The sequence below is a fragment of the Paenibacillus sp. J22R232 genome (genome assembly GCF_056269165.1).
Map to the genome: position 1 here is coordinate 230,687 of NZ_JBWDNK010000006.1, position 115,343 is coordinate 346,029.

Genomic DNA, 115,343 nt, shown 5'->3' on the forward strand with positions numbered 1-115,343 from the left:
GCTACCATAATCGTGGCGTATTTCAGTGTCTCGCCCAATATGATGATCTCATCCTGGGATGCCCCCTCCGCCATGGAGTTCGCCTCGCCGATTATCAAAATTTCACGCAGGATCAACTGCAACGGATAAAGCGAACGGTCCTGAAGGAAGATCATGGCGTTAAACCATGAGTTCCAGTGGCTCACTCCGTAATACAGGCCTACTACGGCAAGCACGGGCTTGCATAGCGGCAGGAAGATGCGGAACAGGATGACAAAGTCGTTGGCGCCGTCGATCTTGGCCGACTCTTCCAGCGCATCCGGCACTGCTTCGAACGATGTCCGCATTATAATGAGGTTAAACGCGCTTATAGCGGTAGGCAGGATCAGCGCCCACAGCGTGTCCGTAATGCCCAGCCCTCTGACCAGCAAGTAGAACGGAATTAATCCGCCGCTGAAAAACATCGTAAATACGATAAACAACGTAAGCGGCTTGCGGTATTGCAACGTTTTTCTGGACAAGGCGTAAGCGGCAAATGAAGTAAGCAGCAAATTGAGTGCCACGCCTACAATGACAATAAATAACGTGTTGCGGTAGCCGAGCAGGATCATCGGGTTACTGAATACCGCCCCGTACGTTTCAAGCGAGAAGCCCAGCGGCTTCCATAGAATGCCCTTATGCGCCATCATCAGCGCCGGTTCGCTGAATGAAGCAAATGCAACGTATACAATGGGGTACATTGTTGCAATCATGAGCGCGGACAAAAACAGCGTATTGCAAACCCGGAATATATGCTCACCCAAGCTTATCCGCATGCGATCCCTCCTCTACCATAGACCCGTATTGTTTAACTTCCGGCTTATCCAGTTCGAGCCGATAACAAGGGCGAAGTTAATTACGGAGTTGAACAATCCGACAGCGGAGCTGAAACTGAATTGAAAATCTTGAAGCCCGATCCGGTACACATATGAGGAAATGACGTCCGCTGTCACGTAAGTGGTCGGGTTGTACAGCAGAATAACCTTCTCGAAGCCTACGCTCATAATTCGGCCAATGTCGAGGATGAGCAAAATAACGAAGACGGGCAGCAGCCCGGGAAAAGTAACATGCAGCATCTGCTTCCAGCGTCCACCCCCGTCGATCTTACAAGCTTCATATTGCTCGGGATCGATTGCAGACAGCGCGGCCAAATAAATAATGGTCCCCCAGCCTACATGCTGCCATATATTCGAGGAAACGAAGATCGTGCGGAAATAAGATGGCTCAAGCAGCATCGTAATCCGCTCGCCGCCGAAAAACGCGATAATATCGTTGATGACGCCGTCACTGCTCGTAAAATCCTTGATCATGCCACAAATAATGACAAGCGAAATAAAATGCGGCAAATAAGTGATCGTCTGAACCGAACGCTTGAACAGCGCGTTTTTCACTTCATTAAGCAGTAATGCTAGAATAAGCGGAGCGGGAAAACCGAAAATGAGATCGTACATGCTGATCAACAGCGTGTTTTTAAATACCCGCCAAAAATACATGCCGCCAAAAAATTCTTTGAAATGCTCCAGACCTGCCCACGCACTGCCTCCAATGCCAAGCCGGGGGTTAAAATCCTTAAACGCAATAATGGCACCGTACATGGGGAAATATTGAAAAATAATAAAATATGCCAAAACAGGAGTAAGCATCATGTACAAATACTTGTTTTTGACCATGTCTTTCGCGATATGAAGCGGCAGACGCCCGGCATGCGCGGCTTTGCTGCGTTCTAGCTTCAACTGAGCCATCTTCTACTCCTCCTGTCTACATGCAGCATCATCGGAAGGGGATGGTTGCGCCATTCCCCTGTCCCCCACGGCGGCCTGCTGCCTCCCGCGATACGGTACATGGAATTATCTGTTGTTGTAGCGATCCAAGGCGCCTTGATAGATGTCGATTACATCGCGAATGCCCATATCCTCCAGCTGCTTCACGAAGCTGTCGAACTTGTCGAGCGGCTCGTTGCCCATTAAAAATTTGATGAACATTTCTTCCAGATACGTGTTGATCGCCGTCATCGTCTGCGCTACCTTCTTGCTCTCATCCACAGTAGGCGTAATAAACGCCGGCAAAATATGTTTCGCCGCATCGGTCTCCGACCAAATCCGGACCGCCTCGTCCTGTTGCGGGAACGTGTTGGTCGTTTTTTGCTCATGCATCGGAAACGGGCCGTTCGGAACCGTATATTGCGCCAGCATCTGCTGCGAAGTGTACTTATCGTTTTTCACGATCATGTCGGTAAATTTCGGAACGCCGTTTTCCATCGTGTAGCTTTCGCCTTCAACGCCGAAGTTGTAAATCATGGATCCTTGCTCGCTGAATGCGAAGTCTAGCCATTTTACGACCGTTTCCAGGTTTTTGGCCGATGTCGTCACAGCCGCGCTTGCTTTCGGGTTATATTTGAAATCGCGCTGCCCGGTGAACGGTTTTTCACCTGCTTTCAAAACCGGATAAGGTGCAGCAACAAGATCAAATGCCGGATTTTGGGCTTTGCCGGACTCCAGCCATTTGCCCATTCCGCCGCCCAGCAGGAAAACAGTCGCGCCGGACTCGCCGTTCAGAAGCCGCTTATCCAGCGTGTTGCGCTCGACGATCGGGAAGTCTTTATCTATCAGTCCCTCGGAATACCACTGGCGGAACAACGTCATAACATCTTTGTATTGCGGATCAAGCGGGCCGTATTTCACTTTGCCTTCGTCGTCAATATAGAAACCGTGTGACGTTTGATAAGCGCCGAAGAAAGCGTCCTGCAAATTCATTTTGTTCGCGTACTGCGCCGTCAGCGGCGCTACGGCGCCTTTCTTTTCTTTGAATGCCGTCAAGACCTTATGCCAATCGTCTACCGTAACAGGCGATTGCAGCCCGAGCTCATCCAGCCAGTCTTTGCGCAGCATTGGTCCTCGGAAGACTACGCCTTCCGAGTTGCGCACCATTGGAAAGGCGTAATATTGGCCGCTGTCGGTTTTCACCATTTTGTCCAGCTCCGGATCAGCTTCCAGCATCTTCTTCAGGTTAGGCGCGTATTGATCGATCAAATCGTTTAGCGGCACGATAACCCCGTCTGCAATCGCCTTCTCCGGTCCACCCGGATAGATGCTCCAGTCATACTCCAGCACATCCGGCAGCTTGCTGGAAGCCAGCAACAAATTAAACTGCTCTTCCGCTTGACCGTCGGTCGGGTGGATGTAGGTCACTTTCACGCCGGTAGCTTCTGCAATGGCCTTCCCAATTGGCGCTTCCGCCAGATTCGTTGTAAATGTAATCAGGTTTCCGTTGATTGGAGCCCAGTACGAGAAACCATCTTTGGTATCCAGCGGATAAACCGAATTATCCGCTCCCTCATTGCCTTTGCTTTCGCCATTGCCGTCTGTATCGCTGACTGCGCTTTGAGTCGGCTCTGCCTTGTCCTTGTTGCCGATGCCCCCATTACTAGAGCAGGCGGTTAACAACAATGAGAGTACCACAGCGATCCCTAATGTGAGCTGCATCCATTTGCGCGCCTTGCCGTTAAATTTTTTTGCCATTGTGCCCCTCCGTTCTTTCCGTTTCGAATTTGTTGGTGTGAATACGCTCTCATCGTAATGCCAATTCGGTGCTGCAAGCCATTGTCAAAACCTAAAATATACTGCAATTTCTCGAAAACGAGGGTAGTAAAACCGCATGTTTGCCGCTTTTTCTTAAAAAAAACCCGGGAGCTACTTGGCTTCCCTGTAGCGCCCGGGCGTTATCCCTTCGAATTTTTTAAATATGCGGTGGAAGGTATTCACATCGTTGTAACCGACCATCAGCGATATTTCGCTGACCGTATATTTCTCGCCCGTAAGAAGCAATTTGGCCTGCGCCAGCCGCGTCTTGTTAATATAGTCGAGCAAGGATTCGCCGGCGAGTTCCTTGAACAGTTTGGAAATGTACGACGGCGTCATGGAGAAGGCTTCCCCGATCATTGAAATGTTCAGATTCTCGTTCTGGTAGTACTCGTTGACATATTTCATGACCTTATCGATCAGAGGATTGCTGCAGTATTCGCGGTTATTGTTAACGTATCCGCACAGAAGCTCCAGCATCTCGTAAAGCTGGTTGCGCATCTCCCCTACCGTCTGGCATTGCATCAGTCGTTCGATTGCGCGCACCCCGTCAGGCATATCGGGTTTGCCCGTGATGCGGATTTCTCCGATTACTTTTTGCAGCGTAGCCATTAGATCGAACATGAGGCATTTGGCTGTATGAAAAGAAAACGGCTCTGCCGTCACATTTTTCTGGATGATCTCCCCGACGAGCGCTTTCGCTTTGTCGAGCTGGCCTTCGCGAACCATAACAATCAATTGCTGCTCGGCCATGAGCGGATAAAAATAACCACCCGGAACGGCTCCTTGTTTGTCGTTGCCGTTCACCTCCCCGTAATGAATAATGCGATTGCTGCCCGCAACGATACGGTATTCCATCGCCTCGACCGCTTCCTGGTAAGCCTGGAAGATGCCATATTCGCCTTCCTGCTGCGTGCTGATGGCAGCGGTCAACTGGACGTGGGCATGATCGGAGAGGAATGACATCGTTTCTTCCGCGATACGGCCCAGTTCCATCCTCTGCTCCGCCGGCGATGCAAGCTGATGGTTGACGATGCAGGCGAGCAACTCATGATCCAGCTCTACCGCGTAGGCGTGCGCGGACTTTCGCGCGACCTCCTCGACCACGTTGGCGATCAGGAAGTGCAGCAGTCGCTTGTTATGCACCTGATTCTCATCTTTCCGGTGGAATTTGCCGAATTGCTCGATGCGCAGCAAGATAACGGAAAATCCGCCAATCGGAAAGCGCAGGTCATAGGCTGTGAACGATTCGTGCAGCGGGATATGGCTGTCGAGCTGCCCCTTTAGCAGCCGCTGCAGGAAGTGCGACCTGAGCGTATTGTTATGCTGATTTAGCTTGAAATGAAGTTCCTCCTTCTCATGGAAGGTGCTGCTCAGCGCCTGCTCCAGAAAGGAATATTCATTGGAGCCGCGATCAAAGGTAACACCAGCCTTGAACGACAAGCTCTGGATCAGCGCATGGATAGGCAGGTAGTTCCTCTTGAGCAGCCAATACGTCACGCCACCGCCAACAATAAGGCAAAGCAAGATGCTAACGATCGTCAATTGCTCGACCACGTTCATCTTCTGGTGGTATACGTCCGCAGGCAGCGTCATCACATATTTCCATCCCGTAATGGATGAGGTTGTGTAGGATGCAACAAGCCGGCTACCGGCAGTCTCGATCTCCAATTGCCCCGATTCTTCCGGCATATCGCCGTATTGCAAAGCAGGTTCCGCCAGAGACTCGCCCGTAGAGGCAATGAACCGGTTGTTTTCATCCAGAATAAGGATTGTGCCTTGCTCAGGCGCCGACGCTTGCTCCAGCAGCTTGCTACGGTCAATCATGAACAGCAAAACAGCTCCCGGCTGATTCATGATCGTTGAGTTCACATTTTGGGCGTACATGACCGTAGGTCTCCACTCATTCTCTTCAGGCACCACAACCGAGTGGTAGCCCTTAATGTACCACTGGTCAAAAAACTCGCGAAACGACTGGAACGGCATATGCTCTTCAAGGCGGATATGGTCATATAACGCCTCGGTTTTCATGCGGTTGTTGCGGGCGATGACCGTATCGCTATTTTTGTAGTAAATATAAATGCCTTCAATAAAATCGTTAGCGATTTCATATACGCGCAAATCATTGGCGATTTGGTAGATTTCGTAGTGGTCCGAATCGGACAGAATGGCATCGGCCTTAATAAATGCTGCGATTCGCCTATTGAGGCTCACCTCGAGGCTCAAGTCCTCGATTCCTTTGAATTGGCTATCTATGGCTTGCTCCATCTGAAGAAGAATGGATTGGTTGGCACGGTTAATTTCGGCTTTTACAACGTTCAGTGTCGTGCCGTATATAACGCCGCTGATCAGAATGGGCACAAGCAGCACCGAGACGTAGGAAAGCAGCCAAGTCAAGAATACGCTGCGATTTTTGTGCCGGAGCTGCTTCAGATAGTTTGTCCACCGGTTTCGAGTTTGGGCCATAGGCTCTCCTCCATATTAGCTTTAGTCGGAGTCGGGACCGACGTCAGTCCTTGCCAGAATGGCCGGACGGCGAATATCCGCGACATCCGCTTTTTGATTGTTGATACAAACCGCGGAAGACGGCCAGTATTCATGGATGACCGGCTGCTCCTTGCCGCATATGCGATTGTAAGCGATTACAATTTGTTCCGGCGCATACGGAATTCGCTTTCCGAGCGTAATGCCGTGGCGACAATTGACAATCGTATTATTCACTGCATAGGCGCGATAGACACGCCAATGTTTCCTCAGTTCCTCCTGCGTCGGCGCCTCGGGATAGCCGTCCGGCCCGCCATCATAGTTACCGCCGTCAATGAGCAGCGCATCCAGCGTCAAATTTTCCATATAATTTCCAAAAAGGTGATGGTCGTTGCCGTAAATGCGAAACCCGCCCATCTCTTCCTTCTCGCCATCGCCGATAAACACATTATGATGAAAGACGTTTCCATGTCCGTGCCGCGCCGTCACTTGGCCTGCAGAGTTAAGGAAGGTGTTATGCCGAATGGTATTATAGCAGCTTTTTACAGAAATGATCTCGGGCTCCCCGTCGCACTCTTCAAACAGGTTATGTTGAATCGTAATATAGCCGTTCGAAAGAGAGATGCCGGACAATCCGAGACGGATTGCTTCAAGTCCATTGATGATGCGGGGGCCTATATGATGAAAATAATTATATTCGATGATGTCATGCTGCGAAATTTGTTCCCCGTCGCCGTCAAAAATGACAAGAGGTCCGGGGTCGGCCTTTGGCCCGAACTCGTTGCGTTCTATCCTGTTCCAGCCGCTGCCGCTTCCCACCACAGACAGCAGGCTATATTCCGCCCCAACTTGTCGCGGCTCAAATCTATTTCGCGCGATCCTCACATGCCGTGAACCGTCCAGAATGATAGATTCGCGCTGCTCGACCCGGAAATGCAGTCCCCATACCTCTACGTAATCAGAGTTCAAGATGCGTATACTTGATTCGCCAGCTATCGTTGCTTTTCCTTTATTTACGGCGCGAATGATTAATTTGGCGTTGTCCGACCCCAGTTTGCCTTCAATAATATAGTCTTCATTCCGGTCGTAAACGCCGTCTGCCAACAAAATCGTGGAATCAGGTTCTGCGCGGCCCACGGCTGCCGCCAATTCGTCACTATTCGATACCCGGTAAATAGAAGTCATCTTCCCACCAGCTTCCTATAGAATAGGCGGATATGACTCCGCAGACTCTGCAGGATCATATCCGCAACTTTACAACCTCTATTATGAAAGATATGTTTCCCATGCCATAGTGTGAAAAAATGAAGCAATCATAAAAATGTAAACTGAGGCGCAAAAAGAGCGGCGATTATCGCTTTACAGCCTGCAAACCACAATCTGACAGTTGTCAAAACATGAGAAAGGACGCATCCCGTCGTTCGATCGTGGATACGTCCCCATTGCAGTTGCCTGCTCTCTTGACCGCTTACCCGAAAAAGAAATAAGCAACCTTCAGCTCTTCTTCCTTCAACAGTAGCTTTTGTGCCGCTTGGAGCAGTGGCGTGCGGTCATAGACAAGGCTTTTCATCGCTATTTTGCCATCGGTAATCGTAAAGTAGTGCGCTTCTTTCGATGGATCGTCGCGACGGCGGTACGACACGCTTCCCGGATTCAGCCACAAACTGGCATCACTCAAATAATGAATGCACCTGCGGTGCGTATGTCCGAAAATAATACGCCGATTTGTAGCGGTCCCGGTCATCCCGCCGTTGCGTTCCGCCCAGAATGCGTCGTACTTGGGCAAGCTGTCGATCGTTATATAATTGTCGTACAGATGCTGCATCGTATAGCTATAGCCATCCATCTCGAAATTGCGGTAGATCGGCATGCTTTCGAGAAAGGAGATTTCCGCTTCGCCAAGCAGCCTAGCATTGTTATGTGCCCACTTCATCCCATCCTCCGCCACATTATGACCGCCATTGCCGTTTCGGTACAGGTCGATAATGGCGTCATCGTGGTTGCCGCGAACGCAAATCGCATCGTTATGATGCACCCATTCGATGACCTCCCGCGGGAATGGCCCGTAGTCTACGAGATCTCCCGCGCAATAAATGAGGTCGCAGTCAGGTTCTGCCTTGCGGATCGATTCCAGCGAAATGACGTTGCTGTGAATATCCGAAATAACTAATGCTTTCATGATCGGTTCAACTCCCAAAATTCCAACATTCTTAGCAGTACCGTCACCGCTTCCGCCCGCGTAGCTGTATCGGCCGGCATGAATCGGTCGCTCTCCCGTCCCTCTATGATTCCCGCGGCAGACGCCAAGGATACGGCTTGCAATGCCCAGTCGGGGATATCTGCGCTGTCCGCAAATCTCCGCGGCGCGGCGACGCCTTCCTCCAGCGGATAAGCCCTTAGCAGCATCGCAACCATTTCGGCGCGTGTAATGGTACGATTAGGCAGCAATGTCCCATCATTATATCCTAGCAGAATGCCTGCCTTCAGCGCCGCGCCAAGCTCTCCTGCAGCCCATTTCGGAACATCCGCCTCCTCTGCAAACGGCAAGACTGTCCCGGCTGCATCCAGCATCAGCGCCCGCGCCAGCATAATGGCAAACTGCATGCGGGTTAACGGCATGTCGGGACGGAAGCTACCGTCCGGATAGCCGCTTATGATGCCCCGCTCGACCGCTTGGTCAATGGCTTCCCGGCCCCAGTGGTTCCCGGTGTCCGGGAAATTTGATGTGTGTGGCGGCCTCGGCGTCTGGCTTGGCTTTGGCGGCTCGCTCGGAGCCGGTGTCGCTGCCGGGCTTGGCGTCGGAAGCGGATACCAGCCTCCTCCCCCGCTTGCAACGGGACGTTTCACGGCGATGGTATACGATTTGCTTCTGCCGGATGGCATCGTCACTTCGACGACAATGTGGCTCCCGTCCGAATCAATCGCCAGCGCCTCGCTCGGCTGCCCGCTTGTTAATGTGCGGCGCTGCCCGCCGTCCACGCTGACCACAATCAGCGAACCGGCGCTGAGCGCTGTTGGCACAAGCGTCAGACGGCTAATCGAAGATGACGCCGTTACCGATTAAAACCTCACATCCTGCGCGAAACCGCTCAGCAATTCTTCGCTTCCAGCCTTCAGTTCCAACCCGCTCAGTCCCGGATCGCCTTCGGCATCGGGTGGATTCGATCCGTTCCCGGCGTTCGGGCCGACATCGGCTGTCGTCAGCGGCCGCCTGCTTACGGGGGCTCCCGGATTGTATTCATCCGCTCCGACATCGGCGCCGCTAACACGCGGTTGGCCATCCATATCCTCGGACGCAACATGCGGCAGCTTGGCGGCATCGATAGCCGGACTGAGTGGAGACAGACGGATCAGACGGTCCGCGCTGCGCACCAGCTTCATTTCCTTCTTCTCAAAACCGTCCGCTATCGCATGGTTATTCGTCGCATTTGCTGTCCCTTCAATTAAATTGCCGGAATAGGCCGGCCGCTCGCCTGCCGGAGCGCTCAGGACGGGACCTGTCTCGTTGAAAATCGTGCCTGCATTGCTGAATATGAGATTGTTGAACACCTTCGTACCCACTGGCTGATACGTTCTGCCGCCCAGACTAATCGCTGTCGTATTGTTGCCGACATTCACGATCGTATTGTTGAATATTTGTACGTTATACTGCCGCCAGTGGCCCCGCAGCAGCTCCGTCCTTGTCTCCGTCGGCAGGCTGTTCAGCTCGGCCGTCTGCTCCGGCGATCCCCAGCGAACCGTCGGGTTCGTGCTGCCGTCCGGGCCCGCATCATGCGTGCCGCCATCAAGGCGAATAACGCGGTCAGTCAACCCTTCCATGTAGTTGTTATATATTTTGTGATCATTGCCGTAAATGCGGAACCCGCTTAATCCAGAAGTCTCGCCATCGCCAATAATATAATTCCCATAGAAGCTGTTGCGATTTCCATGCCTGGCAACGATGCCGCCGTAAGAATTGCGGAGCGTGTTGTACCGGATCGTGTTGTCGCTGCTTTTGACCGAAATAATTTCGTCTTCGCCGTTCAGTCCGTCGAACAAATTGTATTGGATCGTCACGTAGCCAGGCGACAGCGACAGGCTGGACAAGCCCAGTCGAATCGCCTCCAGACCATTGGCTACGCGTGGCCCGATGCCATAGAAGCGATTATATTCGATGACGTCGTATTGCGAAATATTTTGTCCCGAATGGCCTGCACCATCGTAGATCACTACCGCGCCGAAGCCCTTTTTCGGTCCAAGCTCATTGTAGGCAAGCCGGTTATGGCTGCTCTCGCCCTCGACTCGGATGTAATGGCGATGCGTGCCGTTGCTGGTCATCAACGACGAATCGTCATATGGCGTCGGTCCTTCGTAGGCTTCTCCGCCGTCGCTGTCCAGTTCTCCAATTTTGCAGCTTCCCGGCACATCGACCAGACAAGTCACGGTTCCGATCGATGGGGCGGTGAAGCTGTAAGGCTGTCCGGTCTCATTCAGGGCAAAGCTGTTGCGCATAATCGAAATATGGCTTGCGCTTTGCAATTGCACGCCAGGATTTACGCCTGTCAGGATACGGTGCCCCAAGCCCCGCTGCACAAGCGTCGTATGGCTCCCCTCTTCCCCGATTCCGTTATTGAAAACAAAGCCGGATACTTCGACATAAGCGGAATTTTCAATATGAAAATAGCTGTTGCCGGCTATGACGGCCTGTCCTTGCTCCGCCGCCGTAATTCGGATGGGATAAGCTGCCGAAGCCGTTTTGTTCAGCACAACAAACGGTCCGTCCTGCTCATAAATGCCATTCTGCACCTCGATAATCGTGCCCGGCGCAACAGTATCAAGCGCCTGCTGCAATTGCTCGGCTGAGCTTACCTGTACTGTTGTCAGCGCCGGAGGCGGCAAATCATCTTCGTCCACATCTCCTGCTGACGGCGCCTCGCCCGGTCCTTGCGGCTCCTCGACAACTGGCGCCTCGCCAATAAATAGTTGCGTCTCCATCAAGCTGTTCCAGTTGCCGGAACTTCCGCTAGCGCTATTGCCGTAACCGACGAGCCGCCAATAACGCGCTTCAATCGGACTCGCGATAACATAAGGCTGCAGTACGGAGTCTTCCGCCTGCAGAGCCCTGCTGCTTCGTTTCGGCAGCACCGTCATATTGCTCTCGAATGAAACGTCATTCGATGCCAATATCTCAAAGCTGGACAGCCGTTCTCGTGCGTTAAGAAACGCCAGATTCATATAAGTAATGCGCTGCGGCTCACCCAGATCAAATTGCAGCCACTGACCCAGCCCCGAAGCCGACCAACGGCTCTCCAGGCCTGCCGCATCCTCGCCCCAGACGTTGTCCACAACTTTGGTCGGGACATAATTGGTGCCTGGCTGCGACGAACTGGCCGTAACGGAACCTGCGTGCAACCCGATTTGACCATTCCCGCCAATCGGCAGCCTTCGGACAATATTCAGGCTGTAGACATTGCGCACCGGGCCGTTCTCTTCGTCTTTTAATTCCATGGTCAATCGGTTCACCCCGGGCAACAGCGGAATGCTGTCTCCCGCAGGCAGCAGCGTACGCCCCGATCCATAATTGCTCAAATAGATATCGATAAGAGCGTCATGCGAGGCGTCAGGCAAATGCGCTTCCAAAGCAACGTTTTCCGTCGTCGCAGGTACAAGAGCCTCATAGCCATCCGTCTTGTTCGGATCGAATGCCGTATTCAGCGGAATAGCCTGCATCCCGTCCTTCACGGTCAAGCCAGTTAATTGAAGCTGCGGCTTCTGCTCGGCAAACGTAAAATAACTGCCATCCGCCAGCATCGCTTCCCCCGCATAATAGCTCTCGCCGCGAAGCGTTACTTCCGTCAGCGGGATTTCCTTCGCATCGGTCCAATCGCTTGAAGCACTCGTCAGCAGCAAGCCGCCAAGCGGGACGGCACTGCGGGGAATCGCGATCAGCACCTTGCCGACCTCCCCTGTATTCTGAGCTTTCCATGTGCGGCTTAGGCGCATGTGGCCGGGACCGTAAGGCGTCTGCTCAGCCGCATTGCCATCGTCGCCCCATAGCAGATACTGCGTGTTCGCCAAATTCTCTCCCTCCGGCGTACCGATCAACACCTGCAAAGCGGAAGCTCCGTCCGCGCTGCTGCGGCTCTGCCGTTGATCCAGAGCGCCAATCTCATCACGGCCGATACCGGCTATGTTGTGACTATAACCCGAGTGGGAAGCTGCGTCCCATATAACCAGCGGCGCCGGCCCGGCACTCAAATAATCTCCCGCAGGCAGCGTCAAGCCGTATTTGATCGCCAGATAGGATTCCACTTGGCGCTTTTGCACATCCGTTAACGTGTCCATGAAGACGATAAACTCGCCCATGTAGCCATTAAAGCCCGAGCCGCCCGTTTCGGCCGCGCCGAGCGACATGGAGCCACCCGCTTTGCCGACGAACGGACGCACTGTCGTATTCGATTGGCCGATCGTCACGCCGTCACGGGCAACAGACTGATAGACTGAGCCGCCGACTGTCGGATTGGCATTGTGATGCAATCCCCATATATTGTATTGGGACAATTGCACTTGATCGCCCGCCGTTAGCCGCTGATGCGTGCTATCTGTCATTTTGCTTCCCGAATCCCACAGAACAGACCCCAAGGTTGCGCTTGTCGAACCGCTCTTATGCGGAATATGTGCTCCAAAACCCCCTTGCGACAGCGAATGGTTAAAAATGAGGGAATTATCGATGGATGCCAAACCACCGGTTACAGTAAAGACGCTAGCACCATCAACCTCTTCCGCGTTCGCAAACAAGCCGTCCGCATCCTGTAGGATGCTGCCAGTGCCCGAACGGACAAACTTCAACACTGGCTGATTGTTAAGATCGCGATGAGCCGACACGTAGCTTGGCTTGTTGCGGCTGCTGATCGCCGCGATACTGCCGTCATTCACAAAATCGTGAGCGTTGCCGCTGCTGTCCTGCCATACCGTTACATCATTGCCGGCCCGTGTTACATGGTCCGGTCCGGCCACCAGCCACAAACGGAGCGCGGCTGCGTCTACGCCGCCAGGCGTTCCTTCCATCATTGCAGCCTTCGCCGTATCTGCCGGCAATGCAGTAATTGATCCAAAGGCTAGCATCGCGGCCAGCATGATACGTCCAGCTTTTCTGGTTGTGGCTGCACGGCCTCGGCCCGCTTCTTTCTTTCCGAACAACTTGGTCAAAGTCAACTTTACTCCCCCTCGTCTCCCGGCTCGAACCCACTCCGGCATTTCGGATTTAAGTGTTCTCCCTTTTGTCGGGCGCACTCTCCCTTCTTTATATACAAAGCTGGAACTTTAATAAATCGTCAAAAGCTAAAACCGCCCTCAAATATTCCGCCTACCTATCTGCAATTTTTGAAATGGACATCAAATCTTATAAAAATCACTCATGTGCTCCGTACATCCCAAGGCTTAGCGACTGGGCTCAATCGTTTTTTTCTTGATTGATACACGATGATCTTTAGCCTTCGAAAGCTTCGTTTTTTTAGTGAAGCTGCAGACAACAAACAAGACCTTCGCGGACGAAGGTCTTCAGCTTGCAGAGAAACCCGCGTTTTTTTCAAAATGACGGGTTATCTTCTATTTTATTAAGTTTTCTTTTCGAGAATAGCTGAGGTCTAGATCTCTTACGCCAACCGTTCCAAATGGAGAGCGATCTTCTTCATGATATGCTTGTCGGCGGTCATCAACGCTTGCTTCATTACGTTGTGTAGCTCGCTTACACTGACGATCTAATCGAGAGAGGTACGGTACGAAACCGTGAACACTTCCTGCGGTTACGAAAACATCGGTAATGAGGTTGTGATTCTGGTATGGCCTGGAACGCGATCGTAGATAACCTATCGGTCCCCTTCTACTTCCGGATTTCGGAGTCCATCGCTTCCTTTCCGGCCTCCAACAGCTTGACGATCCGGTCCACGTCATAGACGCTGCCCCGCCATATTCCGCCGCTAGCGGCTTGAAGCGCTGCCCAAAGTCGCGTATCGTCCGGCAGGTCCGGATCCGGCGCAAGCAAGGGATGGGGCAGACGGCCTTGCAATCGCCGCGCTCCTTCCTCGTAGTCGAAACGTTCGGCTCCTTCTCCTACGAAATTAATCTTTCCTGATAGATTAATTAAATCGACTACGATTTCGACCCAATCCCCGTCTCGCAGCTTGGAGATCGGACCTCCTGCCAATGCTTCCGGACCGATATGGCCGATGCATGCGCCTGTCGATACGCCGGAAAAGCGCGCATCGGTAAGCAAAGACACCTCTTTGCCGTACGGCAGATGTTTAAGGGCGGACGTAAGCTGATACGTTTCTTCCATGCCGGTACCGCTCGGCCCCCTGCCGATTAGGGCCATAATGTCACCTGCCGATATATGTCCGGTTTTAATCGCCTTAATAGCGTCTCGCTCCGTCGTAAACACCTTGGCTTGCCCCAAATGTTTGTATACGCCGCTCTCGTTTACGACAGATGGGTCAATGGCAGCCGATTTGATGACCGAACCTTCCGGCGCGAGATTACCGATCGGGAAGGTTACGGTAGAAGCCATTCCGGCGGCCCTTGCATGGTTCGCGGAGTAGATGACCGTATCAGGATCGATGCCGTCGATGCTGCGCAGCAAGTCCCGAACGCGCTGCCTCCGTTCGGATGATTCCCACCAATCAAGTACTTCTCCCCACGTCTTGCCGGATACGGTTAATGCCGATTCGTCAAGCAGACCTAGCCCTCTCAGACGGAGCATGACTTCCGGAACGCCGCCTGCAAGGAAAGCGCGAACCGTCGTATGCGGCACAGGTCCGTTCGGCAATACGCTTACTATGCGGGGGACGCTGCGGTTAATAGTCGTCCAATCGTTAACATCTGGAACTCGCAGCCCCGCCGCTTGTGCAATCGCGGGGATATGCAGAAGCAGATTCGTAGATCCGCCGAACGCGGCATGAACGACCATGGCGTTGCGAATCGCGGAATCGGTTAGAACCCGACCGACGGTAACTCCTTGCTCCGCTGCGGATATGGCCGCCCTCGCCGATTGGCGGGCAAGCTCGGTCCATATCGGCTGCCCGGATGGGGCAAGCGCCGCATGTGGCACCGTCAGACCGAGCGCCTCCGCTACGACCTGCGACGTTCCCGCCGTGCCAAGGAACTGGCAGCCGCCGCCAGGCGTGGCGCATGCCCGGCATCCCATGTCCGCGGCTTCCTCAAGCGTGATGTCTCCGTTCGCGTACCGTGCGCCAATGGACTGCACCTTGCCCGCGTCTTCGCCAAACGTCGGAGGCAGCGTCACGCCGCCGGGCACGATAATGCCAGGCAGCGAAGGCGTTCCCGCCAAGGCAAGCATCATGGCAGGCAATCCCTTGTCACAAGTCGCGACGCCAATTACGGCCTTGCGTGTCGGTAATGAACGAATCAGCCGCCGAAGCACGATCGCAGCATCATTCCGGTATGGCAACGAATCGAACATCCCCGTTGTTCCTTGCGACCTGCCATCGCATGGATCACTGACATAACCTGCGAATGGAATCCCGCCTGCCGCGCTGATCTCCTCAGCAGCGGCTTCCATTAACAGACCGACTTCCCAGTGACCCGTGTGGTAACCTAAGGCAACAGGCTTGCCGTCATCCCGCCGTATGCCTCCCAGCGTACTTAAAAGCAAAATCTCCTTCCCGCCCAAGCGAGATGCTGGCAAGCCCATCCCCACATTTTGAGACCAACCGAACAAGTCGCCGCTAGGCCGTTCTCTTAACAACTCCGGTGTGAGCGGCAATGATCCCGGCGGCCCCGACGCATGGGTGGTAATTCGATAGAGCTCGTCGCTGCGGGGCTCCACGATGCGTTCCCAATCCTTGTTCATTCCTCGCTCCTCCTTCTGGATGGATGCCGATCAAGGCTTCATAAATACCGTCTTGACCGAAGTGAAAAATTCGATCGCCGCCTGTCCTTGTTCCCTTGAATGGGAGCTGGAGCCTTTCATTCCTCCAAACGGCGCCTGAAGCTCTACGCCTGCTGTCTCGGCATTTATGCGCACAAGTCCCGCTTCCATCTCCTGTACGAAAGCAAGCGCGGTCGCGATATCCTTTGTGTAGAGGGAAGCGCTGAGGCCGAACGGCACATCGTTAGCCAGTTCGATAGCCGCTGCCAAATCCGCTGCCTTCATCAGCGAAAGCACCGGGCCGAAGATCTCTTCCTGCGCAATAGTCATATGCGAATGGACGTCCTCGAAAATCGCGGGAGTGACGTAAAAACCGTTCCGCAGGTCCTCTTCTTCAGGCCGCGACCCACCAATCAATAACTTCGCCCCTTCTTCCCTTCCAGTCCTAATATAGGCTAACACCGTCTCATATTGCTTCTCGTTGGCGCAAGGTCCAAGCCAAGTTGATTCTGACAAGCCGTTTCCAACCCGGATCGAAGCCGTTTTTTCAATTAATTTATTACGAAAAGCATCGTAAACGTCCCGTACGACGATTACGCGGCTCGTCGCCGTGCATTTCTGGCCCGTTGACTTGAACCCGCCGTTGATCGTCGCCTCCACCGCCAAATCAAGATCCGCATCGGCTGCCACGATAATTGGGTTTTTCCCGCCCATCTCTAACTGATATTTTGCGCCGCGTGCGAAAGCCGCCTGTCCGACGGACTTCCCTACCGCATTCGAGCCCGTAAACGTGATGCCATGTACATCCGGATGCTCGGCAATTCCTTGTCCGATTTCCTTCCCTTCGCCGATGACCATATTCAGAACGCCTTTCGGCAGACCGGCCTCATGGAAGCACTCCATCACGAGTACCGAGGTGACCGCCGTTTCCAAGGCTGGTTTCCATACAACCGCGTTGCCAAAAATCAGAGCCGGCGCGATCTTCCAGATGGGAATCGCAACCGGAAAGTTCCACGGCGTAATGGCCCCAACCACCCCTAATGGGGCGCGTGTCGTGAACATGAACGCATCGGCGTCCGAAGCAGGAATGACGTCTCCGACCTTACGCATGCCTTCTCCGGCATAATAGCGCAGAATGGCCGCTCCACGGGCTGCTTCCCCTTTCGCTTCCGCCAGCGTCTTGCCCATCTCGCGCGTCATCATACGGCCAATCTCTTCAAGCCGCCTTTCCAACGCGTCAGCCGCTTTATATAGAAAAGCGCCTCGCTGCGCGCCCGAGAGCTTGCGCCAGGACCCGCGCGCCGCGTTTGCCGCGGCAACGGCCATTTCGAGATCTTCCCGAGTCGACAGTGGAACGCAACCGACGACTTCGTTCCGGTCCGCCGGGTTAACGCTTGTCGTCGATTCCCCTCGTTGCGGCGGCAACCACGCGCCACCGATATAATTTGAATAGTTCTGTAAAGCCTCCATATTCGGCTCTCCTCCTTTTTTTATGCCATTCATTGGGCTACGACATGATTGATTAGCGTTCCGATATGCTTAATCTCGATTTCAATGCGATCATGCGGCTGAAGCGTGAAATTGTCAGGAGGAACCAAGCAAGTCCCCGTTAGAAGCACCGTCCCGTTGAACAAAAGATTGTCTCGCTTTAAAAAGGATACCAGCTCATCCAGTCGCCGCTTCAGCAGTCCTGTATTCGCCGCTATGTCGACGACGACTTCTTCGTTCCGGTAGATGCGCAGCCCCATGTCCAGATCATAGGGATCCTTTGTCGTTTCGGCGAGCCGAATGGCTGGCCCGATTGAGCAGGACTGCTTCCAGATCTTCGCTTGCGGGAGATACAGCGGATTTTCCCCTTCAAGATCCCGGCAGCTCATGTCGTTGCCAATCGTGTACGCCACGATATCCCCAGCGGCATTTAATACGAGTCCAAGCTCGGGCTCAGGCACCTGCCAATTGGAATCGCTGCGAAGCATGACATTCCCTCCGGGACCAACCGTACGCGCAGATGTTGACTTAAAGAACAGTTCAGGGCGTTCCGCATCATAGACAAGATCATAAAACGTTGCGCCTGCATCCGCCTTGCCGCCGGTCGCTTCGTAGTTGCGCGCTTCTCGGCTGCGCTGGTAAGTGACGCCAGCCGCCCATACCTCCGGGGCATCCACCGGAGATAGCAGCTCAAGCATATTCCACTCTTCTTCCAAAGGCGTACCGTCAGATATATCGGCATTGATAAGCTCGAGCGGCGTCTTGCCCTGCTGCTCTGCTCTGTGGAACAATTCCCATACATCCATGTCCTTCAGCGTGTAAGCCGCCTCTTCGTCTGTTACCGCCGCAAGTGCTTTCCGCACTCCATCCTGATATCGAATTAATCTCATAACATCTCTCCTCGTTTTATAATGTAGTACACCGTTCTATATTATAGCTATTATAAAACCTCTATTGGATCCACTCGAAGATGAGCGACCGCGTTTAGAGGTGTGTTTTTGCACATTATTGTAGGTAGAAGCGGCCCCCTATGCGCGGTGCCCCAGTCTTTGGGAAATCTCGGCTGCGGTTTGATTCAATTCAACGATTAATCTCTCGAGTTGCTGATCGTCTACTCGCGACCGTAACGTCGATACGCTGACTGCTGCCGATGCTAGCCCATGATGATCGAACACCGGTACGGCTGCGCACCTGACGCCGATCTCGTTTTCCTCGTCGTCGATAGCATAACCGCGCAATCTGACCAGCTCCAGCTCGCGTCGGAATGCGGTCGCGTCGATGATCGTCTTCTCTGTCAGGCGAACGAAATCGTAACGCCCGAGCAAACCTTCGATCCAATCCTCCGGCTGATAGGCACATAATAGCTTGCCGACGGAGCTGGTATGCAGCATGACGCGCCTGCCTACCCGGGAATAACGGATCGGGGCGAGATCGCCTTCAACCTTATCAATATATACGCCTTCATCGCCGTCCAATATGACCAAATGCGTTGTCTGGCCTGTACTCTGCGTGTATTGCTCCAGGCTAGTCTTGGCAACCTGCCTAATGTCCATTGACTGCAGCAATTGCTGCCCCTTCTCGATTAGCCGCAAACCAAGGCGATATTTCCCCGTATCTACGTCTTGCTCCATATAGCCGCGACCCTGCAGCGTCTTCACCAACGAATGAACCGTGCTCTTGTGCAATCCCATTCTGGCGCTGATTTCCGTTATCTTCAGCTCAGGGGTCCTCTCGTCGAATAAATCAAGAATGAGCAGCGCCCGTTCAACGGCTTGTATGATCGGCATAATCTCTTACAACCACCTTCAAGTTCAATCTTTGCTTATATACGGTTCGACGTCTGTTTCCTCATTCCTGCTTGCTCCCGGAATTCCTGAGGTGACATACCCGACCACTTTTTAAATACGCGGGTGAATGAATGCGCGGCTTCGTATCCCACACTTATTCCGATTTCCCCAATTTTGCTGTCGGTGTTCCTAAGCCTGTCTTTGGCTTTCGCGAACCTTGCGTCCTCAATATATTCCGACAGCTTGACGCCGCGCTCCTGTTTGAACAACCGGGACAAATAGGAGGGATTGAGATGTATCTCGTCCGCAAGGCGCACGAGAGATAAATCCTCGGCAATATGTTCGTCAATGAATGTGCAAATTTTGTCGACCGCAGTTATGGCACGGCTTTGTTCCCCTCGCTCCCGCACATCGAACATTTCCTTTGCAGCCGCCTTCAAGCTGCCAAATCGTTCCTGCCAGGAGGGGAAAGCATCCAGCTGCATGAAGTTTCCAGCAGGAAGCTGTCCCTGCTCATTCCATCGGTTGGAATAGGATAACAATGCAAGAGCGATCGAGTAATACAGCTCCGAAGCATACGGAGAAGGCCAGCTCCCATCTATGGCAGGTTTCGTCAATTCATCGAACAAACGATAAAACTCCGCTCTCCTGCCGCCTTCCAAATGAGCTGTCAACATCCCAGCCTTCTCATCGGGGAAGCGCCAGCGCGTCCGAGAGGTTGCTTCAGCTTCGCGAAGTCGCACGGATTGAACCATTTGCGTTCCGTCCCCAGCCCGCAAATGCTCGTGCTCCCTTAGCTTGTCGTATGCTTTGGGCAATGTTTCCCAAGCCGTCTCTTCCGCCCCCATCGTGACGGACAGCTTAACGGCCAGCGATTCCTTGCAGGCGTCCTGAATGAGCTCGAACATGCCTTCCAGAAACGATACCGTATTTTCGAAACCGCTTTCCTTAACCTCTGGAGACGGAAGCGGCTGGACAAGCCAGACGAGATCGCCGTAACGATCGATTATGCCTAGGCTCCTCGTTCGTTTTCCCAGATACGAGTCCGCCAGCAGCTTCACCTTCAGGGCGGTTTCCTGGCGATCGGCGTAAGAGCGGCGCGACTCCGCCAAGGACAAGCTGCCAAGAGCGATCAGAACGGGCAGATCAGGATCGAACGGGATGCTCAGTCTACTGAAGTTCTCTGCGATCGCACCGCCTGCTCCTCCCTCGAACAGAAGATGTCGCACATAATTGCCAATGGCAAGCGTCTCTAATGAGATTTGGCTTTCCTTAGACCGCTGCAAGAGATCAGCCGTCCTCAATTCCTCTTCGATCTCAAGTACCGCTTGGCCTACTGCATCGATCAGCTTATTGTATCCTTCGCTCTTTAGCAGATATCGGACGCCAGGCCATTGAATGGCTTGGTACATCGATTCGAAATCATGATATCCGGTTAGAAAGATCAGCTTGCAATGGGGCCAATTGGATCGGATCTCGTCCATCAAGGCCAGACCGTCCATCTCCGGCATTGCAATATCGGAGAGAACGATGTCAAACCGCGTTCTCCGCAGCCAATGCAGCGCTTCTTCGCCCGAATACGCTTTGTACATATCCAAATCAATCGGCAGCTTGCTAAGAATCTCGTATAGCCCGTCGGTAATAATTTCTTCATCGTCCACGATTAAAAGCCTAATCGCCGCTCCCCCCTTTCTCTACCCGCAAACTCAGCGTTGCCTGCAAGCCTCCCAGATCGCTGCGGGCGATAGTCAGCCCGCCTCCTTCCAGTGTCATTCGGATGCGGCGATGGATGTTAACCATGCCGGTAATCTCTCCTTGTTCATCCGTCTGCCGCAGCGACCTCGCCATTCTCGCCAAATCTTCGTCAGTGAGGCGGTCCCCGTTATCCTCTACGATGATTCGCACTTCCTCCGCATCCCTCTCGAAGCGCACCGCGATTAAGCCATCGCGTGCCTTCTTCTCCAGGCTGTGTTCGAAAGCGTTCTCGATGATGGGCTGCACGATCAGCCTTGGCACGAGCATAGTGTTCCATTCAGGTGGCAGCGGCTGAAAGTCAACCCGGATTCTCCTTGAGAAGCGCATCTCCTGAATTTCGGTATACATGCGCGCATGCCTGATTTCATGCTTAAGCTGCACGTTGTCCGACGCGTTGCGCGTCACGAATTGAAAATATTCTCCAAGCAGCGTCGTAAATTGCTCGATGCGTTCAGTGTCTCCCGTCTTTGCCATCGTGTTGAGAATAAAGAAGCTGTTGTACAGAAAATGGGGATTAATCTGGGATTGAAGCTGCTTGAGCTCGGCCCTCTGGGCCAATATCTTCTGCTTATACGCCTGATCGATCAGAGCACGAAGGTTTGCCACCATTTGATTGAACCGGCCGTACAAATAACGGAATTCATCCTTCGAGGCATGATCGATGAAGATATCCAGATCCCCGCTCTCCATTCTTCGAAAGCTCTTCACAAAGGTCAATAACGGTTTATGAATGAATTTATAGGTAGATAGAGCGTAAATGGCAATGATGGCTAACGACAGGGTAAGAAACAACCAGGCCCAAGTATAGAAGCGGTCAAGCGGCTCCTGGAATACCCGTCCCGGTATGAATCGAAAGAGTGATAATTCAAGCTTCTCGGAAGAAGCGTGCACGTAGTAATACCGCATGTTCGATAAGTCTACGGTATCTGTATCCCGATTAGTGACTTCATTCGACTTCTTTAGGAAGGCAGCCATATCTTGTTCAGGGAAAGCGTCAACTCCGTTGGTAATTACGGCGCCGTTCTTTCCATGCACGAGCATTGCTCCACTGTCCGCGTACAAGTTGAATTGGCTCAGCTCATCCTGGAGAATCTTACTGTCCAACGCGATTTCAACGGTAAAAAGCGGCACCGCCTCTTTGCTCCCGCCAGGCTTGAAGGCGCTCAGGAAGAGGTCGCCTTTCCACTCTATGATTTGCGAGTCGCTTCCGAAAACGGAGCGGATACCCAAATAACGTTCCTCGTCGAATTCCCGCGCCCCGTCTCCAGACAATGTCTTGCCAATGGGAGCGATATGCACGCTGACATCCTGTATGTAGATGCTGCTATTCTGTATGGTATAAATCCGCTTTAATAGAGAATTGATATGCTCCATACGGGCGATCGTATCCATAGTCTCCCAAGTGAGTGCCAGTTCATTTAAATCCTCATCATCCAAGAGGCTGTATTGCAGCAGCTTCATCCGCTCGATCTCTTTCTCCATGTCTGAGAGATAATAGTCGATTTGCGATACGGCTGTCTTGGAAATATCTTCGCGTGCCGTTTGAACGATCCAGTTATAGATATACACGCCGAGCGACCACATGGGCAGCATGATGAGCAAAAAAGTAAGCAGCAGACGCAGAAAGATCGAGTTTCTGAGCGAAATACCATGGCCATTGAACAACGACGTCTCCCCCACCGTTTTCTTTCATTGTATCCGATTTCTTTCCTCCTGTCCTTTTCCGCTTACCAGTTAACCTTTAACGCTGCCCAGTACGATACCCTTCACAAAATATTTTTGCAGGAATGGATATGCCATAATGATCGGTAATGATCCTAAAAAGATTTGTGAAGCCTTCAGCGTCCTATCGGAGATGAGGGCCAAATTCAGAAGTTCGTCCCTTGACACGTTGGACAGGTTCTGCTGAATGACGATCGTCTGAATGTAGCTCTGCAAGGGATAATTGTCCGGATTCCCCATAAGAATTAACCCGTCGAACCAGCTGTTCCAATGCTCCACCATGGCGAATAGAGCTAGTGTCGCAAGGGCTGGCTTCGAAATCGGCACATATATTTTCCATAATGTCGTCCAGTGGCCCGCTCCGTCAATGAGCGCTGCTTCTTCCAGCTCCTTAGGAACCTCCCTGAAGAAATTAAGCAGCAAAATAATGCTGAATACCGGCACCGCCCCCGGCAGCACAAGCGCCCAGACCGTATTGAGCAGTCCATATTCCTTAAGCGTTACGTACCAAGGGATTAAACCACCGTTGAATAGCATCGTCAGGAAGAATGCCCAAGCATATACTAGCCGAAATCGAAGCGCATTCGACTCCTTCGACAACGGGTAAGCAACCATGATCGTCAGCAGCAAATTTAACGGCGTGCCAAGCGCCAGCCGCTTAATGGAAACCCACATGGATTGCCAGAACTCTCCTCGGCTCGCGGTGTATTCGTAGGAAGCCAACGTGAAATCTACGGGCCAGAGCCTAACCTGCCCCGCAGCCGCAGCCGAGCTGGAGCTGAATGAGATCGCGATAATATGGATAAGCGGAAATATGCAGAGTATGGCTACAAGCACCAAAACGATCGTGTTGACGATCGGAAACCACTCGAGCTTCCCTGCTTGTCTTGTCTTCGTTCTTTTAAATGATTGGCCCATGGCTTCTCGCCTCCTAGAAGATCCGATATTTAGCAAAATGATAGGCAAAGAAATAAGAAGCCGAGATCAGGATCAACGAAACTATGGATTTAAAAAATCCGACCGCCGTTGCGACGCCGTATTGCGCATCAAGCAAACCGATCCGGTAGACGAAGGTGTCTAGAATATCGCCGCTTTCATATACCTGGGGGCTATATAGGTTGAACACTTGATCAAAACCGGCATTCAATAACTGTCCTAAGCTAAGCACGGACAATAATACGATGACCATTCGCATTCCCGGCAGCGTTATATGCCATACTTTGCGCCAGCGGTTGGCGCCGTCGATGGTCGCAGCCTCGTACAAACCGGGATCGATACCCGTGATTGCTGCCAAATACACTATTGTTCCATACCCGAAATTTTTCCACACGTCCGATCCAACCAGCGTAAAGGGAAACCAATTGTTATCCCCTAGAAAAAAGATTTTGGGCAAGCCTAGCGATACTAGGAGCCCATTTACGATACCGCCTGACGGCGAAAGAATATCGATCAGAATGCCGCCAAGCACAACCCATGATAGGAAATAAGGCAAATAGATTGTCGTTTGGACCGTACGTTTCAACACAGCGTTTTTGACTTCGTTTAGAAGAATAGCGAACACGAGCGGCACCAACAGTCCCAAAATAAGCTTGAAGCTTGAAATCAGCAACGTATTTAACAACACTTGCGTGAAGCTCGGCAATTGCAAAACATAGGAAAAGTTCTCCCACCCAATCCATTGCTGATCCCCAAAAAGGCCTTTGGCGGGTATAAACTTTTGAAAAGCGATCGCAATTCCGGCCATAGGTACATATGAAAATAAAATGATAAAGATTAACCCCGGCACGATCATCAAGTGCAGCGGCAGCTCTCTCCTTGTCTTGGTTCCCATTCGTCGTTGTCCCTCCTGTCCAGCCATGAAGCAGGGAGAGTAGAGCGGAACCCATCTCCTATCTCTACTCTTCTCCGTTCATTCACCGACTGCCAATCTCTTATTTCGTGCTTGCATACCATTCGTTAACTTCTTTCGTTATCTGTTCACCGCCAAGCTTCTTCCAATCCTCCACGAACTTGTCGAAGGTTTCGATTGGATCACCCAGAATGATTTTGACGAACACTTCGTTCTGCAGCTTCTCGAGCGTCGCTTTGCGCTCCACCATCGTCGGCGTTGGAGCTCCTACAAACTTTTCGAGCAGGAACTGCTTGTTTTTATCGTACTGGTCCGTAATGCCCATCGAACCTTCCTCGCTGTAGATTCGCTCCCAGCCCCATACGGCAAACCCTTCCTTCGAGCCTGAATAATACGAATCCATCTTCTCCTGAATCGTCTTAGCTTCGCCCGTCAGCGTAGACATGTCGCCTGCCTTCCGAGCCGCGTCAATCGCGCGGAACGCTTCGACGTTTTTCTTCAACGGGTAAGGGGTTACCGGTGAAAGCTGCCATACGCTCTCGGCTTCAGGCGGTGCGAAATAATAACCGAAGTCGCCTGTTTCGCCCCAAATTTTCTCCAAATGCATGTTGAACAGCTTGATCAGCGCTTCCGGATGTTCGACACCCTTTTTCACCGCATAGAAACGGGCCGTGCTGAATTTAAGCGGAATCTTAGCCATGTCGCCGGATTCCGTGACGATCGGAAACGCTTGCCACTGCGCATTCGTATCCACATTTTTGTTTAATTGGAGCGGATAAATCGAATTCCATTGCTCGCCGTATTGCATGCCGATCTTGCCTCCGGCAATCAGCTCGGATACTTTGCTTCCATCCTTAATTCCAAATTCCGGATCTACTTGCCCGCCTTTGGACATTGCCTGCAGCGCTTGAAGCGCCGTCCTTACTTCGGGCTGAATGCTTCCATAGACAAGGCCGCCTGAAGCATCCTCCACCCAAATATTCGGGAAAGCGTTGTAGCCTGCCATGAAGCCTTCCAGCCCCATCGCACCGCCCCATAGACTTTTGGTAAAACCAAGCCCGAACGTGTCCGGTTGGCCGTTGCCGTCAGGATCCTTCTCCGTGAAAGCCTTGGATATCGCAAGCACGTCGGCCATCGTCTTCGGAGGCTGCAATCCGAGCTTTTTCATCCAATCCGTACGGATCCAGATGAACATGGAACGTTCGATGGAAGCCTCCACCATCGGAATGGCCATCAGCTTTCCGTCCAGTGTTACCGCGTCGAAGGGACTGGATCCCTCCTGCAGCAATGCTTCCTTAAGCGCTGGAGAAGCATATTTATTGTACAGCTCAGTCACGTCTTCGATTTGGCCGGAATCCGCAAGCTGCTTAAGCTGCGTCGCATTGACCGGAATGAAGTCCGGCAGGTCTCCAGATGCCAAAGTCACATTGATTTTTTGCAAATATTGATCCGACGTAATATCTCCTTTGACTACCCAATCGTTGACAATTTTAATGCCAAGCTCTTCTTCATACACACGGGTCCAGCGGTTATTCTCCAGCGTTTCGTCCTTTAATACGCCAAGCACGTTATTTTCTACGACGTCGCTCAAATGTCTGACGAACGACACTTCAATTGGCGGATCGTATTTCACGAATGGGCCGTCTTCGGCTCCCTCGCTCGTTCCCGAAGTGCCTCCGCTGTTATTGCTGCCCGTTGTGGCCGAAGGCTTCGCCTCATTCTCCGGCTTGCTGTTTTCACCCGACGTACAAGCCGTAAGAGCGAGTGCTGTAATCAAAAAGATCATGATTCCTTTTAGGCCTTTGCCTCTTATCTTTTGCATTTCCATATCCTTACCTCCGGTTTCATCATCAGTTTAGGAGCCCCTATTTGTATACGCTTTCAGTATATTCGATCTATATTTGAGCAACAATGTGCAACTCTTTACATACTTACCCGTTGTTTACTTCCTATTTTCATTAAAAAATAGACAAGTAAGAGGAACGGTCTGTTACAGGCAATCTGGCCGTTGGACAGAGGCGTTCTCTTCGATCACCCACTAGTCTGCGTCCACCGACTTCATCGTCTAATGTCCCCGCTTAGGCTCTCTTGCCAGCAAACCACAAGCCTCACATTATGTATCCCCACAACGAAATTGATATTATACTTTAACTTTCGTCTCAATTCTGCTTATAATGGACTCCATGTTGATAGGAGAGGCTACTCGAATATATGAATATGCTTCGCGTCAACAGCGCCGCGCCGATGATCCAGTCCTGCTCACGCAGCATGCTGGAAGCAGCTCTCGAGAACGGCTTTCAGCAGCTTAGCTACTTCTCAAAGCAATGCAAGAAATATAAGGGGGACTTCTCCTGCGGCTTTCAAACGCCTGATAAGGAAAAGTTCGTTCCGAAGCGGATCGCTGTCACGTAACGGCCGCAGTTGATATCTTGAAGGAGGAAACACCATGTATAAAGTGCTTATCGTGGATGACGAAATTTTTGTCCGCAAGGGATTGATCAGTCTAATGGATTGGTCGTCACAGCAATTTGAAATCTGTGGAGAAGCGGAAAACGGGAAGCAAGCACTGGAGCTTATTATACAACTGACCCCCGACCTCGTCATTGTAGATATTCGCATGCCCGTGCTAGACGGACTGGAGCTAATCCAAAAGGTGAAAGCGGAAGTTGACCATCAACCGCTGTTTATCATCTTAAGCGGGTACCCCGATTTCTCTTATGCCCAGCAAGCCTTTCGTTTCAATGTGTCGGATTATATCCTCAAACCGGTTGATGAACAGGAGCTTACGTCAACCTTGAAAAAAATAGCCAATACGCTAAATCAAAAACAACTCTTATCGATAACGAGAGAAAAGCCGCTTATTGAAATCGTTATTGAAAGCTTGCTGCAGACCGAACCAAGCGAACAAGTGATGGCGCGGATTGCCCATGCGTTGGAGCTTCCGCTATCCTCTTCGTATACCTATTTCATTGCAGAAATACAGGACGAACTGCCTCATGGGACAATCGACTATTTCCCCCTACTGCAAACATCGCTCCAGCAATACTTTCATCATGAGGGACAACCTCTGCTCATTCATGTACGCGCGTACAATCAATATGGCATTATTGTGCCTCAGTTATGGATGGACAAGCAAAGCGAGCCCGCATGGACGAGCTACGCCAAGCTGCTTGAGATGCTGGAGACGGAGCTTGCAACGACGATCGCTTTGTATATCGGTCATACGGCAAGCCATTTAAAACAGATCGCCCATTCCGGGATCAGTGCCGAGGAGTGCCTGAATTATCGTTTTGCCGCCGGCAATAACGGCATCTTTATCGCATCGGACCTGCTGGAGCTGCCCTTATATTATTTTGACGTGGATGAAGAGCTGCACAGCAAGCTCATTTACGAGATTGAAGCGGATCGAAAGGAAGGCTATACCTCCGCTATTGATGCCATTTTTATTGCCTTTCAGGAGCGGCATTTCGCTTCCGGCGCAGTCACGAATACGGTAAGGCGAATTATGATCGCCATCATCAATATCATCCGGCAGCTGGAAGGAAACGAAAAAGATTTGCAATGGCTGGATGAGCTGCTCAATTGGCAGACAAAATACCGTAATTTAAAGCAGCTAAGGCATGTTTTTTTTCAATTTATAGAAGAAGCGGCGAAATATATCGCGGAAAAGCGCGGCGAAAAGAATGAGGGCAGTATTGAAAAAGTAAAAAAATATATCGACAGCCACTACAAAGAAAATATTTATCTAAAAGGAATTGCTGCCGAATTCCACATGAATCCGGTCTATCTTGGACAGCTGTTCCGCAAAAATTACGGCGTTTATTTCAATGAGTATGTGCTTTCGCTTCGCATCGAAGAAGCAAAGCGGCTGCTGCGGCAAACGAAAAAACGCATGTATGAAGTCGCGGAACTCGTAGGCTTCCACAATGCCGATTATTTTGCTGCCCAGTTTGAAAAGCTGGAGAATATGACGCCAACGGATTATCGCAATCGGATGATCGGCAAATAATAAGGAGGCTCCCCTCGTGCCAAACTTTCGTTTTCATCATTTGAAGCTCCGAAACAAGCTGGTCTTTATCTATATTGTGTGCGTCTTCGTTCCCATCGTTCTGACAAACGTCATGTTCTACCATGTGACAACCATTAACATAAAAAATCAGAAAACGGCAGATGCCGAGCAAGCGATTAATCAATTGAAAGCCGAATTAGGGGCAGTCATTGAGGATGCGGCAGGCATTTCCTATCTATATTCTATTAACAAGCAGCTCAACAATCATTTGAACATCGTTCATGCGTCTCATGATCGCTATGTAGAGTCGCTAAATGAAATTTCGAATCTATTCAATCGAGCCGATAAGGAGTACAAAACGATCAGCTCCGTAGTCATTATGAGTGACAATCCGACGATACTGGCCTCGAGCCATATCATCCGGCTCGAGGACGAAATGCGGAACGCGGATTGGTACCATCACATTAAAAATCTTAATAATACGTATCCCTATTTGTACGTGACGCCCGATAGTATCAGCGTCATTCAAAAGCTATCCGATCGCCGGACCGAGACGTACGAGCATGTCATGAAAATAGACTTGAATATGGATTATATGAATCAAATTCTTGATTTATCCAGCTTTAAGGGGGATTTTTACTTTCTGGATCCGTCTTCCATAGCCCGTTACGGCAGACTGTCCAGCGGCCAACCAAGCGTTCAGGCCGCATCAGGGCTGACACTTAGCCTTAATGAGATACAGAAGCCCGATAAAGCAATTGTAATCAGCAAGCAATATCGCAATAATCGCTATTTGGGAGACTGGACGGTATACGGCGTGTTGGATGAAGAGAAAATTTTATATGATGTCAGGCAATCGGGGCAATTTATCCTATGGTTTGCAGGCATTAATTTTCTTGTGCCTACGATCGTCATCGTGCTAGTTTCCCGCTCGATCCACACGCGCATTCAAAAAATTCTGAAGCACATGAAGTCCGTAAAAGGCAAAAACTTTGAACGTATTCCTTATCATCGGGAACGGGATGAGGTAGGCGAGCTTGCGGTGGAGTTCAACCGAATGAGCGAACGGATCGAAAACCTAATTAATGATGTGTATGAAACGGAGCTACAGAAGAAAGAGCTGGAGCTTAGCCAAAGACAAGCCCAACTACATGCGCTGCACAGTCAGATCAATCCTCACTTTTTATTTAATGCGCTGGAGACGATCCGAATGCGCAGCCAGATGAAAGGCGAAATACAAACGGCCAAGACGATTCAGAACATGGCTAGAATCTTTCGCAAGTCGATTCTTTGGAAACGGAGCTTCGTTACGATTCGCGAGGAGCTTGAGTTGATGGAAAGCTTCCTTCAAATACAGAAGTACCGTTTTGACAGTAAACTGGAGTATCACATCGAAGTGGATCAATCCCTTCTGGATATTGAAATTCCGAAGATGACCTTTTTGCCGTTTGTGGAAAATGCAAGCATCCATGGCATCGAGAATGTGCCGGGCATTGGCTATATTACGATTCAGATTGCGCAAGAACAGGGTCAGATTGTCTTTCTCATTGCGGACAATGGGGTTGGCATGGACCAGGAAAAAATACGGGAGCTTCATCATTACCTCCACGAGGAGGCTGCCATGGGCGATTCCATCGGAATGAAAAATGTCATTACCCGGTTGAAAATATGCTATGGTGAATCGTTTAGCTTCACGATCGACAGTGCTCCGGTAGGCGGATCACGGATCATGCTTCGCCTACCGATGGACAAAAAAGATTGATCCAGCATAAGAAAACCTTAATTATTCAAAGACCGACCTAAGGTTTGCTATATAACAATAGCATGCCTTTTCTTCTATACTGAAAGTGCTTACAAAATACTTTGATAGAGAAAGGGGATTCAACAATGCGCAAGAAAAATTGGCTGCAGTACAGCCTGGCCGTTCTAACGGCTACGACAATTCTCCTTGCTGGCTGCTCAAATAATAATTCAGCAGGTAGCAGCACGAATGCAGGCGGAACGAACGGAGAGGTCAGCACGGACCCGGTCAGATACGATTATTTCGCCTTCGGAACAAATAAAGACGTCATTGCCAGCAACACGACCATCGGCAAGATTCTCCAAGATCAGACAGGTGTCGATTGGAAGATGGAGTACGTCGTAGGGGATGCAAGCACGAAGTCTGGTGTCATGATTGCCGGGGGCGATTATCCCGATGTCATCTCTCCGGTAGGCGAGCTTTCTAAGCTCTTGGATGCAGGCGCGTTTATCCCGCTTAATGATCTAATTGAGAAGTACGGTCCTAACATCAAGCGTGTCTACGGCGATTATATGGACAAGATTACGCATGAGGACGGCAACATCTACATCCTTCCTTTCACTGCCAATGTAAACGGCTATTTGATGGAGCCGGACGCGTCCAGTACGTTTTGGATGCAGCGCCGCGTGCTGAAGGAATTCGGGTATCCGAAAGTGAAAACGCTTGATCAATATTTTGATCTTATTGAGCAGTATCAAGCCAAATACCCTTCTGTAGACGGAAAAGGCACGATTGGCTTCCTTACGTTCGCCGGCACCCCTGGCGAGTTCTTCACCATCACCAACCAGCCGATGCATCTAGCCGGGTATCCGAACGACGGCAACGTCATGGTTGACATGGAGACCCATGAAGCCAAGCTGTATATGGGAACCGAATACGAGAAACGCTGGCTTGCCTCATTAAACGAGATGAACCGGAAAAGCTTGCTTGATCCGGAAACCTTTACCGCTAACAAAGATCAGTACCTGGCTAAGCTTACGTCCGGACGCGTGCTAGGATATGCCAACTATTCCTGGCAGATCGGCGATGCTACGAACAATCTGAAATCGGCGGGCAATGACGACCTTCGTTACGTGGCGCTTCCGATTGTCTTTGATGAAAGCATTACGGATGCTTATATTGATCCTCCTTCCTTCGTCAACAACCGCGGTCTCGGAATTACCGTGAGCGCTGAGGATCCGGTGCGCATCATTAAGTATTGGGACAACATGTTGACAGATGAAAATCAGAAGCTTCTTCAATGGGGCGAGAAAGATGTGACGTATTCGGTAAATGAAGAAGGCCGTTTCGTCATGAGCAAGGAGCAATTAGCCAACCGCAACGACAATGAATTTAAACGTACGTACGGCTGGGCGTATTTCGATTATGAGTGGCCGCGTTACGGCAACAACTCGGTGTACGAGGACGGCAACGCCCATGTGCCTACTAGCCAGCCGGAAGTAGCGGCGGTCAATTACACAGAAGGCGATTTAGCCTTGCTAAAAGCTTACGGCCTGAAGACCTTCTCCGGCTTCTATTCCGAACCGGTTGAGCGCCCATGGTACCCAGCTTGGAGCATCGAGAAGGAACAAGGCTCCCCTGAGCAGATCTTCAATCAGAAAGCAGGAGATCTCCAGCAGAAATACTATCCAAAAATGGTGTTTGCTTCTGAAGCAGCATTCGAATCTACTTGGAACGAGTATATGGCGGAATTCAACAAGCTGGGTGCTGCCGGATTCGAGAAATTCATGACCGATAAGGTAAAGGAGCGCGTCGCGGGAAATTGGTAGGCGGCAGCTTCTGAATGATTATATGGAACCGGGAAAGGTGAAGTCCCTTCACTTTTCCCTTCTACACTTGTTAGAGAGATACGGTTTTAGCCGGAAAGGAGACGAATCGGTGGAGAAACATGCAGTGCAGATGGCAAAATCGACTTCTGAAGATTCGCGCCTGAGAACCTTATTCAAAACATTGTCCAAACAGAAAATGCTGATGCTGATGTCGTTGCCCTTTCTCATCTGGGTCGTCATATTTAAATATCTTCCGCTCTGGGGATGGACGATTGCTTTCCAAAAATTCAGATTGGCTAAAGATCTATTCGACCAAACCTGGATCGGATTGGATAACTTCAGGTCTTTGTTCCAGGAACAACAGTTTTATCTCGTCCTGCGCAATACGCTCGTTATGAGCTCGATCAATCTGGTACTGGGGTTTGTAACGGCCATCGTGCTGGCGCTTCTGCTGAATGAACTGCGCAAAGTGTACTTTAAGCGGGCGGTGCAGACGATCAGCTACTTGCCGCATTTTATTTCGTGGGTAGTCGCAGCAAATATCGTGCAAACCGCGCTGGCGCCCGAAGGTATAGTCAACGTGTTGCTGCTCCGATTGCAGCTCATCGATCATCCTATTCTCTGGTTAGGGGTAGGCGAATATTTCTGGGGGATTCTCGGCGTAACGGAAGTATGGAAAAATGTCGGCTGGAACACGATCATTTATTTGGCCGCCATTACGACGATTGACCCTACTCAGTATGAAGCGGCCGAGATGGATGGCGCTTCGCGCCTTCAACGGATGTGGCATGTTACGCTACCAGGCATGAAGCCGGTTATCATCATCTTGCTGATTATGAATCTGGGTCATATTCTGGAGTCCGGGTTTGAAGCGCAATACCTGCTTGGTAACGGCATCAATGTTGAATTTTCGGAAAATCTAGACATATTCGTCTTGAAATACGGCATGCAAATGAACAACTTTGGCTTGGCGACCGCAGCCGGAATGTTTAAAACCGTGGTCAGCTTCATCTTCCTCATCGCCGCCAACAACCTTGCCAAACGGATGGGCGAAAGCAGATTGTACTAATTGAAAGGAGGCTAAGGCTGTGGAACAAGCCAAATCAGCTCGAAATTTTTCGATGGGCGATAAAATTTTTGACGTGTGCAACATCATATTTATGATTTTCCTAATCATTGTGACCCTCTACCCTTTCTTGAATATGTTTGCTTTGTCGTTTAACGATGCGAATGATTCGATTCGAGGTAGCATTTATGTTTGGCCTCGCGAGTGGACGCTAAGAAATTTTGAATATGTGTTTAGTGAATCCAATGTGTTTTATGCAACCTTTATCTCCGCGGCGCGGACGATTATCGGGACGGTCATCTCCGTGTTTTGTACGGCGATGCTGGCTTATACGATCAGCCGTCCTGAATATGCATTGAAGAAGTTTGTAGCGATAACTTTCATTTTTACGATGTATTTCAGCGGTGGCTTGATTCCGAGCTACCTGCTGACCAAAGAGCTTGGATTGCTGAACAGCTTCTGGGTATACATTATCCCGGGCATTATCGGCGTGTTTAATATGATTGTTATACGTTCCTTCATTGAAGGTTTGCCGGAGGGTATCATGGAATCGGCTAAAATCGATGGCGCTGGAGACTTTACCACATTTATGCGTATCGTGCTTCCGCTTACCGTTCCCGCGCTTGCTACGGTGTCTTTGTTCGTAGCGGTCTCCCAGTGGAACTCCTGGTTTGACGTATTCTTATACAACTCTTCACGGCCTAATCTAAGTACCTTGCAGTACGAATTGATGAAGGTGTTGTCCACATCAAGCGCTACGACCAGTTCAGGCGGCTCGGCGGGAGATGCCTTTGCTAATGCGCAAGGAAATGTAACGGCGGTTACGCCAACATCGGTTCGCGCAACGATGACGATCGTAGCCAGCGTACCCATTATTATGGTCTATCCGTTTCTGCAAAAGTATTTTGTCAAAGGAATGGTCGTTGGCGGGGTAAAAGGCTAAAGCAACACGGCAATTCAAAGAGGCTCAAGCTTTCGAAATTAAATGACGAACAAGAAGAAAATCCAAATCAAAAGCGGTGCAGGGGGCTATCCTGAACTGTGACCCCGACTGTGGACAATTATTAAAAAGTGTTAAGCCGAAAGTAGATGGCTCCTGTATTCGTCAGGAGTCATCTTTTTTAATCCCCATTGATAGCGAGATGTGTTGTACTTTAGGATGTATTCGTTAACTCTTTGACGAAGCTCTTCTATGGTTTGGCAGTCCTCATAATCCATCTCAACTTTCATATGACCAAAGAATGACTCCATGGGCGCATTGTCCCAGCAGTTTCCTTTCGGGACATGGATTGTTTAAAACCTGCATGCTTTACTTTCTGTTGAAATAGAGAATGAGTATCATGCATGCTTTGATCTGAGTGAAAGACCCGTTCCAGATGCATTTTAATCGTGAGGGCACCCGCCTTAGCGTTAAGAGCCACGACTCAAGTAATCTCATCTGTGAAGGTGTGAAACAGCTACGTTTAGTCATGATGTTCGTATACCTCGTTTGATTTAGAAAACTTAATCTAAACACAAAAACCCGAAAGATGGGCACTTTTCTTAAAGTGTCTATCTTTCGGGTCACAGTTCAAACGCAGGGAGAACGCTTTTTCTTTATAATAAAACCGATTTTGCAAATTCTATATGGTTCCTGGTATTTGCGGGCTTGTTGACGAAGGAGATCTTTTTGAGTTCGTTTCTGAATCTGGTTGTGGCGATGGTGCAGGATGAGCCTTGATGTATTCGAGTACATTATAGATTTGTTCCGCTGCCTCGGCACGAGTAATCTCCGCTTTAGGATGGAAGTTCCCCTGCTCATCTAATTTCACTACGTTATAAGAAAGCGCGCGCTGAATGGCTCCATCATAATCAACGGTTAGTTCCGTGCTATCATTAATCTGAACGGGAGCAAGCTTAATCATCGGCAAATTGCTATGTGCTTCAAACGTGCTAATAAGCTGGTAAGTGAACTCTTCTCGCGTCCATTTCTGGTTAAGATCCAGATCGGCTGGTAATACGACCCCATTAACGCTTGCCGTAATTAAAGCATTCGCATACCAAGCATTATTGTCAGCGTTTTTGAAATAATCCGTAGCTTTGGGTGCAACAAGGAATCTGACTAGATCTAGATTCAGATTCGCAGCATTCACAATAAGCTGAACACCTTGCGCAGCCGTGATCGTGTTATTCGGGGCAAACAAGTCGTCCGAAACACCTTTGACTAAGCCTTGTTCTTGTAAGGCAATAATTTTATCCTTTGCAGGGATATTCGAAATATCCGAAAAGTTTTTGGTAGCCGCGAAGCTTTGACCTGCAAAGGTTAAGGATATTGCGGTAACAGCGGTAAGAGTAATCATTTTGAATGTAGTTTTCATCATTTTCACCTCGTAGAGTTTTTGGTTAAAATTCAAGCATTTATTCCTTGTTCGGATTAACCAGGCTATCTCATGGTTTCCTAATGTCGTCCTTACATTAGTAATACAATCGAAGAGCCCATTATTTTTCACGCTGAAAAAATATTTTTTTGACATAGCTTTAAAAGAGACCAATTGGCAAATGAATAGCGCCTATTTATACAAAAATGATCACAATTGCCGTGGCAAAAAAAAAGGTCATGGAGTTTCTATAATGAAATTCTCAATTAAGTAAACAACGGGTAAGTATGTAAAAAAATGCACATTGTTGCTCATGTAAAGAGTTAATATACTGTAAGCGTATACAAAAGGAGCTCCTGAAACTTCCACATGTATGACAAATGAAGAGGGGGAATGAAATTATTCACTATAAAAAGCATCAATTGGAAACTTTCTAAAACATTCGTTTTGAAGGGAGCAATGGACAATGTTTAAGAAAAGATTCATTACGCTTTATTTGTTTCTCTTAGCAATGGTTTTCAGCATACCTTCGGCTTTCGCATCAGAAGCAACACCGGAAAACACTTTGCCGTTCATTCTCAAAAATGTGAACTTTGCTTTTGAGGAGCGTACGGATGCTGTCATTATTGACGCAGGCAAAATCGTAAGCAATTCCAAGCTGTCTGTATCGGACTTTAACGTACATGTGAAAGCTACTAGGAAGGTCAACGCTAATTTTGTTGTTTATGACGGTCCACGCGTGGTCACGGCTGTTTATACTAGCCAAGTGAATGATTCCGGTACTCCTTCCGATACCGGACGGTATATTATCGTTGATTTTGCTGACGTTGGTTGGGGCGACGGCGGTACAACGATTGATGGGGGCTACACCCTCGATCTGCAATATACGATCACACTTAACGGGAACAAACTTGATTATGTGGACGGTTCCTCTATCGTACCCGCATTCAACCAGACCGGTGCTGTAAGCCCTGTCCTAGACAAATACAAATATGCAAACTATGACGGGCTGGATTACAGTTACTTCTATAACGAGAATGCTGAGGAGCCGCTGCCTTTGGTCGTATTCTTCCATGGCGGCGGACAGGGCAACGATATCTATACGCCTATCAGATTCAGTAACGGCGGTACCGTATGGGCCAACCCCGACAATCAAGCCAAGTATCCTACTCATGTTTTAGCACCGCGTAATGCAACAACTGTCCAAAGCATGCATAAAGTTAAAGCTATCATCGATGGCATGATCGATGCGGGCAAGGTTGATCCGAACCGAATCTATATTACCGGGTTCTCGATGGGCGGAGGCTCCACCTGGACCTTCCTGCAGACTTTCCCCGACTTTGCTGCTGCGGCTGCGCCTTTATGTCCTGCGGGTGGACCTGGCAATGTGGAAAATGCTTTAAAAGTAGCCCATTTGCCGCTGTGGACTTTTGTTGATGCAGAAGATTTCTTGTACAACTCTGTAGTGAATACGAACAAAACCTACTCGCCTTATTGGAACGACTCCCTGTTGACCATCATTCCTTTTAACCAGTTGCTTGATCCCCCTTATAACGGCCACAGATTCGATGGGCACTCCGTTTGGCTTCCGGTCTACAACGAATACGTACATCCGGAGCGCGGCATGCTTATCGATTGGTTATTCTCCCAAAGCAAAATTAGAGGGGTAGCCAATGTGGAAGTTGCAACAGAACCCGGAGTTGCTCCAGTTCTCCCTGAAACGGTGGCTGTAGATGTCAATCACAGCGCTACGGGGATTGCTACTGAAGACCGTCCCGTTGTATGGGATGCAATTAATCCACAGCTCTATAACGCGCCAGGAGTTTTTGAGGCGACGGGTACGATTGAAGGAATTGTTGAGAAAGTAGCTGCTAAGGTGACAGTTGTCACCGCTTCCGCAACTCTGTCAGGCCCAGCATTGGTGCAGCCAGGACAACAATTCGACGTCACCTACGGTCTGCAGTACGTGAAGAAGGACGTGTATGCGCAAGACATTACGATCAAATACGATGCGGTTAAGCTGGACCTTGTCGGTCAGCCCGTATCGTTGGATTCAGAAAAATTCAAAATTGTAGATACGGATGAGCAAGAAGGAATCATACGGATTCTCGGCATCCATTTGAATGATAGCGCAAACGATCCGAACAAGGATCTCATTAAGCTAAGCTTCAAAGCCAAGGAAACAGCCGGAATTTCGAATATCGAAGTCACGCTGCTCGTGCTTGCCGACGGCGAAGGAGTAGAAGTGGAAGCTGGTGGAGATACGCATACGGTTGAGATTCGCAAACCGACTGTACCAGGCGACATCAACGGCGACGACAGAGTAAGCGTTGGCGACCTGGCTCTAGTCGCTAAAGCCTATGGCAAATCCTCAACTAGTCCGGATTGGAATCAAGTGAAAAAGTACGACATCAATGCTGATGGTACAATCGACATTGAGGATCTTTCCGCTCTGGCACGTCTCATTCTGAAAAAATAAAGGTTATCATTGCCCAAGGGTATCGCCAAGGCTTGATACGGCCGATACCCTTGGACCTGTCCCTTGCCTATCCATTCCTATTTCCGATTTCTATGAACAAGGGAGACGATTCGCTTGAAGATTCGAATATTGCTGCTGATCCTATCCACGTTTCTGCTATTCACGATTTTGCCGGCCATGACATACGCCGAGGACAAAACCACTTTCTCACTAAGCAGTTCCATCAGCAAAGCAAAAGTTGGCGATGAAGTAGTGGTCACTGTTGAAGGCCATAGCGCGAAGGACGTATATGGATACGAGCTTCGTCTATCCTTCGATCCTAAGGTGTTAAAATTCCGTCAAGCATCCACTACTTGGGGAGGTTTCACGGTCCCTCCGATCGTCGAAAACGGAAAAATTACATTCGCCCACACTACGGTTGGCAATACGAAGGGAAAGAGCGGACAAGTACGCTTCGCTTCGTTGCGATTCGAAGCCATCAGTCAAAGCGATGCCACCATTCAATTAACACGTGTCAAGCTGGTTGACAGCGTGGGTGGCAGCACAACCGCAGAGCCCGGCATGTTGTTAAAGGTCAACATTTCTAAAAACAGTCCGATTAACTATCTTGACATTAAAGACCACTGGGCCGAGGAAAACATTGTTAGGGCGACGGAGATGGGCTGGATCAACGGATATCCGGATGGCAGATTCGCTCCGCAGGATGAGATAACCCGCGCTCAATTCACTACGATGCTTTCAAGAGCGCTCGCTCTGTCTTCCCAAACAGACCTGGCACAATCTTTTAAGGACCATGGGCAAATCCCTGAGTATGCTAAACCCCATGTTTCGCATGCAGCAGCTGCCGGATTGGTTAAAGGATACGAAGATGCGACGTTCAGACCTTCACAATGGTTAACTCGTTCCGAGATCACAGTCATGCTGATGCGTGTACTAGGGTACGAAGACAAGATGGATTTGAAACCTCCACTCTCCTATGATGATGCGGACCAAGTTCCTGATTGGGCTTACCCAGCCATTGCGACAGCTACGGACATAGGCATAGTAAAGGGAAGGGGCAATAACAAGTTTGTGCCAGCCGGTTATACGACTCGGGCCGAATCTGTTACCTTGATTCTAAGAATAGTAGACCGCGTTTCTTCAACGTCCACCGTCAACTGACCTTCATTTGGCTTCAAGCGTTATAGCCTGTCTATACACTAAGAATCGACTCCTAGCAGGGTCGTTCTTATGTAAAAACAGGCTTTATGAGCACAGAGCAAACTAAACAAGCTGATACCGATTGAGTACCGGCGCCAGCTTGTTGCTTAGGGCTTTTTCCAATGTCCACTAAATGGGGTCTTGACCACCTATTTTAGCGGCAAGTTCGAAAAACACGTAGGCGTTACCCCAACTGTTTATAGACTAGGATCGCAGCCACAAAAAAGTCCACACCCCTGAACAAAAGATGTGGACTGTACAGCATGCAAACCGCCACATGTTGGACGGTTTTTTTCCTGTTCAGCTAATAGCTGGTCACTAAAGCTGTTAAAAAATCAGTTTAGCAATAATAGGGCTAAGCGTTTCCGCTATGTGGAAATAGCCTAAATCAGAAGGGTGAACGCCATCAGTGGTGCATTCCTGATAATCCGCGCCTAACAGCTCTGAACCATCGAAGAAGTGGAGATTAGCATCCCCTTCCTGCTGCAATCGCTTAACATTTTCCAGTTGAAGCTGTTTGCGTTCCTCGCGAAGGCGAAGCATGTTTACGTCAAACGCTTCTATCGGCAATCGGATCTGCGTGATGACGAGAATGGGCACTTCGGGATGGCGGGAACGATAAATCCGGATAAATTCAGGCAATGATTCCTTAAGCCGTTCTGTACTAGGCGTATTCACCTCATAATCCAGAACAAGCAACGCCGGCTCTTCGATTTGGCTGATTAAATGGGCTAGCTCCGGCTCGCCTTGCGCATTGCCAGAGAAGCCAAGATTCACCATTTCAATCGGTAATTTCCGACTTAGAATGTTGGGATACGCCATACCAGGCCTAGAGGCACAAGCCCCGTGAGTGATGGAGGTTCCGTAAATAAGAACCTTCTTGCTGCTTGCAAACCCAGGAAATCCAGCTACAGTAGAAGAAGGATTAAGCCCTATCCAAAGTTCCTTCACCCCTTGATAGAGCGGTAGATTAAGTGTGATATCCCGCATTTCCCTTGGCAGGGATTCATACAGGACGGATTCGTATTCCTCTTTCGAATGATCAAAACGAGTGGTATTGACATACTGTTGATTTCCGGCTGTACCGAAGTAGCAATCAACGCCACATTGACCAGTGGCAGGCATTTGGTACATGGTTGCCCTGTCAGCCAAAACGACTCTTACGGAAAGCTTCGGTGAATCTGTCTGGAAGCGAATTTGCACGCCAGCCGTATAATTCGCAAGCCGGTCAACCTCTGAGCGAATCGGATGGCTTGGCTCGAGTGGCAATCTTCGATATACCCCGTCTTGTTCAAGCCAAGGCAGTCCCGTTATCCGAAAGGGTTCATGACGGGGCGAGTGCCATTTCCAGTCGCTGCCCATATCCATATCTATTTTCATATTTTGATCCAGTATCTCTTTCTCATTCTCCCTTGATGCATTCATCCATTCTCACCAGCCTTTCACATGACGGATTATATTTAGTAACTACACGATTTACCATGAAATATCAACGTTCCCGCTCATTTGAGTTAATCGAATACGATTTCCGGTTACTTTACCGGTTAAATCCACAGCTTGTTCGCCGATCGTCACTTCCACGCTGCCTGCTTGCAGCTGGGCAAGAGGGGGATAAATGGTCAATTCAGCCTCTATTAGATTGTAAACGCTTATCGTACGGTGCGTGCGCCCTCGCTTCTTCGGTGTTGGAACAGGCTGATTCTCCCTGCATGTAACGCGAGAGGTTTGCTTTTGGTTAACAAACAAGCGGCATTCATCGTGAAACGTTCGGTCAAGCGCATAAGCAGCCGTTCCTTCCCCAATCATTGCAGTCTGTCCAACGATCAGAGGGGCACCATCAGGGAATTGAAGCTGAAGCCCCACGGACGTATCCTGCTTGCAGCCGGTAAGGATAAAGGCGTTATCATTCCTTGTGATGAACAGCAATGCCGATTCAGAGGCTGCATCTTCCTTTGACTGGTACAAAGAATAACCAAATGGTTGCAGGAGATAGCGTACAAATAGGGAGGAATCCACAAATTCCTTCTCCTGCCGAACCGGCAAATGCGTGACGCCTGCAGGCTGGAAAGGCAGCGAGCCGCGTACCCACCCTGCTTTTCCTCCATTCCATTCAGGTAAATCTCTAGTTAGCGCAAATACGCGTTCCAGCCCTAACTGATTCACGCTTGCATGCACGAGTGTATTGCGATCAGCCTGGTCGTCCACAACATCGCTTAACCCACCGCCTGAAATGACCGAGTGATGGTACAATTTTTGGTTTCCGTCTCCGCTTGCATGCTCACCGTTCTTGATCGAATCTCTTGGCAAGGTAAGGTTAACGGAAAAGTCACCTTCAAGCCCATGCTCGTTTCCGAGATTCAACAGTTTGCGCAGCTCCGGATCTTCGACACGTCCATAAAAAATGATCTTTCCTCCGTTACGGACATACTCGATGACTCGCAGCGCTTTCTCCCCTTTGATCCAAAAAGCCGATGTAAATAAAATCATATCCTGAAGCTTATGGATCGCATCGTCATTCATCGCGAAAAAGTCATCCGTGCTAACAACCGTGTTCAGCGGCAAGCCTTGGTTAATCGCATTGCGCACGAACCAATCATGGAAGAAAGCGTCGCTCGAATGCTCTTCTGATTCAGCCATTGCTTCATGCAGCTCTCGAAACGGATACAACCACGTTAAAATTCCCGGCTGGTCGGGTGCATCCTTGAAGGCCTTCTTAATATGAGGAATAACCTCCATCGGGATATCTTCATCCAGCTCGCCTTTTTCCGTGTCGATGGTCAAAATTTGTACGACACCCGGGCTCTCTACCTCTCCCTTCGCGTTCATTCGAGCGACGGTGAGCGGGCAATAAATATCATGCGGTTCCCGATCGTACAAATCCCACCACGGATTTTGCCAGAACCATGGATCATTGGCATAAAAGCGGAATAAGTAGGTCTGGCTCGGAAGCATCGCTATACGTGACATATAGCCCGTAAGCTCCAAACCGAAATCATAGTTTAGCGCTCCCCAAGGCGAGTTTGGCGGCGGGAATTCAACATAGCCTCTCTCATACAGATCCAGTAAGGGAATACAGTCTTTGGCTAGATCCATACCTGTACCGTAGTTGGTCCCTCTGACTTCTGTTCGATAATCCGGGCATTCTTGCTTGAATATTTCCCAGAACGACAGCGTTTTGGTCGATAGCTCTTCGTACTGGACCATGCCAAGCTGCTTGCCATCGTAATTAGCACCTAGATACGTCCATGGAAAGTACGACACCGCGAATCCGTTGGAAAACCAAATATAATCAAAGCCTAATGCCGGCAAAAAGCTTGCACACTGCCGCCCCAGAAACTCGCCGAATGGCGTGCCTTCGGGAATGCCGCCAGGATAAGCTGCATAATCCACATGATCTTCTTTCAGCTTCGACCAACCGCAGACGACCGTGTAATCCGCTTTCAACGAGATGAATTGCCCATTCACTTCAGCAAGATTGATTTCCGGGTGATGCTTATATTTGAAATCGGAGTAGGCAAATTCAGGTCCAGCGTCAAAAGTCGCTCCTACCTCCATGCGGATGCCATAACGCTCAGCTGCAATTCTTTTGAACGAAGCGATTATGCATTGCAAATCACCGTAGGTGATTTTTGCTGTTTCGCTGAGGTATGGCTGCGCGATTCGCGGATCCGTGTCCTCCTTAAGCTGGGCGAAAAACTGCTCATTGGCGTATCCGACATAACGGGCCCATTCAATCTCGCGCTGGAAGTCGCCATCCCAGACTAGAATCTCGCTTCCATCGGCGACCCACAGCAGCATGGAACAGCTGTCCGCCATGCCGATCAGGGGAAGCCACTGGCGGATGGCCTCCGCGCATACCGCTTCGATGGCCTCTGGTGCCGTGCTCTTGAAAGGCTTCAGGCTCATTTCCAGCGTGACTCTTTGCAAGGCATGCTTCGGTTTTACAAGTGCTGTCATATGATTTCCACCTCGATGCCTAGCACCTTGGCAACATTGCGGATCTTTGAACCCACATGCCCCACGCCAAGCGCAAAGTGATGCGTTGGACCTGCTGAGCACCATTTTTCCACGAATTCTGAAACACTGTAGTTAAATTTACAGCGTGTATTCGTATTTCCGGTCTGCGGGATTTCCCCTTTAATGGATTCGCCTTCCGTGGCGATCATCTTGTATTTGCCGTTAGCGGTTTGTGAAATACTGAGCAGCGTAACAGGTCCTGACTTGATGCTGAACTCTACGCCGATGCCAGATCCGCTTTTACCGTGAAACAAATCCAATCCGCGAATGATCGGCTGGCCGTCGCTAATCTTAATATTATGAGGGCCATCATGCCCGACGAGGACAATATCGTCGACGAAGTCACAAGGATGCAGCTCCGCGAATGAACCCCCTGCATCTAGACGGTCCATAATCAACATCGCTGCGCATGTCTTCAAATCGGCTTCTCCGGCAAGCGGTACTCCTTTGCCTGTCAACAGCGAGTTGCCGAGCACCATATTCGATCCGATCCGTTCATATTCATTATTGTCGAGGCCCCGGTAATAATAGGCAAGGCCCGTTAACCCGTATTCTACGATCAGCTTATCCAGCCCAACCGCGACTTTGGCTGACCAATCGAGATCCTCCTGCTTGATCGGTCTGGTCACCGGATCGATAAAGGGGTCAGATATTTTGAATACGCTATTAATTTCGTCCAATTTATCAGCCGTTTCCTTAGCCGTTACGCCATTGACGAGCTTGGCCAAATCACACATTTCGAGCATTTGCACATGCGCACCGAAGGAAGCCGTGAAAGCGGTCGGATCGGAGTTCATATCATACATACCCTCATAGGTATGCCCCAGATAGCCGATTTTGGCATATTTGAATGCTTTCTGCGCATTAGCGACCAGGCACCAGTCCCTTAATTCCTTCATCGCACGTTCATCGTCATAGAGCGTTCCTACGATCATTCCCGCCGCGGGTTTTCCCGCTCGCACGAGTACACCGCCGATTTCGGGAAGGGAACAAATATTATCGTTAACTAACTGCATATAGGTCGTCGTATTGCGATAGTCCAGACGCTTTCTTGGCTGCAAGGCGACAAGTACCGTTGGAACAGACAAATTCAGGATCGGAGTAGCCGCCGTCGATGACGTCACATAGGTGCTCAAGAAGCAAAATAGGAAATCAACGTCTTGGGTCTTCAAATAAGACGATGCTGCGAAAGACTTATCTACGCCATCAACGAAGCCCCCCGACACAACCTCGACGTCTTGCCCCCGGAGCATTTCCTCAAATTCACGGCCATAGCCCTCAAGTTCCTCCTTTAATCCCGGAAATTGTGCCCAATACGGCTCGTGCCCCACGGTGATCACGCCGACACGCGCTTTTGCTTTTTGAACTAAATGACTCATTCCCCTTCATCTCCCTTATCTTGTTTTTCTTCTAAATTTTATTTTCGCGATCTCTGAGACCAGCCCTATCTCACTATTCCGATTAATGCCAAATGAAAATTCGTGCCTGTACAGTCCGCTCTATTGCCGTGAACGACCTCGAGTTCAACATGGTGCAGCCCATCCTCCAGCTCATTCGCGATCCAATAGATTTGGAACCAGCCTCCGTCTGCGCACCAACTAGGCCGATCGCGGCAAGTCGTGATCGCCGGCCCATCGTCCAGCTTATAGGTGAATTCCGCTGACTTTTTGCCAAAATCGAAAGCTAACGCAAGCCCTCTTCCCGTAAACGAAAAGGATAGCTTCGCACCAACCGCGGAAGTGCTCAGCATGTGATCCACCCAAGGCAAGTGAGCCCTTGCGCGTCTAGTCATCCATGGTCCTTCCAACTGAACCTCATCGAATGAGAGCGTATCCGCATGCCCCCAATGATTCACATTAAGCGGCGTTGCGAGCGGTTTATCGGATACGCCATTTCGCGTATTGAGATCCGTTAGCAATTCCTGTTCCAAATAAGCAATGACGCACTGCCCATAGCTCAGACTGCCCCGATGTTTAGGATGCAGCCCATCCGGCAGCCACTCGTCCCAAGTCATGCGGCCCAGCTTCACTTCCTGCCAGGCATGCAGCCCAGCCCAAACCGTGCTGATGCCATAATGTTCCGCTAGCTCTTCAAATTCGGCGATACTGGCAGGAACATTCCCCTCGGACATGTCCTCGTACATTTTCTGAGAGTAGGTATAGATGAATACGAGCTCGCTTCGTCCGTCTGCCAGCAGCTTGCGGATTAACCCCTCTCTCGCTCTCATCCGAAGTTCAGGAGGCGTCATGTAGTCATTGACGGCAAATTCAATAAAAACCAGATCACATTGATGGTTGATCAAGTCCCGCTCGGCACGGAATACAGCCAAATCGCTGCCTGTCGCACCTATCGCAGCGTTCTCCACTTTGATGCGTGCGTACGGAAACGTTTCTACAAACCAACGCGCGACCGGCTCCGGCCAATTCGGCATTAAGCTGCCATCTTCCGTAATGGATCCACCAATGAAACCCAACGTTAATTGTCCCGTTTGCAGCTTGCTCTTAACTTGCGTCAAACGTCCTCGAAGCTGTATTGTCTCCATTTTGCATTCATCTCCACGTGAATTTCGAGTATGGCGAGCCCTCAAGGCAGCAGCCAAACCGTTAGTCTAAACGTAGCTAACGCACGCTAGAATGTATACTTTGAAATACGTCGAAACCTCTAAAAATCGTAGCGGAGCGATTGTGTGGAACCCATTTTAATCGTGATGGTATTTGCCCAGAATCTATATGATTTATGTTCGTTACTATGAGATACGCAAATCGTATTTACATTTACTTTTATATGAGCTATTCTCACTTCTACAAGGCATGGGAGGAGCAAGACCATTAATGAAACTAACCCATTTATTCGCATCTAAAAGCTTTCTTTTTAAAATCGTCTTGTGGATCAGCGCATCCGTTCTTTGCATCGTTGGCATTCTGTCTGTCATCATTTATCTGAATGCGCAAAACTTAATGATTAAGAAGGAAGCGGACAATAGCAAAAAAATACTGCTACAGGTCAAATACAATACGAATATCATGAATGAAACGATGAGCCGGCTCACGCAATCCCTCTATATTAATAACGACATTACTTCCATCATGTACGCGGAGCAGGAAAATATCGTTGACGTCATCACGCGCCTGAACAATGTCGTTAACTCGCTAACGTCCTCTTATCCCTACATACATTCCATCAGTGTGTATAATCGCAACCTTGACCAATTTTACAATGCAGGCTCTCCCATTTTTTTCAATGATCCACAATTGTTAGCGCTATACAATTCCGATCAGCTGCTGCCGAAATTGAAACCTATTTTTCGCGATATCCAAAAAGTAGTAAATGAAACGAACCGAAGTGAACGTGTTCTTTCCTATTTTATGTATGAAACCGCAATGAACAGCGAAAAACCGGACGGTGCCGTCGTTATCAATGTCAAACCCGAATGGCTGCTTGGCAATATTAAGCAAATTAATAGTGTTGATCGACAGCAAGGAAATAACATCTATCTCCTGGATCAGCACGGCGACTATACCGATGTGGATGAAAACCAAGAAAACGCGGATAAATTAAAGTGGTTGAAGGAGGAAGTTTTAAATCACACCAAAAAGGCTGCCTCTTTAGAAGCTGACAGCTCGTTTAAAAGTAAATACATGGACACGCAGTATTTAATAACCTACCTTTATCTCGATAGCATTAACATGACGTTGTTGAAGATTCAACCGACCTTGGAAGTGTATGGTTATATTCAAGGCTTTAAGACGAGTATCATCTTTATCACGCTCATTTTCCTTGTGATGGCGATTGTCATTTCCGTCAGCATTTCACGCAAAATCTATAGCCCGATTGGCAATTTAGTGCAGACCATATCATCTGGACGCCTCCATACCTTTGAGCAAAGAGGAAAAGGCGACGAAATTTCCTATTTGGACTATGTGTATAAGCAATCCATGGAAAAATTAAACCTTTATGACAAACAGATTTACCAATACGGCGACGTGATGAAGCACTATTGGTTAAACCGCATATTGACCGAGAATCTAAAAATGGATGCCGCTGAGCTAGAAAGCATCTTTCTTGAAATGAAAATAAGTTTACCCTTGGATCAGTCCTATGCGGTTTTACTTTTGAAAATAGACAACTATAAAGATTTCCAGAGAAGCTTTTCTTCCAAGGATAAGGAAACGATTCGCTACGCTATGATTAACGTTACATCGGAATGGATTTCAAGGGCCTATATCAATGAAGGCCTTGATTTAAAGGATGATCACGTCGTTCTCATCCTTAGCATTCCTCAAGGGCATGAGCGCTTTGAAACCGACTTAACAACATTCATTCAAGAAGCGCAACAATTTGTTCACCAGTTTTATAAAATTACGTTTACTGCGTCAATCAGTCCGATATCGAATACGATTGACTCGTTGCATACCCTCTATAATAAAGCACTGGATCAAACCGTTTACCGCTTTATCTATGGCCATCATTCTATTCTGGATACCGAGAGATTGCTGCTCAATGAAAACAATCAAAAAACAGGATATGCCAAAAATCTGGAAGCTCGCTTACAGGAAGCTCTTCGTAAACGCAGTATAGACGACATTGAGGACGCTATGAGGCGGCTGTTCGCCGATATAAGCCAGCTCAACTATTATAATGCGCTTGCTTCAACCTTCCGGCTTTTGGAAACGACCAAGAAGACGTTAGAATCCAGCCCGGATGCGGCAACGCCCTCTCTACTTATTGACCTGTCGAGCTTTTCGCTTCAGCTCATGGAGAAAGAGACATTAAACAGCATCCGCGAAACAATCTTTGGCGCGATTAAAGAATCCTTGCACACGAAGTCAGAAGGTACCACAAACAAAGTCAATCATTACGTTGTAGAAACGGTAGCCGAGTATATCGAGACCCATTTCCAAGATCCGTCTCTTTGTTTAGCATCCATTGCCTCTATTATGAAAATATCCCAAAGGCGTCTAGCTAATCTCTTTAAAGATGCTATGCATGTATCCGTTGCCGACTATATAAATGAAACAAGGCTGGCCAAAGCAGCAGAATACCTTTCCGAGAATGAGAATAGCGTACGTGAAATCGTAGAGAAAGTAGGTGTGTTAAACGAAACCTATTTCTTTAGCTTATTTAAAAAGCATTTTGGCATAACCCCTAAAGAATATGCGTTAAAACACAATGTCAAACAATTAAAAATCCCTAAAAACGAATGAGATTGCTAGTTATCGGACTATGAATGCTCAAAGCCTACAACAAACGAAGGAGACCTGTCGATGAAATTCAGGATAAACCAAACGGAAACTGCCAAAAGCTTAGTGGGAACCCTTTCATTCAGACAATTATTGAACCAAGTATGCTGCCCGACCTATGGCATGGTTGGCAAAGAGCGGCTGGAAGAATTCGGAGCGATGTTCTTTCATCCCATGGAGCGGACAGCATTACAGCACATTATCGAACGTTTTAAAAGCGCTTGCAGCATCCCTCCTTTTATTGTTAGCGATCTCGAATGCGGTCCCGGCAATATGATACTAGGCGCGACGAAATTTCCTTATATGATGGGACTTAGCCAGGCAAATTCGGCAGAGCTCGCTTACGAGGTTGGCACAAGTACTGCGATAGAAGCCGGAGAGCTTGGCTACAATTGGACATTCTCGCCGGTGGCAGACCTCGCTGTAGATCCTGACAGTCCGGTTGTCAGCATACGAAGCGCAGGGAAGAATCCCGAGCAAGCGATTAAGATAGCCGGGGCTTATATGACAGGATTGCAGGATCACGGCATGATGGCTACGATTAAGCACTTCCCCGGCGACGGCTATTCCTCTTGGGATCAGCATCTGACGACACCGGCCATTCCGCTGGATGCCGATACGTGGAGAAACGGCCCCGGACGCGTTTTCCAAGCGCTGATCGATCAAGGTGCTATGGCGTTAATGCCAGGGCATATTGGGTTCCCCGCCTTTGACGAACCGGATGATCGCGGACTGTATCCGCCTGCGACCATATCGAAAAGACTGCTGATTGATTTGCTGAGAAATGAAATGGGCTTTGAGGGGCTGGTCGTGTCGGACGCGATTGAGATGGGCGGCGTTGTCGGCTTCATGAACTACTATGATGCTTGCGCGGCGGCACTTACCAATGGCTGCGACATGCTGCTGTTTCCCAGAATGGACGAGCGTTTCTATATTGAGATGGAAAATCGATTCCATAGCGGCAGCTTGTCTCTTGAGACTCTCCGAGACCGGGCTTGCAGAATTGTGTCGCTCAAGGAGCAATTTGGCCTTTTCCAAGACATGCCATCTGCCTCCATAAAGCGGTCACCCGATAAAGCGGCTCATGCGGCATTGGCAGAAACCGTCATGAAACAAAGCATTACGCTCGTTAGAGACCGTGCAAGTTTGATCCCCTATCCTCTGCTGCCGGAGACAAAAGTTTTACATGCCGTCATTATGAACAATCACGAGCGTTACGGGGAATTATTGGATAAGATGAAACGGGAGATTGGCCGTTATTCCGATTCGGTGGATCAATGGATCGATCCCGGTCCCGACGCCCTGTTTAAGGCCGTTGCCGACAAAGCGTACGATGTCATTTTTTGCTCCATCGGCAGCCGCCTGAGCTACGGGCTGAATGTCGTTCGGCTGCATGACGAAGTAGCAAGAAACATGATGGGCGGCTGGACAAAGTTTGATACGCCGATTATTTTTGTTTCCCACTTCCACTCTTTCGTTCATAAGGAATACGAAGCCTCGATCGACACCATCGTGAACACGTATGGGGATATCGACGGTACCGCCAGCTACCTGCTGCAGGCAATCACAGGCAAAATACCGATGAATCGAGAGCTGGTTGCCCACGATTAATAACAAAGTGAAACGGCTGTCGCCGTCTTTTGGCGGCGCGGCGCGTTTCATTCCGAGAAATATAGAGAAAGGATGGCGAAATCATATCCTTTCCTATATTTGAATAAAAGGCCGAACATGTTAACAGATCCATCTGTTACATGCTCGGCCTTTTCCTTTTATCGTTTTGAAGCCCAATCAAATACGACGGAGAAGACATCATTCGGGTGTAGACGCAATTGTTCGTATGCTGATGCTGCTTCGGTATAAGGGACAACGCGATCGATATAAAGCCTAGGATCAATCACTCTACTCCGAATAGCCTCCACGGCATTCAACCGATCTTCCGTCCCCCGGTCTCCAGGCATGAGAAGGAGAACGCCTTCCGCATTCAAGTCAGCCCTTGGATCTAGGCTTAGCTTCTCTATGTACGTGCCTTGATAGACAATGCGCGGCCAATGCCCAACAATACCTGAAATCGGGTTCACATAATACGTTTTCGGATCACGATACACATTTGGCGTTTTGCGGATCAGCTTATGGGCAAGCGTTACGCCATGCGAGGAGCCTGAAGCTTCAATAACAAGGTTTGCACCGCCATCGCAATAGGCAAGTATACGCTCCAAGGCATCTGGGTCAGTAGCCTGAACACAAGCGTGAACCCCATAACTCAAGGAACGCTTAAGTCTAGACTCCGACAAATCAACAGCAATGACCCGGCATCCTTGGTTGGCTAGAAGACCCGCGGAGAAAGCTCCAATGACGCCTTGCCCGATGACCACCGCACATTCATCCCGCTGTGGCTGCGCTGCCATAACGCCTCGCAGGCTGATCGCCGCCACTTGGCTAACGACATAGTCCAAGGGATCAGACCCTTTTGGCAGCAGAATAGGCTTATCCTCCCCTCCAACCAGATGCATGCTCGCCTGCCCTCCCCATTGCGAATAAATATCCTTCGGACCCGTTTGCGGGTTGTAGCTCAGCAGGTCGCCAACACGATAACCCTTTACATTCACGCCTATCTGGACTACCTCGCCGACAGCCGCATACCCAGGAATTAATGGAAATTTGCCAGAAGCGCCATAATGGCCACTCAGGACTCGTGTTTCCGTTCCGCTTGAAACAAAGGTATAGCGTGTTTTTACAAGCATTTGATTGTCATTCATCTCAGGTAACGTAAATGTACCGAAGCCCACCTTGTTTGTATCTTCAAATACGATTGCATGAACAGTCGTCATAGCTGCTTTCCTCCCTTTATTAACAAGCAATATGCCTATGAAACGGATATATGAAAGAAACGAAACGAAGATCCGCAGACCTTCGTTTCGTTGTCCAACATCAGGTTATATTTCAAATACGACCGTTGGATTTGTGCTAATCGCAGCTACTATTTCTTTGTAAACACCTCCATAGGTCATGCCAAACGTATACGTACCCGGCAATAACTCCTTGCTGATCTCGCCTCCGGCTGTAGTTCCCACCGTCTGCCAGCTTCCCGCATAGTAGCTCGCGCTGCCGCCGTCCAATAGATTGCCCTGACTATCCTTCAGCTGTACCTTGACCTTAACCGTCTGAAAGGCAATCACAGGGTCATTGCCTACATGCTGTACGTCCTCCCCATACGTCCCTTCATAGGTCATGCCAAAGGTATAGGAACCAGGCAGCAGCTCTTTGCTAGCTTCGCCGCCATTGGTAATGCCCATCGTCCGCCAGCTTCCCGCATAATAACTCACGCTTCCGCTGTCCATCGGATTGCCTTGGCTATTCTTCAATTGTGCCTTAACGTTGACCGTCTGAAAAGCAACCACAGGGTCGTTGCCTACATGTTGTACTTTCTCCCTATACGTCCCTTCATAGGTCATGCCGAAGGTATAGGAACCAGGCAGCAGCTCCTTGCTGACTTCGCCGCCAGCGATACTGCCGATCACCCGCCAGCTTCCTGCATAATAACTTACACTTCCGCTGTCCAACGGATTGCCTTGGCTATCCTTCAGCTGTGCCTTAACTTTGACCGTCTGAAAGCTAACCGTACGGTTAGTTCCTGTATGTTGAACTAGCTCCTTAGTAGTCCCTTCATAACTCATACTAAACGTATAGCTTTTTGCAGGAAGTCTCTTGCTTGCTCTGCCGTCAGCGCCCGTTACACCAAAGCTTTTCCAGCCTCCATCATAATAGGTCACGATGCCCCCGCTAAGCGGATTGCCGCTGCTGTCTTGAAGCTGAACGCTCACGGATGACGTAGCCATCGTAAAAGCAATCTGCTGGGAAGGCTCAACGTTTCCTGACCGATCCGTTGATCTATAAATAAAATCAACAGCACCTTGTTCATCGAACGTAACGGATGACGTGTACAGCTGCCATGTTGTTCCGTTATCCAGACTGTACTCCGTCTTCGCTACGCCAGACAGACTATCCGTGCTTGCCAGTGTGACAGCGACCGGGTTAGCATACGTACCGTTAGGTCCGTCCGGCTCCGCAGGCGATAACGAGGCTGTCGTTTGTGGAGGCATCGTATCCGTGAGGACCGGCCGAACTTCTACATCGTCCAGATAATAGGTATCGAGTGCTGAAGGTAAATCTGTGAACATGTACATGGCCATATTCGTAACCGTACCTGTCTCTTGAAGGGTATAAAGGCCTTCTAATCGCGTCCAAGACGAGGAACTTAATGGTTGAGTTGTGAAAATTATTTTTTGCTTCGTTACACCATCTAACCTGTAAGTCAATCCGATCCTCAGCACCGCGCCTGCTGTGGATTCTGGAGCCAATTTCACCCATGCCGAATAATAGTACTCCTTTTCTTTCTGGATATGAGCAGGAAAGTTGATGCTTCCAAAAGGGTTTGTCTTGGTGATCTTTAAAGACTGGCTTCCGCTGTGAGCCTCAAGCGAACTGAGCGTTCTTACAATTTCCCATCCGGAATATAGCGGTGATGTCCCCTCCATGCTCGAATCGTTGATCAAGTTGTCGCCAACTAAAGGAGCAAGCACCGTAACGACAGCCGATGCTGATTTCCCGCCTTTTGCTGACGTAACTGTAATTGTAGCTGTACCGGCACTATGGGCACGCACAGTCCCTGTCGCATCAACCGAAGCCACATGAGGTTGATCGGAGCTCCAAGTTACCGCTTTGCTCGCATCCGCCGGCAATACCGTCACGGCAAGCGCTTCCGTTTGACCCAAGGTAAGGCTTAGTGAGGTTTTGTTCAGGCTAACCCCAGTAACTTCAATCCAACCCGTATTTCCTTTGAAATAAGCCCAATCCGTCAGAACGCCTGTTAATAGCGCAGGTTTGTTCGCATTCCCAAGCAAGCTGCCAGCCTGGTTTCCAATAGAAATTTTGGTTCCCACACTTACGCTTCCAGAGAATCCATAGAGCTGGTCCTTTCTCATAATTCCTTCCGTCAATACTCTACCAGACTGCCCTGGCGCAATCGGCTCAAGCGTAATGCCTATGAAGCTCTCAGCAGAATCAGCAGGTGTCATTAATCGCAATGCCGTATTATCGGCGTCAAATGCAACAGCTGCAAATCTAGGAATGCCCACTTGTGTTTGATTCAGCAGCGTCATTTGTTTATCCGGCACCTGCGGATAGTACTCGCCCGCAGTTACATTGTATATTGCCGCATAGCCTGAAGCGCCCAATGCGCCATTTATGATATTAATAATCTCCTCATTGGTTCGTTCCGTATAATTTTCATTAAACAGGATCGTTTTGGTCGTGCCGTTCTCAAAGAGCACCTGCAACGTTTTCGGATTGACTGTAAGATCCCCGAGCCTTCTTCCAAGCGTATTATTCACTTGGATGTTGGAACTGATGCCCACTTTAATACCCGAAATATCCCAATAGCCGTATAAGTAACCCTTCAGGCCTCCTCCCCCATCACGGGTGATATAAGTGCCCAAAATATCCTCCACTGCAGTCCCGCTAACCTTAACATTGGAGCTGCTGCCCGTGGAGCTGCTGAACAACGCCAGTGCCCTACCTCTGTGACCATCTGCATAACCGATCGGCGTGCTGTTATTGAAAGTTACGTTATAGTCCGCGTGATTGGCATACTGGTTCTCAGGCTTTTGTGAAATCCAAGGGGCATCGTTCTGTAACATGTATGTTCCCACAAATTCACTGTTATTGAAGATAACTTCATCCTGGGTTCCGCTTCCTAAGGACTGGATCGTAATGGGAATTGACGTTACCGTTGACACGATTTTGCTGTTATTGATGACATTGATTTGTGGTTCCGTGAAATCCTCCCGATTGTGCACGTACCAGCCTGTAGCCTTGGAAACAAAGGTGCTGTCATAGAAAGTTTCAGATACACCGCTTCCTGAACCATAACCCCACGCATGGGAGCCGTTACCGCTAATGCCTCCCCACACCTGTGCTGGATCAAGATCCGTTGGAGGCGTAACCCCAGGATTCGCAGCTACCCAATTCTTGCGATAGTCGACCGCTTCCAGATTCCCGTAATGCTCAATATGAACATTTCGCACAATGTGGACGGCATCTTTATTTTTGCCGCTATCCTCGCTGTGAAGCGGATATCTCATGTTTTTAGCCGTAATCGTCAGGTTCTCTAGATTGGCTGTGCCTTTCAGCCACAAGGTCGATTCTTCAGTAATTTCACTATTTTTAGCCGATGCGCTGTTCTCTCCCTTCAGCCAAACAAGATCCCTATCTGTGCCACGAAGAGTTACATAAGGCTTAACCACCCAATTCTTATCGGTATACACGCCGGGATAAATCAGAATCACATATTGCTTCTCAGAGCTGCTATCCATAATGCTCTCGTTCGCCAGCTTCGGCGAGAGAAAATCACCTGTTCCATCGGGCTTCACCGTTAACGTTACCGTTTCGTTCGTTCTTTCGATGACGGTTACCGTACTGGTGGCCGTTTTACCGCTATCAACGCTTATTGCCGTAATTTGAGCGACGCCCAAGCTTCGTCCATACACGTTTCCATATGCGTCTACAGAAGCCACTTCGGGATAATCGGATTGCCAGACTACCGCTTTGTTAAACGCATCGACTGGCTGGATGACAGGCAGCAACGTTTCCGTTTTACCTTCCATAATCGACACGGAGCTCTTGTTCAGGCTCATATCCGTCACATATAGCCAAGCAGGCGTTTCTTTATAGGTAACTGGCCTAGCCTCTACATCATCCAAATAGTACACGTCATTCTCTGCTGGCGCGTCCGTAAAAAGATACATCCTGACATTCGTGACGTTTCCAGTTTCATTGATGGTATAGGTTCCGCTAACCTGTTTCCATTCCGTATTGCTCAGTGCTGGGCTCGAGAAAGGACAAAGCTGCTTCGCCGCGCCATCTAAGCTATAGGCAAGACATAACCTGATTACTTTTCCAGGATTCAGATTCGTTTGCAGCCTCACCCATGCGGAATACTCATAGGCCTTCCCTTTCTCGACGGTCACTGGAAACTGAACGCTTCCGTGTTGGTTGGTCTTCGTGACTTGCAAAGAGTGGTCTCCGCTATGATGCTGCTCCGTGCTCCGCTCTCTTATCGTCTCCCATCCGATTGGAACAGCATCCGCTTCCATACTTGGATTCGAAACCAGGTTATTCCCCTTTACGGCTACGCTTGCCGCCGTGTCCAGCGTGATGGCATCAATACCAAAGTCCCCTACCGCATTTGTTGGAATCACTTTGATTTGTCGGATCTCTCCGGTCCAGGCCGAATGATTGCTCGGGTCCCACACATACTCCCTAAAGCTCGGATCATTAGGCAATACATAGGTCGTCAGCTTATTTAATAGATTCCATTCCGTGGATGTGGACGTCTTGAAATATACGCTCGCTTCATTGCCGATCGTGTCGTTCCTAAGCTTTATTTTGATCCTCTTAACTACGGACGCAGGAAAGTTGATGTTATCTGGCGAGATCAGTTCAGGCTCACTGCCCGTTGAGGTTGCTTGATAGCTCCCGCCTGTTGCTATGCCTCCTGTCACTTGATTGTTGGTCGTCCAACCTTCCAGATTGTTAAACTCCCAAACCTTTGATGCGGTATACATATCAATCATTTCAGCAATGGGGTCCCAATTCACAACATACCCGAACGCTTGGTTGAAGAAAGCGGCCGGGATCAAAAGCTCTCCCGATGGCTGCAATACAGGAGCACTCTCCAGTGCGATACTTTGGCTATCTTTGTAGGCCGTCAGTTGACCAACCTTAAGCCTATAGATGTGATCGTCTTTCACGCCGATTAGGGTTTGTGTCGATTGCTCCCATTCCGTACTGGCACCGATCAGCTTCAGCATTTCCCCTGCCGGAACCATGACCGTTTGATTAACCAGAACCGGTTCCTCATAGAACTGGGCTTTCATACCGTCAACTTTCACATGAATACCTGTATCAGGCGAGTATACAACCCCAATGGAATCAATGCTAAAGTCCCCAAGAACCTTCATAGGATCAAACCGGATCTTACGAATTACGCCGTCCCATTTGGCATTCTTCCACATATCCACCACATAATCGGTATATTCCGTTTCGTTCTGTTCCACGAAAAAGCTTACGGATTTGCGTTCATCCCAGTTATCATCCTCATTGGTAATAAAGAACACCTGAGCCGAGGAGTTTTTATTGCTCTTCATTCTAATTTTCAGATAGGGATGATCAGAGGCCTGAATATTCAAGTGGTCCGCCGACCTAATGCCAGGATCAATGTCAATCGCTGTTCCTGAGTAGGCACCATCGCTAACCTCATCATGGATGACCTGCTTCTCCAAACTCCAGCCTTCTGAATCGCCATCCGTGTCGAACCCCCAGAACAACCCGTACTCGTCCGTCACAGCTGGTGGCGTTGGTGTCTTTAATGTTAATACTCTACCTCGCGGGTGCAAGACGTTGATTCTGTCCTTTTGTGCTTGCGTTGGCTGCACATCCGAATGCGCCGTACCACTTGTGAATACGTTCCTGATGGCATCAAGATAACCAAAGCCCGCTAAACCCGCAGGCATAATGAAATGTCCCTCTCCAAGCTCGTTCCAATTATCAAGCATCACCATTTTCTTGCCTAAGCTGCCGGCTGGCATCGATGGCTGTAACGTATCCTTCGCCCACTGTGCAACAGCTTGAAACTCCGAAGGAGTGGCGTAATAACCTTCTTGGCCTCCCCATGCCAAATCGTCTCTTCCCATGGTAATCATCGGGAGCGCATCGATGATGCCTGTATCGCGCTGCGCAATCATATAAGATTTCTGTACTTCCGCATGACCGCCCATGCTGTCCCACGAATACGCATAGACCGCATCGAATCCTGCCTGCTTTCTATCGTTCAAAGATATGGGGTCAGACGCTGAAGTGGTGATCAACAGTATAAGGTCATCGAACCCTAGCGCTTTAACGGCGTTTCTTAAGTAATCCATTTCGGCTTTTACAAGTTCCAAGCTTTGCGTGCTGCCTCCGAAATCCCGTTTGAGAGCGTTAAGGCTATAGATCGATAAGACTGGTTTATTATCAATCACCATATAACGCGGATCCTTGAAATAATATTCGATCCAGTATGGCACGATATTCGTACGGAAGTCTTCGCTATCCTTCGCTTTGGATGCCCCATTTTCCCACATAATAGCGAACTTCGTTTGGTTGCTGTATTTGGCATTGAAAAACCCGTCATGTAGCGAGTTATGCAAATAAGGCTCTTTAATCGGTACGCCATCCCCGAAAGTCGGTCTAAACCAGCATGAGACTTGATAATCAATGCCGTGCTCAACCATCCATTTGATCTCCCAATCCGCCGTCTCTGGATTTCCCTCGTCATAATAGCCCAAGTAAGGCTCACGCTCCGAATGAGGCGTAATCGTATCCCAACCGAGATGATTTCCTTCCCTCCAGATCGGACAGCCTTGAATGCCAACCGCCTGATCGGATGAGATCACAGGGTTCGGGGCAGGCACATAATCCGCTGGAAGCGGTACATCTTCATATAGCAGAATATCATCCAGCCACATCACGCCTTGTGCTGCCGCAGCTGTCTTAAATGCGATGCCGTCCAAGCTTGTCAAACTGGCTGCCAGAGAAACTCCTTGCGCTTGCTGTTTCCCATTTACGTAAATATCTGCCGTGGCATCATCCATATTCAGCTTGACCTTCACTGCATACCAAAGATTAGCCATATAATCATAGAAGGGTACGGGCTGACCTACATCATTGATATAGGAGAGTTTGCCGTTTTCAGTTACTAGCTTCATAACGGTCGTACTACCGCTTACAAGCTCTGCCGAATATCCGTCCTGCTTTTGCGGAATTAAAAGCTTGTATTCAAATACCGTATTTGCCGAAGTAGTTGGCACGCTTTTGCTCAGGCTCATCTCGCCGGTCGCCTCAGTTGAGTTCAGTTTGAGACTGAACACATCGGGTCGCACAGAGCTTTTCATTTCCTCTACCGCAATCGTTCCTCCAGCAGCAACGGTCTGCCAGTCTCCAGGCAGGTTACCCGGCATGAGGGATATGAACCTCTCATTGACTGCGTAGCCCTTGTAGATTTTAATAGGAGCGATGAACATATCGCCTTTCGATGAAGCTCCCGTTTGGATCAGCACATGATCGAGACTGGTTACTGCATGCTTGAAGCTTGCATTACCGGCTTTAAGAACACCGTTGACGTACACATCCAATGAATTTGTGTCGATATTCGCAATGACTTTCACACCATACTCCGTACCAGCAGTATAGGATTGCAAAGTCTGCATACCCCCGTTAGATGTTTCTAGGCTAAGCTCTCCACCACGTGTCACGATACTTACAGCCTCTGTATCGTTACTGCTCAGCTGCCATTTGACGCCATCCATGATCGAAGATAGCTTGAAACGGTATTCCATCGTGATAGCGCCTTCATTTTGCTCGATGAATGCTCTGCGCATAGATACTGGCAACGCGGTATTGGTATCACTCATTTTGAACCAATTCAGGTAGGAAGAGGACAGACTCCCCCCCGCTTTACGGACATCCCAACCTGAAGGCAGGACATCCATCGTCTCGTTATGGGTAAAAGAAAAACTCTCGTCAACCAGATAGCCGCTCTGTACCGGGACATCCTCTGCTTTCGCAATTGTCGAATGCAGCAAATAAATAAGTACCATTAACATACAAGCAATAATGATCTCCCCAGCGGCCCATTTCCTCTTGATCATAAATGATCACGCTCCTACTAGATTTTTATTGCATCCATTCGGCAAATCCCAAACCCAAGCTTCCCCCTTTCACTTGCTTTGCATAAAAATTGGAACCGAGTTACGAGTAGCCCGGTTCCAAGTTTTTATTACTGGTTTTGTGCTTTCCACGCGTCGAGCTGCTTCTGAGCTTCGGCTTTAATTTTGTCCAAGCCAGCTTCATTCAAACGTTGCTTCATTTCTCCCAAAAATTTATCATAATCTGGCATTGAGCCTGTAATTAGAATAGGAAGCATTTCCGCATATACAGCATTTACCTGAACCGTTTCCGATTTGACGGCTTCCCCATTGAACAGAAACCCGAGGATGGACGACGTTTTTGCTTCATTATTATTTTTTTGCATTAACTCCAGAGATGCCTTGGAATTCCAGCTGGAATCCCACTGATCCCAGAGAGGCCCGAGCCAGTTATGCCAAATCGCCCAGGTTTGTTCCGCTCCGCTCTTCGCATCTACGGAGATGTCATCCGTGCCTGCACCTGATTTAACCGTATAGTTCTTTCCTTCTAGCCCGAAAGCAAGCGTGTTGGATAGCTCTTTATCTTTCCAGACGAGATTGAGCAGCTCCATCGCTTTTTCTGGATTTTTTGACGTCTTGCTGATGGCCGTTGCAGCCCCCACCATATTACTTGTGGATATGATCGGATAATAGACAAGCGATTCCACAGTCGGGAAACCAAAAAGGGCAGTCGATTTCGAACCATCCTCCGAATAACCGCCTGAATCACGCATGATTGCGTATTTCCCGGATTTAGCTTCAGCCGTGAAGTCCGTTTTAACTCCGGCATCCTTGGCTACATACCCTTTCTGATAATAGTCATGCATAGTCCGATAATTGTTGACGTATTGGGGAATATCGATTTCAAATACGAGCTTGTTTGCTAATTCATCATACCGAATCCCTTTGGTTACGATGGTATGGTCAGCAATAAAGTCACCAGCTGCTGAAACGGTTTTCGTGACAAGCAATGGCGTTATCGTAGGCTCATTTTTCTTGATCGTTTCTAAATACGGCTCAAGATCCTGCAAATTTTTGATTTGCTTATAATCCACATTGTATTTCTCTACCAAATCTTTTTTGAATACAATGCCTTGCGGCGTGGTAAAAGGTGACTGCGATGGGACCGCCATAATCTTGCCATTATAAGTGACGGCTTTCCAAGCACGCTCATCCACTTTTGCGAGGATATCCTGTCCATATTGCTTCAAGAGATCATCCAGTGGCAGGAACGCGCCTTTCTGCACGTTCGAATCGATTGGATTCGTCCAGTTTGCCGTAAATACAAGATCGTATACTTCGCCGGAGGCAGACATCAATTTCATTTTGTCTTCCCAGCTTGCTGCATCAATAAAGGTAAAATTCAGATTTGCGTTTACGGCTTTATTAATCGTTTTATTCGCTTCCGCTTCAATCGCTTCTTGATCCTTCATCGTATCAATCGGTTTTCGCATATACCAACTAACATTGACTAGCTCTTCCGCTTTCTCGGCTGTTTCAGTCGTCTTCGGTTCTGCGGTAGCTGCATTCGTGGCATTGGGCGTCTCACTGTTACCCGAGCTGCACCCGCTAAGAACCACCGTACCAACCATCCCCATCATAATCATGCCGCTTACCATTTTCTTTGTCTTTTTATTTCCCATACTCACAAACATGCCTCCCTTAAAATATGATGTTTTCTTATATATAACAGACACATGAGGAAGATCCATGCGCTGGAAAACCCTTTTTTTCACTACCCTTTTACAGATCCGACCGTCAGGCCTTGCACGAAATAACGCTGAAAGAAAGGAAAGATGACCAGCATCGGTCCTGCGGCAAGAATACACATCGCCATCCGCGCGCTTAAACTCGGCACTTGCTGTCCTGGCTTAACCAGACCGTATTGTATCGCTTCCGCACTATTCAAGAACTCCATGTTTCGCAGCACGCGAATGAGTAAATATTGCAGCTTCATCTTATCCTCATGATCAATGTACAACAGAGTCAGCCACCAGTCATTCCAATACTGCAAAACCAGGAATAAGCCGAGTGTCGCCAATGCTGGTTTACTAAGGGGAAGCACAATGCGCGTGAAAATGGTAAACTCGGTTGCTCCGTCTATTTTGGCTGATTCAAATAGAGCATCAGGAAGCGTTTGCAAGAAGCCCCTCATCAACAACACATGCCAGCCTGTGATAAGGAAAGGGAGAATAAGCGCCAAGAGGTTATTTTTCAAATCAAGCCAGCTGACCATCAAAATATAGGAAGGAACTAGCCCGCCTTGAAACAGCATCGTAAAGAACACGAAAAATGAAAGCTGTTTGCGATAAGCATAGTCTTTCCTCGAAATGGTGAAGGCGAAACTTGTTGTAATCCACAGCCCTGCCACAGTCCCAATTGCCGTTGTCAATATCGTCACCACATACGCATTGAGCAAGACACCGGGATTATGGAGAATAACTTGATATGCCGTCAAATCGAACTGCTTCGGCAGAATCGAATACCCTGACAAGAGGATATCCGTTTCATTCTGGAAGGAGGTTCCTATAATGACTAGAAAGGGATACAAGCAAGCGATACATACAACGATAAAAATACCATGAATAATCCATGTACTGAGCTTAAAGGGTGAGCGGGTGTTAGAGAGCCGAGGTGTCAACATGAGACATTCTCCTTAAAATAATGAATTTTCACGATTAATTTTTCTCACGATATAATTCGTCAATATGACCAAGGTGAAACCGACCGTAGATTGGAAGAAGCCAGCTGCCCCAGCCATGCCAATATCGCCCATATCGACTAAAGATCGATAAACGAAGGTGTCAATTACATCCGTCGTTGAATACAGAGAAGACGAATTCAGGGTTACATTATAAAATAATCCGAAATCGCTATAGAAAATTTTACCGATCTGTAAAATAACCATCATAATAATAATCGGTTTAATGATCGGAATCGAGATGGAAATCGCCTGCCGCAGCTTGCCTGCCCCGTCTATTCTGGCCGCTTCGTAATACTCCGAGTCCACGCCCATCAGCGCCGCATAATAGATGACCGCTCCGTACCCAAGCCCTTTCCAAACCGCTCCGATGATGAGAATAAAAGGCCAATATTTCGGCTCGTTATACCACATAACCGGCGCAATTCCAAACATCTCCAATCCCTTATTCAGAACGCCATATTCCATATCGAGGAGTGCGCGGAAGGCAAACCCTGCTACTACCCATGAGATAAAATAAGGAATGAACAACACCGTCTGGTAAACCTTCACAAATCGCTTACTGATCTCCCGAAGCATCAGCGCAAATGTGACTGAAATCATCGTACCTAACGCAATGAACGCCAGGTTATAGAGCAGTGTGTTTCTCAGCACGCGTTGTATGACATCGCCCTTAAATAGAAACTGGAAATTGTCAAAGCCTACCCACGGGCTATTCCAAATCCCAAGATCATATTTGTAATCTTTGAAGGGAAGCAATAACCCGTAAAGCGGTACATAGTCAAAAATAAACAAAAGCGCGATACCCGGAAAAGCTAATAAGGTTAAACTGAAATTCTTTTTAAATGTTCTCATGTACCTGCCCCTTCTTGTTGGAGTGACTGTGATGATTGCGTTTGCGATACCCTTACTGTAGATAATCGAGCCCTGGATGTATATTATGAAAACTGTCTTTACCTTGGAAAAATGACTTTCTTGCCGAGGAATGGGCTGCGATTCCTGCCGTTATATTCGAAAATTGCACAATCGCTGGTCTGATTGGAGTTAGTGAAGACAAAAAGAGCTCAAATGGCTGCATAGCAGTCATTTGAGCTCTTTAGAAGTGCATGGATTTTTGAATGCATCTATGAATTTATTCGATGGGATTCTTTATATGGATTGCTCTGTTAAGCAACGTATGCTCCAATCTAATTTCGGGGTTTTATCCTTTATTCGTCACGACTCACACGAAAGCCTTGATCGGGCCCCAAGCCATTCGCCTCAAAATTGCTCAGATAAGATAACTCGCCAACATCGCCCAACCAGCCTCCGCCCTTCACAACTCGTGTAGAGTTACTATTGCTTTCCGAGTCTCCAAACCCATTCCAGCACCATTCCCTTACATTGCCTGACATGTCGTAAAGGCCTAACTCGTTGGGCTTTTTGGTACCAACAGATTTTGTTTGGTTATGGTTGTTTTCTACTATCGGCCAGTTCCATTCTCCTGATAAAATTTTATCTCCGGCGTTTTTCCAATACCATGCTACATCATCTGCATAATCGCTTCCGCTGTAGATGTAACTCTTGCTCTTCTGACCGCCACCTGCGGCATATTGCCACTCTGCTTCTGTCGGCAGCCGGTAACCATTAGCTCCTGCATGGATCGTTACCGTCCATTTTAAGTGATCATTTTCATTTGTATTTTTCGGATCCTTTTTATTCTTGTCTATGGTGTAATACGGTGTTAAGCCCTCTTTTATACTTCTATTATTGCAATACTCTACAACGTCATACCAACTCACCATTTCTACTGGCAAATTGTCGCCTTTAAATTGTGAGGGAGTACTCCCCATGATCTCCATCCACTCTTTTTGAGTTACCTCATATTTGCTAATATAGAAGTTCGATACTGCTACCTTTTCCCCATAGTAGTTGGACTTCTTGTTCATAAACGGTCCGCCCTTGACTAAGACAAAGTTATCAGGCATATGATCCAACGTTTTATCAGCCTTTTCCTCCGAACAAGCGCTGACAACAACCATAATTGCTAAGATAAGAAAAACGATTAGTTTTCTCATTGTGATATCTCCTTTAAACTTTTCAGAAAAATGATAGGCCATAATGGGCTACAATTCTCCTCTGGCAACATGGAGAACCGTTCCTCTTTCGGAAAACGGTCCTCCATGTGTCCAAAAATGTCAAAAGATTAAGTACTTTCTCCAGACACTAGATTCATCGGGCGCCAATCAGTTGCCAGCTTGCAGTTGACCTGTTACCAAACAGTTACGTTGGAGCTGCCACTGCTTTGATATCCTTCTGTCGCTAACACCTGGTAGGACCAGCTGCTTCCCAGGTTCATTCCTTTACTCTGCCATGCACTTACGTGGTTGCTAAAAGTGATAGCGACGTTACTGCCTGTCGCTCTCTTAGACTGGCGGACACTCCAGAACTGGGTGAACGTTTTTGTTCCGTCAATGGAAGGCGCGTTGACTCGTTGCGTCGTATAAATATCATAGGTTCCTCCATCACTGGACACCGTTCCTTTAAATGTTCCTGTAGGTCTATAAGTGCCCCAGCTATCAACAACGTAATATTCTATGAGTGAGTTTCTAGTCCATCCATAGAGAGTCAAGTATCCATTGCCAGATGGCGCAAAGACGCCGGCATTATAGTTTATTGTTCTAGTTGGCGATCCGGTATTCCAGCCTTTACCAACAACAAAATTTCCGGTGTTTGACCAGCTAACACTGTAATTTCCACCAGATCCATTAGTAGCATTAACTGTCCCGCCACCATCGGTCCAATTTTGCCAGTAGTCTGTCGCTGCACTTGCGGATACTGCAAACAAACTGGAAATACTCATTGATGCTGCAATAACTAGCGTAAATACTTTCTTTTTAAACTTAAGCATAAATTACCTCCTAAAGTTTTTGTATTTGTCGCTGCTTGCCTACATACGACTTGAATATTGCCTTTTGTTAATCTTTCTACTTTTCGTTTTTGTTGGTCGTTCGCCTAGCAGTACAGCAAGTAACTTGCCTTGTTTCATAACGTAAACTCTGTCCCCCTATCTTCAAAAAATTTTTCATTTAAGTATAATTTCAAGACGATTCATGTCTTGAATAACTAAATTATAGAAAGTAAGCGCATACATTACAACTTAACAAATTATAGATTTGCCCCCACATATTAACTAATATTTCTAACGAGAATACAAAAAATGTTTATGCCGTGGCTTATTTCAACAAACGTTCTTGTATTTCTTCCAACGCATGGCATTGATTCATCTTGCGTTCCAACCTGGAATAGCAAGATGCTTTTATATACTTATATATATATGAGCAGAAAAAGCCGCCTTCCAATTGATTGGAGGGCGGCTTCTTGAATACGATTTCGTATGAACCGATCTATGCTTTTCTTAATGTCCTGACCGAATTCAACCTGAAACTACACTTGAATGAGAGCCTTCACCACAATTTTCACGGCAGCACTAGCCGCTTCTTCGATCGAATTGCTGTTTACGGCTACATCGATTGGCAAGAAGGCTTGGCCGATGATTTCTTGCGCAATGGTTTGGTCGTTGCCGTTCGTAGAACTGGCCAGTACCAATGCAATAAGTCCCGCATTGTTTAGCAATGTGGCATAACCCGCGATTTGCCGCACAGATTCTCCTAAGCTGTTGTCGATTAGCATCGTATGATAGCCTCTCGCTACCAACCGTTTCTCGATTTCCTTCGCAAGAGCCGAGTTGTCCGCTACCGAACCAGTTAGCCAAAGGGTTAATGGCTGCTGTCCTTTTTGCTGGGCACGAACGTCTCTTGTAATTTCCGTATCGATTCCGTTCGTATTGTAAGAGCTTTGAAGAGCTTCGTCAATGACGCCGCATGCGGATGTCATATTCGTTACGCGATCGATGAGAATAAATCCGCCGATGCTTTTATTTTTTTCAAACTTATCAAAAACAATGCCATCCGCTAATGAAAATTCACATTTAGCCACTTCATTCTTAACCACATGGTCGGCTGTAACCGTATTGCCTGTATTAATATCGATTTTGTGATTAATTGCCGTCACGGTACCAGGAAGAACTTTTGTGCCTACCTTCACCAAAATATCTTTTCCCGGCGTCAGGACAGAATCATCCATCCAAAGAATCGTAGCGCTAAAGCTGTCAGCCTCTTGAAGCTGATTGTCCTTCGTAAATACGCAGCCTCGTGAAACGTCGACTTCCCGATCCAATTGAATCGTAACAGGCTGTCCGGCATGAGCCGAATTCCTGTCTTGGTCTGTTACAAAGATGCGTTTAACCTTCGCCTTCTCACGGCTAGGCAGAGTTGTCAGTTCATCGCCAACTGCGATGCTGCCGGCTTCAATCTGGCCTTGGAATCCGCGGAATGTGTGGTCAGGTCGGCATACCCGCTGAATCGGCATCATAAATGGCTTAACGTCATCGTTCGCATGAACGTCAACGCTCTCCAAGTAGGGCAGCAAAGCAAGACCCTCGTACCATGGCGTATTCGGCGATTTCTTTGTAATATTATCCCCTTCTGTTGCAGAAACAGGGATCACCTGAATGCTTTCAAACTGGAATTCAGTGGTGAGGCGAGAGAATTCTTCTTTGATTTCATCAAATATCTTCGTATCAAAACCAACCAAATCCATTTTGTTTACCGCCAAGACCAGATGTTTAATCCCCATGAGCGCGCAAATTCGGGTATGGCGCTTCGTTTGAGTAATAATTCCTTTGGTTGCGTCCACCAGAATAACGGCAAGATCCGCGAAGGATGCGCCTACAGCCATGTTGCGCGTATACTCTTCATGCCCCGGCGTGTCCGCTACAATGAACGAACGATGGTCCGTCGTAAAATACCGAAATGCTACATCTATCGTAATGCCCTGCTCACGCTCGGCTATCAGCCCGTCAAGAAGCAAGGAGTAGTCAATTTTTCCGCCTCGGCTGCCGAGCCTGCTGTCCAGCTCCAATGCTCTCTCCTGATCGGCGAACAAAAGCTTAGCCTCATAAAGCATATGCCCAATCAAAGTGGATTTGCCGTCATCTACGCTTCCGCAAGTAATAAATTTAAGCAGACTTTTCATCTTAGAAATAGCCCTCCCGTTTACGTCTTTCCATGCTGCCAGACTCTTCCTGGTCGATAACCCTTGTTGTCCGTTCGGATGATACCGCACCAAGCGTTTCTTCAATAATAGCATCCAGCGTGTCCGCATCTGACTCGGCACCGCCAGTCAGCGGGTAGCAGCCTAATGTGCGAAATCTCAATTTTATCATTTCAATCTTCTCGCCCGGCTCGAGCTTCATCCGCTCATCATCCGCCATGATAATCTGTCCATCGCGATTAACGACTGGCCTTTCTTTGGCAAAATAGAGAGGCACAATATCAATGTTCTCTCTGCGAATGTATTGCCAGATATCTTTTTCCGTCCAGTTGGAAATCGGGAATACGCGGATGCTTTCACCCTTATTAATTCTTGTATTGTACAGCTTCCACATTTCCGGCCGCTGATTTTTCGGATCCCAGGCATGGTTTTTATTGCGGAATGAGAAAATCCGCTCCTTCGCGCGCGACTTTTCCTCATCGCGTCTTCCACCGCCAAAGGCAGCTGTAAATCCGTACTTGTCCAAGCCTTGCTTCAGAGCTTGGGTTTTCATAATGTCCGTATAGGCGGAACCATGATCGAATGGGTTGATCCCTTGCTCGATCCCTTCCTGATTGGAGTGAACAAGCATCTTGATTCCGAATTCTTTCGCCTTGCGGTCGCGGAATTCAATCATCTCTTTGAACTTCCACGTTGTGTCGATATGCATGAAAGGAAACGGCGGCTTCTCCGGATAAAATGCTTTCAGCGCCAAATGCAGCATCACGGAGCTATCCTTACCGATCGAGTACAGCATCACGGGATTTTCGCATTCCGCCGCTACTTCTCGAATAATATAAATCGCTTCAGCCTCGAGTTGATCTAGATGTGTCGTTTCATCTATGGAATCAAGCGTCAATTTGTCCATGAAAAAAGTGCCTCCCTTTAATCCTTACTAAATCTATAGACTATAATTTATATCCTATCAGATTTTCACTTTAATGCAAAGTGGAATTAAGTTTTTTCTTTATTTTTAAAGGCTTTGGTTTTCATTAATAAGGCTAACAAAACTGCGTAAAATTCACCGACTAGAAGGTTTCTGCCTCTGGCATGCTGCGAAAAAAAGCAGTTCTCCGTATCAGAAGAACTGCTCCCTCCTAGCCTCAATACTACCCTGTTTGAATTTCGTCTTGCTACTCGGTAGCAATTTGTTGAATGCTCACCTTGAGACGCTTGTTATCCGCATCAAAAGATTGCTTCTCCGCTGGACTTTTTCATCAGTATGCTAATCGTGATACTGGTCTGCCTTTTGCAAATGTTTCTCCGTATTCTCGGGTATGCGATTACAAGTAAGTTCCGTTATCCACCTGGGTATCCGGTTTAAGGCACATATGTATTTAGAATTAGAATACTATATTTGCATACGGTAAAACACTACTACGAATATAATCTTCTATCATAATGGTTGTTTCATGTTCTTTACCAAGTACTTTTCTACTTAGCGTTATTGCTTTAGAGAGTAATTTAATTCCTTTCTGCGTTCTCTTTGTCTGCAAATAAAATACGGAAAGTGAATAGTAAGATTCAATCGTATCCTTATGTTCGTCTCCAAAAACTTCTATTGCTGAATCCAAAGCTTGTACTAATAATGGTTCGGCCTTTTCAAACTTCTTTTGCGCATTATATAACACGCCAAGATTATTTATCGAACCAATTGTTTCAGGGTGCTTAATCCCCAGTATTTTTTTCCTAATCTTAAGTGCATCCTTTAAAAACGCTTCTGCTAAATCATACTCCGCTAAACTCAGGTGCAAGTTGCCTAAATTAGAGTAGGACGCTGAAAAATCAATATGATCTTCTTTCAAGTGCTTCTTTCTTAGACTTATTGATTTTTCAAGCATTTTTTTCGCATTTTCATATTCCCCAGTTCTACTTAAAACCATACCTAAATTGTTATAAATTGCAGCAATCTCACAAGGGTCAATAGAAACAATTCTTTCTGAAATATCTAACGATTCGTACAATAAAGGCTCTGCCTTATCAAAACGATGCATTTCCATAAATAGAGTAGCTAGATTATTAAGAGAAATTGCTACATCGGAATGTTCTGAAGTGAAAATATTTCTTCGAATATCCAATGCATCTTTAAAACATTTTTCAGCCCACTCATAATTGCCTAGTTTCGTATATACATGAGCTAATGCATCAAGAATACTTGCAAATTGCTCATGTTGTGTGCCAGTAGCGTTATTTGTAGTCTTTAAAGATTCAACTAATAAACTTTCGGCTTTTTCAAATTCGCCTAATTCAGTCAATAGCGTAGCAAAATTCCCCATTGAGGTTGCCACGAACAGACCTTCACTTCCGTAAAAACTGGTTTTGATATCAATGACTTCAATAAACAATACTCTTGCTTTCTCATAATCACCTAATGCTTGATATAGTTGAGCTAAATTATCTTTCAAGGTCAGTAAAAGTTTGCTTTTAGAGCCGAATTCCGCTTCACAAACTGCTATCGAGCTCAGATATAACACTTCAGCTTCTGCATATCTACCTTGATCTTTGTACAATCCAGCTAAATTGTTTTTTGTTATTATTGTTTCTTTTGAATATATCCCGAAGGCTTCTTTTCTGATTTTTAAGGCTTCCAGATACATACTCTCTGCCCGTTTAAAATCATTAAGCACCAAATTAAAAAAAGAACCCAATTGATGATATAAAAAAGATACTTTACCAATTTCAATTTTTTGACAATTTCCATGGTTGGCTATTGAATAAATTTGATCAACCATGTTTTTATAAGTCATCCAACCCTTTTTGTTCTCGATTTCGTAATCTAAATGATCATATACCAGATTAACTAAAAAACTTATCCACTTCTTAGAATCAGTAGACACCTGAATAACTTCTTGCAATAATCGATGGATGCTTATTTTGTTTGATGAATACTTAATAAGCGAGTACTCTTTTAATTTATATATGATTTCATTGAACTCTAAAGCATTATTTACTTTTTCAGATAAGGGGTCACCCAAATACTCTGATAAAGTAGTAAAAAACAAGATATCAACGCCATCAGCATATAAAAACGCTAGGATGTCTAGTAATTGCTTAGAACTATCATCATATATTTTTTCTATTGAAATTATCCATGTTGTTGCAACTGAATAATTATATTTTAATGGTGGATACTTTTTCAAAATTTCAATTCTGAATTCATCAAATAAATCCTTATATTCATCATAAGAAATGCTGTTGTTTATTATATATGCAGAAGCTTGTTCCAAAGCCAATGGAAGATGACCTAGTGCAGCTAGCAGTCTATCCAATCCAGATTCATTTTGCAAATTAGTCCTATTTCTCATAAAGACAGGAGCTTCTACTTCACTAAATACATCAATCTCCAGAACCATACCAAATTCGATCCAATTCGTATTCCTAGAAGTAATTATTATATGTCCTTGTGGATTTATTGGTAGATAATCATATATTTGCTTTAGAGTCTCAGCATTATCAAAAATAAATAACCATTTTCTATTTTGGCTTGCCCAACTGTTTATTGATGATATTATTATCTCAGAATCTTCAATATTACTGTCAATCAACCCCATTTTGTATGCGAAATCTCTATAGCCATCAATAATAACCTTGGGATCTTCAGCTTCCATCCACCAAACAATATCATATTCAAAACCATATTCGTATATATACTCTAAAGCTATTTGAGTTTTACCGACACCTCCAGTACCAGTTACTATCTGAGAAAAACTAGAATCATTATTCCTAGTAAATTCAGTTTTGATTTGATCAAGAATATTTGACCTCCCTGTAAAATACTTATTACGCATTAATTTAATATTGTTTATAGGTAATTCTCCTTTATTTCTTTTTTTTTTGTACCTGGAAACCCCTGTGAATTCCTAGCTCTTCTTGATAAATCAACTCCAACTAATAGTCTATTTTTTGCTTCTTCCGCCTCAAGGTCAAATAAATCTATATAAACTATTTGTTTTAATAAACCAATTGGTTCATAGTCACCTACTTTAATTGGGATTAACTTTGATTTTTCACTTGTAGGATCTTGCGCAAAAGCCGCTTGCCATTCTGATTGGGTGAAAAAAGAATCGAAATATTTTTTTGACAATATTACAATTGTTCTATTACAACTTATTGTAGCAGTATGCATGTCGTGTACAAAGTTAGTACCTGGCGTAAAATCCCATGCTTGAATCAAAGTGGTATATCCTTCATCTTCCAACACCTCTGCAACCCAAGTTGCCCAATTTTCATCTGTACTAGTATAACTAATAAAGAAATCCTTATTAACGCCTTGCATATAATCTCCTCCTAAGTACTAACATTAAAGCATTCTATAAAACAAAATCAAATTAACATATTCGACCAATTTGATTATATCATTTGATAGCCTAGTTCCAACACAAGACCCAGATCAACTTCCTTCTCCCGGTCACCGAGTATATCTCAATGCTTATTTATCTTGCTCTTCTCAATCTTCAGCTTTACCTTATCCACGATATCATCAGCCTCAGTACCGGGGATATCGATCAACGTAATCTTAGACATTTCTCTCTACCCAGGCCGACTATATTGGGCGAGTGTAATGCATTAGTACGGCTATTAGATTGTTGCTGAGCCAGTGTAATGTAAGAGCTTAAAAAAAAGAAAAGCCGAGCGAAAATCAGGGGAATCCCTGAGCTCGTTCGGCTCTTCGTGAGTACTATACCTCTGGGAAAGAAGAAATAACTCTATCCCACCGATCAACAACAATCGCTGTTGACCGAAAGAGATTCGAGTTTCAATTCACTTAAATCAAATCGGATTTTTGCAGCAAACGCTGAATCGTCGCCGCGACCTCAGCTCTAGTCATGTAGGCCTTCGGCACAAGCGAAACCGTATTTCTTCCGTTTACAATGCCGGCTTGCACGCTGTCCGCGACTCCGCTTTTCGCCCATGCGGCTACGCTGGAAGCATCTCCGTAGGAATGAAGCGTCGCGTCCGCCGATTGGGCGGCCAGCTTCGCTTTCAGTCCGGTCATTCCCATCGCTTTGGACAAAATCGCCATCGCTTGCTCTCTCGTTATTTTCTCCATCGGACGGTACGTACCGTCTTCAAACCCACTAATTAATTCATAGGCATACGCGGTGCTTACTGCGCTGCCATACCAGTCCGTCGCTTTCACATCGGAGAACGGTACGGCACCGTTTTCCAGCTTGAGACCCAATCCGCGAACGAGTATGGCCGCGAATTCGGCGCGGGTGATGTCTTGGTCAGGGTTGAACAAGCCGTTCCCGATCCCATCGATAACCATCCGCGAGCCCATATCATTCACAGCATCCTTCGCCCAATGTTTGGCCATGTCGCTGAACTCGAGCGGATGCCACACGATGGAGTAGGTACTATTAGTCAGGCTGTTGACTTTGGCGAAATACTTTCCATCGATGACAACGATCTTCGTAGGCACGTGCCGAACCGTTCCATCCGAATCAACCACGACACCCGTCGTTATTTTATTCGGATCTACACCGTCCGGAATCGCGATCGTCCGCTCAACGTAAACGTTGAACTTTGAGATGTCCACGGTTTTTTCTCCGTAAGCAGCGGTTACCGTGAAGTCTAGGGCAGGAACAACAATAGTGAACGAGCCTTTAGCTGCCGCATTTTCGACAACCTTCAACATATCCGCCTTGGTTGCGGCAATTTCGATTTGCAGCTTAATGTCTTGCAAGGCAACCGCTTTGCCGATTTGATCGGAAATGGCATCGATGTTGATTTGCTCCGCAGGAAGCGTATACGTCGCCGTATTCGTTTTGATTTCAAGCACCGCTTGTTTGTTTTCCATGTTTTTAATCATCTGACCGTTAAATTCGCCGATTACGACATCGGATTTCGCGCTGAAAGGAATAGTTACGATCGCGCCTTGCCCTTCCGCAGCGAGTTTATCATCTATTTTCTTCTGATCGATGTGGATAGTCGTAACGGTCTGATCAGCCCGCTTGCTCTTTGTCGCGGTTCCCGCATTTTCGGACTTTCCGTTTACCAGCACGAAGACCGAATCGCCATTTGTATCCGGCGAAGATGGCGTGCTTCCGCCCCCGGATGAAGAGCCGCTGCCGATCGTGACGGTCGTCGTTTTCGTATCCTGACCGACGTCCTCCCAGCCCTCGCTAGTCCATTTCTGCTTCGTGAAAGTTGCCGTCACAGTATGGCTACCAATGACAATTGGCGTATAGGTTGATGCGTAACTTTTTCCGTTAATTGTAAACGTCCCTGATTTACCGCTTTCTGAAGAGGTCCAACCTACCGGGATGTACCGCTCGTCTCCTCTCACCAATTGCTCAATGTCCTGCCGATCCCCGCTTGCCGTGATCGTTACGGACGAACCGAGCGTGGTCGCGCTCGGGCTCGCGTTCACGAAGTTGTTCGACGCAACTGCCGTCGTTGCTGCCGCGGAAACCATTATGCTCGTCTCTTTGGTATCTGAATTTCCACTATCCTGCCAGTCATATCCATCCCATATTTGCTTCGTATAGGTTACCGTAACGGTATGAACGCCCGGGATCGAAGGCGTATAAGTTGAGACATAAAAGGCTCCTGCCAGATTGAACGTTCCTGTTTTACCTTCCTCCGTGGAGCTCCAGTTTGTCGGGAAATATCTCTCATCTCCGAATACCACACCCGTTTCCAACTGCCTGTCTCCACTTACCGACAGCGTCACCGGATTGCCTACCGTAATATCGTTCGTGCTGGTCGCAATGGTATTCTTCGACGCATCTGCCGTCGTTGGCGTTGTAGGCGTGGATGCACCTTTAATCATGATCTTTACAGGATACGGATAGCCTAGGTTGAATTGGAAGTCAAGCGTTATCTCGCCTGGCTGCTGCTTCGACAAATACTCTTTTTTGAGAGTAACCAGAAATCGCTCATCTTCCTCATCGATATCCAGCGAGTAATCCAAATCTTTCTCTAGCAACGTATTTCCATTCATAATCCCGGTAAAATTCGAAATGCTCATGTTGTAGGTCAAAGTTAAGTCACCGACGATATCCGCCGGTGCTTCCGGGTCGAAAGTGTCGGTGTCGTGCGTATAAAACGCCCCGACAGGGGCTTGCAAATCCAACCTTGTTCCGGCATCGCCTATAGCCGCAAATCCTCCATATTTAATGTATTCAACACTGTTTAATTCATTCGTTGTCAGCGTCGCGAAAGAACTCCAGTTCACCCCATCCTTGGAGAACATTGCCGCGCCTTCCCCAACTGCAATATAATAACCGTCTCCGTACGCAACGCTCTTCATCTTGTAGCCCGAAGGAGAGGCGACGGTATGCCACGGTCCGTCAACGCTATCCGCATAGTATAGGTTGGTCGTGTCGCTGGCAACGGCAACAATCGGCTTACCGGATACAGGTCCGGCGATATCTACGTAATTCGCATGATCAGGCAGGGCAACCTCGTTCCATGCATTTGCATTTTGCGGCGAGTATACGTATGCGTGCGAGCCTTTGCCAATGACAACCAATCGATTACCAACCACCTCGATTTTGTTCGGGGAAAAATGAGAGGCTTCCGTAAGCTCCATTTCATTAACGGCTCCATTTATAGAAGCAAAAACAACAGCCTTCGGAGGCGTCTCATCACCGGAATGCTCGTCATAAATACCCGTCACGAAATAGCTGATACCATTAGAAGAGGGAGCATAGAAGCCGCTCACCGCATTGAAACCTTCCTCCTTCACAGTCAACAGCTTTTTTTCGACGTCATTTTCACGCAGATTCCACTGCCAAATTTCCGAATTGCTTTTCAATGCATAAAAAGGACTTTCTTCAGAGAGACCTGATCTGGCTTCGACAAAACCCGTCGTCCCGCCGGCTGTAGATTGATTCCACAATGATCCGCTATAATACCTCCACAATGCTCCGTCTGCGGTGGAGTACAGGTAACTCCCCGTTCCGGAAGTAAAGTTTCCCCTATTGTAAGCAACGGATTTCAGAGAAACTCCGGAATGCCCGGAATAGGTGGACTTCTTTATAACGCCAATCTCCGTAGCCGGCGCGGCAGAAATTCCCTTCGTAAACCATGCGGTTTGTGCCGCAACGAGCACAACAGCCAGCATCAACATTGCTGACCTTTTAACAAGCACAACAGCCATCCGGTTACGGATTCGCAAAAACATGTGTGAACAGCTCCATTTCATTATCTGAATTTAGGATAAACCTTCCCATTCATCATAATGAACGACACCTTAAAGAAACCTTAAAAATCGACAGATTTCACCAAAAAAAACAGGTCTCGCCGTTTTGCAGCGATAACCTGCTTCATTTTTGGTATATGGATGTGACTCAAGAGCGCTATATCAATAAAGCCGGTATGATCATCGTCACCTTCGTCCCTCGGCCCAGCTCGCTCTCCACTTGCAGTTGTACCCCATACTCATGCTTCAACCTTTTGTTAATATTCAGCAGACCAACACCCTGCGGCTCGTCCGCTCCGGCCCCCACTAGCAGCGTCTCCAATCGCTCCGCTACGATGCCGACACCGCTGTCGGCAACGACAAACCGCCAATTACCGTCATCCGTTTCGTTCACGGTCAATCGCACCGTCCCTCCTTCCCTACGATCGCCGATGCCATGGCGGATCGCATTCTCTACCAGCGGTTGAAGCAGAAGCGGCGGAATTCGCAAGCCAAACGCTTTGTCCGCAATGTCGGATTCGAACTGAATGCGTTCCTTAAAACGTGCCTGTTCAATGCTGACGTACGTTCGAATCAAATGAAGCTCATCATCGAAAGCGACTCTCCCTTCCGCATTGCTGAAGCGGAAACTGCCTCGCAAGAAATCAGCGAGATCAGTGATCAGCTTGCGTGACCGTTCCACATCCGTATAGCTGGATGCTACGATGCTGTTAAGCACATTGTACAAGAAATGGGGCTTGATCTGCGATTGCAGGAAAGCTACTTCGAGGTGAATCGCTTTGCCGAGAGATTCTTTCACCGCCAGCAAGCTGCCGATTCGGGCCTTCATCTCTTCCACATCGAACGGCTTGGGCAAGTAGTCGTTCGCCCCCGCTTGGAAGACCGCCACCTTATCCTGCGGCTGAATTGCCGCGGTCACCATTAAAACCGGCAATTCCAAGAGCGAGTAGCGTTTTCGAATTTCCTGACATACCTCGTAGCCCGACATGCCCGGCATCATCAGATCGAGAATGACGAGATCGATCTGATTCGGCCCAGCGATCTGCTCCAGCGCTTCGTACCCGCTCTTGACTGCGATGACGCGATAATCGAAGGTTTGCAGCGTATCCATCAACACCTTCAGGTTTACGAACTGGTCATCGACGATGAGTATCGTATGCTTCCCTTTGTGATTCGAAACATATGGTGTCACAAAGGAGTATTCAGCTTGCTTCGGCGTGACCTGAGCGGTCTTGCCGTCCGGGCGGGTTGCTTTCCCTTCTTTCCCTCGATTTGCGACCGGCATCGTAAACGTAAATGTCGATCCAACGCCCCGCGTCGAAGTCACCGCAATGGTTCCGTTCTGCAGCTCGATCAACTGCTTCGCGATGGATAATCCTAACCCGAAGCCGCGGTCCTCCGATGCGTCGCTCGATGCAAACGGCTCGAATATAGTCGGAAGCTCGCGCGAATCGATGCCTTCTCCCGTATCGTGTACGGAAACTTCAATCATGCCTCCTTGCTCTGATGCAGTAACGACGATGCTTCCATTTTTCGTATGCTTCACCGCGTTGTCCAATAAATTCGAAATAATCTGACTTAGACGAATCTCATCAGCGAGCGCGGCGGGCAGCTCTGCGGGGACATGGTTCAGTAGGCGAATGTCTCGCTCGATGCAAAGATAGGCGTAAATGCGAACCTGGACTTCAACCGCAGAATGGACATCCGTTGCCAACGGCGCGATTCTCAGCTCGCCTTGCTTCAATTTGGAGAAATCCAAAATATCGTAAACGAGCTGCGAAAGCCTCCCAGTGATCCCGATAATTAATTCGATCTTCTCCCTCTGGCTCACGGTCGGCGGATACGCGGGATCTTCTAGCATGGACCGCGATATGTTCATAACGCCATGGAGAGGAGACTTGAACTCATGTGAAGTTCGCGCCAGAAAGTCGTCCTTCATTTTGTCCGCTTTCAGCAACTGCCCGGACAACTCTTCGATTTTATGAAAAGCGTTCGAAAATCGGAGCGACATAAGCAAAGCAAGCATGAGAAGAACGAGGAACGGCTCGAACGGTGCAAGCATATACACTTCCATACCCAGATAGATGCTCATGTTTTGCTTTAATGTCAGTATGTTCAAGGCGATTCCCGCAAGAATCAAATACCTGCTTCCCTCGACTTTGTGAAGTGCCGCCAATACGAAGATATAGGTAGCATACAGTAGCGAGAAAATGACGTAATACGTTGTCAATTGACGCAGCAGCGCGGACGGAAATGTCGCCATCTCCGTTGCGAAGCACATATAGATGAGAGCGAATGCGCCCCCCGCGATCAATGTGATTTGGACTAGCCTTTTGGAGCAAAACGGTCGGAAAGCGGTGTACACGTATAAACAAAATCCGAAGCCGCCCGCGAGTGCCGAGATCATCTGAAGGCGGAAAAACAGCCAAAATGGCATTAAGCCGAGCGCCTCTAGCAGCACTCTTTCTCCTCTTACGCTTATGAATAAAGCAATGCTCATGCACATTAAACCGAAGACGATCAAAGAACGATCGTGTTTGCGCTGGGCATAAAGCCCGACGAAATAGAGCCCCATAATCAGAAAAGCGGTAACCGTCACCCAATCATGCGTCAGTGCCCGATCTCGAAGCCCAGAGATTTGCTCAGCAGTCCCAAGGAAAATCGAATTGTTAATGCCGCTGCCGCCGGAAAATTCATAGTTTGCAACTTGAACGAGGAGCTCATTCCAGCCAGGCCTTAACTTGAAATAACTAACGTAGGGCTTGTTCACGGCGTAGTATTCCCTATGCTCGGCAGGAATCCCGCTGGAGCCAACCGTCTCTCCGTTGACGATAAGCCGATTGGAGATTAAGATGGACGCCGTTTTTAATCCGTACATCAATTCGGTATTATTGATATGGAGCCTCAATCGGTAAGTGGCCATCCCGGTCATCTTCATTCGGCTCGACCACGAACCGGGCACTTGTAACGTCGTGGAGACTTGCGGAGAAGAGGATAGAAGGTCTTCATGCGTTAAAAGCCGATTCGGATAAAACTCCCATTCTCCATCTAGCGGAATTAAGCCATTTTCTTTAAATTTCCATGAAGTCAAATCCATTGATCCGTTCGCCGCAATGGGTGTTTGCTTTTTTTGAATGGATACATAAGCAAACAATATGCCATAAGTCGCCGTCAAAATGACGAGCGTTGCAACCACTGCAGCCAGTTTTTTTCTCATTAGACTCCTCGCCCCTGCCATTCTACTTGGTCTTTCGTTTGATGGAGCAGAAGAACCGTCCCTTCCTCGAGCTCCGCCCCCAGCTGCACGTGAACCGCTTGTTCCAAATGCATGTAGACACGCAATGCCTCATTTCGATTGCCCGTTTCCAAATGCAGCTTGATCAACTCTCGTCCGTCCGCCTCCGAATCCGGAGCGAGCGTCAAGACTTGCTTCATGCTATCGATCGCAAGCAGCATTTGACCCTGACTGCGGAAATAAGCAAACCTCTTACGAAGCACGCGAATATACGTTGCCTTGATCTCCATCTGTCTGGCGACGGCCCAGCCGAAATCATTGGCATCCATATATTCGCCTTTATAGATTAGGTTGATAGATTCGTATAACCGCTCATCCATCACCTCTTCGGTCAACATATTGCGCAGCAATCGCTCGAATTCCGTCACATCAACAGTCATACCATCCAATGCAGCGAAGAAACCTTGCGCGTCTTTATGGATTTGAATCGGGATTTGATGATCTGCCAAACTTTTTCTTAAATAGGACATGCAGGTGTAGAAATAAGTTTTCGCTTTCTCCAGATCGTACCCCGGCCATAACGCTTCGATGATTGTTGCGGTATTTACGGATTTTCCTTCGTGATGAATCAAATAGGCACAGAGCTCCTTTTCCTTCTTCGTTTTCCAGGCAAGCATTCGGTCCTTGTTGTCCGGCAACTGGATATGAAACCCTCCCAAGCAACGAATTGTAAAGGGAATACTCGTGTTACGGCGAGCTTCTAGGGAGAATACGGATATTGATTGTTGGATGCGATCGACAGCGTTCTGCAATCTCTCTTTCGTAAATGGCTTAAGCAAATAGTCGGTTGATTGAATTTCAAATGCTTCGACGGCATATTCCGCGTATGCCGTTGTGAATACGATAGGCATTCGCGGCAGCTTCTCTCTGACGGCTCTCGCTGCTTGCGTACCCTTCATTCCTGGCATCTGATTGTCCAAAAATACCGCATCGACAGGAAACCGTACGATATCTTCGATCGCCTGAATCGGATTATCATACCTTCCCACCACTTCGACGCCGCCGATCTGACCAAGCAATATCTCCAGCAGATCCAGCGCATCTTCTTCGTCATCAATGAGCAGTACACGAATCATTGGGGCTTATCTCCTTAATTCTCTCGAAGTAATCTCTTATTCATGCTTCTTTTCGCATGTATTCGGCAAAATATGACACATTTCCTTCTTTCAGAGCGATCGCATAGTACTTTCAGCACTGTACGAAGAGCCAAATCGAAATGACCGACACAAAATTAAAAAATACTCAAGCGACAGTTCTCTTGAGTTTTTCGAAATAGGTAAATAGGCTCTTAAATGCTATTCTTTTATGATCGATACACAGCACTCCACATGTGTTGGTTGCGTTCAACGGACGTATGTAAATATTTTTCATTTGGTGCCCAACCACCATTGCATTCATGGTACACTTGGGCACCTCACACCCTAGATTTAAACGTGACCATTGCATCTGTTACATCAGTAATCCTAAGAATAAAATCCAAATTGCTCTTTTGTACAAATGTGTTTTCGCTATAAAAAAACAATTTATTCTTATCGTGAGATTTTTTCAATATATTAATCAGCAACAAAAAGTTACCCTTTTGAATACTATCAAATTTTGTTATCGAATGAATTAATCTTTGAACAATTTTCCCATTTTCCAATTCACCATTTAGTTCTTCGATATATGAAAAAAATCTTCCTAATAACCCCACTACAACATCGCTAATTTGTATGAATCTATCTTCAGTAGAATCTTTGAATGTAAAATTTCTACTTTCCTTGAAAGCAACATCTGAAGTTGTATTAATTATTTTCTCTATCTCTAATTCTTTATCAAAAAAATGAAATGAATTTATAAATATATCAGGTTTAATCAGGTAAAAGTTCGAATAATCAGTAACAATATATTCATCCTTACCTAACCCAACAAATTTATTACCATCTTTCACCTTATCAAACAATTTCCACAATTCATCATACATGATTACTCTTCCAAATTCTTCGAATATATCCTTTGGAGGAGGGAGGTTAGATTTTAAGCGTTTTAAAAAGGTAACCCATTCTCCACAAAAATCTGTTATAAATTCTTTACGAATTTTAGGATAATCATACTTTGTTAGTATTTCGCAAACTTTATCTATGTTGCTAGACATGAGTTTATATAGGGTGTGTCCGTACATAAGTTCTGAGCCTCTAATATTCTCACTATCTATATCTTCATCAATTATTATCTTCAAAATGTCAATAACAATGACATGTAAATTATCAACATTTATAAAATGAATATCCATTTCATTTTCAGAAATCCATTTCAAAAGTATATTTAGTTTTTCTGATCTCAAAGATTCAATAAAAGTTGACTTTAAAATATGTTTAGATTTTATCTCACCCATATTTTTTTGCAACTTTAGTTTGTCTATTAAATCTTCAGGATTTCCAATACATTTTTTTTCATCGATAACTAGTCCTCCCAATACAAAATTTTTATTCACAGGGGAATTAAATCTATTTTGTTTTATCCAAAATCTCCTTGGGTTATTTGTTTCATCGTAATAAAATTTGAAATTTGCATTTATATCACAACCAGTATCAACAATACTTTTTCTAAGACTATCAAATTTTTCAATTGATATTTCTTTATTAATTCTATTAAATTCGTTTAGCAAAATTTATCCTATTTGCTTTTCTTTAAAAGAATTATCTTTATCTGTTATTTTATTCCCCAATAATGCTACTATGTCTAATTTCAATTTCTCTTTTAGTTCTCTATCAAATTTTTGCACAAATATAATTTCGTCAAAATTTTCACTTTTATCTTTATCCTCTTTTATTATTTCGTTAAATAATTGAAGTATGAATGAATCCAATTGTATTTCAGAAAAATCATTTGTTTGTTTTGATCTTTCAAAACTATTAAAAAACCGCAAAACGATATCTTTAAACCTCACCAATATTACATCCTCTCTATGTAATCCTAAGGACTAGTCAATAGATCTGAAGCATCGTCTTTATGTGAAGACCTCATCTCCCCAATCATTATCGGAACACTGACCTAAATATATTACACCATACATTGGTAAATCATTTCATTAAGATATGTATGTTTGTTCCTAGTAGATGAGTAAATGTGCACTGCCTCACCCGCTTCCTAAATCCGATCGTCCCGATGGAGATTAGATTCTCTAAATCTTCCCCGTTATTGTCGTTTTTTTGACTATATGCACACAACCCGATGTCATTTAGGAGGGAACCGACTACTTCAGCTCAATAACTTAAGGCCGCTCCTACTAAGGAACGGCCTTAATGCATATATTCATTTTCGGAAATTGTTCAAATCCCAACGATCCGCCCACTTGATTTCTATCCCATCGTCCGTAAAAGTAATAGGAAGCCATACGTATCTAGAATTCGCAAGCTCCTCCGGCAGCCATCGGTCAGCCATAAATATAAAGCTGTTCTCTAAGCCTTGGACAGGAAAAACATATGTGCTCTGCGCATAAAACGATTTCCGGGCATGCAGCCCGCTTAACGGATTATCCTTGAGCTCCCACCGTCCCATCATCCGATTCGACTCCGCAACGAGAGTCGCATTCGGATACCACCCCGTACAACCCGAGGATAGCAAGTAATATCTCCCCGCATGTTTAAACACCGCCGGTGCTTCCCTGGACTGATCAATGAACGCTTTCGTAAACTCGCCATCTAAATCGGTATAATCATCGGTTAACCTCGATATGACCAGGGTTTTGTTCCAGTCAGACGAATGAAGTAAATAAGCCGTTCCATCATCGTCTTTAAATACTGTCATATCCCGGCTATCGACGTCGTTAGGGCGCTTGCTCCCCGCATATACAAATGGGCCTGCCGGATGGTCGCTTACGGCCACGCCGGTTTTGGCCAGCGTATAGTCCTCGCTATCCATATGAAGCCACATCACGTATTTGCCAGTTCGATCGTTCTTCAGAACCTTTGGGCGCTCCGCTACTTTGGACGGATGAAGGTCGTGATTCGGATCATCGGAAACCGCGGGCAGCACGATACCTTCGAAGGTCCAGTTGTATAAATCGCTCGAAGAGTAGCAGGATATGCCAATGACGTCCACGCGCTGAATACCGATCCGGCTTATGCTGTTCGGGCCGTCTTTATTTTCTCCATACCAGTAATACATCCCGTTATCGAATAATATGCTGCCGCCATGCGCCTGAATAGGCTGTCCATTCGTATCCAACCACAATTCTCCCGGCTGAAAATCCTCATACTTTGTCATTCCAACCACCTCGCTTCTTCGCCTTTAAAGCATGTAACCTGAGACCAACTTAAGAGACCTTGCTGAAAAATCCGGCTCCAGCAAAGTCTCTTCTTACCCTAAACGAGCTTTCTCGCGGATCTAGCGACCTTCCGCTTGCGCTTGCTTATTCGTTGCTTCAATCACTTTCGTACCGCCTTTGGATAACCACTCTTCCTTGAAGGAAACGAAATCCGCAGGAACGTCCTTGGCTTCCACAATGATCTTAACGAATTTTTCATTTACCAAATCATTCAGCTGGCTTGGAATACTCGGATCCAGTTCCTCTGGATCAATGTTTAAGTAGGCTAACGGATTCGGAACGGCGAAGTCGCCTGTCGATTTTGCCATTGCGACAATGTCCTCTTTATTAGGCGTACTGTCAGGAAGGAAATCCGAGTTCCATGAAACCAATGCTTTTAATGAAAAAGCTTTGTCTTTGCCCTTGTCTTCTTCCTTCATGATAGGAGTGATTTTATCTCCGTCGTTACTGTAGTGGACCCCTTCGATGCCGTTCATCATCAGCTGCTGCCCTTCGCTCGAGAGCAGGTAGTCCAATAGCTCCAATGATTTTTTCTTTTTCTCATCCGAGATGCTGGCATTAACAGACGTTTCTGCCCAGAAGTTATTGAAGCCATCCATTCGCTGAGCCCCCGTTTTCCCTACCAAGGTGCCTACCCATGTGAAAATCGCCTTCGGATCGGCATCGGGATATGCCTGCTTGAACTTGTCATAAAAATCATTATAGAAGGTAGCATTTGCGTTATGAATCATGATGCCGACTTTGCCCGTGATAAATTTCTCGATTTTCTGATCGTCCGTATTTAACATAAATTCAGGATCAAGTATTTTTTCCTTGTACAGCTGATTTAGAAGAACAAGCCCGTCTCTCGTTTCATCGGAAATAACCTCCGGTACCCATTGCCCATCTTTCTTCTCCCACCTATCGGTGCTCGTGTCGAAAGCGTTGAACAGCGGATACTGCCACCAAATCCCTCCGGCACTGGAGGAATAACCGTACGTATCCTTCTTGTTATTGCCGTCAGGGTCACCTTCGGTAAAGGCCTTGGCAACCGCATAGAACTCATCGATCGTCTTTGGCATTTCTAGGTTTAGCTTATCCAGCCAATCCTTGCGAATCAGAATATTGTGCCCGCTGACCGCCATCTTTCCGCTGCCGGATTCATTGAATATAGGAAGCGCATAATGCTTGTTGCCGGTCGTTTTAGCTAAATGCTCAAAGTTCGCTAGCGACGCTTTAATATTCGGATACTGCTCTGAGTAATCCGAAAGCGGAAGGAGCATGCCCTCTTTAATCCACTGACGGTATTGAACCGGTCGGTCAATGCCATAAGAGACAAATACATCGGGCATCTCTCCGGAAGCAATCATCACGTTCAGCTTCTCTTCCCAGTCATTCCATGAAGCCGTAATCACCTTTAAACGGATATTGAGCTTTTCCTGCAAATGCTTATAGATTTGAGAGTCCTGCGAATCAGCCCCCTCGAACATCCAACTAAACACGGATAATTCAACAGGTTTTGCATTTTCAACAACGGGTTCGGAATCAGGATTTTCTTCGCTTGTAGACGGAGAAGACTCACCAGCTTCGCTCTTCTCATTATTATTTCCGCATCCTGCAATCACCCCAACGAATAACAACACCATTGCAAGACATAAAATGAGGCCTTTCTTTCCATTCAACATGTTGTTCACTGCTCCCCTTTAATGAAAAATGAATGTTTGCTAGTGATCTGACTGTCAACTCTTGATTGATCCAATCATCACCCCTTTCACAAAGTGCTTCTGAATGAAGGGATAAACAATGATGATAGGAATAACGGAAACCATCACAATCGCATTCTTAATGGTGTCCCCCAGCATGAAATCTTTGCTTACGAAGCTGCCGCTGCGGGTCAATTCCATATTGTTATTAATCAGAACGTCCCTTAACACCATCGCTAACGGCCATAGTTCCTTATCGTTAAGAAACAGCATCGGAACGTACCAATTGTTCCATTGCCCCACGGCGATAAATAATGCGATTGTTGCCAGCGCCGGAAACGATAAGGGGATGATGATCTGGTAGAACACTCTCATATAACCAGCTCCGTCGATCTTTGCCGATTCCTCCAGATCAATGGGGATATTTTGAAAAAATGTTTTGAGCACGATCAAGTTATACGTGCTTAACGCTGCCGGAATAATCATAACGGCCAAACTATTTACCATCCCAAGACTCTTGATTAGCAAGTAGTAAGGAATGAGCCCCCCGCCAAAAAACATCGTGAATATGATAAAGAGAAAGATAGCCGTTCTACCCGGAAGATCTTGTTTCGTCAATGGATATGCCGCAATAGATGTAATCAAAAGCTGGTATAGCGTACCAATAACCGTAACGAATACGGAAACTACAACCGACATCAGAATCGTATTTTTCGAGAAAACGTATTCATAAGCTTCAAAGGAAATACTTCGCGGAAGGATATTAAAGCTCGTCTTCACGGCTTCTTCATACGGCAGTACGGATCCCACAAGTACATGCCAGAACGGGTAAAGCATAATGCAAGCCATGAAAACTAAGAAACCGATGTTAAGTATATCAAATATTTTGCCGGAAACGCTCGTAGATCGCACCATTATTCAATCACCTCAGTAAATGCCATGTCCGTTCATTTTTTTAGCCGCGCTGTTTACCGCGATAAGCAGTATAAAATTGATGACGTTTAGGAATAACCCGATTGCGGTTGCCATGCTATACTGTCCTTGCGTCAGCCCGATCCGGTAAACGTAGGTATCGATAACGTCGCCGCTTTCATATACCATGGGGTTGTACATATTAAACACTTGGTCGAAACCGCCACTCATCATGCTGCCAAAATTCAATATCAACAAAATGGATATGATCGGCAGCAAGCTTGGCAGCGTAATATGGACAATCTGTTTCCAGCGGTTGGCGCCATCGATCACGGATGCCTCGTACAGATCCAGATTGACGCCGGACAATGCCGCCAGGAAAATGATCGTTCCCCATCCGACTTCCTTCCAAATGCCCGAAATGACCAAGAGTGGCCGAAACATGCTGTTGCTTGTCAAGAAGTTAACCGGATCTCCGCCAAACAGAATAACAATGCTATTGACCAGGCCCTCGTTCGACAATAGCGCGAACAATATACCCGAAATCGTTACCCATGAGATGAAGTGGGGCAAATAAATAATCGTTTGAATCGACCGTTTGAAGATCCTGTGCCTGACTTCGTTTAAAAGAATAGCCAGAACAATCGGAGCTGGAAATCCAAATACGAGACGCATGATATTGATTTCGATCGTGTTGGTGAAAACTTGCCAAAACTTATCTGTCGCGAAAATTTGTTCGAAGTGCTTGAACCCCACCCATGGGCTGCCTAAAATACCTTTCGTAATCCAAAATTCTTTGAACGCGATCGATGCACCATACATGGGAATGTAACTAAATATAATTAGAAACGCAACGGCGGGAAGCAGCATGAGATACAGCATTTTATATTTGACTATTCTTCTGCGTACATCCTTACCCGTTCCGGCTTTCGCCCCGATAATCACCATATTATAGCTCACCCGTTTTCTTCTGCAGCCTGTACCGGCTGTCGTCTTGATTGAATCCGATGTTATGAAGCACATAAACATTCGTGCTAGTTGCATCATCAATATAAATACGATCCTCTGTTGTCGCAACCGTGCACAATCTTCTATTGTTCTCGATCCAAACCTCGTTACAATGGCTTGCCATTAAGCTTCCCTGATAATATTCGGGGAGTAGCACGCCATTCTCGTCTCCATCGGCAGCCGCTTTGAGCCTCCCCGCATTCGAATTCAAAATGGCATTATGGCGGATATATACCCTGCTGCAAGATGAAGCATAAACCGCTTGCTGCGGGCAATTGATAATGGTATTATTCTCGATCCACACCCGGTCAAAGATCGGATATTGCGTTCTCCCGCTGGCAAGATATACACCCATGTAGATAACGGCCATGTTCCAGTGATTCACATCGCAGCTATCAATCAGATTATTGCGGATACGCAGATTGCTTACTCCAAACCCTTCCGACCAGCGAGACTCGGAACCGCACTCGATATGGATCGCTGACCCTTGATTCATGAAGAAATGGTTGTTCTCCACCAAGCCATTGCCGGAATGCAGCAATATCCCTCTGGCGCGGTTATGGTGGAAGAAATTATGGCGAACGATATAGTTGCCGGAATCATATCTCCGGTTAAATAGGATCGCGCTTTCCGAAACCTCCGCAGGGATCGGTTGTTCAAAGGCAAGCGTGCAGGTGTTATGCTCATTATTCCATTCGACGCCTGCAATCCGCTTCGTGATTCGGGCAGAAGACAGATCTTCGTTCCGAAACTCGATTGCGTCCCCTATCGCAAAGGGATTACGCCATGCTAGCACCCGATTTAGGCTTACGGTCCGATCATCGATTCGCTTGAAACCCTGGACTGAATTATCGTGAATGTTCAGGCAATCGTCACCGTTGTAACTGAAATCGCAGTTCTCAATCCTAAAGTAACCTAGAGAGTTACTGATATGGCAGCCATCTGCCGTGACGGAAATGCAACGCGTCGTGCCTGGCCGTTTTACAATTCTGCAATGCCGCAGCGCCCAATGCCGTTGATCCCCTGACGCCACGAAAGCATGCCCTGGCGCGGAATAGACCGTTACGTGCTCGATTTGCAAATGCTGATTGCTTTTAAGTTCGAAAGCGTTCGCGTCATAAACGTAATGACGAACGATGTAAGCCTGCCCTGGATTCAGAAAGCGAAAATTTTCGGGACCCGATAATGTAATTCGAAACGTATTGAGATCTTGACGACTAACATTCTGGAAATGGTCTGCGTGGAATTCACGGCCTAACTCGCAGCCTGCCGATAAGGTCAGCGGGTTCATCGCGTTTAAGGTCCGTATGTTCAGATCGTCTGGCGCTTGCGCATACTCCGGAAAATGGAGATCGAAATACGTACGGTTTGCGGCCACATCCCGCACTTGTCCGATGCTTGCCAATTGCCCGCTTTCCCAGTCCCAATCGACAGTGAAATTTTTGAATAGGGTCCGAACGCAATGTTTTATGGTAAAAAAGGCTTCTACCGTAGAAAAGATAAATTCAGAGCCTCCGCCATCGAACTGAAAATCGAGCATCCCTTCGAATACAGGATGATGGCCATCATAAAATCGATATATTCCCGAAGGAACGACAAGCTCGGACGAACGTTCCCGTTTGCAATAATCAATGGCATTCTGAAACGCACTTCCGTTACAATACCCTTCCTCGGGTCTAGCACCGAAATCAGCGACGCTAACTCTCGTATATCCGCTCCATTCCGGAGCACGGATTGAGATTTCAGGCATGCTCACGGCTGTATCATCATTCTTTACGCGCTCCACTCACCTGCCTCCTCTCTCTATCTGCGCCTGTTATAACTCTCTCTTGCTATATTTATTGTGCCATAGACGTCAGTCCCTTTATATGTGCTCAGTATTGAACATTGGTTGTAGTTTGTTACGATGTTATCGAAATGCTTATTCAAAAAAAACAGCCCCGATCGGTGATCGAGGCCTCCTGCATCCCTATTGCTCAATGAGCATAACGTTGTCGTACAGCACAGTCGCATTATACGTTTCTAAACCGATCTTCCCCTTGCTAAACGTAAAAGCAGGATCTGTTGCGCTTAATTGCAGAACGCCGTCCACATACAGGTCCAATCGATTGCCTATAGCTTCAACCGAAACGCGGTAAGTCGTCCCGACATTAATCGTATAGGCTTTCGACGCCAGCACCGTCTGGGTTGCCGCTATCGTTTTCTTGATTGCAATCCCGTGCATATTGCTGATATAAACAAAATATTTATGATTTGCATCCGTTAGACGAAATACCAGATTCGCAAAACCGCCGCTTCCCGCGGCATTGCTTATTTGAATATCGCTAGCTAACGCGTAGTTGCTCCACGAGTCGATCCCTGCCGTTGCAAGGCTCCCTGAGTAGTCCGTCTGCCTGTATTTCTTGCTGCCGCTATCCGTCACGACCGACCAGCTGCCCGATTGCACGGTCCATCTTCCTGCGGAACTCTCGAAATTTTCGGATAATAAGTAAACGGAACTATAGCTTACGATAGGATTCCAATACATCGTATCGTACAAATTGTTCGCATTCTGATTCGCAACAAAACGTATCGCATCGCCCTTGATCACATCGAGCGTTATTGCGGGGGCTGATACTGCCGTTCCGTAGATGACCTGCTGCCAGCCGCTCTCCGGCCAAATTTGCGCGTTGTTTTTCATAATTTTAACGTTTACGCCATCTGCTCCCGCCCCCGTGTTCAACAGGTGAATGGCTTCGTTTGACGAGAGCGTAATTTCGCCGTCCTCCGGCGCTAACCATGTTCTTACAGAATCGCTTCCATCGGGAGATTGCAGATTTTCCCCTATCGTTAAGTAAGTCGCCCCGTCCCGCCACATTCTCCATGGCGCGTAGTAATTTCCCAATGGCGCATAAGCCGTGCCATTCCATTTGTGATAGTACCAAACCGGCCCCTGCGAGATCGCCCCGACGTCCTTAACCGCTTCATACCTTCTTGCAGATTCCGGAATGGTCCCGCTGGTCGCGCCTGCCGAGGTTGTGCCTGAGCTAACATTTCCATTATTGTCTTCGGCTTCAATCAAATAATAATAGGCTGTGCCGCTTTGAAGCTCTTGCCGGTCGGTAAAGCTTGCGGTCGTTGATTCTCCAACCATATTGCTGTAGGCAGGCGTAAAGCTTGTAGTCGTTGAACGGTAAATATTGTAGTGATGAACTCCTGACCCCGCATCGGAAGCTGCCGTCCAAGATAACAATATGCCTAAGCTTCCGCTATTCCAGGCTGCCGATCCCACGGACGGATTGCTCGGTGCCACAGTATCCAATGCGGAGATGGTGCTGCCTAGATCGAATCCGGTGGCGCTTCTCCATGCCGCTATGGTGCTGTAGCTGACACCAAACCTTTCAGCTTGGAATGCCGTTCCGCTTGCCTGATAGAATCGATTGTCATTGACAAGATCAAGCGGAGCGCTTAACCCGATTTTATAAGCTGAAGTTCCCGAAATTCCGTTCGCCATGACGATCCGATTATTCTGGAACGAATCTCCCGACCAAGCGTCCCCGGGTGACACGTCTTTGCTGCTTAACGCACTCGTATTCGCTTGATCCACTACGATTAAATTATTGGCGACAACGAGATTTTTTAAGCCGGAATATCTGCCCGTATCCGCCGTAAAGTCGCTTAATGCGATTTGGCCTGTTCCGATCGAGGTTTCTCCGCGGTTGCCCTTCACTTTATTGTCAGTGATTCTCGAATTAATGTTCGCCATAGTCGTCACGCCGTTGCCTTTATTATTATGAGCGTAATTATATTGAACGTTGACATATTCATTAGACCAATCAATGTTTAATCCGGAAGCATCATGCCCCGTGTTGCTGTCGGACATATTGTAGACTTCGTTAAACATGACATCAACGTAGGAGCTTGCGACTGGCCAAATTCCTCCCGGTCCCCAGGTGACCCCTGTTCCGGCATATTGTCCGGCATCATGTACGAGGTTCCATTTTATCGTGCTATGATTCGAATTCCCGATGACGATCCCTTGGTTTCCAAGCTGGTATGCCACATTGCTGTGAACCTTCACATTGCGGAATAACGCGGAGCTTTTAAGATTGTCCGACAACGTGCTATCCCAACCGGCAACTCCGATTGCTCTCCAACCGAGCATATAGATTTCATTATGGCTTATAACGATATTTCGCGCGACTTCGCTATGCTTGTTTGTCGGATAAACCGCCGTAATCAGAATGCCCTCCGAATTGCTGTTGATTCCAGAGCCACGAACCCAGTTTCCCTCTATTGTGATATTGGACCAGGTTCCTTCCGCATTATAAGTAATGACGATCGCTCTGTTCGTTGCAGTTGGGCTAGTTAGCGCATTCGTCGTTGTACACTCGATATCCAATCCCGCAATGGTCCATCCGCTCACATTCGTTAGGCTCACCACAGCGGGTGCCGAAGATCGAATGATGGGTTTGCTCCCGCTGCCATAGGCAGTCATTTGGATCGGAAGCAGAGCCGTTCCCGAACCGTTCAAGGAAACGCTTTCGTTCCAAGTATCGCCTGATTTTAATAATATTTTATCGCCAGGATTAAACGTAAGGTTAGAAATTTTAGCCAAAGTTTGCCAAGGAGTGCCTGCGCTAGTCCCGTTATTATGATCATTGCCCGTTGAACTGCTTACATAATAGGTCGTACCCGCTGCGTAAGCCCTGTCATTATAAACGAAGACAATCATGGCTATAACGAATATCCATGCAACAAAGACACACTTTTGGGCCATTGGCTACTCCTCCTCCATGTGCAGTTCATACAGGCGAGCCGTAAATTCGGATGGAAGCGTCACAACTAATGCATTTTCAAGCTGATTCCAGCTGCAACTAACGCTCTCATTCTGGGGAAACCCACATCGAACCGTTACTTTCTTGCCATCGCAATCCGGAATCGGAAATCTCGCTTCACTCGCTCCGCCTTCCAATCTCCATACCGCCACATAAGCCTTCTCACCGCATCTAAGTCCAAGGCTAAGCCAATGATCGCCATGCTTAGGCAAACCAATCGGCCAAAAAGGAAGAGCCTTTGGAATGGACGACCGGATGCTCTTGTAGTAGTAAATCCCCTCGCGAATTAATTCAAAGCGATCCGATGAAATGTCCGACAAGTGCCCGCTCTGATGTACGCGCATTAACATGCTGTTCACCATGTTAAAGATGACCTCTTCCCGGTCTCCGTCCTTCAGCGGATATGACCAAGCAGCGGATTGCTCTGGAGTAAGCGCCGTAGGAGCAGCAGCAGATATCGCCGCAAACTTGCGGTAATCCGTCTGATCGCTAATCGACTGCACGCTGTGCCTGGTGAGCAAAGCATAATCCATACGCAAACCGCCGCTCCCGCAATTCTCGATGACCAAATCCGGATAACGGGCAAATACGCTATCAAGCCAGCGCAGGTAGGCACGGTTATGCTGAAGCAAGCCATCGCCGAAGCTATCGGCGCTAACCTCTGTACCGATCCCTGCATTAATGTTATAGTCCATTTTGATATAACCGACCTTGTACGCCGTCACTAGACGGTCAATCACTTCATCTGCATATTGAATGACCTCGGGATGTCGATAATCCAATTGATACCTGCCGTGATCAATGACCCGCTTGCCATGTCGCATGAAAAACCATTCATCCGGCACTTGCTGCGCCAAGGGGCAATGGATGCCCATAACTTCAAGTTCCAGCCAAAGTCCCGGGATTAAGCCTTTCGCCCGGATATAGTCGAGTACCTCCTGCAAGCCGCCTGGGAAACGTCTTGGTGACGGTTGCCAAAGCCCTACATTGCTCCACCATTCGCCATCCGCATACCAGCCAGCATCGATGCAATAATATTCGCAACCCGCCAAAGCAGCCGCATCAACTAAGGGTAAAATCTTCTCGGTCGTTGGATCAGCGAATAGACAATTCATGTAATCGTTGAAAATAACGGGAAGCCGCTCATTGTCTTCGTTCCTACGACGGATTTCTCGCCGATAGCGCGTCATTTCCACAATTCCCTGTTCGAACCCTCCTTTGACAATCGCAATCGCTGCAGGAACGGAGATAAAGGCTTCGCCTGGCGCGACGTTTTTCCACCAATGGCTTTCGTTCTCCGTAGGGCCGCTTAATTGCAAATAAAGTTGACCATTCGCCTTATCGCTCAATTCCCAATGCCAAGAACCGTTATGCTCAATTTGCCAGCAGATGGCCATTCCCGTCTCCCTATTTTCATATCCACCCATCGGATGAAGATCGGCGGAAGACCAGGTTCCCGAGTTACTGTATGAAAGTCTTTTGATCGAAAAGTCATTTACTTTCGTTAAACCTAGCTCGGGTAGCCTGTAACTTCTCCACTGCAGCTCTCCGTGCCATGCATTATGTGCAATATGAAGACGGCTTTTGGCTTCCCATGATCCGCTGCCTCCGCCCGCGATCCCCGTAACTGTAAACGAAGAAACGTATTCCATTGGAATGGGATTCACACTCTGATTGACGACCTCCGTCCAAGCTCGGATGACAGGGATATCGTTGTAAAATTGATAGTGTACCGTTACACGCATTCCCCTGTCTTCCATAACCACTTCGAGCTTTCTTCCGCTTTCGTTATAGAAATCTCTGTGGCTGTCGTACTTCAGTCTCCCTCCCGGCATGGTCCCCGTATATTTGGAGGCATGATGATCATTCCGATCTTCGCCCGACACTTGCAGTTCGACGATTCGGCGCGTTCCCCGTTCCTCCTCTGTTCCTCGTACATCTTCATTCGATGGGAAAGGAGATAGATGAACCAAACGGACATCTCCGTCTTCGGCAATCTGAATCTCCAAATAAATCCCATTCTCGTATAGTCTAATCCAACTCAGCATCTCCAACGTATCCTTCTCCATGCCATAGGCCCTTGTCACTTTTCATTCACCCTCTTTTCTTGATTAATGGTTCTCATTGTGACACGGGCTCGAAGGCATTTCTATGTGTTAATCAAAGAGATTTGGTTGTGGTTTCTTGTGTACGAAGTTTTTATTGTCCAAGCGCTGTTTGTACTCAAGCGGCGATTGACCTAGATGTTTCTTGAATAGCTTGCTGAAATGGGCATAATCATCATACCCGACTAACTTTCCGACATCATATAGCGATATATCCTCTTTCAATAGCGCAACAGCGGCATCAAGCCTTTTCTGAATGAGGAAATGGATAAAGCTTTGGCCCTTCTCCTGCTTAAAGAGATGACTCAGGTAGTTCGGACTAATAAAGTATTGTTGGGCAAATTCTTTGAGAGATATTTTGTGCGCGTATCGTCGTTCGATATCCTTGATAATTTCGTCAACGATTGGAAAGGTCGTTAACTCGGACGGTTTCTTCTTAAGCTCGTCAATTAACATCCTCATCTGTACAAGCAAATCATGGGGATTGCCGTAGTGTAGGACCAGGTCTTGGACGGTAATGGAGTCTTCAGCGAATGATTGGGTCGACGAAGAGAAGTTCTTGATCACCACGACAAAAAAATTATAAATTTCGGCTAGCCCGTTCAAATGAATGTGATCTTTGGCTATTCCTTTATGCACATCGAATAACGCCGCTTCCAAATGTTCAAGCTTTGTTGCTTTTCCTATCCGCTCCATGATAGAGGGCAATGCCGCGTTTATTCTCGGCCTATAACGGTAAACCCCTATCCTGCCGTTCAAGGAAGAAGTGTCAGCCATCATATTCGCCTGGTTGTAATATTTCGCGATTTGACTGCCGGAGTCGTTCGACAGGCTTACTCCTACATCCCAGTGAAGCTCTGCTGCCATGATTAATACGCGTTTATATACGGACTTAAGCGTATTCGAATCCAAATCGGAATGACTTAATAAATACGCCCATTTAAGCGGGCTTGCCATGGCACGAAAAAAAGAAAAGCCTTGTTCATGCAGCAATCGATCCGAATTCAGCAAATCTTGCTCCGATATGGCTGTTTTGCTTTTCACGATGGCAAAGGCATATCCCGCACCGCTGCCCATTCCAACATTCAAACCTTTTAACTGAGAGACTTGCTGTACGGTTAATCCCTTCTCGATCATTTCCAGAAACAGCATGGAATTGTGGTAGGTCTGTAGTACGCGCTGGTTCCGGTCGCGTTCAGCTAACCGATTGCTGCAATTCGATAACGTATCCCGCAATTCCTGCTCGTTGACAGGTTTAAGCAGATAGGCAAAGCAGCCAAGCTCCAGCGCTTTTTTCGCGTAGCTAAATTCGCTGTATGCGCTCATGAACACCACCAGCGTATGGGGAGAAACACGGTTTACGAAAGACAATAAATCCAAGCCGCTTTTCCCTGGCATACGAATGTCGCTGATCACGACATCGATCGATTTGCGCTTCAACAGGCTTTCAGCCGTTTGTACGTCGTTTACTTTCGCTACAATTTGGAAGCCGAGCGTTTCCCAATCCACAATTTGTTCCATATCCTTCAATATCCACGGCTCGTCATCAACAAGGATCAGCTTATGCAAAGTTTACTCACCCTTTCGCTTTAAGTGGTACGCTGACCGTCACAACCGTCCCCCTATCTCTCCAGCTTTTAATGGATAGACCATAGGGCTTCCCGTAATAGATTTGAATTCTTTTATGAATATTGACGAGCCCGATTCCTTGTCCCAGTCCTGCGGTTTCGGCTGAGCTCTTGTTCATGTTGTCAAAATCCTGCTGCATGCGAATCAAGCGTTCCTCGCTCATGCCGACTCCGTTATCCATCACCTTGATCAGCAATTGATTCTCCTCGTCAACAGTCGCATGGATATGAATGATCCATCGCCCTGTCTTTCCTTCGAGACCATGAAATAAAGCGTTCTCAACAAGCGGCTGAAGGATGAGCTTCACGATCGAACGGGCTCCGAGACCCTGATCCATGATTACTTTAAACTGCAGCCGTTCCCCGAATCTTATTTTTTGAATGTCAATATAGCGCTCCAGATGATCAAGCTCTTTGTGCAGAAGAACAAATTCATCCGTTCGGGTAATGTAGCGGAAATAAGAGACGAGATTGTCAATGGCGACAGCTACCTCCCTCCGTGCGTTGGACAAGGCCATGCCTCTAATCGAGTGAAGAACGTTATACAGAAAATGAGAATTAATCTGGCTCTGGAGACCATTCAACTGAAACATTCGTTTCTCCATTTCCGTTTCATAGAGCTGCTGCTGGGATTGCAGCAGATTGTCCGTAAGCTTCTTGATTTCATTCATCATATTGTTATAGTGGTCTTGAATGATGGTGATTTCATTCTTATAGCCGAATCTCAAACGGGCATCCAGGTCACCGCTCGCTGCGCTATCGAAAATATCGGCCATCTTAGTAATGGGATGGGTCAAGCGAATATTAAAGGAGGCCGCGGCCCAGATGACGATCAAGACCATGATCGCTATAGCCGAAATCACGATATACTGAATGATGGATGCCTTTCCCACAAGCTTATCTGCATTAATTAATGCCACGAACTTCCAGCCCAAGCTTTCGATCGGGAGGGATTGGTACAAATAATTGATGCCGTTCATTTGAAAATCGACGACTTTGTAATCCGGGTTCATTTTAGCCTGGGCATATCGTTTTTCGAAATCGGGATTATGAGTCGAAGAGCCGATGAGATCCCCCTTCTCGTTCATAATATAGAGCTCCGCTTTATCCGCCAAATCCGCTGAGCGTAATATTTGCTGTATCCATTCCGTATCCAATAACAAAACGCCTATATATATTTCCTGCAGGTATTGGTTTGGAAGAACGGATTTAACCTTTCTGAAAGCCAGTATGCCGTGATCTTTTAAAAATGGAGGGGATATCTGCAGCTTATTGCTTAGGTTGTTCGTATTTTGCATCTCCTCCAAATACGCCACCATTGGTTGCATAAGCAGTTCTCCGGTGGATACTAAGCGGAAGTCCTGTAAGCTAATCATGCCGATAGAATTCAGGGCGGGTTCCAGTGACAAGTACGAGTTTAAATTTTTTAGCAAAATATCGGATTCCTGCCATGATTTATTCTGGAGCATGATGGCCTGAACGTTCTTGTTAAAGAAAATCGACTTTGAAAGCTGATCCATTCGGTAAAAATATTCGTCGAAACGATTGTTGGTCTGCGTCACGAAAATATTAATATTATCGAGCGCGTTCTTTTTGAGAATATTAATATAAGAAAAATAGCCCACTGTCCCTAGAAGGAGAATGGGCAAAACGGCAATGCAAATATTTATGAGGATCATACGAGATCTTAACCTATATTTTCTTGTATAGGATACCAGTTCTTTAAACATGAGATCCTCCGAGAAATATGATGGTAGCAACATTTTCATAGCAGATCGGACAAGGGTTAACGACTCTATATTGTCACAATACCATCGGTTTGTCTATGTGTTTTACGGCGAAATCATATGTGCTTTTATGCGATTTCATTGTGCGAACCCGCAAGCCTTCAACCAATTAATGGCCATTAGCAAATTCCCTGTCGAATTCATGTGAACTTGATCCACGGTTAGCGTCTTCCCGCGTTGCTCCCTTAAGTATGAAGTAAATGTTTGATACTGAGGCACGAGAATGGCTTCGAATTCCGCGGCGACCTCTCTTATGATTTGATTATAGGGAAGAAGGCGATCATTTTTCCCATCGTTCGAATCTTCGGATAGGATTGTCGTTTCCATTACGATCAAGGAGGAGCCCGTCTTGCTTTTCGTTTCATTCAATAATTCCCGGTAGGTATCCCTGAATTCATTGCAGCTGACGTTTTTCCATTCATCATTTATGCCAATCGATATGGTCAGCCAGTCGGGCTTTAACTCGATGACGTCTTCCTTCCACCGTACCTTTAGATCCAATATCGTCTCACCGCTTATCCCTTGGTTCACGACCTGCAAAGTGATTTCCGGACGTACGATCGATAAGTAATCCCGAACGATGCGTACATATCCGCCTCCCATATGTTCAGGATCATCCTTTCTGCCGCAATCCGTAATGCTGTCGCCAATAAATATCATTTTCTGACCTTCTTGCAGCAACATCTGCCATCTCCCCTTTATTTAATGAATAGATTGTATACGAGTTGGGCAGCCTCCGCCCGCGTCGCCTTGCTCTGAGGCGCAAACAGGTTGCTTCCTCTTCCACGAACCAAGTTCGCTTCTTCGGCAGCGGCAATGTAGGGTAGAGCCCATCTCGGAATATCATGCGCATCGGCATAGCCGACCGCCGCCTCCTCCGGCTTCGGTTGAATGCCCGCCGCACGCACGATCATCACGACCATTTCCGACCGGCTGATGAATTGGTCTGGGGCAAACTGATTTGCGCTTACCCCCGTAACGATCCCGGCTTGAATGGCTGCCGCTACGCTATCCGCATACCATGCATCCGCTTTGACATCGGTGAACGTGTGGTTTACGCCTTCGGTTTCCAGGTTAAATGCATTCGCCAGTAAAGTTGCGAATTCTGCTCTGGTCGTTTTTCCTTCTGGGTTAAATCGCCATTCATCCACGCCATTGACCATATGCTTTGCTGCCAGTATTTGAAGCACCCGCTTCGCCCAGTGACCTTCTTTCACATCGCTGAAAGCTTTGTTATATTCCATGACCGAATACACGCCAGGATGCTGCAGCGTCACCTTAACTTGATTCATCGCCTCATCGATTTCGCCGCCGACATATCTCCATTGCAGCTTCGCCTTATCGTAATTGTAAATACCGAGAAGCTCCGGATCTACTTGACCAGGATCGTAAGGCAGAGATAACGTAATGCCGCCTGGGACTATGCCGGTCGCGATTTCGCGATGGTCGGAAGACTTGAGTTTGATTTCGAAATCATAAGCTTCACCAGCGATTTTCATCCTCGCTTTGCTGCCGTTGAGCGGTGCGTTTACGATAGCTGAATCGTTGATAGGACTCATGGTTACTTCAATATAAGCTCCGGCGGCCATGCCTGATTGTTCTCTGAGATCATCCAAACTCTCTTGGCTTATGGTCATCGACACTTTACCACGGTGCACTTGAAGCGGATAATTCCCAACTTCCGATAAGAGGACGACAGCTCTGGATTGGCCTTCCTCTAGCTTCACTTGAGCCGCGCCGTCCTTAATCTCTACCTTGGAGCGGACGATGCCGACTTGGCCTCCAGAACTTCCATTGCCTTCCCCATCCGCTTTCTCGCCTAATGCGGTGATCGCTGATTCGTTGGAATGACCGCTTTCTCCATAAGCATCATAGGCTTCCGCAATAAAGTAATAGGTCGTTCCCTTTGTAAGCCCCGATACCGTATGATGCGTCGCGCTTCCCGTATCAATCTTGCTCGAATACACTCCGCTCGCTGTACCGTATTTAATATAATAGCCTGTCGCTCCGGGTATCGCGCTCCAACTCAATTGCGCCTCTCCATTTCCGGCTATCGCGCTAATCGTTGGAGCTTCAAATTTCTGTTTGCCAAGAATCAAATACCCATATTGAATCGGTGCTTTTCCCGCGCCGATCCCGCTGTTGTATTCAATCCATCCGTTTCGGGCATCTCCGTTGCCTGAGTTGATGAAGCTTCCGTCGCTATAATTGGCAAGGACAGAGATTCCCAAGGCGGAACCGTCTTTCACGGAAATTCCTCCCGGGAGGATTTCGCCCCAAGGAATACTCAATTCGTAACTCGTAGATTTCGTCGCCTCGTCTCTGGAAATCGCCATCTCCCCTACCGTAAACTCGCCTGTTGTTTTGCCGGCAATGGCATTGTAACGATACCCGACAGCCTGGCCGTCGTCGGTTAATCCGAAGGCGAATTCTGAATATCCTTTGCTTCCCGGAACAGGCCCTCTTTCGGGATCGATAGCGATCTGAATGCTGGAGCCTTTCCACAAATCGGCCGCATTCAAGATCGGCAAACGGTGTACGTCTTCCGTAACCTTGATTGCGATATACAAATTGTCTTCATCCCATCTGGTATGCCCTAACGCATTTAACCTTTGCAGAGACCATTGATCAGTGAAAGTGCTTTCGATACTCCTCACCTGGTCTCTCTGATTCATGACAAACTCGGGAGAACCCCATTCTTGAATGGAGCCGTCAATCGTCGGGCTCGATGGCGTGAATAAGCTGCGCAAGGCACTTACTTGCTTGTTTACTTTAATCCTTCTCGACTCGGTGACAGTTCCCGTCGTATCGTAAACCTTGTATTGCAGAGAATGCTCTCCGTTGCTTAAGCCCTTTACGGTATAGGCATATGGCGATGCCGTCATTTCCTGTATTAATTTATCATCCACGTACAGCTCTACTTTTTGAATGGGTTGTATTCCCGCGATATAAGGCATGGTCTGTAAATCGGCTACATTTAATTGGTAACCATCGCGAAAGGTTGCGAAATCAACCATTTTCGGTTGCTCGGTTTCCGGGACAGTCGGTCCGGTAGTTAGATGGACAGCCTCTGAAGCAGCCCCTACAATTCCGCTACGATCCTCCGCTTCAACCTTGTAATAATAGGTCGTGTTTGGCTGTGCTTCTTCCCTGTCAGTAAAATATGCCGTAACGGATTCTCCCACCATATTGGAATAAGCCGGCGAAAACGCCGCGTCTTCGCTTCGATAGATGTTATAGTGCAGAATCCCGTTCCCTTGATCTTCTCCCGCCGTCCAGGCTAGCTCCGGATAATCGCTAAGCGTCGCGGTAACTTGATTTACATTCGAAGGAATCGATTCATCAAGCGGCAGCACTCTTGTATTGCCGTCAAACCCTGTGCCCTGTTGCCATGATGCAAGACTCGTATAGGTTGTTCCATGGTAAATCGAGCTAAAGGCTAGCGCTTCGTTAGCAACATTATTATGATCAATAACATCGAAGTTCGTGTTTGAAGCAATATCGAAAATAGTAAAGTTCGTTATTCCTCTGGCAACCGCAATGTGATTATCATAAATCCTATTTCCCGTCCACGTTCCATGGGGATTAGAAGCGCTGTTGATCGCGGCCGAATTCTCTAAGTCTACGATGATCATATTATTGGCGACATCCAGATCATGCTCTCCTGATGAGAGATCGGGTCTGCCCGTGAAATTCCCGAGCGCGATTTGACCCTTTCCGTTCGACTGCTGCCCTTGATTGCCTCTGACTTTGTTATTCCATATTTTTGTTCCGTAGTTACTCATTGTCGTTATGCCGTTGCCTTTGTTATCGTGCGCGTAATTATACTGAACGGTAATATTGTCACAGTACCAATCCACGTTAACCCCTGATCCGTCATAACCCGATCCGGCGTCCTTCATGTTATAAACCTCGTTGAATTTAATGACGGAATCGCGGGAGGCAATGATCCATAAGCCGCCTGGCCCCCAAGTATCCACGCCGAGACCTCCGTCATGAACAACATTTCTTTCGATAACGGAATGATGGGCATTTTGCAGGACGATTCCTTGGCTGGCCGTATGATGCACGTAATTTCCGCTGATTTTAAAGTTTCCAAACAGCATCTGGGAGCGCAAATCCTCGTTTTTCGCGGTATCCCATCCGGCAGTGGTTATTCCATACCACCCCACATGATGAACCTCATTGTTGATGATCGAAACATCCGTTACAACCTCTTTGATGTCGGTTCCCGGAATCAACGCCGTAATCATAATACCATTGCTATTACTGTTGTAATGAGCGCTGTATACGTCATTCTCTTCAATTCGAAGATTCTCGTGGCGCTGGGCATGATCATAAATAACGTTAATTCCTGCTGTAATATTGCTCCACGATAACGTGGAAGAGGTTAGGATGTTAACGGCTAATCCCTTAATCGTCCAGTGGCTCAAATTATGCCCAGTGACCACACTTCCGCCGTATGGAGCATTCCACGAGATGACAGGCTTAGCGCCCGAACCGTAAGAAGAAACCGTAATCGGATGCTCCTTCGAGCCGGAGCCGCTCAGAACCAGCGGTTCATTCCATGCGTCGCCGGATTTTAAGAGAATGGAATCCCCTGCGCTGAAAGCTGAAATATTGATTTTATTAAGCGTTTTCCATGCGCGATCAGCGCTTAAGCCATCGTTCGCATCATCGCCAGTGCTGGAACTAACGTAATAAGCGGCGTGACCCTCCGAATGAATAGGCGCTACTATCTTTTGAACCTCAACATGATCAAAGTCCGCCGTTGCCCTCGACATCTTCAATGCAATCTTTCCGGCTGCAAAAGAGGTGTCTTGCGTGGACAGCAGTTTATCGCCGTTCATATAAAAGTCGATGGATTTCCCTCCTGCTACACCTTTGAATGCGTAGGCCTTCCCCTCTTCCATACTGAAATCAGCTTCTGTAAGCGTTGTCAAAATTCCGTCCAATACTTTGACAATCCGGATTTTCCCAGCTTCGGTATACTGTAAATCGTATCTGTTTTGGCTATCCTGATATCTTAAGCTTAAGCCAATCGTTCCATCCTCGCTTATGGCTGTCGGGATCACTTGAGCTTGTACGGAATAATCTGCCCATGCGCTATCGCCTGTATAGGAAATGCCGCCATTACTGTCCGTTTGCGAATAAACTCGGTTAGCAGACAGATCTGTCACGGCAACATGATCGAATTGCGCCGTTGAGGCCCACGTGGCAAGCGCTACCTTCCCTGATGGAATATAACCGTTCTCATCCGTAGACTCGATAACCAAATCACCGTCTTTATACACATGAATTTGATTTCCTATCACATCGATTTTCAGATGCACGAATCTTGAGACATCCAGAGAAGGGCCATCATATGCCTTTAACCAATCTTGAGCGCTGCCGCTTTGCTTCATCAACCTGATGTAAGATTCACTCATGTACAAATAGTAAAAGTTCTGGTTATCCTGATGCCGAAACTCCAGCATCGCTCCAGCGCCGCTGATCAGCTTCACATCCGCTTCAAAGGAGTAATCGGTCCAAGCATTGATCCCTGTGATTAGTTCTGCTCCTCCATTGCTGGAACTCTGTTGATAGACTTTAGAGGAGTCTCCTTGTTCGCTAGACCACTCGCCGCCATTAATAGTCCACCCTACGGCTGTTTCATTCTCGAATTCTTCAGAGAATAGAGTTGCTCCCGTACGATTAACGGTAGCCCAGGAACCGCTCTCAGGAGTCCAGGCCGCAGCTTCTTCATCTTCGAAATCATCAAAAAAAATCGTGCTATCATCTGCTTGGGCATACGAAATATTCGTTCCCGAAGGCCAGCCCATCGTCAGCAGCATCGCTACCACTACAACTAAGAAAACTCGTTTCCAGATCATTTTTCTCAAATTCATAACCCCCTGTGATTGATTCCCCCTCGTAACATCATTATCCTATCATTTCGTACAGCTCCATTAACATGTACTTATCTTTGAAACTGCTATGTGTTTTGGTGGTATTTTGGCTTCAACATTTGAAAACCAAATCAAGCACAACCTTTATGGAATGGCGAATATCGAATGGCAATAAAAATGAACCATCCATTGTGATGCCACAACGACTGGTTCATTTGTATCAGCATGCGAATAGCCAATCCGTCCGCAATACGGCAAGCTATGAATCATTCGTGGAATGTTCATCCTAACCGTTATTTCACCCGGAACGTTCTCGGCCCGTACTTCTTCACTAGAATAAGAGCAACGACTACATAGACTAGAGCTGCCACAACCGTAATTGCCGTGAATGAATCAGCTTGCGGCCTCAGCACAATACTAACCCCACTCAAAGACGACACCGCCATGCTCAGCACAAAATAAAGCGGATTTTTCATATTAAGCTCCGTCGAATACGGCTGAAGAATATAGTACATAAACAAATGATGCACGGTATAAAAGATAGCCATCGCCACCACACAGACCCAAAACAAAAGCAGCTCTCGATTCAGCCATTCTCCACCGGCAGCAGCCGTGACAGCCGATAATGACACTCCTAAAGCAGCAGCAATCAGCAGATTCAAGCTAAGCATTCGCCCAAGTCGAATGAGAAAGTGCTGATAGGCTGCGCTGCGATAGAAGCTATACCTCATCAGACTAAGATCGCAATTGTAGAACATCGCTTTGCAAAGATTCTCGCCTGTCGACATGAAATACATTATTAACGGCAGGAAGGGGAATAGCAATCCCAAGCTCCATTGCATCCCAAACAGCTGTCCTTGGAATAGAAGCATAAGGATGACACCGGCTGCTAAGGCAGCACCAATGATTATTAACCGCTTATTCATAGGACCGTTTACCAGACTCCTATGTCTAAGAAAGAATATCGCGTTCAGATAGGCATGTCCTTCTTTTCCATCAACCTTATGCTTCTGGCTTAGACTTAAGTCGTCATCGCTATCCTTCGACTTCACGCTCTTCTTCTGGGCATCTGTCATCATTCGGCCTAGATTCATCAGTGGATCATCCCGCTTACTTGCCGCCTCGACAACTTCTACATATTTGGGATAACGGGCCAGTTGAATGGCTGCGAATAAGCCTCCCGCTATGATTACAATGCAGACCGGTAAACTCATAAGAATAGTTTCCGTTGATAGAGCCTTGCCAAGCAGGAGCGGCAAATACGCAGCAGCATATCCAATGATGATAACGCACCATACAATAGCTGTTTGTTTAATAAGCACCGTGCCTGTTTTCTCAAAAAGCTTGAGATGTGCGTACTCTGCAGCAATCCGCCATAGCGTAAGCAATAATGTTAAGAGAAGTGTTTCTAAAACAGAGGCTCCGAGAAGAGTACCAAACACAAGCATGGCAGGTACCAAATAAACAAAAAAAGTCACATACCGATAAACGAGCGATACCTGCATATATCTTCTAGGAGACAATCTCATTATTTTGACAGCTAAGTATTTCTCCCGCTTCGGTTCAAGTATAGTCGCACTGCTGAAGGCTGCTACAACAAAGCTGATGATGGTGAAAATATGTATAAACTGCGATAGCCGAAACTGCTGTGTCATCCCCTCTCCTATGCCCATCACGGGAATAAAAATAAGTAATCCTACGTAAACAAACCGTAGTAAAAATCCCCATAGTTGGGTGAGCAGCAATGCAATAATAGCAACGCCTTTTTTAAGATCCAAATTGGCATAAAGGCTGTTCTTGATTAGCTTTCCGATGAAAGGCAGCTTCTGAATGTAATAAATGAGCATATTGGCTGTGATAGAGGTACGGATAGCCAGCAGCGTACTAAGTGTTCTCAGCATGCGACTCATCCTTCAGCAGGTTAATGACGGATTGCTCGAATTCCGCGCTATGCAGCAGCTCTGACGGTACCGAGGACAGCTTGCCTTTGTTCAATACGACTAGTTCATCACATAGATCAGACGCTAATTGCAAAATATGTGTGGAGAAAATGAGAATATGATCGCTCTTCATCTCTTTGAGCATGTTCTTCATCTCCAGTGCAACAATGACGTCGAAGGAGGTAAGCGGTTCATCGAGCAGAATGACCGGAGGCTTCGTAATGAGAAATAGCAGCATCTGCAGCTTATTCTTCATCCCATGTGAATAGCCTTTAATAAGCTTGTGGCGATCCTCCGCCGTCATGCTCATCATGTCAAAATACTCGTCAATCGACTTTTCCATCTGGAGCTTATCCCCATTAATATCCATAAAAAACTTCACAAACTCAAAACCCGTCAGAAACTCGGGTAGGATCGGAAGTGAATACACGTATCCAACATCCTGCTCACTTATTTTACGTGTGCGTCCATTCTCCTCCAGCAGCACTTGCCCGCCATCCATGCTCTTCTCTCCGCTCAAGCAGTCGAACAGTGTCGTCTTTCCCGCCCCGTTCCGACCTAGCAGTCCGTATATCTTCCCTTTCTCAAAGGTAAATCCCGCTCCTTGAAGCACCTGTTTATCCTCAAACTGCTTAATGATATTGTCTAGCATTAATCGCAATGACTATTCCTCCATTCCTTTCATACATGCAATAACCTAAATATATACGAAATTGGGAATGAAAAGTCTCGTGTAATGAAATGAGATGCCTCTCACCATTAATGCGTGAGTGCATCCCAACTTTTAGAAAGCATTTTAATTAACGATTACTAGGCTAAGAAAATGCTTGTCCCAGCCGTTTGGCAAATCGAAACCATTTCTTGGTTCGGGCTTTCGTCCGTAATGATTCCCGTTACGGCTTTCAAATCCGCGAAAGAAATGAGCATGCTCGTACCGAACTTTGAGTGGTCCATTACAATATACGACTCTTTTGCTTTTTGAATGGCAACACGCTTGATTTCTGCCTCATGCATGTTGGAGTTGCTGAATCCGTGCCGGGGATGAAGCCCCGTTGCTCCTAAGAATACTTTGTCAAATGCCATGCGGGAAATCGTCTCCAGCGTGACAGGCCCTATCATTGACTTTGTCGAGTCCATTAATATTCCACCAAGAACTATCGTCGGAATCCTTTTTTCCGACAACTCGGCTGCTACGTTAATAGCATTCGTAACCATGGAAATATCGGCATCTTCCGGGAGATGCCGCGCAATCTGAAGCGTGGTAGAACCTCCATCAATAAAGATCGACTCGCCCGGTTGAATGAAGCTGGCCGCAAGTCGCCCGATTCTCTCTTTCTCTGCTCCTCGTACAGTTGAACGCTCTCTCAGCGCAACGTCTTTCGAGGCAAGAATGGCGCCACCGAACGTTCTTTTAAGCAAGCTGCTGCGTTCCATTTTCTCCAGGTCTCTTCGTACCGTCATATCCGTTACGTCGAAGAAATCCTTCAATTCCGCTATTTTGACCTCGCCTTTGGTCTGTAACTGTTGCATAATTTGTTTTTGTCTGTCATTCAAATCGTCCTTCATGGCACTCCCTCATATCTCCAGCAGATGATTTAAGCAAAGCAATAAACGATTCCATTTCCGAAAAGTTATACCTTAATTGTATGGGATGAAATTATGGAAATCAACAAAACATGTTTCATTCCATAATATTTTCGTCTATTTCAAACATTCTGCTGTTTGGAACTGCTTCATGGCTATCAACGTTTCAGTCGGTCAAATAAAAAATCCACGATATGGATTGCTTTCATTCGTTCAGGAGAGCCAAGCTTCTCGATCCCATGCTTCATTTGCAGCACGCAGCCGGGATTGCTGGTCACTACATATTCCGCTTGCGTATTGTTCGCGTCCACCATCTTATGCTCCAATATTAGTCCTGCCATTTCCGGTTGCGTAACGCCTACTATCGTATTTAATTCGCCTTTAACTTCGATGCTTAACAATGCAAGTCCCCCGGAATGATAATGGACGAGAAACACAAACGTCTCTTTATAGCGTACAGCAGAAAGGAGCGTCGGTTTCTCGTCATAAAAACGACTATTATTTATGGTTCAAGCGGTAATATAAATCATTCCAGCGAATCTCGTTCTCCAGGCTCGCCATCGTAGACGCCTGATTAATAATGATGCATTCGATACCGGCCATCTTAGCCCAGTCCGCCAGCTGCTCGCTTGTAACATGGAAAGAGAACCCGAAGTGGTGCGCCCCGCCAGCCAAAATCCACGCTTCCGCCGCATCCGATAACGAAGGCTCAGGCTTCCACAGAACCCGCGCTACCGGCAGGTTCGGCATTTCCTTCTCGTTTTTCACAGCCGTTACTTCGTTCACGATCAGACGAAATCTGTCTCCAAGATCAACGACGGTAGCATTGATTGCTTTGCCGCTATTCCCATTAAAAGTAAGCCGGGCAGGATCGGCTTTACCGCCGACAAACAGCGGATGAACCTCAATCTTTGGCTTGCTTACGGCAACTGTCGGGCATATCTCTAACATATGGGCGCCGAGCACAAGCTGATTGCCCTCCTGCATGTGATACGTATAATCTTCCATAAAGGACGTGCCTTTGTTTTCGGCCATTATTTTCATGATGCGAACAAGTGCCGCCGTTTTCCAATCACCTTCTGCCCCAAAGCCATATCCGGCAGCCATGAGTCGCTGCGCAGCTAGGCCAGGCAGCTGTTTCAAGCCGTGTAAATCTTGAAAGCTTGTCACGAATGCGCTGTAACCGCCTTCATGAAGAAACGCTTTCAATGCAAGCTCTATACGCGCTTGCTCCCGAATCGCATCAAGCTCGGTGCCTTCGTGTTGACCGTTGTCTGTGAAATCATAAAGTTCTTTGTATTCATCCATTAATTCGTTGACTTGTCCATCCGTGACATCCTGCACACGTTCCGCCAAATCGCCTGCGGGATAACCGTTAACCGACCACCCGAACTTTATTTGCCCTTCTACTTTATCACCTTCCGTAACGGCGACATAACGCATGTTATCGCCGAAACGGGCGATCTTCATCGTCTGGCTTTCCGTATAGCCGGCAGCCGTTCTCATCCAAGAACCGATTCTGCCGCGTGCTTTTACGTCTTTCCAATGGCCTGCAATGATTTTACGGGCTATGCCAAGACGGGCTCCGATAAATCCGAATTCCCGGTCGCCATGCGCCGCTTGATTCAAATTCATGAAATCCATGTCGATGCTGTCCCAAGGAATATCCACGTTAAACTGCGTATGAAAGTGAAGCAACGGCTTACGCAGCTGGGTAAGGCCTGAGATCCACATTTTTGCTGGCGAGAAGGTATGCATCCAAGTGATGATTCCCGCACAATAATCGTCTGAATTCGCTTCCAGACAGACACGGCGAATAGCTTCCGGCGTTGTTACGACTGCTTTAAATACGATTTGATAAGGAAGAGCATCGTCTTGATCCAGCCCGGCAACCATTTCCTTCGCATTGTCCTCTACTTTTGACAAAACATCTTCTCCATACAGTCCCTGACTTCCGGTCACGAACCAAAATACATAAGGCTTAGTCTGCAGCATAGCTGTATCCTCCTTAGAATGTGTTTATATAAATCGCAATTCCAATCGGTAATCTACGGTTTCACCCGGCTCTAATATACGGAGCGATCCGCTCTTCCTTTCGTCCGCCCTGCCTCTCGTCCAGCAATTAGAAGGCTCAAGTCCGAGAACATGCTCACCCGACCCTGGCATATGCCACTGAACGATTTTTGGAAGCGTGACGGGATCCCACTCCAGTTCGACCGACAGCCCCTGTGAACTGGTGTTTGTAGGACGAGCCGGGAATGAAGGACTGTGAATACGTGCGCAGACCGCATCCTTGCACTCGTCAAGCTTATGATAATACACTTGTTCCTTAAAGGAAGGATCAGGCGCTTGCCATACGCCCATCCTGCCCATATCCATATCGCTGTCGCGAGTTGAAGTTTTTCCTCTGGGAAGCTCTACGGTCGTGTCCTCGGCAAGCAGCGGGAATCCAAAATTGAAATGATATAGCATCATATGAGGCGCAGGACGGAATCCAACATTCTGAACGGAATCCACGATCGCGATGCGATTTTCGCCTAAATGGCTCATTATTGTCCTTGTCAGGCGTAGATTCTCACCAAAAATCGAGGTCTCCTCTATGACTCCGCGGACTCGCAGCACATAATCATCGCCTTCCCATTCTGACCAAGAAGAAATTTGGCGTGCTGGCGTATGATGAATTCGGCCATGAAGACCATATTCGCCGTCGCTGTCTTTGCCCGGTGATCCAACCTGCGTTAACCCGCATGTCATAAGCAAGCCACCGGATGCCGTTCGCAGCCATTCTGCTTCTCGCTGACCGTAATAAGAAGGATGAGGCTCTCCGTTGCTCGCTGACCAACTAACGGGTACGCCATGCATTTCGGCAAGCGAGATATCCATTCCCTTGCTTGGCGTGACCCAGTAAGATAATCCCCCTCCGGTTCGCACCCGGAACGTGTCTACTCCCGCTTCAGGCCCTTCGCTTCTGGTATAACGTTCAATACCGCCAATTTGCTCGATACGGCCAACTCTCGCTTCCAGCTCGCGGCGACTCCAGTCTTTTCCATAAAGCTTCACGTTTTCCTCCTCCCTTCAGCAGCGCTAATCCCAGTTCAGCGAAACCGTTCGATCTGTTTTCTTTGACTCCAAAGCGGCTGTGAAAAGCTGATGGCTCATTGCCGCTTCTTCCGGTTTCGCGCATTGGAAGGAAGATTGGTTGTCTTTGCCGTTTGCGACCTCATCGCAGAATGCCGCCCACATCTGTAAAATCGAGTCCGAGAAGCCGAATTCGAAAATACCGCCAGTAATCGTTCCATAGGCTGATTGATACGGAACGTCTGAAATATGCCATGCTTGCTCGCCGCCTGGCTCGTATGGAAGGAATGCGACTTGCTTCGGGTTCTTGGTCGTGTACTCTGCAGACCCTTTTGTGCCGTTAATGCGGAGAAACCAAGTATTGGCGTGACCTGGAGCTATCCGTTTCATGGAAAGCACCATCGGGAAATCATGCTTGCCTGTTTTCACTTCACATGCCAGAATCGCATTATCCCATGTTTCGCAAGCAGCCATGCCGCCTTTTCCATCCGGACGCTCCTCTACGATTTTACTAAGCAGCGACCTGACGTTCGCTGGCTTCCAACCGAAGCGGAAAGGCAGATGAGCCACGTGCATGCCCAAATCGCCCATGCAGCCATATTCGCCATTGGTTCCAATGCGACGCTTCCAATTGATCGTTTTATTCGGATCGAGGTCACTGCTATGCCAGAAGCCGGCTTCCACCTCGATAATCTGACCGAGCTTTTCTTCATTAACCCATTCGACAATCCGCTGGGCTCCCGGGAAGAACGGAAATTCAGAGGAGCAGCGAACGATTACGTCCGGATTCTCCGCGATTGCCTTCATAATTGACCGATTGGCTTCTGCATCGATGCCAAATGGCTTCTCGCCAAGCAAATGTTTACCGGCTTTAATGATATCTATATATAATTGCTCATGCAGATTATGCGGCACTGCGCAGTAGACAGCATCCACGTCCGGATCCGCGATGAGCTCCCGGTAATCGGCAGTGGCTTTTTTCACGTTAGGCAGGTTATTTGTGAACCATTCTGTCGCAGGAAGATGCGCATCGCATACATGTGTAATCTCAGGAATAAAATCCACATTGGCCAAGTGGCACCAACGCGCCGCGGCGCTCGCAAATTCTTTTCCCATTAATCCGCAGCCGATGACACCGAAACGTATGACTTTTTTCGGCATGCCGATTACGCCCCTTTCAAAATTGCGATTGCTTGCTGAGGCGTCGCGCCTTGGTGAACGACAGCCATAAACGCGCGAGTCATCGCCTCTGGATTATCATGCTGGATAACATTTCGTCCATATACAATTCCTGAAGCTCCCTGCTCCATAAGAGCATAAGTTCTTGACAGAATTTCTTCGTCCGAAGCCCGTCCGCCGCCGCGTGGTAATACCGGCTTGCCTGATGCGGCTTCTACGACCTTATGATAATCCTCAACGTTATCGCATGGATCGGCTTTGATGATGTCCGCGCCAAGCTCCGTACCTTGACGAACAAGCGGTACGATCTTCGTAATGTCGCCGTCGACCATATAGCCTCCTTTTTGCTCGTTCGGAAGCATAACGAGCGGTTCTACCATAAGCGGCATGCCATAACGCTCGCACTCCGTTTTCAGCTTCGATATATTTTGCACGCATTGGCGGTGAAGCTCCGGTTGTCCGGGCAGAAGCAGCAGATTTACAACGACACAAGCCGCGTCCAAGCGAACAGCTTGTTCAACCGGATGATGAATGAGTTCACTGAATAAGTGCGATGGAAGCTTCGTGCCGTATACGTTAGCAACATCCGTGCGCAGCACGAGTGACGGCTTTTTTTTGCCTGGAATAGCTTGAAGATGCTCGGCTTGGCCAACGCTAAGCTGAATGGCATCGGGATTGGCACGTACAATCGTTTCGATTGCTGCTTTCATATTCTCAATGCCTGCCAAGAATGAATATTCATTGAAAAAGCCATGATCGATCGCTACGTCAAAGCACTTGCCTTGTTCACTAAATAAACGGTTTAAACGAGCGGTAACGGACATTTTTGACACACCCCATATCCTTGTTTTGTTGGTAATTACGCTTTGTTGCTGCTGCGGAACGTACGCATAATTTGCTGCGCGTCTTCTTTGAAGTCCTGAATCACATTCATCATGAATTCGTGATAGAACGTTTTCTCTTCTGACTGGATGAAACGTTCTTTGGCCCGGTCAACAACCTTAAGAGCCATCCCCGTGTAATAATTGATCTTGGACGCACCGTGATCGATGGACTTGTGGAAGTCTTCCTCCGACAACCCAGACCCGCCGTGCATCACAATCGGAACGCCAGCCGTATTCCGAATTTGCTCCAATCGCATTAAATCCAGAACCGGTTTTTTCAAATAAACGCCGTGAACCGTACCGAATGCAGCGGCTAGCGCATCAATACCCGTTCGCTCAACAAATTCCCTTGCTTGCTCGGGATCGGTATAGAGCGAAGTATCGTCAATGATGGAATCATCGTCCTCGCCTTCCGCCCCGCCGCTTTTTGGCCGGGTTACGTAGCCGAGCTCACCTTCCACCGAAACGCCAAGCGTTTTAGCAATCTTCACGACCTCTGCGGTTTTGCGAACATTTTCTTCATATTCATACTCCGAGCCATCGAACATGATCGCGTTAAAGCCTAAATGCATCGCATTCGTTACCGCGGAGAAACTCTTCCCGTGATCAAGAAGGATGCTGACCGGTACCTTGGCACGGTTCATCGCTTCTACCATGATAGGGGCAATCTGCTCGAGCGGCGTATACTTAAAATGAATTTCGGCATGGCATAGGATGACTGGAGACTGTTCATCCTCAGCGGCTTCAATGATTCCGCGAACCATATCTAAATTTATTGCGTTAAAGCAAGGAACGGCATAGCCCCTACGGGAAGCATCCCGCAGCATTTCACCCATGGAGACTTTAGACAAATTACCATCCGCCTTTCTATTCAGTCCTTATTTAAAATGTTCGTTTCAAACACAGTATAGTTAATTCCTGTATAATAAGCAACAACAAAATTACAATATTAAACACTTTGTTACTTTTCAAAAAAGTGCTTCAAATGAAAAACGCCAGAAGACCCCCTATTTAACTGAAGATTTCAGCCATTTCGTTCAACTAATCGACATTAAAACTTTCATTATACAAATGAACAAATATTGTTTATAATGAACATATAACTTTTATTGGAGGGATAACAAATTGTCACTAATGGGACTCGACATCGGAACGACTGGATGCAAGGCTTCGCTCTTTGACGAGGGAGGAACTCTTCTTTCAGCCGCGTATATGGAATACCCTTTGGAACAGCCCAAACGGGGAGCATTCGAGCTGGATCCAGAACGGGTCTGGGAGTCCGTCAGACGGGTTATCGCAGATGTGCTCTTAGCTGTTCCCGGCATCAATGTTCGCGCCCTTAGCATTTCTTCCTTGGGCGAGACGGTTGTTCCCATTGGCCGTGATGGACATGTATTAAGCAATGCCATTTTGTATACGGATTCAAGAGGTATCGAGCAAGCCGCAATCATTGAACAAAAAATCGGCAGGAAACGGACGATGGAGCTTACGGGAGTCCCCCTGCATCCGATGTTCTCCCTCCCAAAGGTCATGTGGATCAAGCAATACCAGCCTGAGATTTACCAAAATACATGGAAATTCATGCCGTTTGGCGATTTCATCGCATTTTTACTCACGGGTATTTCCGTTACGGACTACACCTTGGCCTCCCGCACTATGGCCTTTAACGTGTCCAAAAAAGAATGGGACTCTGAAATGCTTGAAGCTGCCGGAATTGAAGCAGACAAATTTCCTGACCTCATTCAGTCTGGACAAATCATTGGACCCGTTCGCAATGAAATAAGGCAATCGCTAGGTTTCCGTTCAGAAACGTTAGTAGTAGCAGGCGGCCATGATCAAGCCTGTGCAGCTCTCGGTGCAGGTATCCTACATCACAATCATGCGGTGGATGGCATTGGAACGGTAGAATGCATTACGCCTGCCTACACTTCACCCATTCTGGATAACAAGATGCTTCAGTATCAATTCAATTGCGCACCTCATGTCATTGAAGGCCTCTATTTGACGTATGCCTTCAATTTTACTGGCGGTTCCCTTATTCGGTGGTACCGGGATAAATTCGGTCAAAGCGCCGAAGCCGAAGCCCGAAAAATGGGCATTAATGTTTATGACTATTTGAATGCAACAGCTGCAGCCTCGCCTACCGATTTGCTCGTGATTCCCCATTTTGCCGGATCGGGTACGCCTTACATGAATCCCGAAGCCAAGGGCACGATTTATGGATTATCGTTTGATACAGATTCCGCCCATCTGTACCGGGCATTAATGGAAGGGGTAACGTACGAAATGCGCTACAACCTCGAATGCCTTGCGGAAGCAGGCATTCCGATTGAGACGCTGCGTGCGGTAGGCGGTGGAGCTAAATCCGACGTGTGGCTGCAGATCAAGGCAGACATCATGAATTGTCCCGTAGAAAGATTAAACGTCAGCGAAGCTGGAACGATGGGCAACATCATTCTTGCAGGAAAAGCTTCCGGCGTTTACCAGTCTTACGAGGAAGCCGTAGACGTGCTGGTCAAGCCGCTTCGCGTGTTTTACCCAAGCGAGCCTAATACGTCACTCTATCTGGAACGCTATGAGAAATACAAAGCGCTTTCACGGGCGATTTCAACCTTATAAGTTTGAAAAGAAACATTCCAGGCAGCAGCAGCCGAGCTGCGATGCAGGAATGTTTCTTTTTTTGAGTCTGCGCTGCTACGAAATAAGCAGTGATGTCAGAGCAAGCCTGATATCACTGCTTTTAGCGCCTTAGCTTTGAATAGAGAATAACTTCCCACGTATTCCGCGGTGTGCCAGCCGCAGTGTCTGTTGATCAAACCCATACTTGGATAACACATGCGAAGCGTTTTGATCAGATACAAACTGCGTTTAATTCAGGCTAAGCGTTGGTTCTCCCCAGAAAGCCCAATCATATCCGTAATCCCCAAGGGAATCCGTAATCAGGGTAAGGACAACGGACTTTCCGGCATAATCGTCCAAAGCTAGGCTAAACGGCGTCCATGCCCCTCCAGGCATAAGATCCTCCGACCATAGCACATGCCCGTTTACCGCAATACGGAAGCCGACTCCTTGCGAGTCATCCGCGCCGTCCTTGATTCCGATATATCCGCTAATCTTTGTGTCAACGCCTGCCGGAAGCGTTAAAGCGTAATCGATATGCGTCTGCCCCCGCTGAGGCGGGTGGGCGTCCAGTCCCTGCTTTTCGATGCCTAGCACCGAGCCCTCCCCGGCAATTCCTCCGAAAGGACCCTGCGGCGCTCCTTCCGTTCCATTCTCGAACAGGAGACTCGAATCGAATGGTTCATCGGACAAAGCAAGCGGAAGCTGTACCGGGGCTGCTGTTCCGTAAATGAGATACAGCATATCGGTAGCAGGAGCCGTAACCTGGTAACGATGATTGCCAAGATCCGTATACTGAGCCCAGCCGGATTGCGATTCCACGGCTGTAATCGTCTGCGGGCTCACCAGCTTCAGATTTACGGTACGGGCAGTCCCTGCCACTGGATCCATTACGACGCGCGGCGCGACCCAGACGGCCGAGTCGTTGTCTACGGTGGTTCCTGGATGCGTCTCCAACCGGATCGTAACCTCCTTGCCTGCGAGTGAAGCCAAATCCAGCTCCACGGATACCGGAGACGCGCTTCTGCTGAATTGCTCCTTGCTTAGAACGGGGCGCGTCGCAGCCGGAGCTGCTTTCTCCCATGCGAGTGCTTTAAAGGTTACGCCGTCGCTGCTTAGCACATTCTGCTCGGAGCCTAGCTGAACGCCTGTCTTAAATGTGGACGTACGATCTTCGGGAAGCAGCACGTCAAATTCCAACCACGTATGCCCTCCTTGCCATTGCCCCGAATAAGGAGGATGGGCGAGCATCCGGTCTCCCCAGTGCTGCACGGTTCCGCCTTGTGCAAACGTATGGGAAAACCCGTTTTCAGACGAGAAAGGCGCGCTTGTTTCATGAACAGTACCGTCGCCAAGCTTTTCTCCTGCCCGAATCGGGCC

General features: G+C 47.7%; 70 protein-coding genes and 2 pseudogenes (2 of these 72 running past the window's edge). 11 read left to right on the plus strand and 61 right to left on the minus strand.

What is annotated here, in order from left to right; all coding sequences use genetic code 11:
* From AC0YN3_RS19885 to AC0YN3_RS19965, 17 genes are all read right to left on the minus strand, one after another.
* Positions 1–794 carry the 5' portion of a carbohydrate ABC transporter permease gene (locus AC0YN3_RS19885; protein WP_475776712.1) on the minus strand. Its footprint begins 82 nt before the window's first position, so 794 of the gene's 876 nt are visible here — the first part of the coding sequence; the start codon lies at positions 792–794; its stop codon lies off the left edge, out of view.
* 12 nt (positions 795–806) lie between these two features.
* Complete coding sequence (locus AC0YN3_RS19890) at positions 807–1,760, minus strand: ABC transporter permease (RefSeq protein ID WP_475776713.1); 954 nt, start codon at positions 1,758–1,760, stop codon at positions 807–809.
* A gap of 105 nt (positions 1,761–1,865) precedes the next feature.
* On the minus strand, positions 1,866–3,536 hold the full coding sequence (locus AC0YN3_RS19895) for a type 2 periplasmic-binding domain-containing protein (RefSeq protein WP_475776714.1): 1,671 nt from the start codon (positions 3,534–3,536) through the stop codon (positions 1,866–1,868).
* A gap of 171 nt (positions 3,537–3,707) precedes the next feature.
* Positions 3,708–6,062: an AraC family transcriptional regulator gene (locus AC0YN3_RS19900; RefSeq protein WP_475776715.1), complete on the minus strand. Its 2,355-nt coding sequence runs from the start codon at positions 6,060–6,062 to the stop codon at positions 3,708–3,710.
* Positions 6,063–6,083: 21 nt separating this feature from the next.
* Positions 6,084–7,265, minus strand: coding sequence for a polysaccharide lyase 6 family protein (locus AC0YN3_RS19905; protein WP_475776716.1), 1,182 nt, complete (start codon positions 7,263–7,265; stop codon positions 6,084–6,086).
* A 283-nt stretch (positions 7,266–7,548) separates the two neighbouring features.
* Positions 7,549–8,259, minus strand: a complete 711-nt coding sequence (locus tag AC0YN3_RS19910) for a metallophosphoesterase family protein (RefSeq protein WP_475776717.1) — start codon at positions 8,257–8,259, stop codon at positions 7,549–7,551.
* Entirely contained in the window at positions 8,256–9,101 is an 846-nt protein-coding gene (locus AC0YN3_RS19915; RefSeq protein WP_475776718.1) for an S-layer homology domain-containing protein, read from the minus strand. The genes AC0YN3_RS19910 and AC0YN3_RS19915 overlap by 4 nt, the downstream gene beginning before the upstream one ends.
* A gap of 39 nt (positions 9,102–9,140) precedes the next feature.
* Positions 9,141–13,274: a DUF8202 domain-containing protein gene (locus AC0YN3_RS19920; protein WP_475776719.1), complete on the minus strand. Its 4,134-nt coding sequence runs from the start codon at positions 13,272–13,274 to the stop codon at positions 9,141–9,143.
* 667 nt (positions 13,275–13,941) lie between these two features.
* Positions 13,942–15,927: a YjhG/YagF family D-xylonate dehydratase gene (locus AC0YN3_RS19925; RefSeq protein ID WP_475776720.1), complete on the minus strand. Its 1,986-nt coding sequence runs from the start codon at positions 15,925–15,927 to the stop codon at positions 13,942–13,944.
* Between the two features lie 30 nt (positions 15,928–15,957).
* On the minus strand, positions 15,958–17,415 hold the full coding sequence (gene gucD / locus AC0YN3_RS19930) for an alpha-ketoglutaric semialdehyde dehydrogenase GucD (RefSeq protein ID WP_475776721.1): 1,458 nt from the start codon (positions 17,413–17,415) through the stop codon (positions 15,958–15,960).
* Between the two features lie 29 nt (positions 17,416–17,444).
* Positions 17,445–18,323, minus strand: coding sequence for a fumarylacetoacetate hydrolase family protein (locus AC0YN3_RS19935; RefSeq protein WP_475776722.1), 879 nt, complete (start codon positions 18,321–18,323; stop codon positions 17,445–17,447).
* Positions 18,324–18,461: 138 nt separating this feature from the next.
* Positions 18,462–19,220: an IclR family transcriptional regulator gene (locus tag AC0YN3_RS19940; protein WP_475776723.1), complete on the minus strand. Its 759-nt coding sequence runs from the start codon at positions 19,218–19,220 to the stop codon at positions 18,462–18,464.
* A 35-nt stretch (positions 19,221–19,255) separates the two neighbouring features.
* The gene (locus AC0YN3_RS19945; RefSeq protein ID WP_475776724.1) at positions 19,256–20,881 is read right to left on the minus strand and encodes a helix-turn-helix domain-containing protein; all 1,626 of its coding nucleotides are present in this window, start codon (positions 20,879–20,881) and stop codon (positions 19,256–19,258) included.
* Positions 20,882–20,891: 10 nt separating this feature from the next.
* A complete protein-coding gene (locus tag AC0YN3_RS19950; protein WP_475776725.1) occupies positions 20,892–22,640 on the minus strand; it encodes a sensor histidine kinase in 1,749 nt (582 codons plus the stop codon).
* Positions 22,641–22,709: 69 nt separating this feature from the next.
* The gene (locus tag AC0YN3_RS19955; RefSeq protein WP_475776726.1) at positions 22,710–23,615 is read right to left on the minus strand and encodes a carbohydrate ABC transporter permease; all 906 of its coding nucleotides are present in this window, start codon (positions 23,613–23,615) and stop codon (positions 22,710–22,712) included.
* Positions 23,616–23,628: 13 nt separating this feature from the next.
* On the minus strand, positions 23,629–24,528 hold the full coding sequence (locus tag AC0YN3_RS19960; RefSeq protein ID WP_183558319.1) for an ABC transporter permease: 900 nt from the start codon (positions 24,526–24,528) through the stop codon (positions 23,629–23,631).
* Between the two features lie 100 nt (positions 24,529–24,628).
* Positions 24,629–26,368: an extracellular solute-binding protein gene (locus AC0YN3_RS19965; RefSeq protein WP_475776799.1), complete on the minus strand. Its 1,740-nt coding sequence runs from the start codon at positions 26,366–26,368 to the stop codon at positions 24,629–24,631.
* Between the two features lie 389 nt (positions 26,369–26,757).
* On the opposite strand from AC0YN3_RS19965, the gene AC0YN3_RS19970 reads away from it, so the two are divergent.
* The 6 genes from AC0YN3_RS19970 (at position 26,758) to AC0YN3_RS19995 (ending at position 34,134) form a co-directional block, all read left to right on the plus strand.
* Positions 26,758–26,958, plus strand: coding sequence for a hypothetical protein (locus tag AC0YN3_RS19970; protein ID WP_475776727.1), 201 nt, complete (start codon positions 26,758–26,760; stop codon positions 26,956–26,958).
* A 34-nt stretch (positions 26,959–26,992) separates the two neighbouring features.
* The gene (locus AC0YN3_RS19975) at positions 26,993–28,555 is read left to right on the plus strand and encodes a response regulator transcription factor (RefSeq protein ID WP_475776728.1); all 1,563 of its coding nucleotides are present in this window, start codon (positions 26,993–26,995) and stop codon (positions 28,553–28,555) included.
* 16 nt (positions 28,556–28,571) lie between these two features.
* Positions 28,572–30,317: a sensor histidine kinase gene (locus AC0YN3_RS19980; RefSeq protein ID WP_475776729.1), complete on the plus strand. Its 1,746-nt coding sequence runs from the start codon at positions 28,572–28,574 to the stop codon at positions 30,315–30,317.
* Positions 30,318–30,442: 125 nt separating this feature from the next.
* Positions 30,443–32,125: an ABC transporter substrate-binding protein gene (locus tag AC0YN3_RS19985; protein ID WP_475776730.1), complete on the plus strand. Its 1,683-nt coding sequence runs from the start codon at positions 30,443–30,445 to the stop codon at positions 32,123–32,125.
* Positions 32,126–32,255: 130 nt separating this feature from the next.
* Positions 32,256–33,194 (plus strand): ABC transporter permease, encoded by a 939-nt coding sequence (locus AC0YN3_RS19990; RefSeq protein WP_475776800.1) that lies wholly within the window; start codon positions 32,256–32,258, stop codon positions 33,192–33,194.
* A gap of 52 nt (positions 33,195–33,246) precedes the next feature.
* Complete coding sequence (locus AC0YN3_RS19995) at positions 33,247–34,134, plus strand: carbohydrate ABC transporter permease (protein WP_475776801.1); 888 nt, start codon at positions 33,247–33,249, stop codon at positions 34,132–34,134.
* Between the two features lie 131 nt (positions 34,135–34,265).
* Here AC0YN3_RS19995 and AC0YN3_RS20000 read toward each other — a convergent pair.
* Positions 34,266–34,564, minus strand: a pseudogene (locus AC0YN3_RS20000) (IS3 family transposase); the annotation flags it as partial.
* A gap of 249 nt (positions 34,565–34,813) precedes the next feature.
* The gene (locus AC0YN3_RS20005; protein ID WP_475776731.1) at positions 34,814–35,551 is read right to left on the minus strand and encodes an S-layer homology domain-containing protein; all 738 of its coding nucleotides are present in this window, start codon (positions 35,549–35,551) and stop codon (positions 34,814–34,816) included.
* A 463-nt stretch (positions 35,552–36,014) separates the two neighbouring features.
* On the opposite strand from AC0YN3_RS20005, the gene AC0YN3_RS20010 reads away from it, so the two are divergent.
* On the plus strand, positions 36,015–38,027 hold the full coding sequence (locus tag AC0YN3_RS20010) for a cohesin domain-containing protein (RefSeq protein ID WP_475776732.1): 2,013 nt from the start codon (positions 36,015–36,017) through the stop codon (positions 38,025–38,027).
* A 114-nt stretch (positions 38,028–38,141) separates the two neighbouring features.
* Positions 38,142–39,188 (plus strand): S-layer homology domain-containing protein, encoded by a 1,047-nt coding sequence (locus AC0YN3_RS20015; RefSeq protein WP_475776733.1) that lies wholly within the window; start codon positions 38,142–38,144, stop codon positions 39,186–39,188.
* A gap of 366 nt (positions 39,189–39,554) precedes the next feature.
* Here the strand turns inward: AC0YN3_RS20015 and AC0YN3_RS20020 are convergent, their stop codons facing one another.
* From AC0YN3_RS20020 to AC0YN3_RS20035, 4 genes are all read right to left on the minus strand, one after another.
* The gene (locus AC0YN3_RS20020) at positions 39,555–40,652 is read right to left on the minus strand and encodes an SGNH/GDSL hydrolase family protein (RefSeq protein WP_475776734.1); all 1,098 of its coding nucleotides are present in this window, start codon (positions 40,650–40,652) and stop codon (positions 39,555–39,557) included.
* Between the two features lie 51 nt (positions 40,653–40,703).
* Positions 40,704–43,184, minus strand: a complete 2,481-nt coding sequence (locus AC0YN3_RS20025; protein ID WP_475776735.1) for a hypothetical protein — start codon at positions 43,182–43,184, stop codon at positions 40,704–40,706.
* Positions 43,181–44,623, minus strand: coding sequence for an L-fucose/L-arabinose isomerase family protein (locus AC0YN3_RS20030; protein ID WP_475776736.1), 1,443 nt, complete (start codon positions 44,621–44,623; stop codon positions 43,181–43,183). Before AC0YN3_RS20030 ends, AC0YN3_RS20025 begins: the two co-directional genes overlap by 4 nt.
* A gap of 65 nt (positions 44,624–44,688) precedes the next feature.
* Positions 44,689–45,786 (minus strand): SGNH/GDSL hydrolase family protein, encoded by a 1,098-nt coding sequence (locus AC0YN3_RS20035; RefSeq protein ID WP_475776737.1) that lies wholly within the window; start codon positions 45,784–45,786, stop codon positions 44,689–44,691.
* Positions 45,787–46,075: 289 nt separating this feature from the next.
* On the opposite strand from AC0YN3_RS20035, the gene AC0YN3_RS20040 reads away from it, so the two are divergent.
* On the plus strand, positions 46,076–48,448 hold the full coding sequence (locus AC0YN3_RS20040) for a helix-turn-helix domain-containing protein (RefSeq protein ID WP_475776738.1): 2,373 nt from the start codon (positions 46,076–46,078) through the stop codon (positions 48,446–48,448).
* A gap of 60 nt (positions 48,449–48,508) precedes the next feature.
* Complete coding sequence (locus AC0YN3_RS20045; protein WP_475776739.1) at positions 48,509–50,095, plus strand: glycoside hydrolase family 3 protein; 1,587 nt, start codon at positions 48,509–48,511, stop codon at positions 50,093–50,095.
* Positions 50,096–50,253: 158 nt separating this feature from the next.
* On the opposite strand, the gene AC0YN3_RS20050 is transcribed toward AC0YN3_RS20045, so the two are convergent.
* From AC0YN3_RS20050 to AC0YN3_RS20230, 37 genes and pseudogenes are all read right to left on the minus strand, one after another.
* Entirely contained in the window at positions 50,254–51,312 is a 1,059-nt protein-coding gene (locus AC0YN3_RS20050) for a zinc-binding dehydrogenase (RefSeq protein WP_475776740.1), read from the minus strand.
* 105 nt (positions 51,313–51,417) lie between these two features.
* The gene (locus tag AC0YN3_RS20055) at positions 51,418–59,229 is read right to left on the minus strand and encodes an Ig-like domain-containing protein (RefSeq protein WP_475776741.1); all 7,812 of its coding nucleotides are present in this window, start codon (positions 59,227–59,229) and stop codon (positions 51,418–51,420) included.
* Between the two features lie 128 nt (positions 59,230–59,357).
* Positions 59,358–60,908 (minus strand): extracellular solute-binding protein, encoded by a 1,551-nt coding sequence (locus tag AC0YN3_RS20060; RefSeq protein ID WP_475776802.1) that lies wholly within the window; start codon positions 60,906–60,908, stop codon positions 59,358–59,360.
* A 92-nt stretch (positions 60,909–61,000) separates the two neighbouring features.
* A complete protein-coding gene (locus tag AC0YN3_RS20065; protein ID WP_475776742.1) occupies positions 61,001–61,909 on the minus strand; it encodes a carbohydrate ABC transporter permease in 909 nt (302 codons plus the stop codon).
* Between the two features lie 12 nt (positions 61,910–61,921).
* Positions 61,922–62,821 carry an ABC transporter permease gene (locus tag AC0YN3_RS20070; protein ID WP_475776743.1) on the minus strand — a complete coding sequence of 300 codons (900 nt, stop codon included), beginning with the start codon at positions 62,819–62,821 and terminating at the stop codon, positions 61,922–61,924.
* Between the two features lie 353 nt (positions 62,822–63,174).
* Positions 63,175–64,023 (minus strand): formylglycine-generating enzyme family protein, encoded by an 849-nt coding sequence (locus AC0YN3_RS20075; RefSeq protein WP_475776803.1) that lies wholly within the window; start codon positions 64,021–64,023, stop codon positions 63,175–63,177.
* A gap of 194 nt (positions 64,024–64,217) precedes the next feature.
* Positions 64,218–64,856, minus strand: coding sequence for a glycoside hydrolase family 11 protein (locus AC0YN3_RS20080; RefSeq protein WP_475776744.1), 639 nt, complete (start codon positions 64,854–64,856; stop codon positions 64,218–64,220).
* A gap of 536 nt (positions 64,857–65,392) precedes the next feature.
* Positions 65,393–67,042, minus strand: coding sequence for a GTP-binding protein (locus tag AC0YN3_RS20085; protein ID WP_475776745.1), 1,650 nt, complete (start codon positions 67,040–67,042; stop codon positions 65,393–65,395).
* A gap of 1 nt (position 67,043) precedes the next feature.
* Complete coding sequence (gene cysD, locus AC0YN3_RS20090; protein WP_475776746.1) at positions 67,044–67,967, minus strand: sulfate adenylyltransferase subunit CysD; 924 nt, start codon at positions 67,965–67,967, stop codon at positions 67,044–67,046.
* A gap of 475 nt (positions 67,968–68,442) precedes the next feature.
* Positions 68,443–70,887: a tetratricopeptide repeat protein gene (locus AC0YN3_RS20095; RefSeq protein WP_475776747.1), complete on the minus strand. Its 2,445-nt coding sequence runs from the start codon at positions 70,885–70,887 to the stop codon at positions 68,443–68,445.
* A gap of 14 nt (positions 70,888–70,901) precedes the next feature.
* The gene (locus AC0YN3_RS20100; protein ID WP_475776748.1) at positions 70,902–71,375 is read right to left on the minus strand and encodes a toll/interleukin-1 receptor domain-containing protein; all 474 of its coding nucleotides are present in this window, start codon (positions 71,373–71,375) and stop codon (positions 70,902–70,904) included.
* Between the two features lie 149 nt (positions 71,376–71,524).
* Positions 71,525–71,629: pseudogene (locus tag AC0YN3_RS20105) on the minus strand (RNA polymerase subunit sigma-70); the annotation flags it as partial.
* 235 nt (positions 71,630–71,864) lie between these two features.
* A complete protein-coding gene (locus AC0YN3_RS20110; protein ID WP_475776749.1) occupies positions 71,865–75,230 on the minus strand; it encodes an S-layer homology domain-containing protein in 3,366 nt (1,121 codons plus the stop codon).
* A 175-nt stretch (positions 75,231–75,405) separates the two neighbouring features.
* Positions 75,406–78,465, minus strand: coding sequence for an ATP-binding protein (locus AC0YN3_RS20115; protein ID WP_475776750.1), 3,060 nt, complete (start codon positions 78,463–78,465; stop codon positions 75,406–75,408).
* Positions 78,465–79,619, minus strand: a complete 1,155-nt coding sequence (locus AC0YN3_RS20120) for a response regulator (protein WP_475776751.1) — start codon at positions 79,617–79,619, stop codon at positions 78,465–78,467. The genes AC0YN3_RS20115 and AC0YN3_RS20120 overlap by 1 nt, the downstream gene beginning before the upstream one ends.
* A gap of 338 nt (positions 79,620–79,957) precedes the next feature.
* On the minus strand, positions 79,958–81,190 hold the full coding sequence (locus tag AC0YN3_RS20125) for a DUF3800 domain-containing protein (protein ID WP_475776752.1): 1,233 nt from the start codon (positions 81,188–81,190) through the stop codon (positions 79,958–79,960).
* A gap of 3 nt (positions 81,191–81,193) precedes the next feature.
* Positions 81,194–81,472 (minus strand): hypothetical protein, encoded by a 279-nt coding sequence (locus AC0YN3_RS20130; protein ID WP_475776753.1) that lies wholly within the window; start codon positions 81,470–81,472, stop codon positions 81,194–81,196.
* A gap of 365 nt (positions 81,473–81,837) precedes the next feature.
* Positions 81,838–82,791, minus strand: a complete 954-nt coding sequence (locus tag AC0YN3_RS20135) for a glycoside hydrolase family 43 protein (RefSeq protein WP_475776754.1) — start codon at positions 82,789–82,791, stop codon at positions 81,838–81,840.
* Between the two features lie 120 nt (positions 82,792–82,911).
* Positions 82,912–84,516 (minus strand): extracellular solute-binding protein, encoded by a 1,605-nt coding sequence (locus tag AC0YN3_RS20140; RefSeq protein ID WP_475776755.1) that lies wholly within the window; start codon positions 84,514–84,516, stop codon positions 82,912–82,914.
* A gap of 54 nt (positions 84,517–84,570) precedes the next feature.
* Complete coding sequence (locus AC0YN3_RS20145; protein WP_475776756.1) at positions 84,571–85,449, minus strand: carbohydrate ABC transporter permease; 879 nt, start codon at positions 85,447–85,449, stop codon at positions 84,571–84,573.
* A gap of 12 nt (positions 85,450–85,461) precedes the next feature.
* A complete protein-coding gene (locus AC0YN3_RS20150) occupies positions 85,462–86,394 on the minus strand; it encodes an ABC transporter permease (RefSeq protein WP_475776757.1) in 933 nt (310 codons plus the stop codon).
* A 1-nt stretch (position 86,395) separates the two neighbouring features.
* Entirely contained in the window at positions 86,396–88,240 is a 1,845-nt protein-coding gene (locus AC0YN3_RS20155) for a right-handed parallel beta-helix repeat-containing protein (RefSeq protein ID WP_475776758.1), read from the minus strand.
* A 183-nt stretch (positions 88,241–88,423) separates the two neighbouring features.
* Entirely contained in the window at positions 88,424–91,213 is a 2,790-nt protein-coding gene (locus tag AC0YN3_RS20160) for a 3-keto-alpha-glucoside-1,2-lyase-like domain-containing protein (RefSeq protein WP_475776759.1), read from the minus strand.
* A gap of 3 nt (positions 91,214–91,216) precedes the next feature.
* Positions 91,217–93,358 carry a glycoside hydrolase family 36 protein gene (locus AC0YN3_RS20165; RefSeq protein ID WP_475776760.1) on the minus strand — a complete coding sequence of 714 codons (2,142 nt, stop codon included), beginning with the start codon at positions 93,356–93,358 and terminating at the stop codon, positions 91,217–91,219.
* A 69-nt stretch (positions 93,359–93,427) separates the two neighbouring features.
* Complete coding sequence (locus tag AC0YN3_RS20170; RefSeq protein WP_475776761.1) at positions 93,428–94,945, minus strand: response regulator transcription factor; 1,518 nt, start codon at positions 94,943–94,945, stop codon at positions 93,428–93,430.
* Positions 94,946–94,952: 7 nt separating this feature from the next.
* Positions 94,953–96,332, minus strand: a complete 1,380-nt coding sequence (locus AC0YN3_RS20175) for a sensor histidine kinase (protein WP_475776762.1) — start codon at positions 96,330–96,332, stop codon at positions 94,953–94,955.
* A 537-nt stretch (positions 96,333–96,869) separates the two neighbouring features.
* Positions 96,870–97,475 (minus strand): SGNH/GDSL hydrolase family protein, encoded by a 606-nt coding sequence (locus AC0YN3_RS20180; RefSeq protein WP_475776763.1) that lies wholly within the window; start codon positions 97,473–97,475, stop codon positions 96,870–96,872.
* 14 nt (positions 97,476–97,489) lie between these two features.
* Positions 97,490–102,664 carry an S-layer homology domain-containing protein gene (locus AC0YN3_RS20185; protein ID WP_475776804.1) on the minus strand — a complete coding sequence of 1,725 codons (5,175 nt, stop codon included), beginning with the start codon at positions 102,662–102,664 and terminating at the stop codon, positions 97,490–97,492.
* A gap of 308 nt (positions 102,665–102,972) precedes the next feature.
* Entirely contained in the window at positions 102,973–104,580 is a 1,608-nt protein-coding gene (locus AC0YN3_RS20190; protein ID WP_475776764.1) for a hypothetical protein, read from the minus strand.
* Entirely contained in the window at positions 104,564–105,271 is a 708-nt protein-coding gene (locus tag AC0YN3_RS20195) for an ABC transporter ATP-binding protein (protein WP_475776805.1), read from the minus strand. The genes AC0YN3_RS20190 and AC0YN3_RS20195 overlap by 17 nt, the downstream gene beginning before the upstream one ends.
* Before the next feature lie 158 nt (positions 105,272–105,429).
* A complete protein-coding gene (locus tag AC0YN3_RS20200; RefSeq protein WP_475776765.1) occupies positions 105,430–106,185 on the minus strand; it encodes a DeoR/GlpR family DNA-binding transcription regulator in 756 nt (251 codons plus the stop codon).
* A gap of 176 nt (positions 106,186–106,361) precedes the next feature.
* Complete coding sequence (locus tag AC0YN3_RS20205) at positions 106,362–106,604, minus strand: hypothetical protein (protein WP_475776766.1); 243 nt, start codon at positions 106,602–106,604, stop codon at positions 106,362–106,364.
* Positions 106,605–106,701: 97 nt separating this feature from the next.
* Positions 106,702–108,198 (minus strand): L-arabinose isomerase, encoded by a 1,497-nt coding sequence (araA, locus tag AC0YN3_RS20210; protein ID WP_475776767.1) that lies wholly within the window; start codon positions 108,196–108,198, stop codon positions 106,702–106,704.
* 24 nt (positions 108,199–108,222) lie between these two features.
* Positions 108,223–109,263: an aldose 1-epimerase family protein gene (locus AC0YN3_RS20215; RefSeq protein ID WP_475776768.1), complete on the minus strand. Its 1,041-nt coding sequence runs from the start codon at positions 109,261–109,263 to the stop codon at positions 108,223–108,225.
* 24 nt (positions 109,264–109,287) lie between these two features.
* Positions 109,288–110,442, minus strand: a complete 1,155-nt coding sequence (locus AC0YN3_RS20220; RefSeq protein WP_475776769.1) for a Gfo/Idh/MocA family protein — start codon at positions 110,440–110,442, stop codon at positions 109,288–109,290.
* 5 nt (positions 110,443–110,447) lie between these two features.
* Entirely contained in the window at positions 110,448–111,284 is an 837-nt protein-coding gene (locus tag AC0YN3_RS20225) for a class I fructose-bisphosphate aldolase (protein ID WP_475776770.1), read from the minus strand.
* Between the two features lie 35 nt (positions 111,285–111,319).
* Positions 111,320–112,195, minus strand: coding sequence for a class II fructose-bisphosphate aldolase (locus AC0YN3_RS20230; protein WP_475776771.1), 876 nt, complete (start codon positions 112,193–112,195; stop codon positions 111,320–111,322).
* A 283-nt stretch (positions 112,196–112,478) separates the two neighbouring features.
* Here AC0YN3_RS20230 and AC0YN3_RS20235 point away from each other — a divergent pair, with 283 nt between their 5' ends.
* Positions 112,479–113,963: an FGGY-family carbohydrate kinase gene (locus tag AC0YN3_RS20235; RefSeq protein WP_475776806.1), complete on the plus strand. Its 1,485-nt coding sequence runs from the start codon at positions 112,479–112,481 to the stop codon at positions 113,961–113,963.
* Positions 113,964–114,212: 249 nt separating this feature from the next.
* On the opposite strand, the gene AC0YN3_RS20240 is transcribed toward AC0YN3_RS20235, so the two are convergent.
* On the minus strand, positions 114,213–115,343 hold the end of the coding sequence (locus tag AC0YN3_RS20240; RefSeq protein WP_475776772.1) for a DUF6259 domain-containing protein. Its footprint extends 2,112 nt past the window's final position; the window shows 1,131 of its 3,243 coding nt (coding positions 2,113–3,243); its start codon lies beyond the right edge, outside the window — the gene reads right to left on this strand; it ends in the stop codon at positions 114,213–114,215.

What these genes read in the sequence shown, in the direction of transcription:
- AC0YN3_RS20045 (WP_475776739.1), top strand. Translation starts at nt 48,509, where the DNA reads ATGAAATTCAGGATAAACCAAACGGAAACTGCCAAAAGCTTAGTGGGA.
- AC0YN3_RS20050 (WP_475776740.1), bottom strand. Translation starts at nt 51,312, where the DNA reads ATGACGACTGTTCATGCAATCGTATTTGAAGATACAAACAAGGTGGGC.
- AC0YN3_RS20135 (WP_475776754.1), bottom strand. Translation starts at nt 82,791, where the DNA reads ATGACAAAGTATGAGGATTTTCAGCCGGGAGAATTGTGGTTGGATACG.
- AC0YN3_RS20085 (WP_475776745.1), bottom strand. Translation starts at nt 67,042, where the DNA reads ATGAAAAGTCTGCTTAAATTTATTACTTGCGGAAGCGTAGATGACGGC.
- AC0YN3_RS20055 (WP_475776741.1), bottom strand. Translation starts at nt 59,229, where the DNA reads ATGATCAAGAGGAAATGGGCCGCTGGGGAGATCATTATTGCTTGTATG.
- AC0YN3_RS19995 (WP_475776801.1), top strand. Translation starts at nt 33,247, where the DNA reads ATGGGCGATAAAATTTTTGACGTGTGCAACATCATATTTATGATTTTC.
- AC0YN3_RS20235 (WP_475776806.1), top strand. Translation starts at nt 112,479, where the DNA reads ATGGGACTCGACATCGGAACGACTGGATGCAAGGCTTCGCTCTTTGAC.
- AC0YN3_RS19970 (WP_475776727.1), top strand. Translation starts at nt 26,758, where the DNA reads ATGAATATGCTTCGCGTCAACAGCGCCGCGCCGATGATCCAGTCCTGC.
- AC0YN3_RS20185 (WP_475776804.1), bottom strand. Translation starts at nt 102,664, where the DNA reads ATGATCTGGAAACGAGTTTTCTTAGTTGTAGTGGTAGCGATGCTGCTG.
- AC0YN3_RS20075 (WP_475776803.1), bottom strand. Translation starts at nt 64,023, where the DNA reads ATGAGAAAACTAATCGTTTTTCTTATCTTAGCAATTATGGTTGTTGTC.
- AC0YN3_RS20030 (WP_475776736.1), bottom strand. Translation starts at nt 44,623, where the DNA reads ATGAGTCATTTAGTTCAAAAAGCAAAAGCGCGTGTCGGCGTGATCACC.
- AC0YN3_RS20190 (WP_475776764.1), bottom strand. Translation starts at nt 104,580, where the DNA reads ATGCTGAGAACACTTAGTACGCTGCTGGCTATCCGTACCTCTATCACA.
- AC0YN3_RS20020 (WP_475776734.1), bottom strand. Translation starts at nt 40,652, where the DNA reads ATGAATGCATCAAGGGAGAATGAGAAAGAGATACTGGATCAAAATATG.
- AC0YN3_RS20035 (WP_475776737.1), bottom strand. Translation starts at nt 45,786, where the DNA reads ATGGAGACAATACAGCTTCGAGGACGTTTGACGCAAGTTAAGAGCAAG.
- AC0YN3_RS19910 (WP_475776717.1), bottom strand. Translation starts at nt 8,259, where the DNA reads ATGAAAGCATTAGTTATTTCGGATATTCACAGCAACGTCATTTCGCTG.
- AC0YN3_RS20005 (WP_475776731.1), bottom strand. Translation starts at nt 35,551, where the DNA reads ATGATGAAAACTACATTCAAAATGATTACTCTTACCGCTGTTACCGCA.
- AC0YN3_RS20175 (WP_475776762.1), bottom strand. Translation starts at nt 96,332, where the DNA reads ATGCAACCAATGGTGGCGTATTTGGAGGAGATGCAAAATACGAACAAC.
- AC0YN3_RS20160 (WP_475776759.1), bottom strand. Translation starts at nt 91,213, where the DNA reads ATGGCCCAAAAGTGTGTCTTTGTTGCATGGATATTCGTTATAGCCATG.
- AC0YN3_RS20010 (WP_475776732.1), top strand. Translation starts at nt 36,015, where the DNA reads ATGTTTAAGAAAAGATTCATTACGCTTTATTTGTTTCTCTTAGCAATG.
- AC0YN3_RS19955 (WP_475776726.1), bottom strand. Translation starts at nt 23,615, where the DNA reads ATGGGCCAATCATTTAAAAGAACGAAGACAAGACAAGCAGGGAAGCTC.
- AC0YN3_RS19960 (WP_183558319.1), bottom strand. Translation starts at nt 24,528, where the DNA reads ATGGGAACCAAGACAAGGAGAGAGCTGCCGCTGCACTTGATGATCGTG.
- AC0YN3_RS20040 (WP_475776738.1), top strand. Translation starts at nt 46,076, where the DNA reads ATGAAACTAACCCATTTATTCGCATCTAAAAGCTTTCTTTTTAAAATC.
- AC0YN3_RS19985 (WP_475776730.1), top strand. Translation starts at nt 30,443, where the DNA reads ATGCGCAAGAAAAATTGGCTGCAGTACAGCCTGGCCGTTCTAACGGCT.
- AC0YN3_RS19900 (WP_475776715.1), bottom strand. Translation starts at nt 6,062, where the DNA reads ATGGCCCAAACTCGAAACCGGTGGACAAACTATCTGAAGCAGCTCCGG.
- AC0YN3_RS19990 (WP_475776800.1), top strand. Translation starts at nt 32,256, where the DNA reads ATGGCAAAATCGACTTCTGAAGATTCGCGCCTGAGAACCTTATTCAAA.
- AC0YN3_RS19895 (WP_475776714.1), bottom strand. Translation starts at nt 3,536, where the DNA reads ATGGCAAAAAAATTTAACGGCAAGGCGCGCAAATGGATGCAGCTCACA.
- AC0YN3_RS20145 (WP_475776756.1), bottom strand. Translation starts at nt 85,449, where the DNA reads ATGGTGCGATCTACGAGCGTTTCCGGCAAAATATTTGATATACTTAAC.
- AC0YN3_RS20095 (WP_475776747.1), bottom strand. Translation starts at nt 70,887, where the DNA reads ATGCGTAATAAGTATTTTACAGGGAGGTCAAATATTCTTGATCAAATC.
- AC0YN3_RS20220 (WP_475776769.1), bottom strand. Translation starts at nt 110,442, where the DNA reads ATGCCGAAAAAAGTCATACGTTTCGGTGTCATCGGCTGCGGATTAATG.
- AC0YN3_RS20200 (WP_475776765.1), bottom strand. Translation starts at nt 106,185, where the DNA reads ATGAAGGACGATTTGAATGACAGACAAAAACAAATTATGCAACAGTTA.
- araA (WP_475776767.1), bottom strand. Translation starts at nt 108,198, where the DNA reads ATGCTGCAGACTAAGCCTTATGTATTTTGGTTCGTGACCGGAAGTCAG.
- AC0YN3_RS19890 (WP_475776713.1), bottom strand. Translation starts at nt 1,760, where the DNA reads ATGGCTCAGTTGAAGCTAGAACGCAGCAAAGCCGCGCATGCCGGGCGT.
- AC0YN3_RS20195 (WP_475776805.1), bottom strand. Translation starts at nt 105,271, where the DNA reads ATGCTAGACAATATCATTAAGCAGTTTGAGGATAAACAGGTGCTTCAA.
- AC0YN3_RS20180 (WP_475776763.1), bottom strand. Translation starts at nt 97,475, where the DNA reads ATGTTGCTGCAAGAAGGTCAGAAAATGATATTTATTGGCGACAGCATT.
- AC0YN3_RS19965 (WP_475776799.1), bottom strand. Translation starts at nt 26,368, where the DNA reads ATGCAAAAGATAAGAGGCAAAGGCCTAAAAGGAATCATGATCTTTTTG.
- AC0YN3_RS20080 (WP_475776744.1), bottom strand. Translation starts at nt 64,856, where the DNA reads ATGCTTAAGTTTAAAAAGAAAGTATTTACGCTAGTTATTGCAGCATCA.
- AC0YN3_RS20110 (WP_475776749.1), bottom strand. Translation starts at nt 75,230, where the DNA reads ATGTTTTTGCGAATCCGTAACCGGATGGCTGTTGTGCTTGTTAAAAGG.
- AC0YN3_RS20115 (WP_475776750.1), bottom strand. Translation starts at nt 78,465, where the DNA reads ATGAGAAAAAAACTGGCTGCAGTGGTTGCAACGCTCGTCATTTTGACG.
- AC0YN3_RS19940 (WP_475776723.1), bottom strand. Translation starts at nt 19,220, where the DNA reads ATGCCGATCATACAAGCCGTTGAACGGGCGCTGCTCATTCTTGATTTA.
- gucD (WP_475776721.1), bottom strand. Translation starts at nt 17,415, where the DNA reads ATGGAGGCTTTACAGAACTATTCAAATTATATCGGTGGCGCGTGGTTG.
- AC0YN3_RS20225 (WP_475776770.1), bottom strand. Translation starts at nt 111,284, where the DNA reads ATGTCCGTTACCGCTCGTTTAAACCGTTTATTTAGTGAACAAGGCAAG.
- AC0YN3_RS20070 (WP_475776743.1), bottom strand. Translation starts at nt 62,821, where the DNA reads ATGAGAACATTTAAAAAGAATTTCAGTTTAACCTTATTAGCTTTTCCG.
- AC0YN3_RS19905 (WP_475776716.1), bottom strand. Translation starts at nt 7,265, where the DNA reads ATGACTTCTATTTACCGGGTATCGAATAGTGACGAATTGGCGGCAGCC.
- AC0YN3_RS20100 (WP_475776748.1), bottom strand. Translation starts at nt 71,375, where the DNA reads ATGCAAGGCGTTAATAAGGATTTCTTTATTAGTTATACTAGTACAGAT.
- AC0YN3_RS19975 (WP_475776728.1), top strand. Translation starts at nt 26,993, where the DNA reads ATGTATAAAGTGCTTATCGTGGATGACGAAATTTTTGTCCGCAAGGGA.
- AC0YN3_RS20060 (WP_475776802.1), bottom strand. Translation starts at nt 60,908, where the DNA reads ATGGGAAATAAAAAGACAAAGAAAATGGTAAGCGGCATGATTATGATG.
- AC0YN3_RS19925 (WP_475776720.1), bottom strand. Translation starts at nt 15,927, where the DNA reads ATGAACAAGGATTGGGAACGCATCGTGGAGCCCCGCAGCGACGAGCTC.
- AC0YN3_RS20065 (WP_475776742.1), bottom strand. Translation starts at nt 61,909, where the DNA reads ATGTTGACACCTCGGCTCTCTAACACCCGCTCACCCTTTAAGCTCAGT.
- AC0YN3_RS20120 (WP_475776751.1), bottom strand. Translation starts at nt 79,619, where the DNA reads ATGATTCGTGTACTGCTCATTGATGACGAAGAAGATGCGCTGGATCTG.
- cysD (WP_475776746.1), bottom strand. Translation starts at nt 67,967, where the DNA reads ATGGACAAATTGACGCTTGATTCCATAGATGAAACGACACATCTAGAT.
- AC0YN3_RS20150 (WP_475776757.1), bottom strand. Translation starts at nt 86,394, where the DNA reads ATGGTGATTATCGGGGCGAAAGCCGGAACGGGTAAGGATGTACGCAGA.
- AC0YN3_RS20025 (WP_475776735.1), bottom strand. Translation starts at nt 43,184, where the DNA reads ATGACAGCACTTGTAAAACCGAAGCATGCCTTGCAAAGAGTCACGCTG.
- AC0YN3_RS20140 (WP_475776755.1), bottom strand. Translation starts at nt 84,516, where the DNA reads ATGTTGAATGGAAAGAAAGGCCTCATTTTATGTCTTGCAATGGTGTTG.
- AC0YN3_RS19935 (WP_475776722.1), bottom strand. Translation starts at nt 18,323, where the DNA reads ATGAGATTAATTCGATATCAGGATGGAGTGCGGAAAGCACTTGCGGCG.